Below are 114320 nucleotides of genomic sequence, written 5' to 3'. Positions count from 1 at the left end.
CTGGATACCGTTCATCCATATCACTAAACGCTGCTGTCTCCGGCTCATAGCGTCACCATTTCTCCCGTCTTGCAGGTGAATTTTCTAACGTCCCCTTTTCTTCTGTCTGCTTTCCTGCGGATGAGCTTATTCCCGAAGAGAGAGTCATCTCCACGCCCAGCAGTGTTAAGATTTTGAAGAGGCGTTCAATGCTGGCTCTGGCCGGGTTGGCTTCCAGACGCGCATAAGTCTGCTGAGTGACGCCTAATCGTTCAGACAGATCTTTTTGCGTCAGTCCATTTGCTTTGCGAAAACCAATAAGCAAAGGACGCAACTGGCTGAGTGTTTTTATCGGATAGACATTTTTCATCGTGCGCTGACCGCTTTAACTGGTGATACAGCCTGTACGCTGTTTAATCAAAATACACTCTAAAAGCTGTTAAAGCAACATAACAGCTTAAAAGCTGTAATTTAGTAATACAGCCTTCAGGCTGTTAACGACGTCATTCCTGTTTTAATGCGTGCTCAGGGACCGGGATGCGCGCGCCAGCTGTAGAATTTTTGTGCTCCGCAGGCGCTGCTACGTCAATTCTGAATAACTGGCGTGACGTCAGGGCTGCAGAATTTATCACAACGCGTTAAAGTAACCGGCTTTGAGTCTGGAAAACGAGGGAAAATGGAACACTTATTTGTCTATGGCACGCTCTGTCCGGGCCGCGAGAATGCCCCTATTCTTGAAAACATTGGCGGCGAATGGCTGGCCGGCTCGGTAAACGGCACCTTCTATGAGCGTGGCTGGGGTGCAGCGGCTGATTTTCCTGGCATTGTTCTGGATGAACATGGCCCCGATGTACCAGGATACTTGTTTATCTCTGAGCAGCTGGATGCTCACTGGCCAATGCTGGATGCGTTTGAAGATGGCTATGATCGCGTCGAAGTTCGCGTAACTGCCGGGGATAACCAGTATTACACTGCGTGGATTTATCAGTTACAGCCACGGGTAAACAGCTGAACCTCTCAGCCTGTAATGCGCCAGGCGCACCCTGCTCTTATTGCGGGTTTCAGCCGCTGTGTGATGCGAATCTGACGAATACCCCAATGACAATAACAGTGTCAGGCTGACAGGAAAAAGTATGCAAGACACTGATTTTAAACCGGTATAATGTCCGCTTCACTCAGCAGGCAGCCCCCAAATTCCCTTCAGGCCGGCTCGTTTTACTGTCAGACAAGACAAACAGGCACTTTGTCTGATATCTGTTTTAAATTAAGATCTTATGTATGATGTAACTAAAGGGTGTTCTCTTTAATGCACTTTAATCCCGTATAGAAACACCACCAGCCAGCCCCTGTTACTCAGGCCAGCGCTGATGGGGGAAAAGTGATACCCGAATATTAAAAAGATGGATTAATGGCGCGACAGCTGCACTCTCCTCGCGGGCAATTTTCTCTATCCGCAGCAGTAACAGATCCAGTTCATCCAGCAGATCCTGATGCGGCGCTAATTGCAGTGACTTCATTTTGCGTTTCAGATAAAGCGCCAGCTCGTGAAACATCTGACCGCTATCAATCCGGTGGCTCTCCAGCACTTCCCTGTATCGTGCGTAAAAGTCATAACAGTTAGCACCCAGCCAGGTTTCGGTAATCAGATACCCACCCACCACGATATCCGGCACCGGATCGAGACGTTTACGCGGCAAAATAATGTTCACCCTGTCGAGCATCCGGGCAATAAATTGTTGCCGTGACAGCAGCGTGGCGGAATTACGTTCCACCATTTTGATAAATCCTAACAGGTCGCGCAGTCCCCGTTGCACCGCTCTTCTGGCAATCCAGGAGGGCCGCTTATTGCGGATCAACGCCGTCAGCACCACCGCAAACATAATCCCCACCATTGAGGAGATGGCCGCGTTCAGCGTGACGATCAGGTTTGGCACATAGTGATGGCTTAAGCCGATAAAGCCGGGGATCTGAATAGCGACACTCAGCCCCACCATATTGGTTGCCGGATTAGCGATCACCAGACTTAGCAGCATCAGGCCAGGCAGCAGACAGATCATCAACGCCTGCAAGGTATTGGCCTGTGGAATCAGGAACGCGATATAAAACAGGCTGACCACCAGTGCAATCACCACCCCTTTCACGAAGAGCTTCATCGGCGTCACCGGCGAATCAACACCCGCGAAAAAAGAGCTGATAATCGCCGCCATCAAAGGCGCATTCGCCCCATCAGCCCAGCCGCTGCCAATCCAGAACAGGCTGGAGAGAAAGGTGGCCAGAAACGCGGTCAGCGCGGACAACCGCAGCAGGCCTTTATCGATATGACGATGTTCACGGATATTGCGGATCGCCGCCCCATCCCCGTGGCTGTAGAGATCCCCGGCTCGCGCGCTGACATTTTCATAGGCATCGGCAATGCGTACAAAGTTAGCCAGCCGCTCCAGCAGGCCAATCAGCAGCAGACTCTCTTCAGTTGGCAGACGCCCTGCGCGCCATTCCTCTTCCAGCGTCGCCTGACTGGAGGCAATCGACTCACGCAGTCCGGTAATATCGTTAATACGGTCATGATGCAGCCACAACAGAAATTCCTGAAACACGTCGGTGACGCACGGAGGAAAACGAATGTTCAGTTCGGCCAGTACGCCCAGCCGTGACTCAATCGCAGTCAGCGTCGGCAGCAGATAGCTCAGATGCTGATACTGTACGCTAACCAGACGGATGACATTACGCGCCGCTTCGCCCTCATAAACACAGTGTGTCAGCAGTGTTTCAACATTCAGCGGATAGCCCGCCATCTGAATCAGGATATCTTCCCGCTCCAGCGATTTGTTCTTCGCCATCCCGCTGATCAGTTCATCACATAACTTACGCGCGTTGAGAAACCAGTGATTAACGCTCTGCCCCAGCAGATGGTGCATCGAAACCGGAAATACCAGCCGGTGAACCAGCGTACTGCAGAGGATACCCAGCGTAATCTCCTCAATACGTGAAATGACGGTATTAATAATCGCCGACGGCGTATCCACATCAGGAAAGCCCATAATCGCCGCACTGTAACCCGCCAGCATAAAGACATAACTCTTCGGCGTGCGGTCATGCAGAGAAAGATAAAGGCAAACCGTTACCCACAGTGACACACAAAGACTGAACAATACGGGTGACTGCACGGTTTCAGGATAGATCAGCAGAATAAAGATGCCGCCCAGCAGCGTGCCCATCAGACGAAACAGTGATTTCGAGACGGTCGATGCCGCATAAAGCTGTGACGTGACAAAAACAGTGGTCAGCGCCCAGGCGGGTTTTTCGAAGTTAAGAAAGAGCGCGACAGAGAGTGCGATAAACGCGGCAAGAGAGGTTTTGCAGGCAAACAAAACCGCGTTTTTGGTAAACCATTTCATCGAATGAGAGCAACCAGGAACTTTCTGAGGCGCGTATCCTGACAGATGCGCCTCTGTTTTACTCTCAGTTAAATTTTACAAATTATTACCGGCCTCCTCAGGCCGGGTAATCGTCTACTGACGCACCAGCGCGCGGCGCTTATCCAGTAAAAAAGGGCGTAAATACCCTACCGTATTTGAGAGCAAAATCACCTCGTCCGGCAACCGGATCCTCAGCACCGCCGCCAGGTAGGTTTTGCGCTGCGTCATACGCTGCCAGACATCCGGATAAGCGCGCGCCAGTTCATCACGCAATGCCGCATCTGCCAGCCCGACCGTATCCTCAATACTGCAGCCTCCGTAACCCGATACCGACGGGATGATATCAATCTGCAGCAGCATACCGCTTTTCAGTATCACGGCAGAGTCGGGATAGACAGGTGAGCTTAACCACTCTTCGTCAGCCACCAGATGCCCCGGATTCAGATGCCAGCCATACTCTGCTTTGGGCAACACGCTCTCAATAAGTGAATAGAGTTCTCCGCCGGTCATGCCGATGTGCAGATGTTCCAGCCAGCTGACCACCGCATGATAATAGGGGATCGCCAGCCGGGTTAACCAGTCCGTTACGTTACACTGTAACTCGGAAGCGTCGCTGACCACATAAGCGGAACGACTTGTCAGCCCGCCTTTATAGCCGGTAGTAAGAGAAAGCTTATCGCCAGTGACGAGCTGTTTATCCGATGGATAAAGCCGGGCATACGCAAAACGATCGCCGGTTGCCGCAATCGTCACCACCGTGTTAGGCTGACCCTCTGCGTTAAGACGTGCGCCTAACGCCTTCTCCGTGATGCCTGGCTCTACGCTATCCAGCGCAGCCAGCATGGCGGTTGACGCAAGATTTGCCCCAGCCTCATAAAACGCCACTTCATCGGCACAATTCACGCAGCGCACACCGTTATCCGGCGAGATAAACAGTCCGGTCGCGTTAACCAGCAGCTCATCACTGCCCGCCGCCTGCACCGCTGCTGCGTAAACGAACTGCGGCAGATCACACATTCCTTGCTGCCTGCCGGTAAACAACTTCCAGCCCACCAGCCCGGTGCGTTCTCCCGCGACAATTCCAGCCTCGGTCAATAGCTGATCCAGTGGCTGCTCATCGCGCATCGGCTGATTAGGCAACGAAAAGAGCGGCGCATGCAGACAGCGCCCCGGATTGCGGGCAAAAGGCACCAGCTTAAGATTCTCATTACCCATGATATAAGCGAGATCGCCCTGCTGATTCACCACCAGCAGCGCCTCCTCAAAGCGAGGAATGAATCCCGCCAGATACTCAAAATTGCTGCCGTGCTCTTTGTCGGCATAGATAATCAGCTGCGCAATCTTCTGCTCCTGCATGCGCTGAATAATACCGGCCAGACGACGACGCAGCATTTCATCAGACAACACAGGACTGGCGACACCGGGAAACACCGGCGGCGAAGCAATGACTTCCAGGGCATAGCGATTGGCATCCATAACGCACTCCAGTGTCCGGATTGACTGAGTCAGGTTTTAGTTCCCAGGATAAACCTAATGTTTCTCCTGTAAGGTGCCACCATCACACAACTTACTCGTTGCGTGTTATCAAAAGATGGACATTCCCTTGTAATGATTTGCCTGCCTTGTGCAGGCTTTTTTATGGGTGATTCGGCGCAGGAAACATTGTTCGCTGGGACCGGCGACAAAAATGGCAAGCGATGCAGGACCCAATAAGGGTGAGCCGATCAGAAGAGTGCATAGAGCGATAATCAGAGCCTGCTTTACGCGGGCTCCTGATATTATTTGATGGGAACGCCGGCATTCTCCAGCGCTTCAGCTTTTTCGGGATAGTGCTCTGCCGTGCCAGCATTCATGATCACAGCCCCGCAACGGATGCAGTGATCGCCCTTCACATCGTGCACAACATCCTCCGGATTACCGGTATTGAGACTGACATCACGCGTGGCGTAAACAAACGCCTCTCCTTCACATCCCGGACACTTCATACCCATACTCCTTTGTTATGCCTGTCAGATAAGCATAGCTGACCCGCTTTTAACGAGACATGGGCAGACTGGCTTTTCAGCATAGTGCCAGATCCGTGCCCTCACTCTCCATGCCGTAACCGCTCCAGCATAATCAATGAATGGCTGAAAATGGCGTCGGCGATATGCTGAGGAAAGTCGGGCGGCAACGCATCACGCACCAAAACGATTGCCTGGGGAAGCGCTTTAATGAAGAAGTCAAAGATCTGCTGCAGGCTGTCACGATCAAAACTCACCTGCTTCGCCGTGGCGATAAAATGGCGCGGGTAAATTTTGTCGATCTCCGTCCTCTTATCCTGAGTGGCACCCAGCCCCATCGCCAGTGTCAGCGCTTGCGTGTTCATGCCGGAACCCGACTGCACCGGGTACGCGGAGATCACATCATAAAAAGGGGTCAGACGGTAACTGCCGCCGCGCTCAATAAACAGTGAGAAATTCCTGGCGTGACCGTCGGTGGCACCAATCAGCCACTGAAACACCTGAAACATCATAAAGCGATAGCGATCTTCAATGGCGTGACGTGATCCCATCAGTATCTGCATGATCTCTGCGATGCCCGGCCCGCCGTCCGATTCATATTGGGTTGACGAGGTCAGTCCCAGCGCCTGACAGAGATCCTCCTGTGGCAGGCGAATCAGCCGGGTTTTATCACGTGACCAGCGGCGATCAAAGCGTTCAACGGCGAGGGCGCGCATCTTTCCGGCCCGGATAATGGTCGCCTGCGGCACATTGATACCGAGTGCGCGGGCCAGCGCCAGACAAAGATACTCATTCTCTACGCTTTCACGCATATCCAGCGTAGCGGTCGGCTGTTTAATCTCACCGACTGGCAGCTTAATGATGTGTGAGGCAGACGTGCCACCGGCAGGAATGCTCCAGCCTTCCTGCGTCAGCAGCAGTGCGGTTTTCTCCTGTGCACCCGCAACTGAGAGGCGGAAATCGGGCTCCTCATGCAACATTCCCAGCGGAATATCGTACCTGGCCGACAGTACGCTTTCGAGCCGGGCTTCATCCAGCACCTCATAACGAGCCTGCACGGCAGGCAATGGCCTGTCGGGCGGCAACAGCATGATTGCTCCGACGGTGTCACGCCCCACCTCCTGCAGCAAATCAAAGGGCTCACAGGATTGAGTCTGGTAACGCGCTGCGATTCTCTCACGAACCAGCGGGCTGTCCGGCAGCAGATTATCGAAGAAGTTAATCACAGCGTGTGAGGTGATCGCCTTAACCTGCAATGGCATTGAGAGTGACAGCGGCCGGGAGAGCGGATTACTCAGCCAGCCGGTATCATACTGAAACGCATGGGTGCCGTTTCGCTGTCGTGTCAGTACACCCACCCGTTCGCCGTTCATCCACGCAATCAGCCTTTGCATTACCACTCATCCTCATCATGCAAATGAGTCGCCGTGACCGCCTCTTTTTCCTGAACGGCAAGAATCACTTCCAGCGCCTGTAACAGCTTAAACAGCGTGGCCAGTGAGGTGCTGTCAGGCGCATTTTCAAAATGAGAAATGGTAGCCTGTTTCAGGCCGACCTTTTTTGCCAGCTCACTCTGCGTCCAGCCATTGCGCTGGCGGATAAACTTGAGCTGGTTTGCCAGCTGTATCGGGCTGTATATCATGGGGTGACTCCTTAGGGATCACAGGCTATCAGCATAACGCAGACGCATTATCCTTTACAGGGGATAATTCGCCCCCTATACCCTACAGAGGATAAACGGTAAAATATCCCTTTCAGGGGATAAAAACACACGGGTAGAAGAGGAACAGAATGCACACATTTACCCTTACCTATCAGGAAAACGATAATGATCGGGACGCGTTGCTGGCAGGATTAGGCGCTTACAACCGGCAGTTTATCAGCCGCGAGAACCGGGGCCCGCTGTCGGTTTATCATAAAGATGCAGAAGGCGTGTTGCGCGGTGGAGTCATCGCCTCGCGCAAAGGCAACTGGCTCTGCATTGATTTTCTCTGGGTGGACGAAACTGTGCGTGGCAGTGGTCTGGGTCACGCGCTGATGGAAGCCGCGGAACAGGAGGCGGCTAAGAGGGGATGTCTCTTTGCGCTGGTGGATACCTTCAGCTTTCAGGCTCTGCCGTTTTATCAGAAGCAGGGGTATCAGCAGCAGATGTCCCTGCCCGACTTTCCAGAGACCGGGATGCAGCGTCACTATCTGACGAAAACGCTCAGGGTAATAGACTCACGCTGACCGCCATTAAGGCAGTCAGCGTGACAGGGTCACAAGCCTGCGATACGCCGAAGGTCTGCTTCCGCGCCGGGAGCAACGGCCAGAACCTGCGCTCCTTTGATGATGCGGTCGCCTTCGGTGTTGAACGGGTGGTACCAGCCGCCCGCCTCTTTCACCAGACAGTAACCCGCCAGGCAATCCCAGGCGTGCATATAGGGTTCGTAATAACCCACAACCCGACCGGCGGCGACCCACGCCAGCATCAGGGCGCCCGAACCAATGCGGATAAAGTTACCCCCGGCCGACAGCAGCGCCGCCACAATTTCGCCAACCTGCTGCGGACTGACATAACTGTTAGCGCCAAAGCCGGTGACATGGTTTTGCAGTGTGCGGGTGGGATCAACCTGCAGACGACGACCGTTCAGCGTCGCGCCCTGCCCCAGTGCCGCCACGTAGCACTCCTCATAAGTGGGTGCGAAAATCACCCCGATAACCGGCACATCGCCACGCAGCACTGCCACCGAAACACACCAGCTCGGCATCCCATTGAGAAACGGGCTGGTGCCATCGATCGGATCAACCACCCAGGTGTAGTCAGAGTCTCCCGCCTGCAGCCCTGACTCCTCACCCAGAAAGCCATCATCGGGAAACGCATCCTTTATGCGGCTGGCGATCAGCTGCTCTACTTCACGGTCGGCAATTGACACCACATCCTGCAAATCGTACTTGGTCTCTACCACCAGCGTGTCGCGACGGTTAAACCAGGCTAGCGCGGTCGCGCCACCTTCGCGGGCCACAGCCTCCGCTAAAGCCAGTCGCGCCATTATTTCATCATGCGATGCCATGCAAACTCCTCGGGTTAATCAGATTAACGGGCAATCAGGGCAAGGCCCTGCGGCTTAAAGTTGACGCCTACCAGGGTGGCGAGTGGCAGACGCTGTTCCATCTGCGGATCGATAATGAACAACGCGCCCAGCTCGGTCGCGACTTCATACTCAATATGGTCACCCAGCCAGGTGCTGTGAATCACTTCACCCTGCAACGCGCCCTGGCCATCGCCAGACAACGTAATAAACTGGGGTCTCACCGCCAGCTGGGCACTGCCGGTTTTAGCGCCCGCACCCCGCACCCGAAAGCGCTGGTTACCCAGACGAACCAGTGCGTCATCTGCATCCGCCTGCTCCACTTCACAGGGCAGAATATTGGCTTCCCCCATAAAGTCCGCAATAAAGACCGAGTTGGGCGAATGGTAAAGCGTCTCCGGCGCGCCCTGCTGGGCAATATCCCCCTCTTTCATGACAATAATCTTATCGGAGACCGCCAGCGCCTCTTCCTGATCATGGGTGACATAGACCGCCGTAAACCCGAGCCGCTGCTGCAAATCACGGATATCGGTGCGCACCCGACGGCGCAGACGCTCATCAAGGTTCGACAACGGCTCATCGAGCAGCAGCACCTGCGGTTCCAGCACCAGCGCACGCGCCACCGCAATACGCTGCTGCTGTCCGCCAGAAAGTTCAGACGGCAACCGCTGTCCCTGACTCTCTAACCCCACCAGCTTCAGCCCCTCACGCGCCCTGTCCTGCGCTTCGCGTTTGTTCATGCCCGAGGAGAGCAGCCCGTAAAGAATGTTATCGATAGCGTTCATGTGGGGAAACAGCGCGTATGACTGAAACACCATCGCCACGTCCCGTTCGTTGGCGGGCAGATGCGTTACCTCTTTGCCGCCAATCAGAATCCTTCCCGAGGTGGGATGCTCCAGCCCGGCCAGCAGCCGCAGCGTGGTAGTCTTGCCGCAGCCGGACGGCCCGAGCAGCGTCACCAGCGTGCCTGGCTCTACAGTGAGCGACAGATCCGGCACGGCGGTAAAACCAGCAAAACGCTTCGCGACATGTTCAAACACCACCGATCCGGCGTTAATGGTCGTCATAGGGCTCTCTCCTGAGTCAGAGTGGATGCAGAGGGTGCGGCAACCATCACCGCCGGTTGGGTTGTACGGCGCAGGCGACGTTCGCCCACCAGCAGCTGGAACAGGCCTATGATTAGCAGCATCACGACGATCAATACCGACGAATAGGCAATGGCGACGCCATACTCACCGTTCTCCACCAGCCCGACGATGTAAGAGGTCGCCATGTTGTACTGGGCGCTGACCAGGAAAATCACTGCGCTGATCGAGGTTATCGCCCGCACAAAGGCATAGACCAGCGCGGCGCTGATCGCCGGTTTGAGCAGCGGCAGCACGACTTTGCGCAGCGTCCGAAAACTGTTAGCACCCAGGGTTAATGAGGCTTCATCCAGGCTTTTATCCAGCTGGCTCATCGCCGCAATCCCGCCACGCACGCCGACCGGCATATTACGGAAGACAAAGCAGGCGATCAGGATCATCGCGGTACCGGTCATCTCCAGCGGCGGCAGGTTATAGGCCATGACATAACTCACGCCGATGACCGTGCCGGGAATAGCGAAGCTCAGCATCAGCATGAACTCAAAGGTCTGACGGCCGGCAAACTTCTGCCGCACAATCAGCCAGGCCGTCAGCAGTCCCACAATGGCCGTGAGCGGCGCAGCGATCAGGGCAATTTCCAGCGTGGTCCAGAAGGAGTTCCAGGCGACGCCACGCCAGACCAGCTGCCCCTGATTCACGCCGATGCTGAAGGCGCGAATGTAGTGATCCAGCGTCAGGTTGTTATTCAGCCCCCAGGACTGCACAAAGCCGCCAATCATGATCATGCCGTAGATCACCAGCGTGAAGAGCCCCCACGGGATGACCATGCCATAGACGCTGTAGCGCACCGGACGCGGCAGCATAACGTGACGGCCACCGTCGCCTTTGCCGGTCACGGTGGCGAAGCTTTTTCCGGCCAGCCAGACGCGCTGTACCAGAAACGCGGTCAGCGTAAAGCCCAGCAGGATCATAGCCAGCACCGCCGCGCGGCTCGGGTCGTTCTGTGCGCCGACCACAGAGAAGAAGATTTCTGTCGAGAGCACGCCATGACTGCCACCCAGCACCATCGGGTTACCGAAATCGGCCATGCTTTCGATAAAGCTGATCAGGAAGGCGTTGGCCAGACCGGGCGCCATCAGCGGCAGCGAGATGCGGGAGAAGGTGCGCCAGCGGCTGGCGCGCAGCGTCTGAGAGGCCTCTTCCAGTGACGGACTGACACCCTCGACCACGCCAATGAGCACCAGGAAAGCGATAGGGGTAAACGACAGCACCTGCGCAATCCAGATGCCGGTCAGGCCATAGAGCCAGCGGCCCGGTTCGATGCCGAACAGCGTTGCCAGTGATTCTGTCACGACACCGGAGCGGCCAAACAGCAGGATAAGCGCCAGTCCGATAACAAATGGCGGCGTGATAATCGGCAGAATGGTCAGCATCCGCAGCGCTTTCTTACACGGCAGCGAGGTGCGTGTAGCCGCCAGCGCAAACGCCAGCCCCAGCAGCGTCGAGCCGCTGGCGGTCATCAGCGCCAGTCCCAGCGTGCGCCACGCCGTGCCGCAGGTGCCACCGGTGAAACAGGAGAGACTCCAGATCGCAGGGTCCTGCATATTGGCAATCAGCCCATCCGGCTTGAAGCTGCCATCAATATCCTGTACTGAGGCGACAAACAGGCTCAGCACCGGATAGAGTACAAAGGTGGTCACCAGCGCCACCAGCAGCACAATCGATGCCACGACAAAGGCATCACCTTTCAGCACACCCCGCTCCGCCAGGGCAAACGCGAAGATCAGCAAAAACACGGTCAGCAGCAGCAACGCGCCCGCGCCCATTGCTGGCTGGCCCAATGCCTGCGGGCCAAAAATATTTTCCAGCCACAGCCAGTTCCAGCCACTGAAACCAATGGCATGCCCTTCCAGCACCAGAAACAGGATGCCCGTGACGCTGAAAAGCAGCAGGAGCGTGCTACGCGTGCGGCCCGGCTGCAGAAAGACGCTGGCCGCTGAGAGCAGCCACAGCGCGACAGCAATACTCAGCCAGCTGCGTAACGCGAGCTGCCCCAGCGCGGGTGTACTGTTCTCATCGGTCCATAAGCTGAACAGCCACTCCCCGCTGAAGAAGCCCTGCTCCAGGCTGTACCAGGGCAGTAGCGTCAGCGCGACGGCGCCCGCCAGCAGCGCCGCGGTTAAGCGACGATTGTGCGCATTCATAAATCACCTCGATCAGGAAGCGGACATCAGGCTTACGCCACCGCGGTCTGGCAACGGCCCGGCTCAGGCGGCCGGGACAACCCCACTGTTATTGCGCGCTGGCACCAATCTCTTTATCCCAGCGGCCCAGCAGCGCTTTGCGTTTTGCCGAATCGCCATAGGTTTTGAAGTCATAATCGATCAGTTTGATGTTCTCGAAACGCGGCGCATATTCAGAGATCTCCGCCTGACGGTTGGAAGGGAGCTGGAACGATTTCGCCTCTTTCATGTGTGATTGCGCCTCAGCGCTTAGCGCCCAGTCATACCAGGCTTTGGCGTTTGCCAGATTACGGGCTCCTTTGATGATCGACATTGAACCAATCTCATAGCCAGTGCCTTCACAGGGCGCGACGGGCTTAATCGGGAAGCCATCCACTTCCATCGCTACGGCATCGTGCATAAAGACAATCCCGAGGGTGGTTTCACCGCGCGCAGCGGCTTTGACCGGCGCAGAGCCGGACTTGGTGTATTGCGAGATGTTGGCGTTGAGCTTCTTCAGATAATCGAAGGCTTTATCTTCACCCATGATCTGCACCAGCGTCGCCAGGGTGTTATAGGCCGTGCCGGAGGAGTTGGGATTGGCGATCTGAATCTCACCTTTAAAGCCCGGGTCGAGCAGGTCAGCCCAGCAGGCCGGGACCTTCAGCTTTTTCTCCGCCAGCAGCTTCGTGTTGTAGCCCCAGCCCAGCGCACCGGCATAGACGCCCACGGTGCGATAACCGGAGATTTCCGCCACTTTTTGTGACCAGGGTTGTTGCTGATCGAGCAAAGGGGATTTATAGGCCTGGGTTAAGCCCTCTTCGGCAGCCTGCATGTGCGGATCCCCGGTGCCGGCCCACCAGATATCGGTACGGGGATTGCGCGCTTCACTGCGGATACGGGCATAGGCTTCACCGGCAGAGAGCCGCACCATGCTGAGTTTGATATCAGGATGACTCTGGCTGAACAGCGTGGTCATCTGTTCACACACCACCACATCCGCTGAGCAGATCATATTAAGGCCGGCCGCCGAGGCAGCAAACGGCATCATAGGGCAGACAATCACAGCAGCGAGCAGAGAGGAATAACGCATGATGTTCTCCTGGGGCTGGATGACGCAGGTGCGCCAGCTTTTGCACATGTGTGCAAACGTATGCGCAAAGTAGTACGGCGACCCGGTGATACTGTCAATTCGGTTGTTACGCAATTGTCAGGCGCTGTCACAAATTCGAAACACTTTACGTGCAGCCATGTTTTGCACAGCCTTGCAATTTCAGGCAGACTCAGTGCAGACAACGGTGGGACGGGGAAATAAGATGCAGCAGCTTAAAGCGGTGGTAAGCGCACAGGATGTCGCAGACCGGGCGGGCGTTTCCCGTTCAGCGGTCTCCCGCACCTTTACGCCAGGTGCCAGCGTGTCGGAGGCCACCCGTCAGCGGGTGATGAAAGCCGCAGAAGAGCTGGGCTATCACGTCAATCATCTGGCGCGAGGTCTGGTTCGCAACCGCAGCGGCATTGTCTGTTTAATTGCCTCCGAGGTGGATACGCCCTACCGTGCCAGCCTGGTGCGCTGGATGACCCAGTATCTGCAGGAAGCGGGAAAAGTGGCGATGCTGATTAACACCGACCGCTCAGATGCGCGCGTTTCCGCCGCACTGCAACAGGCGATTAATTTTCGCGCCGACGCCTCCATTATTCTTTCAGGTATGCCTGACAGCGGCATTACCCGCCTCTGCTACAAACATGGCCAGCACCTGGTGCTGATTAACCGCGATGAATCCCTGCCCGGTACGCTCAATATTAATCTCGACTCCCGCCCGGCAGCGGAAATGGCGGTCAACGCATTTGTGCGGGCGGGCTGCAACCGCATCGCTTTCGTGAATTCGCTGGCGGGAACACCCAGCCTGCTGAAGCGCGAAGCCGATTTTCTGGCCGCGGCGCAGAAAGCGGGCGTCGCGGTTCAGGTCGAACGGTTCGGCTCCACCTCCTATGAAAGCGGACAGATTCTGGCTCAGCGTCTGCTGACCCGAAAAGTTCGCCCTGACGCGGTTTACTGTGCCACCGACCTGCTCGCCTGCGGCTTTATGGATGAGGCGCGTCACCGCTTTGCGCTGCGTATTCCGGAGGATCTCTGCATCATGGGGCACGACAATATTCCGCAGTCGGGCTGGTCCTCTTACAACCTCACCACCTTCGCGCAGCCGGTGGAGCAGTTCGCCCGCGATGCGATTGCCTGGCTGGTGGAGACGGAAGCGCAACCGGAGACACTGATGCCGAAGAATGAACAGCAGCAGGAACGCAGAATATACCCGGTGGATGTCGTCTGGCGGGGTTCAGTACGCGGCGGATAACTGCTTTTTTTTATTTTCTGCCGATGCGCTTTATTCGCTGTAATAATAACCAAAACCCGCCACGCTTCGTTTTAAATATCCCCTTCCCGCACAGAAAAATAATCGGAGGCTCCGGCACAGTTTTCTGATTTCATGACTACGCTTTATCAGCATTATTAATTTCTTCTGGTTTTACCTGCTCAATGAATCAGCAGTCAGATGTGACAAATATCACATTTGTGCCAGGCTTAATGTCTCAGATAACGTTGTTCAAGGAGCATACAATGGCGACACCCACTAACAAGACGCTCGATCTGGATCAATTCCCTAAACCTCCTTTTGAGGACCAGCCACAACAGGCACCAGGCCTGGCCAGCAAAATGATCCCGGTTCCCGATCACGGTGAAACCAGCTATCGCGGCACAGGCAGACTGACTGGCCGTAAGGCGCTTATCACCGGCGGTGACTCCGGTATTGGCCGCGCGGTAGCTATCGCTTATGCCCGCGAAGGCGCAGACGTAGTGATCAATTACCTGCCTGAAGAACAGCCCGACGCTGATGAAGTGGTTAAATTAATCGAAGCGGAAGGCCGTAAAGTTTTCGCTATTCCGGGCGATATTCGTTCTGAAGAATTCTGTCAGCAATTGGTTAAAGACGCAGCCGATAAATTAGGCGGCCTGGATATTCTGGTGAATAACGCCGGTCGTCAGCAATTTAATGAGTCCATCCGTACCCTGAGTACGGAAGATTTTGATGCGACGTTTAAAACTAACGTGTATGCCATGTTCTGGATCACCAAAGCGGCGCTGGAATATCTGCCACGCGGTGCATCCATTATTAATACTTCTTCAGTTCAGGCGTTTAAACCCAGCGATATTCTGCTGGATTATGCGCAGACCAAAGCCTGCATTGTCGCCTTTACGAAATCACTGGCTAAACAGCTGGGTGGCGAGGGTATCCGGGTCAATGCTGTTGCCCCAGGTCCTTACTGGACGCCGCTGCAGTCCAGCGGTGGACAGCCAATGGAGAAAGTGAAACAGTTTGGCGCCGATTCACCGATGGGCCGTCCGGGCCAGCCGGTTGAAATCGCCCCGCTCTATGTCACGCTGGCCTCAACCGAAAGCAGCTACTCTTCCGGTCAGGTCTGGTGCTCTGATGGCGGTACCGGCACGCTGTAACAACATCCCAATGGCCGCGTTATGCGGCCATTTTTTTGTCCCGCTTTCTTTCGTTCCTTCCTTTACCCAGGCCGCCACGGTGGCAACCAAATGGCATTGGTGTGCCTGTTCAGATTGCGCGACGTGACCGGAAGAGCCTGTTAGCGCCCTACTGCAGCCGGAAGCGCGGATCGAAGAAAAACGGCTCCACCACCACCTTGCTGACGATGCCGGCCGCCGCCGGATGACGGGGATTAAACAACGCATTCCACTCACCAGTCAGCGTGCTGGGCACCTTGAGCACCAGGCCGTTGTCCGGGCTGGCGAGCCAGTCGTCTCCAATCTGCCGTGTAGAGGCGGGTGCAGGATCGGTCTGCCAGTCGTCGGGCAACGCCGACAGCGAGAGCTCGGTGATCAAAGTCTCTGGCACACTGATCGCCAGCATAGCGTAGTCATGCGCCAGATCCTGAATGGTGAGATGCACTAAGGCCTCCAGCACACACAGCGCCCGGCTCGATCCCATATAAACGCAAACCGTGCCCACGGAGTTCCAGCGCCCGCCATAAGTACGGGCACCAAACCCATCAAAAGCGGTCATCGCATATTCACGCTTCACCAGACGGTAAAAAGGCACCGCCATCAGGTAATCACGCCATGCTCAAGCTGACCAATCAGGTTAATGACCGCTTCTGCCCCTGCTACCGTGGTGGTCATTTCCGCCGGTTTTTTACCTCCCAGCGCTTTAGCCGGCGTTTCCAGCCACTGCACCAGACGCTGCCTGTCGTCGCGGAACAGTTTACTGGCGGCAGAGAGAACACGAATCAGCATGTAGATGCGTCCGCTCTGGTCGGGCGAAAAGGTCTGATCGGGATCTTTCACTTTGCGGTTATAGGTGGTGCGGTCGATGCCTGCCAGACGGCATAGCCAGCCTTCGTCAAAGGTGGACAATGACGCCGTGCGTTTCAGCACGCCGCTGCTGAACCCCACCGCAATACGCTGGTGCGCATCGGGCAGCGTATCCGGCAGGTTCAGTGCATGCAGCAACGACGTATCGCGACGATGCTGAGCGGGTGTATAGATGGCAATAGACATAGCAGCCCTCCTGTTCATTTGATTTTTATTTTAGCTCAAATGAACAGCAGGTGCCAGCCTTACCCCGTTGCAGAGTAAGCAGATAGGTATTAGTCAGGCCTGCCCTGATGTAACGCCTGCAGAATCTGCCAGGCGGCCTTTATGCGCAGCGGATTGGGGTAATTTTTGTTGGCGAGCATCACGATGCCGCTGTTCTGCTCAGGGATAAAAGCGATATAAGCACCAAATCCATTGGTGGCACCGGTCTTATGCACCCAACTGGCGTTCAGTGAAGGCCCGACCGGATTTAGCAGAGTCGCTGGCCGCGGTTGTAACGCAACACCATTGTCGCTGTCGCTGATGATGGTGTCAGCAGTGGCAGGCAAGTCATAGATCTCCCAACCCAGTCCCTGCCAGAAACTGCCGATGTTGAAATAACGCGACTGTGCGGTGCGGATAGCATTACGCAACACAGTGTTGCCCGAGGAGAGGCGATTAGGATCGACGTTGGCTTGCATAAAGGTCAGCATGTCACGCGCGGTGGATTTAACGCCATACGCTTCGGCATCCAGCATGCCGGGGAAAACCCGAACCGGCTGGCCATTTTTATAGCCCCACGCGTAGTCCAGCATCATCGAGGGCGGCACGGTGATATAAGTGCGCGTCAGCCGCAGCGGCTGAAACACATTGCGCGTCATCGCCTGCTCATAATCCCCCTTCACCATCAGCGAGCCAAACAGACCGATACTGGCGTTAGAGTACTGACGAAGCGTGCCTGGTGATGCTTTTGGCTGCCATTCCTGATAGAAGCGCAGCAGTGAAGCCTGATCGGTAACCTCATCCGGCAGCTGTAAAGGTAAGCCACCGGCGGTATAGGTCGCCAGGTGCAGCATCCTCACCGGACGCCATTGTTCACCGGTCAGCTGCGGCCAGTATTTCTGTACAGGATCATTGAGGCGAATGTCACCGTTGCGGATCAGGATACCTGCCAGAGTACCGGTAAACGTTTTGCTCACCGAACCCAGCTCAAACAGCGTATTTTCCGTCACCTGGCGGCCTGATGCGAGATCGGCCACGCCGAGGTTCACAAACTGCGCCCGGCCCTTGTAAAGCACCGCCACCGACATGCCTGGGATCGCCTGCTGCTCCATCAGCGGTTCAATCGCGGCTTTAACCAGAGAAGTGACCTGCTGTGAAGAGAGATCGGCGGCAACACAGCTGGCAGAAAGAGACAGTAAAGCAAAATAAAACACAGACTTTTTCATTGGCAACTAAAGGCTTCTTCACTGAAATGAATTATTTACACTGGCTGGCACACGCCTGTACGCACATCTGAGCCTCTGAACTGCAGGCACCGTTTTCACGGGTGTTGCAGTGTGACTGTTCGACGTAGCAGTTGGTCTGACAGGCGGAGACATCACAGCGGGCTGCCGCAGGGGTCAGCTGAACCAGGGGCGCGCGGGCCGGAAAAACCGGTGCGGGCTGAGCGAAGGCGCTGCTGCCCAGTAATCCGGACAGCAGCAGAGTGAGGATAATTTTCATAAGAGTTCTCCAGTGGGACGCTGCGATAAGTATGGCTAGTCTGGCGCGCGCCGTCAGAGAAATCTAATCAAATTGAGACACCAGGAGGATGTTAAGTGGCATTCACTACGCCACGACGGTAAATATCGTTGAGCCGGGCAATGTAGCGCCCGGTATCATGCTGCTCTTTGATGCGCAGAATCGCCGCCTCACCTTTCTCCTGCAGCATCTCAGGACGTTCGATGATGGCGAGCAGCGTTGATTTAAGCCCCTCCACCAGGGACTGACGCAGCTGCGTTTTCTGCTCTGTTGACGTAATGCTGTATTCACGGTCCGCGTTCAGCGGACTCGCCAGCACCCAGCCTGCGCTATCCGGGTTAATTTCTGGCAATGCACGCACGTTGCTGGTAATCACCGGGCAGCCATTAGCCTGCATTTCCAGTACAGAAAACCCGTAGGTTTCCTGCCAGGTCGGTAACAGGCCGGCATCGCTCTGGCGGAACAGCTGCATCAGCGCGCTATTTTCCATCTGGGTATGATGCGTAAAGCAGCGATGGCGTTTGATGCGATTCTCAATGTCGCGGTAAAAAGCCTCGTCATCCTGGAACTGGCGGTGAGCAACGTTGCGGCGCTTAGCGAGATCACCAATCAGCTGCACATCCAGCTGCGACGCATCCAGCCGCTTCTCTTCAATCAGCTCACTGATAGCCAGCACCACTTCGGCTCCGCCTTTGCGGTAGAACTCGTTACCGGCAAAAATCAGCCTGAGCGTACCTGACTGGCGTGGCGCTTTATGCTGAACAAACAGCGTCTGTGGCGGATGCAGCACCACGGTTTTACGCTGAATCTGCCGGGCGATATCTGCTTTGAACAGCTTCATCTGAATGTTCAGCGTGGCGTCGGAAATGGCGATCAGCCCCAGGCAATTGTCTTTCAACAGATAGGGGATCAGGCGTTGCAGCTCAGGGTTATCCTGTTTGGCTACGCCAGCCACCGGCAGCACTCGCGGCAGCTCAGTCTCAAATGAGGCGACCCACTTCTGTCGGGTAATCGCAACTTCATTAAACAGATGCAGGATGTCAGCCCGCGCTGCCCCTGAAAAAGGCACAGGCTGAAAGACAAAGGTTTTGTTTTTCTTGAGCAATCGGGTTCGTAATGGGTTGATAAAATAGAAAAGATTGCTTTTTTTCAGATTGATGTACTGGTTTTCCGGATTAACTAAAATATTACGTTGCTCCGGATACTGGTTATTCGTGATTCCAACTTTCATGGTCGTTTTCCAGAGTCCTTTATGTCCAGAGTGATCTATATCACGCGATCGTGCCAGATGCGTTTGAGCAATATCCTAAAAGACCGTTTCGCCTCGAAATAATTAACTTTACTAATCATTGAAAGCCATAACCGGAAGGCCTTCGTCGTGCCTGCGCGCCTGTACTGAACAAGGCTTTCTGATAAAGTCATCGCGCATCATTGTCCGATAAAGAGGCAAACCCATGGAAAAGGGTGTGCTGTGTGTCATGAGAATGTGGCGCTGGCTGGGCGGGCTGATTTCAGGGAAGCGGGTGATTTAGTTTATAATTTTTAAACAAATTAAAACGGGTATAAGGCTAAGCCGCCGACAATGTATGCTGAAGGATAAATGGCTCGGAAACTGACCGACTGCACCTGATGAATGATGAAACAATCGATGCAGAAAAAATGATCACTGCACCCTTTTGATTCGACTCTTTGCCACATTTAAGTGCATGAGGTCAGCAATCAGACGACGCAGCCATCTCAGAGATTATATGTCAACGTACTGATTAACCTGTTTTTTCTATTCACTCTCCCTATAAGCCTTCCTCTGGTACAAAAGTTGCAGGAAAAGTCTATGCAGACAGGAGAGCATTATGAAAGCAATCGTGATTGGTGGCGGTATTGGCGGAATGAGCAGCGCCATTGCGCTGGAGAAAGCCGGAATTAACGTGGAAGTCTATGAAGCGGTGCAGGAAATGAAGCCCGTCGGCGCGGCGATTTCCATCTGGCCCAACGGCGTTAAATGCCTGAATGCGCTGGGAATGAAAGCCGCGCTGCGTGAGCTGGGCGGTAACATGGCCTTTATGGCTTATCACGACGGCGCAACTGGCGTACCTCTGACCCGCTTCAGCATGGCGCCGCTGGTTCAACAGGTTGGCGAATACCCTTATCCGGTAGCGCGTGCAGAGCTGCAGGCGATGCTGATTGATACCTTTGGCCGTGAACGGGTGCAGTTTGGTAAGCGGGTGATCCATGTTGAACAGACCGCAGACGGCGTGATCGCCACGTTTTCTGACAACAGTCAGGCCACCGGCGATTTTCTGATTGCTGCCGATGGCACCCATTCGGTGATTCGTGAATATGTGCTGGAAGAGAGGCTGGAGCGCCGTTACGCCGGTTACGTTAACTGGAATGGGCTGGTCACCATTGACGAGCGGATTGCACCCGCCGATCAGTGGACCACCTTTGTCGGTGATGGCAAACGCGTTTCGCTGATGCCGGTCAGCGGTAATCGCTTCTACTTCTTCTTTGATGTGCCACTGCCGAAAGGTCTGCCGCAGGATCGCAGCACCGTGAAAGCCGATTTAACCGGCTACTTCCAGGGCTGGGCGGAGCCGGTACAGCAGCTGATCGCGGCGATTAACCCCGACACCACCAACCGGGTTGAGATCCACGACATTGAACCCTTTAGTCGCTTTGTGAAAGGACGCGTTGCTCTGCTGGGTGATGCAGCCCACAGCACCACCCCCGATATTGGCCAGGGCGGTTGCGCGGCGATGGAAGATGCTGTGGTGCTGGCATCGACGCTGGCGTCACATTCGCTGGGCATTGAAGATGCGCTGCTACGCTATCAGGCGCGCCGCGTTGAGCGGGTCAAAGATCTGGTGCTGAAAGCGCGCAAACGCTGTGATGTGACCCATGCTCGCGACCCGGCGGTCACGGCGGAGTGGTATCAGTCACTGAAAAACGAAACCGGTGAGCGGGTGCTGGCCGGAATGTGCGAAACCATTGAAGGGGGCCCGCTGGGCTAGCCCCTATAGCAAAAGGGCTGTCATGGTGACAGCCCTTTTCATTATGAATCCGCCAGACCGCGATTTTTCAGCATCGGCTCAAGCTGTGGAGGCGCGCCCCGCCAGCTTTCATACAGCGTTTTAAGATCGCTGCTGTTCCCACGTGACAGAATTTTCTGTCGGAAGATATCGCCGTTCTCACGCGTCAATCCGCCATGCTCCGCAAACCACTGATAGCCATCGTCAGCGAGCATCTGCGTCCAGATATAGGCGTAATACCCTGCGGCATAACCGCCGCCCCAGATGTGCTGGAAATAGCTGGAACGATAGCGCGGCGGCACCGCTGTCAGCGCCATATTGTCGCTCTGCAACGCCTGCTGCTCGAATCCCTCCACGCTTTGCGGCGCGGCATCACGGTTAAGACTATGCCAGTGCAGATCCAGCAGCGCGGCAGCCAGCAACTCGCTCATCTCATAGCCTTTATTGAACGTTGCAGCCCGGACAATCTTTTCATGCAGCTCAGCGGGCATCAGCTCATGCGTCTGATAGTGGCGAGCGTAGTTGCGGAACACCGCCGGCTCGCTGGCCCAGTGCTCATTGATCTGCGAAGGAAACTCGACAAAATCGCGCGGAGTTTCCGTGCCCGACAGGCTCGGATAGCGCTGGCTGGCAAACAGGCCGTGCAGCGTGTGGCCGAATTCATGAAACATCGTAATGACGTCGTCCCAGCTCAGCAGCGCCGGTTCACCGGCGGTCGGTTTGGTGTAGTTACAGACGTTGTAGATCACCGGTTTGGTGTCGAGCAGCGTGGACTGGTTGACGAAGTTGCTCATCCAGGCACCGCCGCCTTTGCTGTCACGCTTAAAGAAGTCGGTATAGAACAGCGCAAGCGGCGTCTCGTCCGCATCGAAAATTTCATAGGCCTGCACGTCGGGATGATAAACCGGCAGATCCTGTCGCGGGGTAAAACGGATGCCATAGAGCTGTGTCGCCGCCCAGAACACCCCGTTCTCCAGCACCGAGTTAAGCTCAAAGTAGGGCTTAATCTGGCTCTCATCGAGGTCATAGCGGGCCCGCCGCACCTGTTCAGCATAAAAATGCCAGTCCCAGGCCTGCAGGGTAAAGCCGCCCTGCTGCTGATCGATAGTCTGCTGGATAGCCGCGGCTTCGCGTTCGGCACGGGCGCGCGCAGCGGGCACGATGTTGTGCATAAAGGCCAGCGCTGCTTTGGGGGTTTTGGCCATCTGATCCTGCAGTTTCCACTCGGCATAGCTGGCAAATCCCAGCAGCCGGGCCTGCTCCGTCCTGACCTGCGCCAGCCGTAACACCAGCTCGCGGGTGTCATTTTCATCCCCTTTTTCCGTGCGCGTCACGCCCGCCTTAAACAGCGCTTCACGGGTTGCGCGATCGGCCAGGCTTTGCAACGCCGGTTGCTGCGTGGTGTTCTGCAGCACCAGCAACCAGCTTTTTTCCAGCCCGCGCGCCTGCGCTTCCGCCTGTGCGACGGCCAGATCGGCCGGCGACAGACCCGCCAGTTGCTGCAAATCATTGACGACAAGACCACCCGCTTTGGTGGCAGCCAGCAGTCTGTTGGTGAAGCGCGTACCGAGGCGCGCGGCTTCCTGATTCAGCGCTTTAAGCTGCTGTTTCTGCGCCTCAGGCAGATTGGCCCCCGCCAGCTGGAAGCGCTGCCAGATCACTTCAACCAGACGTTTTGATTCAGCATCCAGTTTAGCGCGCTGCAGATAGACCGCGTCGAGCCGTGAAAACAGTGGCCGGTTCAGCATGATGTCATCGTTGAGCGCGGTAAGCTGGGGCGCTATCTCCTCATCCACCTGCTGCAGATACGGGCTGGTATGGGCCGAGGTCATGGCACCAAAGACCAGATTGACCCGGTTAAGCAGCTGTCCGCTCTTCTCCAGTGCTTCAAAGGTGTTAAGAAAGGTGGGCGCTTCGCTATTCAGAGCGATCGCCTCGACCTCCTGACGCTTCTCTTCGATGCCCGCCTGCAGCGCAGGCAGGAAATCCTGCTCCTCTATCTGGTCAAAAGGCGGAGCATGATAAGGCAGTGTGCTGACGCTAAAGAAGGGATTCTGACGGGCGTTCATGGTTCGCTCCTGATGGGGCATCGCAAAGTCTTATCCTGACAGGTTGCCGCGCAGGCCACAACTCAGGTGATATGTTGCTGATAAACGCTGATAATTTCACCGGCAATCGCCACCGCAATCTCGGCGGGCAGCTTGCCTTTAACATCCGGCAGACCAATCGGGCAGCGCAGGCGCGCCAGTGATTCGCTCTGAACGCCCTTGCCTGCCAGCCGGTAGCGAAAACGCTGGTTTTTCGTCGCCGAACCAATTAATCCGGCATAGCGGAAATCTCCGCGTTTCAGCACCGCTTCACACAGTTCAAAGTCCAGCGGATGGTGGTGGGTCATGATAATAAAGTAGCTGCCCGCAGGCGCCTGCGCCACGCAATCGAGCGGATCATCGGGCTGCCAGGTCACTACGCCCGCAGGGACGCTGGAAAATTGCGCCGGACGGCTGTCAATCCAGTTTATGTGACAGGGTAACGTCGCCAGCAGGTTAACCAGTGCCTGTCCGACATGACCTGCACCAAACAGAAATATCTCCGGCTGCGCCTGCAGCAGCGGCTCAAACAAAATCGTCGTTTTGCCACCACAGCATTGTCCTAGCCGCGCGCCGAGGCTGAAATCCTCGGTATGGGGCGCGGTCGCCCCATCCTGCAGCATCGCCCTGGCCTGGGCGATACACGCAAATTCCAGATGACCGCCACCGATGGTGAGAAAGCTTTCCTGCTGCGTGACAACCATTTTGCTGCCACTGTCACGGGGCACCGAACCGTGCTCGCTAAGCACGGTAATCAGCACGCAGCTTTGCCGTTTTTCACGCAACTGGTGAAGCACGCCTATCCAGTCATGATAGATCATCAATGGCTCCCGACAGACGCTGCACGCCCCAGAAGATGCGCTCCGGTGTAGCGGGCGCATCCAGCGACGGATGCTGGCGGTAATCCGCCACGCTGGCGACCGCATCCTGCAGCGCACACCAGGCGGCTATCCCTAACATAAACGGCGGTTCGCCAACGGCCTTGGAGTGGAAGACCGTGTCTTTCGGGTTTTTGCGGTTCTCCACCAGTGTGACCCGCAGATCTGCCGGCACGTCACTGATGGCGGGAATTTTATAGCTCGCGGGACCGTCGGTCAGCAGCTGACCTTTGTCATTCCACACCAGCTCTTCGCAGGTGAGCCAGCCGACACCCTGGACAAAGCCTCCTTCGACCTGACCGATGTCGATGGCCGGGTTCAGCGAGGCACCAACGTCATGCAGGATGTCGGCGCGCAGCAGGCGGGATTCGCCGGTTAAGGTGTCGATGACGACCTCGCAGCAGGCCGCGCCATAGGCGTAGTAATAGAATGGCGTGCCGCGCCCGGCAACGCGGTCGTAATGAATGCCTGGTACGCGATAGTAGCCGGTGGCAGAGAGCGGCACCTGATTCAGCCACGCCAGTTTCGCCACCTCAGCGAAGGTGTAATGTTTTTCTCCGGCACGTACCACGCCATTGCGGAAGCTCACCGCCGCTGCGTCGCACTGATGCAGTTCGCAGAGCATGGCGGTCATGCGATCGCGCAGGATTTCAGCCGCATTCTGCGCCGCCTTACCGTTGAGGTCAGCACCGCTGGAGGCCGCTGTTGGCGAGGTATTGGGCACTTTACCGGTGTCGGTGGCGGTAATCTGGATTTTATCGGTCTCTATCTGCAGCACTTCGGCGACAATCTGGATCACCTTGGTGTTCAGGCCCTGGCCCATCTCGGTGCCGCCATGATTCAGCTGCACCGTGCCATCGGTGTAAATCAGAATCAGCGCGCCCGCCTGATTAAGGAAGCTGGAGGTAAATGAGATGCCAAATTTTACCGGCGTCAGCGCCAGACCGCGTTTCAACAGCGAACTGCGGGCGTTAAACGCCGTGATTTCCGCGCGACGCGCCTGATAGTCGCTGCTCTGCTCCAGCTGTTCGGTAATCTCATCCAGCAGATTGTCCTCGACCTGCTGGTGGTAATGGGTGATGTTGCGATCCTGCTTGCCATAATAGTTACGCTTGCGCAGCGCCAGCGGATCCAGCCCACGGTGGCGGGCGATGTGATCCATGATCTGTTCAATCGCCACCATACCCTGCGGTCCGCCAAAGCCGCGATAGGCGGTGTTGGAGGCGGTATTCGTGCGGCAGCGATAGCCCGTGACCAACGCATCGCCGAGGTAATACGCATTATCGGCGTGGAACATGGCGCGATCGACAATGGATCCACTCAGATCCAGCGAATAACCGCAGTTACCGGCCAGATCGATTTTGATGCCACACAGCCGGCCATCCTCCTTAACGCCTGCCTCGTAACGCACAAAGAAAGGATGGCGCTTGCCGGTCACGCGCATGTCGTCGCGGCGTGAGAGTCGCATCTTTGCCGCCCGCCCCGTCTGACGGGCTACGATGGCGCAGAGACAGGCGACACCGGCGGCCTGCGTCTCTTTGCCACCAAAGCCGCCGCCCATACGGCGCATATCTATCGTCACCTTATTCAGGCTGATGCCCATGACTTCCGCCACCAGCTTCTGCACTTCCGTGGGGTTTTGGGTGGAAGAAAAGACCTGCAGCTGCTGATCTTCGCCAGGAATGACCATTGCCGTCTGGGTTTCCAGATAAAAATGCTCCTGACCCCCGATATGAAACGATCCGCTCACCCGATGCGGCGCGCGCGCCAGCGCCGCGTCCACATCACCGCGCTGATGGATGTGCGGTTCCTGTACAAAGCTGCCCTGCGCCAGCGCCTGCTCCACATCCAGCAGCGGTTCCAGCACCTCATATTCGATCACCGCTGCGGCCGCGCCAAGACGTGCAGCGTCAGGGGAGTCCGCCGCGACGGCAATCACGATCTGTCCCAGGTACTCGACTTTGTCATGCGCCAGCAGCGGATCGCCCGGCTCCAGCGGCCCGACATCGTTGATACCCGGCACATCCTGCCATGTTAATACGCTGACGACACCCGGCACGGCATAACAGGGCTGCACATCAATATTTACGATGCGCGCATGCGCGTGTTCACTCAGACGCGGGCAGAGATGCAGCAAGCCCGGCAACTCCGGTTTATCGTCGATAAAATGCGCCTCGCCAGAGACATGCTTTTCCGCGCTTTCATGGCGGTTACTCCGGCCTACGCCGCTCTGTAAATCGGCGGCATACTGCGCCTTGATGACCTCTTCGTTGAGTTCCGGGCGGTTATGAGACATAGCGAGAGACCTCGAGGCAGGTGATTTCGCCGTTATGGCGATGCCAGTAGCGGCGAAGCAGGTTACGGGCGACCTGCAGACGGTAATCACTGCTGGCGCGAAAATCGGAAAGCGGCTGGAAATCAGACGCAAGCGCGGCAGCGGCACGTGACACCGTCACGGCATTCAGTGGCTGACCCATCAGCGCCTGTTCACAGTGGTGGGCGCGTTTTGGCGTCGCCGCCATACCGCCAAAGGCGATGCGGGCACCACTCACCACGCCCTGTTTGATTTGCAGGTTAAAGGCAGCGAAGACGGCGGAGATATCATCATCCAGCCGTTTGGAGACTTTCCATGCGACAAAATCAGGTGACACCGTCACCTTGTCAATGCGAATGGCGCGGATAAACTCCCCTTTTTCCAGCTGTGTCTGCCGATAGCCGGTAAAGAACTGGTCCAGAGGCAGGCTGCGTTGTTCTTCACCGCGCTGCAGCAGCAAACTTCCATTGAGGGCCAGCAGCACCGGCGACGCGTCGCCTATTGGGGACGCATTGGCGATATTACCGCCCAGTGTGCCCTGCAGACGAATTTGCAGTGAGGCAAACCGCTGCAGCATCTCGCTGACACCAGGAATGCGGGTGGCAAGAAACTCACTGACCTGCTGCAGTGAGGCACCTGCACCCAGCAGGTAGTGATCGTCAAATTCACTGCAGACCTTAAGCGCGGCCACCTGCTCCAGCGCAATCAGCAGCGGTATTCTCTTATGCTGCTGGGTAATCTGCAGGCTGAGGTCGGTACCACCGGCAATCAGTTTCGCATCGGGATGCGCCAGGTAGATCTCTGCCAGCTGACCCGGCGTTTTGGGCAGGAAACAACGGCGGCCCTCACCGTCTATCTCCTGCATTTCCGGGGTAGTCAGCGCCTCCAGCCGCTGCACGGTGGCGGCTGCACTGTGATCGAACTGGTCAGTGACCGGCTGGGAGCAGAGCTGTTCTGCGGCAGCCATAATGGGCCGGTAGCCGGTGCAGCGGCAAAGGTTACCGGCCAGCGCCGTTTCCGCCTGATGGCGATCCCAGCCCGCTGCGTTTTTTTGCAGGCTGAACAGCGACATGACAAAACCTGGCGTGCAGAATCCACATTGTGAGCCGTGGCAGTCGACCATCGCCTGCTGCGCCGGGTGCAGTGTACGACCGTGACGCAGATCCTCTACTGTGATCAGCTGTTTGCCCTGTAATGACGAGACCAGCGTCAGACAGCTATTGACCGTTTCATACTGCATCTCACCCTTGACCACTTTTCCCAGGGTGACACTGCAGGCGCCACAGTCACCAGAGGCGCAGCCCTCTTTGGTACCAGGACGATGCTGCCGGGTGCGCAGATAGTTGAGCACCGTAAGATTGGGGTCGAGAGCCTCTTCCCTGACCAGCTGGTTGTTTAACAAAAACTCAATCATGCGGCTTGCTCCTGTGCGTCGCGCTGCCAGACCGGACGACCATTTACCCAGGTCTGGGCAATATTGCGGTCGTCGCCTAGCGTCATTAATACAAACAGCTTTTCCCAGATATCTTTGCTATTGCCAATACGCAGCTGCTGCAGCGCAGAGACCGCCGGATCGAGCACGACAAAATCGGCTTCTTTGCCGATGTTAAAATTTCCGATGGCGTGGTCGAGATCCAGCGCACGCGCTCCGCCCAGCGTGGCGTGATAAAAGGCTTCAGCGGCGCTGAGCCGGTAGTGCTGCAACTGGCCTACTTTGTAAGCCTCGCCCAGCGTCTGCAGGATATTAAAGGTGGTGCCCGCGCCGACATCCGTGCCGATTCCCACCTTCACGCCCTGCTGCCAGCTGCGTTGAATGTTAAACAGGCCGCTGCCGAGGAAGAGGTTTGAGGTGGGACAGAAAGCGATAGAAGAATCGGTATCGTGCAGACACTGCCACTCTTTATCCTCCAGATGCAGACAGTGCGCGAAGACGCTGCGACGCCCGGTTAGCTGGTGGTGATGATAAACATCCAGATAGCCCTCACGCTCCGGGAATAGCTCTTTTACCCAGGCCACCTCCTGTGGATTTTCGCTGAGATGGGTATGCAGCCAGGTATCCGGAAACGCCTGGCGCAGCTGCTGCACTTTTTCCAGCAGTTGCGGGGAGGAGGTCGGCGCAAAACGCGGCGTCAGGGCGTAGCTCAGCCGTCCACGATTATGCCAGCGCTCAATCAGCGCCCGTGTCTGCTGGTAGCTCTGCTCCGGGGTTTCGGTAAGATTGTCGGGCGCATTGCGATCCATCATCACTTTCCCGGCAATCAGCCGCATGTTCAGGGCTTCTGCGGCACTGAACAGCGCCTCCACCGATTGCGGATGGACAGTACCAAACACCAGTGCGCTGGTAGTGCCATTTGAGAGCAGCTGATGCAGGAAAAAGGCGGACATTTTGGCCGCATGGTCAGGGCAGTGATACTGCGCTTCAACCGGAAAAGTGTAATGATTCAGCCACTCCAGCAGCTGTTCGCCGAACGCACCAATCATCTCTGTCTGTGGATAGTGAATATGCGTATCAACAAAGCCAGGTACGATCAGTTTGCCGCGCAGATCGGTAATCGGATGGCCTGCCAGCATCGCCTCGCTGTTCTCCCAGCTATCCAGCCCTGCTACGCGTCCGTCACGCAGCAACAGCACTGCATCTTCCAGATAGCGCGCCTTACCGGCCAGGTCGTCGGGCTGATCCACCACACCAGTAAAGTCAAAGAAGCTGGCGCGAATCGCCGTGTCGGTTGCTAATAGCATGGGTTGTCCTTTCTGAAAGCGCGATAGAATAGTTGGAGGGAAATCTCCTGTAATAGCCTTGCAACCTGCGTGCCAGAACTGACGAGCCGTAAAATCCTTATAAATCAATCAAATAAATCATTCACTGCCTGTTGCGCAACATAAATCACCACAGATGGCTTAGCAACCGTTTGCGGAACAGAGGCAAACGGTTGCGACTCGATTTTATGTAAACTGATCATTCTGAGTATGGCCTGCCCAAGGCAAACCTGCCCTTTTTAGGTGCAGCCTGCCCTGAAAAGGCGCAGTCAGTTAACCGGTAAAATCCATTTACAGGCCTGGCGATTTTTCAACGCGCAGAAGCGGAAATGAAATGCTATGGTGAAGTCATCGACTCTGAAAATGGCATAAGGAACAGTGAGATGATTATTTTTGTCACCGGCGCGACCGCCGGTTTTGGTGAAAGCATCACCCGCCGCTTTATTGAGAATGGCCACAAAGTCATTGCCAGCGGACGCCGCGCCGAGCGTTTAAAAGCGCTGAAGGAGGAGCTGGGCGAGAATCTTTATACGGTGCAGCTGGATGTGCGTAACCGTGCCGCCATTGAAGAGATGGTCACGCACTTACCGGCAGAGTGGCGCAATATTGACGTACTGGTTAACAACGCCGGTCTGGCGCTGGGGATTGAGCCTGCGCACAAAGCCAATGTTGAAGACTGGGAAAACATGATCGACACCAATACCAAAGGCCTGGTTTACATGACCCGCGCCCTGCTGCCCCACATGGTAGAGCGCGATGTCGGCCACATCATCAACATTGGCTCGATTGCCGGTAGCTGGCCTTATGCCGGCGGCAACGTGTATGGTGCAACCAAAGCGTTTGTCCGTCAGTTCAGCCTTAACCTGCGAACCGATCTGCACGGTACGGCACTGCGCGTCACCGATATCGAGCCCGGCCTTGTCGGCGGCACGGAGTTTTCCAATGTGCGCTTTAAAGGCGATGATGACAAAGCGGGCCAGGTCTATGAAGGCGCAAAGGCTCTAACACCCGAAGATGTCACAGAAGCGGTCTGGTGGGTTGCCACCCTGCCTAAGCATGTCAACATCAACAGTCTTGAAATGATGCCGGTCAGCCAGACGCTGGCAGGCCTGAAAGTCCATAAGCCTTAAGCCTCTGCAGCGCCAGTCCGTCCGGCTGGCGCTATCCGCGCCCCCAGCCCATCACGATGATCAGCATGCCGCTGAAGGCGATCACAGCCCCGCTCCAGTCCCACGCGCTTAGCTTCACGCCATCCACTACCCGCAACCAAAGCAGCGCAGTCAGCACATAGACGCCACCGTAAGCGGCATAGACCCGTCCACTGGCGGCAGGATGCAGGGTCAGCAGCCAGACAAACAGCGCAAGACTCGCCGCTGCAGGCAGTAACAGCCAGGCTGAGCCGCCTTTTTTTAGCCATAACCAGGGCAAAAAACAGCCGATGATCTCCGCCAGCGCGGTAATAAAAAACAGCAAGGCGGTTTTAATCAGCACCCTAACCTCTCCTGAACGTAAACAAATGACTCACCACTGGTGAGCGAAGAAACGGCGATGATATAATAAGAACCTCTGTCATCGGGCTATTTTATTTTTAGCCTGAACCCGGGCAGTGCTCACCATCACCACGCGTGTACGCCGGATTGCTTCGCGCTTTCCCTGTCCGGACTTACAGCAACAATGACGCCTGGTGGGCCAGGCTTAAAGCATACCCGCTGCAACAGACGTCCCGGAAGGCGATGTTTGCGTTAACTAAAGGATATTGTGATGAAAAAAATGATCCCTGCCGTGCTGTTGGTTCTGATCTCCTCTGCGGCATTCACTGCCAGTGCGAACACGAATCGTCTGATCATTGAAGATGGCAGCACCGCGCTGGGCAATGAAGCGGCGCGCCAGGATAAAGAGCAATGGAATGACACGCGCATGCTGCGTAACAAAGTGAACACCCGCGTCGAAAAAGAGTTTGATAAGGCCGATCGCGCCTATGACACCCGCGACAAATGCGAGCAGAGCCTTAATCTCAACGCTTACTGGGAACCCAACACCCTGCGTTGCCTGGACCGCCGTTCAGGTCGCCCGGTTGCGCCGTAATTTTGAGCTATAGTAATGACGGACGACTAACATAAGGAAAACGTGATGAAGCTACAGAGGGTTTTGTTAAGCGCGGCGTTTTTAGCTCTGCCGCTGATGGCACAGGCATCCTGTGAGTCGGTGAAAGCCGATATCAGCCAGAAAATTATTCAGAACGGTGTGCCTGAGTCAGGTTTTAGTCTTGACGTCGTCGCCAACGATCAGGTTGATCAGGCGGGCGGTCAGGTCGTCGGACATTGTGAAAACGACACACAAAAGATTGTTTATAAGCGTACAGGCCGTGACGACGAAGCCAGTGTCCCCGCCAGTGCCGGCAGTTCACAGGACGCGCCTGCTCAGTAGTCAGCGTCAAATCAGGGCGACATCCTGTCGCCCTTCCTGCTAGTCCGCCTGTTCCGGCCGCTGACGTGGCATCATCCAGGCCACACCCACCGCAAACAGCGCAATCACCAGTGCCACCACAAATACCCAGTGCAATGACGTCGCGATGGACGCAACCATCTGTTGCAGCGTTTCCGGCGGCAACTGCTGACGACTGGATTCTGACATAATCTGCTGCACCGGATCCTGTACCTGTGGCAGTCGCCATTGCAGATTAAGGTTCAGCACTGCGCCCATAATCGCAGTCCCCACCGCCGAGCCGATCATCCGGCTGAACATGATTGAAGCGGTACAGATGCCACGAATCTGATAGTCCGCCTGATTCTGCACAGAAACCAGGAACGTGGTGCTTGTCATCCCCATGCCAGTCCCGATCAGAAACGCCGTAAAGCCCGCCTGATAGAGAGAGCTTGCGGGCTGTAAGAACAGTAGCAAGGCGCTGCCCGTCACCAGCAAGAGCGCGCCAAGCTGGGCGGTAAAGCAGTAGGAGGTGTGCAGCATCAGTCTGCCGCTGAGGGTACTGGCCAGCGGCCAGCCAATCGACATCATCGCCAGCACACTGCCCGCCTGCAACGGTGAGCCGCCGCGGATCCCCTGAATCCAGGTGGGTAAAAACGCGCTGATGCCCATCATGGCCGCCCCAATAATCAGATTGCCCGCATTACCCGCCACGATAAGCCGGCTGCGCCAGATGATCAGTGGAAACAGCGGTGCTGCTGAACGTTGCTCATGGCGTTTAAGCTGCCAGCCCGCAAACAGTGAGAAGATCAGGAACGGCACCAGCCAGATGCCCAGCTGTTCTGCCTGCAATAGCGCCACCAGCAGGGCCGTCACGCAGAGCATCAGCCAGCCGCTTCCTGCCAGGTTCAGCGGCTGTGATTTCTCCTCCTTCTGGTGCGACGGTAGCCAGCGCGCCAGCATCAGCATGCTCATCAGGCCAATCGGCAAGTTAATCCAGAAAATCACCGACCAGCTAAAGTGCTGCACCAGCCAGGCCCCGGTCAGTGGCCCGACGATGGCCGCCACACCCCAGACGCTGGAGAGCCAGCCCTGCACGCTGGCCCGTTCGCGCGGTGAATAGATATCCGCCACGATGGTCGAGCTGAGCGGCATAATCGCGCCCGCGCCCAGGCCCTGAAATGCCCGGAACAGGATCAGCCAGGTCATCGTATGGGCAAAGCCACACAGCACCGAGCCCACCAGGAAGATCGCGGTCCCGACAAAAAACATCGTTTTACGCCCCACCATATCCGCCAGCCGCCCATAGAGCGGTACGCTGACCGCCTGGGTCAGCAGATAGATGGAGAAGACCCAGCCAAACTGCGAAAAACCGCCAAGGTCAGCAATGATAGTGGGCATTGCGGTAGCCACAATCGTCACTTCAATGGCCGCCATAAACATCGCCAGCATGCAGGCAATTAAGATCCAGTGGCGATGCCCGGTCTGGAGTTGTGCGCTTTCAGTCATAGGGTTCCTTTTTATCTGCAAGGCTAGCTCAAAAACAGCCAATGCAATTTCCCGCGCGTGCGCATCTTTTGCGTCATCTGTGACGTTGTCACCAAATATCGATGAATTTTTTTTATTGTCGCATTAGCCCAGCGGCTATGCGGCTTTAACACCATTTTAACCTGTTTCTATCTGCCTGATATATGGCTTAAAAGCTGGCTTGTGCAAAAAAGGCCTGCTATAGCATTACCCCATCTTATTCGGTATTCGCTGAAAAAGAGTGGGTAAACAGTCATTTTATCTACATTTTATCGCAGTTTCGGTTTTGGGTGCGGCGGCAGTTTTTGTCGCGCCTGTCGGACTGTTTATGGTTGTTATAACAATTGAGATCGTCATCAGGGAGATTCTCCTATGCAAAATGCTTCACTGGCCCGACGCGCCGGTCTGGCACTGCTTGCAGTGGTCGCGGTGATCGCAGTACTGATCTGGGGCTTAGGCTGGGATCAGCTGGTCGCACGTAAAGTCGATCTGCTCTATCTCGGGCAGCAGCACCTCTTCTTAGTTTTCTGGTCAATGTTGTTCGCTCTGCTGGTCGGTATTCCCAGCGGCATCCTGCTCAGCCGCCCGTTTGCGCGTCGCTGGGCCGAATATGTGATGCAGATTTTCAATGTGGGAAACACACTGCCACCGCTCGCGGTGCTGGCGCTGGCGATGGTAATCATCGGCATTGGCGATCGTCCGGCGCTGATTGCGCTGTTTCTGGCGTCATTGCTGCCCATCGTTCGAAACACCTTCTCTGGCCTGAGCGCGGTTCCTCCGTCGCTGATTGAGGCCGCCAACGGCATCGGCATGACCAAATGGCAACGTCTGCGTCAGGTTGAGCTGCCCAACGCCCTGCCGGTCATTCTCGCAGGCGTGCGCATCGCCACCGCCATCAACGTCGGTACTGCTCCACTGGCCTTCCTGATTGGTGCCAGCAGCTTTGGTGAGCTGATCTTCCCGGGCATCTATCTGAATGACTTCCCGACGCTGATTCTGGGCGCCGTTGCCACCGCACTGGTGGCGCTGGTTCTGGATATGATGCTGGCCGCACTGGGCCGCTTTCTAAGTCCGCATGCTGCGGCCTGACCACAAGGAGCTTTGTAATGCTAACAAAGTGGATTAAGAAAAGCGTTGTCGCGCTGACTGCGACGCTGCTGCTAAGCCAGACGGCGCAGGCTGCCACCCCGCTGGTGATGGCAACTAAAAGTTTTACCGAGCAGCATATCCTGTCCGCGATGACGGTGCTGTGGCTGCAGAAGAAAGGCTTTGAGGTGGTCCCTAAGCGTAATATCGCCACCACCATTGGTCGTAATGCACTGCTGAATAAGCAGATTGATATGGTCTGGGAATATACCGGGACTTCACTGATCATCTTTAACCATATCAATCAGCCCATGTCTTCACAGCAGGCCTATGAGACGGTCAAAAAGCTGGATGCAAAGCTGGGACTGGTCTGGCTGAACCCGGCCCCCATGAACAACACCTATGCCTTTGCCATGACCCGTGAACGGGCCGAAAAAGAAGGTATCAGCACAATGTCGCAGCTGGTTGCAAAGATTGAGCAGGTGCGTAAATCTGACCCGGATCACAACTGGCGTCTCGGTCTGGACCTGGAGTTCTCTGGTCGTTCTGATGGTATGAAGCCGCTGCAGAAGACGTATAACCTGGCACTGGATCGGCCGCAGATCCGCCAGATGGACCCGGGTCTGGTGTACAACGCCATTCGCGATGGATTCGTCGATGCCGGTCTGATCTACACCACCGATGGACGGGTTAAGGGCTTCAACCTGAAAGTGCTGGAGGATGATAAACACTTCTTCCCGAGCTACAACGTGACGCCAGTCGTGCGTCAGGATGTGCTGGCGAGCCATCCGGGGCTGGATACCGCGCTTAATCAGCTTTCTGCTCAGATCACCGATGAGGCGATCACAGAGCTGAACAAGCGGGTCGATATCGATCATGAGTCACCGGAAACCGTGGCGCGTGATTTCCTTCAATCCAAAAACATGCTGTAAGGAGGCACTGTGGATACCCTTCACTACATCATGGATAACTGGAGCACCCTGCTCACCCTGAGCTGGCAGCACAGCTGGCTGGTGCTGGTGGCGGTCGGTCTGGCCATTGTGATTGGCGTGCCGCTGGGCATTCTGATCGTGCGTGTCAGATGGCTGGCAACGCCGATACTCGGTATCGCTACCGTGGTGCTGACCATTCCTACCATTGCGCTGTTTGGTCTGATGATTCCGGTATTTTCGCTGATCGGTCAGGGCATCGGCGCGCTGCCAGCGATCACCGCTGTGTTCCTCTACTCACTGCTGCCGATTGTGCGCAACACTCACACCGCACTGGAAAATCTGCCGGATGGACTGCGTGAAGCGGGCCGCGGCATCGGCATGACCTTCTGGCAGCGTCTGCGCTGGGTTGAAATCCCGATGGCGCTGCCGGTGATTTTTGGCGGCATCCGTACCGCCGTGGTGATGAACGTTGGCGTGATGGCGATTGCTGCGGTGATTGGTGCGGGCGGACTCGGCCAGTTGCTGCTCGATGGGATCAGCGGCAGTGATATTCGTATGTTAATCGCCGGGGCATTGATGATTTGTCTGCTGGCTATTTTTCTTGACTGGCTGCTGCACCGTTTGCAGCAGGCGCTGACTCCAAAGGGGATTCGATAATGATTACGCTGGAAAACCTGACGAAAACCTTTACCCAGAAAAACGGCACCACTAACAAAGCCGTCGATAACGTCAGCCTTCACGTACCCGCTGGTGAGATGTGTGTACTGCTGGGGCCATCGGGCTGCGGTAAGACCACCACGCTGAAAATGATTAACCGTCTGATCCCCGCCACCAGTGGCCGCATCCTGATCAACGGTGAAGATACCAGTACCCAGGACACCACCACTTTGCGTCGCAACATTGGCTATGTCATCCAGCAGATAGGTCTGTTCCCCAACATGACCATTGAGGAGAACATTACTGTAGTGCCTCGCATGCTGGGCTGGGACAAAAAGCAGTGTCGTGAACGTGCCACTGAGCTGATGAGCATGGTCGCACTGGACCCGACCAAATTCCTGCATCGCTATCCACGTGAGATGTCCGGCGGTCAGCAGCAACGTATCGGCGTGATTCGCGCCCTGGCCGCGGATCCACCGGTGCTGCTGATGGATGAGCCGTTTGGTGCCGTTGACCCGATTAACCGCGAAGTGATCCAGAACGAGTTCCTCGACATGCAGCGCCAGTTGAAGAAAACCGTGATGCTGGTGAGCCACGACATCGATGAGGCGCTCAAGCTCGGCGACCGCATCGCCGTCTTTGGTCAGGGTAAAATCGTGCAGTGCGCCAGCCCGGATGAGTTGCTGGCGACTCCGGCCAATGATTTTGTTGGCTCGTTTGTTGGCCAGGACCGCACGCTTAAGCGTCTGTTACTGGTGCAGGCGGGAGACGTGACCGATCAGCAGCCGACCATCACCGTGCGCCGCTCGACGCCACTGGATGAAGCCTTTGGCACCATGGATGAGAACGATATGCGGTCGATTACCGTGGTCGATGAGGATGGCAAGCCGCTGGGCTTCGTGAAACGTCGCGAGGCGCGTAACGTGAGTGGCCGTTGTGAAGAGAAGCTGCACACCTTTAAGGTCACCGGTAAAGCGGAAGAGAACCTTCGCGTGGTGCTGTCAAAACTCTATGAGCACAACACGGTCTGGATGCCAATAGTCGATGAAGAAGGTCGCTACAGCGGGGAGATTTCGCAGGATTACATCGCGGATTACCTCAGCTCGGGTCGAACCCGTCGTCGTCTGAATCCATAATGTGGTTATAGTGATATAAGTCAGAAAAAGGGCCGCTCTGGCCCTTTTTTCGTATTTTCGCAGACTAACCCCAGCCTGGGTAAATCTGACAGCAATACAACATTCAGACCCGAAGGGAACCAGGTCAGAGGAGGAAAGCGTCCCGCGCCGTGGACAAAAATGCCGGGAGTGTTTTTGTCCATGGTCCACGATGCTTTGCTATAGGCGTATGCTCTCATCGCTTTGATTTTCTGAGCCGTCTGTCAGAGCAACTTCAGCGGTTGTGCGTTATTCAGCTTTTAACTTTCAGTCAGTGTTTCCGCCTCAACCTCTTCCACGGCAGATGCCTCGTCTGGCAGAACCAGATTGAGCATAATCGCCAGAATACCGCCGGTCGTTACCGCATGACCAAACAGACTGTTAATCAGCGGCGGGAACTGCTTCAGTACCTCCGGCACCGCTTCCACGCCAAGACCAATCCCGAATGAAATTGCGACAATCAGCATCTCACGGCGGCCCAGCGGCGTCTGGGTCATCACCCGGATACCCGCAGCGACAACGCTACCAAACATCACAATAGTGGCTCCGCCAAGGACTGGCGGCGGGATCTGTTGCAGCAGCGAGCCAACAAAAGGAAAAAGCCCCAGTAGCGCCAGCATAATGCCTAAGAGCATGCCTACGTAACGGCTGGCAACGCCCGTCATCTGGATAACCCCATTATTTTGGGCAAACGTGGTGTTAGGAAAGGCGGAGAAAACCGCCGCCAGCACGCAGCTCAGGCCATCAGCGACAATACCGCCCTGCAGCCGCTGCTGAAAAGGCTTGCCAGCGATCGGCTGCTGTGAAATCAGGCAGTTGGCCGTGAGATCCCCAACGGCTTCAATTACGGCAATGACCGACACGAGTGCAATCGGCAGAAAGATAGTCCAGTCAAAGGCGAAACCAAACCGGAAGAAGGCTGGCAGTACCATCCAGCTGCTCTCCGGCGCGATGTGCAGTTGTAAATGTCCGGTTAAGACTGCCGCCACGCATCCCACCGCGATGCCGGCCACAACTGCCACCAGCCGTGCCCAGCGGTTGCGCGAACGGTTAAGCGCCACAATTACCAGCAGCGTCAGCGCTCCCAGCGCCAGATTCCCCGGCGAACCAAAATCCGTGGCGTTGTGACCGCCGGCCCAGTCGGTGATGCTCACCTTGATCAGGCTGATGCCGATGAGAGTAATCACTGTGCCGGTCACAACCGACGTCAGGACTTTGCGCAGTGAGCCCACACAGCGGCTAATCAGAATCGGAATCAGCGCTGCCACCAGGTTGCAGCCAAACAACATCGCCATAATCTCTTCTGGCGATCCGCCGCGCCCTTTCACCATCAGCCCACCGGAGAGAATCACACCGAGAAACGCGAAACTGGTGCCCTGCAGGCAGATCATGCCCGCGCCGATGCCATAAAAGCGTCTGGCCTGCATAAAAGTGCCTAACCCTGAAACAAACAGCGACATGCTTATCAGATAAGGAATGTAGGCCTGTAACCCCAGAACTGAACCAATAATCAGCGGTGGCGTGATAATCCCCACTACGCTGGCGAGCAGATGTTGCAATGCGGCCAGAAACGCCGGGGCGGGACCAATGCGGGCCTCAAGCCCATATAACAAACCTTTCTCGTGCGAATGCGACATGATGATACTCCGGTTCAGTGTGATAAGCGGAGTTAATGCATTTTTTGCGCCATGACGTCGTGGTTTCGCGTTAACGGAGTCAGGCCATTCAAATATAAACAGAAATTTTTGCAGACAGTCGGAAATGAGCCTGAAACTTTAGGCTCACCCCCGACTCAAATGACTTGTTTTGTTTCATAATCAGGCGATCTTTGCACTCACAGCGTGCAAACTGTCCGGCTCCAGCAGGGAAATATCGATATAAGGTGTGAGATCGCGTTGTTCGGCACGCGGTAAATAAGGCAGTTCGCCCAGCAGCGGTGCGCCGATTTTTTCGCGCAGAATCTCGATAATGTCGCTGTAGTGCGCCAGTCCAGGGTTAATACGATTGCCTACCCAGCCCAGCAGCGGGAGACCATCCTGCACAATCGCTTCTGCCGTCAACAAGGCGTGACTGATACAGCCCGACTGGATGCCGACCACCAGCACTACCGGCAGTTGCTGCTCAACGACCCAGCAGGAGAGCGGACGTCCATCGTTCATCAGGCTGCGCCAGCCGCCTGTGCCCTCAACGACCACGCGACTGGCCTGCTGCATCAGGCGGGTTAAGCCCTGAGTCAGCAGGCCATAGTCGATGATCTGCGTCGGATGGGTGCAGATCTCCTCTTCCTGGAAAACCAGCGGATTGATTGCCTGATAAGGCAAGTCGATGGAGGACGCGCTTTGCAGAACCTGTGCATCTTTGTTACGCAGGCCATCCGGGGTTTTAACCGCACATCGGGCAATAGGCTTATAGCCGACTGCACTGTGTCCGGTCTGTATAAAACTTTGTAACAGGGCGCGTGACACCACCGTTTTGCCCACTGCGGTATCGGTGCCGGTAACAAATAATCTGTTCACTCAACTTCTCCTCTAAAACCGTTGCGATTAATCAGGGATTAACCTTGCTGCGAAACGGCATTTTAAGGAATGAAGGAGGGGAACAGATTGCGTTAGCGCAAGTTCAGGTCTGCTTAACCTTGCAACAACTTAACTAACAGATGTCCGTTATAGAGGGCGTCTTTGATGAGCGCGGCACCGCCCAGTGTTCCCGGCTCGCTAAATTCAGTGGGTGCCAGCTCAATACTCGCGCTGTAAGCGGGCAGTGACTGCTGCACAATCGTATTGCTGACCGCCGGAAACAGCACATCAGCGGCGGCATTTAGCGGAGAACCGATAAGAATATGTTGTGGATTGAAGATGTTGACCATCATCGCCAGGATCCGGCCAACGTGGTGCCCGACGCTGGCAATGGTGTCGCGCGCCAGACGGTCGCCCGATTGCGCGGCCGCGCACAGTGACTGAAGCGTCAACGGCTGGTTGTTGAGCAGGCTGTCCGGCTGGGCTGCCAGACGCTGCGCTGCCAGCGCGAGCAGACTGCCGGTACTGGCTACTGTCTCCAGACAGCCATGATTACCGCAGTAGCACTGCTGACCATAAGGATCTATCTGGGTATGGCCGATTTCGACCAGTGCCCTGCCACTTTTGTGCAGCAGCTGACCGCCACTGATCACGCCAGCGCCGACGGTTTCATCAATCACAATCTGAATAACATCCTGCGCACCGCGTGAGGCGCCAAACAGCGATTCCGCCAGCGTCCAGGCTGAAATGTCGTGCTGCACAAATACCGCTAAGCCGGTTCGCGCTGCCAGCGCATCGCCCAGCGGCATATCGCGTACCGCATAACCTGGCAAACGATGCACCATACCGGAGGCAGCGTTAATCAGTCCTGGCAGGGTGATAGCGATAGCCGTCAGGCGTTCCAGCTTCTTTTGATGACGAATGAAGAAAGCATCGACCTGTTCTATCAGCGCGGAGAGTAATGGCTGAGCAGATTCATCAGGCAGCGGCAGGCTGTCTTCTGCCAGCGCCCGACTGCTGAGATCGCGCAGCGTGAAGGTCATTGCGCCGCGATGCAACCGAATCGCCAGATAGTGCCAGGCATCGGTGTCCAGTATCAGGCCAATCGCCGGACGGCCACGACTGCCGGGGTCCTGATACTCGGTCTCCTGCACCAGATGCGCATCCAGCATTTCACGCACAATTTTGGTGATGCTGGCCGGCGCAAGCTGGGCACGGCGGGAAAGTTCGATACGCGAAATGGGACCGTAGCGGTCAATTAATCGATATACGACACCTGCATTGGTCTGCTTAATCTGGTCAATGTGGCCAGGTTGACTGTCCGGATTCACAACCCTGCTCCCGGTTATTTTCGCGCTTCTAAATAAACATGCGCCATGGTGAGGCAGATCAGGCAACAGCGTCAAATATTTGATTAGAAATGTGATTTGTCGCACAAATTGATGCGGTGATATGCGGGGTTCAGCGCTGCTTCTCCTGTAGCAACGCCATCATGTTCTGCATCTGGGCATTTAATTCACGTCCGGCAGACCAGACCAGCCATAACTCTGAAATGGCATCCTCTTCCGTTAACGGTAGCCAGACCACATCTGACAGCCGCGCCCGACGAAACGAGGCAGGCAAAATAGAGACACCCAGACCGGTTGCCACCAGCCCCAGAATAGTCATCGCCTCACCGACCTCCTGAGTGATATAGGGCTTAATGTGATAGCGATGCAGCAGCGCCAGAATATCGCTGTAAAGCGCGGTGCCGCCCTGGGGATCGAAGAAGACAAAGGGTTCGGCCGCCAGCGCAGTCACCGAAATGTTTTCGGCGCCCGCCAGCGGATGGGCCTTATGCACCACGGCATAGAGCGGCTCACTCAGCAGCAGCTGATGCCGCAAATCGGCCGGCAGCGGCGTATTGCGCATCACACCAAGATCAAGCTGTCCTTCGTGCAACGGGACCAGTTGCTGACGGGTGTTGATCTCCTGCATCTTTATATGCACCTGTGGCCAGCGCTGACGAAACCGGAACAGTGCATCTGAGACCACTGCGGTAAACGGCGCCGAAGAGGTAAAACCAATTCTTAACTCTCCCTCTTCGCCACGATGCAGCCGGGCTGCGCGGTCAGACGCCTGCTCTACCTGTAAAAGAATCGCACGGGCATCACTCAGTAATTGCTCTCCGGCTGCGGTAAGTTGCACGCTGCGGTTGGTGCGATTAAATAGCCTGGCACCCGTTTCCGTTTCAAGCTGCATTATCTGCTGGCTGAGCGGCGGTTGAGAGATATTCAGACGCAGGGCTGCCCGCCCGAAATGTAACTCTTCGGCGACCGCAATAAAGTAGCGCAGGTGACGCAGCTCGATATTCATATTTTAAACGTCTTATTTGAGATTATTAATATATTAGACATCATAATTCCACTTTCCTATGCTGACCACTGGTTTTCTGACTGAAAGGATGATGTGTGAGTCGCTCAATACAGGCCGCCGTGGATGAGAGTGCGGTGTCTGCACCGCCAGAATCTGCGGCAGCTTCAGGATACATTCGCCGCGGAACGCCCGCGTTTATGCGCGTGACGCTGGCACTCTTCTCGGCCGGACTGGCCACCTTTGCCCTGCTCTATTGTGTGCAGCCGATTCTGCCAGTCATGTCACAGCAGTTTGGGGTTTCTCCGGCGACCAGCAGCCTGTCGCTCTCCATCTCTACCGGTCTGATGGCGCTGGGCCTGCTCGTCACCGGCCCACTCTCTGATGCCATCGGGCGTAAGTCGGTGATGGTGACCGCCCTGATGCTCGCTGCTATCTGTTCGCTGATCTCGGCCACGATGACCAGCTGGCACGGCATTCTGATCATGCGTGGCCTGATGGGCCTGTCGCTTAGCGGCGTTGCGGCGGTAGGCATGACCTATCTCAGTGAAGAGATAGATGCACGGGTCGTCGCCTTTTCCATGGGGTTATATATCAGCGGTAATTCCATAGGCGGGATGAGCGGGCGTCTGCTGAGCGGTGTCCTGACCGACCTCTTCTCATGGCGGATCGCCGTGGCGGTAATCGGCTGTTTTTCGCTGGCCTCCGCGCTGATGTTCTGGAAGATCCTGCCCGCATCGCGTCATTTCAGACCCATCACGCTGCGCCCGCGTAATCTGTTAATTAACTTCCGGCTGCACTGGCGCGATCCAGGCCTGCCGTGGTTGTTTGCCGAAGGCTTCCTGCTGATGGGCGCCTTCGTCACCCTGTTCAACTACATTGGCTATCGTTTACTGGACGCGCCCTGGCATCTCAGTCAGGCCGTGGTCGGGTTGTTATCCGTGGTCTACCTGACCGGCTCATGGAGTTCGCCTAAAGCGGGTGCGCTGACCAGCCGCATTGGGCGCGGGCCGGTAATGCTGGGCGCGACAGCCATCATGTTACTGGGCCTGCTGGTAACGGCCTTTAACTCCCTCTGGCTGATCCTGCCTGGGATGATGCTGTTCACTGCCGGTTTTTTTGCTGCTCATGCCGTTGCCAGCGGCTGGATCGGTCCCCGGGCGCGTCGGGCGCGGGGACAGGCTTCCTCGCTTTATCTTTTCAGCTATTACGTGGGTTCCAGCGTGGCGGGTACGCTGGGCGGTCTGTTCTGGCATAACTTCGGCTGGGGCGGTATTACGCTATTTATCAGCGTCCTGCTGATACTGGCGTTAGCGGTTGCCTGGCGTCTGCACAGTAGAAAACTCTGAGAGCCTGCACGTTTGCCAGGCCCCGCCGGGTCTGGCAAACCGCCTCCAGAACGTTTGATTCAGATCCACAACAAACAAAGTGCGCGTTTCCCGCTATAATCATTTTATTGTCATAATTCATCAGTTTTGCCTTTCAGCACGGCAACAAGGAACGCCTGTGGCTCTCTACTATTACGTTAATAAACAATCAGGATATAACGATAATCATGTTGTCCACGCTGCGGGTTGCCCTCATCTTCCCGACATGGATAACAGACTGTTTCTGGGCAGTTTTTACCACGTGAACGCCGCTATTCTTCAGGCGAAAAAATATTATGTGGGTGCAATAGGCTGTGAAAATTGCTGTCCGCTCAATCATTCGACCCATCCGGCAGCTCAGCTCAGTGTGGCCCTGAAGCACACGCCAACGTCGCGTTAAGCGCAGGGCTTTTAACCGTGATGGTGTTCTCTCCGGCGTGCTGCTCCGTCACATTTTGCTTATAGATTATGCTGCTGCACAGGATCTCCTTGCGTTGTCGCGGGTAATAACCTCTGGCTATCGCCCGGTGCCAGGGCGATAAAAAAAATTCAGTATTAAAAGCGCGTTATCAGGTTTCTCTTCCCGGTTTATTGACTACAATAGCGGTTAATTTTGTGACGCAGGTCACTTTCACTGGGTGTGTCTGCCACATCCACATTCGCTATTCTGACTGGCTTGACTCCTCATGCAATCAACAACTGTTTCACGTAAGACTGCCTGGCTACGCGTGGTATTGCTGGCTATTGCTGCGTTTGTCTTCAATACCACCGAATTTGTCCCGGTTGGCCTGCTGTCCGATATTGCCGCTGACTTTTCAATGCCGACGGCTGATGTCGGGATCATGCTGACTATCTATGCCTGGGTCGTCGCGCTGCTCTCACTGCCGCTGATGCTGCTAACCCGTAATATCGAGCGACGCCTGCTGCTGGGCGTGCTATTCCTGATTTTCATCGTCAGCCATATACTTTCAACCGTCGCCTGGGATTTCCGCTCGCTGATGGTGTCACGTGTGGGCATCGCCCTGTCTCACGCGGTGTTCTGGTCGATTACAGCCTCACTGGCGATCCGCGTTGCGCCAGCCGGTAAGAAAACACAGGCACTGAGTATGCTGGCGACCGGTACCGCGCTGGCAATGGTCCTGGGCGTGCCGATTGGGCGTGTGGTCGGTCAGTATCTTGGCTGGCGTACCACCTTCGGCGCGATTGGCCTCTCGGCGCTGGTGCTGATGATTATGCTGGTGCGGATCCTGCCGCGCCTGCCGAGTGAGCATACCGGCTCGCTGAGCAGTGTGCCGATGCTGTTTCGCCGTCCCGCGCTGGTCAGCATGTATCTGCTGGTGACGCTGGTGGTGACCGCGCATTACACCGCTTACAGCTATATCGAGCCGTTTATGCAGAATGTGGCGCACTCCAGCGGCAATTTTACGACCCTGCTGCTGTTGCTGTTTGGTTCAGCGGGTATTGTGGGCAGCGTGCTGTTCAGCACCCTCGGCAATAAATTCCCTTCCGGACTGCTTATTGCCGCCATCGCACTGACAACCCTTTGTATGGGGCTGCTGATTTTTGCTGCCGTCCGACCTGCCGCTATTTCAACACTGTGCGTTGTCTGGGGCATGGCAATGATGATGATTGGACTGGGTATGCAGGTGCGGGTGCTGTCACTGGCACCCGATGCCACGGATGTGGCAATGTCGCTCATGTCAGGGATTTATAATATCGGGATTGGCGCAGGTGCGCTGCTGGGGAATCAGGTCAGTCTGCATCTGAGCATGGCGGAAGTCGGGAACGTCGGCGGGATGATCGGGCTGGTGGCGTTACTCTGGTGTATTTACATCTTCCGTCGTTATCCCCAGTTGCGGAGCAACGGATAAGGCTGTGACTTAAGAATAAAAAAGGCTTCAGATAAGTGGGTTTATCTGAAGCCTGTTTATGAATATTTATCGTGCTTTTACTTATAAAGAATGGCTGTGCCATGCAGGTTGTTGTTGCCAGAGGTCGAAGTGATGCGGAAAGACTTTGCCCCGACATCGCTGGCCTTTTCTGACAGTTGCTGCTCCAGCGAGGTCAGATTAGTACTGCCCGTCGCGCTGATGACACCGATTTTTTGCGCATCAGGCGGTGTACTGCTGACCTGCTGAGCCGCGACACTGGCAAATGAGATGCTGCTTAGCAAAGCCGCTGTCACCATCAAGCTAATACGTTTCATAACAAATCCCCTCTCACTGATTCTGTCGACACCCGATTTACTGATAAATCACTGCCGTGCCGTGCAGTTTGTTCTGGCCGCTGGTTGAGGTGATACGGAACGATTTCGCACCCGCTTCATCCGCTTTAGCACTCAACTGTGATTCAAGGGAGGTCAGGTTAGTGCCGCCCTGTACAGAGATGGTGCCGACTGGCTGCTGATTAGACGGTTCGCTGGTGACGAGGTCAGCGGCATATGCGCCAAAAGTCAGAGTGGTAAGTGCCAGTGCTGCCAGGGTGGTTTTAATGGTTTTCATCATCTTCTCTCTATTCGGTAGTTGAATTTGGTTGGTCTGAATTAGGTTGTCGCTATTTAATTAACGACCGTTAAACAAATGATAGACCCCGCCGGGGCTCGCCGTCAATATTTATTTAATGAGCGTTATTTTAATTGCGAAGTGGCGTGATTATGGGCTTCAGCCCCTTTTCTGACTTAACCATAGGGGCGATAACACTGCGCTGGCGCACAAAATGGCAACCCTGGCCGAGGGCATGCATAGCGGACCTTGCACATTTTTATAATGATCGGTAATTTAATAGGATGTTTTACTGTCAGTGAGGATGTATGAGCCAGGTTCAGGATTGTGATGTAAAGAAATGCCGTGGCCGACCTAAAGTGTTTGATCGTGACGCTGCGCTTGATAAAGCACTCACCCTGTTCTGGACACACGGTTATGAGGGAACGTCCCTGTCCGATCTTGTCGCCGCAACCGGTGCAAAAGCACCGACCCTTTACGCAGAGTTTGTGAATAAAGAAGGGTTGTTCCGTGCGGCGATGGATCGCTATATAGAGAAGTTCAGTGCCTGGCGAGAAGCGGTGTTAGGCGACGATACGTTACCCGTAGATCGCGCAATTGAAGCCTATTTCCGTGCCACCGCCGCCTGCTTTACTGAGCGTGACTCTCCCGGCGGCTGCTTCTTTATCTGCACCTCAACCGCCCTGTCGGCGGCGTCGAAGGAGATTGCCACTATGCTGCAACAGCAGCATCAGTCGCAGGAGCATGTATTAAGCGATTTTCTGCTGGCGCGTCAGCAGCGTAACGAACTGAGCGCGTCAGTCAATGTTCCGGCGCTGTCCCGTTATCTGGGTTGTATGCTGCAGGGCATGTCGGTGCGGGCGCGTGAAGGCGCTGAGCGCGACGATCTTGATAGTATTATTGATACGTTGATGGCGATGTGGCCAACGCTGACCGGCCTGTGTCAGACTAAACGGTAGATCATCAGGGCGGCGATGCCGCCCTTTCCCTCCACTACTCCAGAAAGAACACCGGTTTCAACGGCTGACTGATTGGGCTGTTATCGGCATTCGACGGCATTAAATCTTTCATTGATGCCCACCAGCGCTGGCACACCTCCGTCTTTGCCACCGCGTGCCAGCGCTCCTCAGATTCAATCTCAACGCTGGCGAACAGCAGATGCCGTTCGGCGTCCAGCCAGATAGCATAGTTGTGTGCGCCATGCGCTTTCAGCGTCTCAGCCAGTTCCGGCCAGATCGGGGAGTGGCGGCGCTCATACTCTGCATGAGCGTCGGCATTCACCTGCATCACAAAAGCTTTACGCAGCATTAGCAGGCCCCACATCCAGCGCGGGTTGCCACGGCTTCACCCCGAAGCGCTCACCCAATGCGACCAGCTGTTCTGTGGTAATGCTCTGGCGAATCCCGCCCATAGACAGCACTTTGACGATCACTTCGGACGATTTCTCCGCTGTGTCTATCAGACCAAAAGTCTCATCGAGCGTCGGGCCTGTACCAAAGACGCCGTGGAACGGCCACATTACCAACGTGTGCGACTGCATCTGCCCGGCCGTCGCCGCGCCGATTTCATCGGTGCCGGGCACCATCCATGGCAGCACACCCACGCCATCCGGGAAGACCACCAGACATTCAGTGCTGCCTTCCCATAACAGGCGGGTAAAGCGGGCAGAATCCATCTCCACCACATAGCTCAACGCCATAAAATGAGTGGCGTGACAGTGCATGATCACCCGATCTGCACCCTTGCTGACCGCTTTACGCACCGCGTGAGACTGGAAGTGTGACGCCAGCTCGGAGGTCGGCAACCCGCCATTCGACAGGCCCCAGTGAATGGTGTAGGAGAGCCCTTTGTCATCGACCTGCAGCAGCGCCAGGCAATCCGCCGGATCAAGCTGAACGTTGCGCATGAATTTTCCAGACCCGGTCACCAGAAACCAGTCGTTTGCCAGCGAAGGTGCCGGTTGAGTCAGCTCAATGCAGCGAGGTGTTTTACAGAAGTCGTCGACGAACGGTTTGACCTCCTCCTCCAGCAGACGCAGGCTGACGTTGCCGCCGTTGCGTTCGTCCCAGCCCTTCAGCCACATGTCACTGGTCGCTTTGACCATTCCCTTAACAAACCCGGAAGAAAGAATGTTTTGCATCATGAAATCCTTAACGTTGGCTCAAGATCTGTTGTTCATAGTGACGGACATCGCCTAACCAGCTGGCATCAGCCGGGACATCATGGCGCAGGCACCACGCTTCCCATACTGCCTGCCACGGCAGCGATTTTTGCTCTTCCAGCAGGGTGAGGCGCGCGGTGTAATCACCGCTGTTTTCGGCCTGGCGCAAACGGTCGGTGGGCTCCAGCAAGGCACGCAGCAGCGCTTTTTTCGTGTTGCGTGTGCCGATAACCCAGGCGGCAATGCGGTTGATAGAGGCGTCAAAGAAATCGAGCCCGATGTGGACTTTATTGAACAGCTGGTGACGAACGATCTCATTCGCGATCGCCTGAGTTTCATCATCCAGCAGCACCACATGGTCGCTGTCCCAGCGCACCGGACGGCTGACATGCAGCAGCAGACGCGGCACATAGAGCATCGCGGCAGAAATTTTGTCGGAGATCACTTCGGTGGGATGGAAATGCCCTGCATCCAGGCACAACGCCGTCTGGCGGCTGGCAGCGTAGCCGAGACAAAACTCACTGGAACCTACCGTATAGCTCTCTGCGCCAATGCCAAACAATTTGCTCTCTACCGCATCGATATGGTGCTGCGGGTTAAGTTTTTCTGAGATGACCTCATCCAGTGCGCTCATCAGACGCTGGCGCGGAGCCAGTCGATCCACGGTGATATCTTTCATGCCGTCAGGCACCCAGATATTCATTACTGATGGCGAGCCCAGTTGCTCACCAAAATAGGCGGAAATACGGCGACTCGCTTTGCAGTGATCGATCCAGAACTGACGTACGGTTTTATCACTGTGCGACAGCGTAAAACCGTCTGCGCTCATCGGATGCGAGAAGCAGCTGGGATTAAAATCCAGCCCTAAATTGTGCTCTTTGGCCCAGCCAACCCAATGCGCAAAATGGGCAGGTTCAATCGCATCGCGCGTCACAGGTTTGTCGCTTTCCAGATAGATGGCGTGCAGATTCAGGCGTTTTGCGCCGGGAATCAGGGTCATCGCTTTGTCGATATCTCTGCGTAGTTCATCGGCGTTACGTGCTCGCCCTGGATAGTTACCCGTCGCCTGAATACCGCCGGTCAATGGGCCCTGTGGGTTTTCAAATCCCCGGACGTCATCCCCCTGCCAGCAGTGCATCGAAACCGGGATGCGGTCCAGCTGACGAATAGCCTCTTCAACATCAACCCCAATGTCCGCGTAGCGGTGTTTAGCCAGTTCAAAAGCCTGTTCAATCTGCTTAGTCATAAATGGGTTCCTTAGCGGGTTGAGTCAGCGTCGCGAAGCGTGCCTGACTGGCACTAAAGACGCTGTGAGTTTGAGGTTCGAATTTTTCGAGCGGAAAGTTGTTAATAACGCTGCAGCGAAAATCCGCCACATCCGTCAGCTCGCCCAGCGCAATCAGCTGGCACCCAATATTGCCCAGCGTGGAGGCCTCAACCGGACCGGCCAGCACCGGGATCTGGCAGGCATCGGCGCAAAGCTGGTTCAGAAAACGATTCTGACTGCCACCACCCACTACGTGCAGCTGGCTGAAAGATTTGCCACGTAGTTGTGCAAGTTCGTGAATCACGTCGCGATAGAGCAGTGCCAGGCTGTCAAAAATGCAGCGCGCCAGCGCAGCGGCAAATTGCGGCACCGGCATGCCCTGCTCTGCACAGGCATTCTGAATTTCGCTTACCATGCTGTCGGGATTAATAAAGCGGGCATCGTTGGGATTGATCAGTGAGACACAGGCGGGCTGGCGGGCCGTTTCTTCAATCAGGGCGTTAAGATCGTCAATCTGCAGTTCGGCACAGATGCGCTGCAACAGCCACAAGCCCATAATGTTTTTAAGTACGCGATAACCCTCTGCGCCGCCCTCATTGGTGATATTGGCGCGCAGCGCGGCGTCGCTGGCATAGGGCTGCAGACTTTCAAAGCCCATCAGAGACCAGGTCCCGGAGCTCAGATAGGCGGCGTCATCCTGCATCAGCGGCGTAGCCAGCACTGCGCTGGCCGTGTCGTGCGTGGCGACGGCGATGACCGGAACCGGTATGCCTGCGCGGTTAATCCAGTGGCCAACGGTATTGCCCGGTGCCTGCGGCTGTCCGAACCACTGCACATCAACCCCTGCCCAGGCGAGCAAATCACGATCCCACTCGCCGCTGTGAATATTGAGCATCTGCGTGGTAGTGGCGTTGGTGTATTCCCAGTTAAGGTTGCCGGTCAGGCGAAAATGCAGGTAATCCGGAATCATCAGTGCATGTACTACGCGGGCCTGCCAGTCGGGCTGTTGCAGATGCAGGGCGCGCATCTGATAGAGCGTGTTAAATGGCAGAAACTGAATGCCGGTTCGGGCATAGATAGCACTTCGGCCCAGTTCCTGATGCGCCTGCTCCATCACACCGTGAGTGCGCGCATCGCGGTAGCTGACCGCCTCACCCACCGGCTCGCCCTGTGCGTCCAGCAGCACCATATCAACGCCCCAGGTGTCGATGCCGATACTGTCCGGCACAATGCCTTCTTCATCTAACTGAGCCAGCCCGGCGCGGATCTCCTGCTCCAGTAGCATCAGATCCCAGCAGTCATAACCGGCACGATGTTGACGCATATTGTTAAAGCGCCGGACCTCACGCAGCATGAGCTTGCGCTGCGCTGCCTCCCAGCTGGCGAGCATAACCCGTCCACTGGAGGCGCCGAGATCGATAGCAACAAAACTTCTCCTGGTCATAGCGGCGGTTTCCTGTGATTGCGTCGTCACAGCGTAAAAATCTTAGGGGTTTCACACCTTCCCCGGAGTGCCAGCGGCGGACAGGCCCTGGCAGACTGGCAAAGAACTTCGTGAGAGAGATCACAGAGGCGGCAGTGAGGAGGATGTGACCCCTGCCGCAAAATGATTAACTGCTGAGGATATCTTGAAAAATCAGCGTGATTCCTGCTGAGTCAGGATGAAAATTCAAGGTAAGGTGTTGGCGGGCTGATTAGACTGCGTTACGGTTTTGTTAAGTAGCGAGAGAAGATCATGACCATTTTACACAGTGCGGATTTCTTCCCCGAAGGTGATTACGCCATAGCGATTGAACCCCGACACCCGCAGGCAGCCTTTCCGGAACATCATCATGACTTCCATGAGATTGTGCTGGTTGAACAAGGCGCCGGCATTCATGTGTTCAATGGTCAGCCACAAACGCTTTGCGCGGGGTGCGTCTGCTTTGTTCGGGATCACGATCGTCATCTCTATGAGCAGACAGATAATCTTTGCCTGACCAACGTGCTCTATCGCAGTCCCGGCGCGTTTCGCTTTCTCTCGGGGCTACAGGCCTTACTGCCCCACGATCAGGATGGGCAATATCGCTCTCACTGGCGCATCAATCACAAAGTGATGACGCAGGCGCTGCGTGTGGCGTCGCAAATGCAGCCCGATGAGAGCTGGTCGCTGGAGAAGCAGGCACAACAGGAGCAGCTTTTTTTACAGCTGCTGGTGCTGTTGCGAGAGGCATGCATTGACGGACAGAGTCAGGATCAGGAGGCACGGTTGCATCGCCTGCTTGACTGGCTGGGCGATCACTACAGTGACGAGATTGTCTGGGATGAGCTGGCTGATCGTTTCTCACTCTCGTTGCGTACGCTGCATCGGCAAATGAAGCAGCAGACCGGCAGCACGCCACAGCGCTACCTTAACCGTCTGCGGCTATTACAGGCCCGTCATCTGCTGCGTCACAGTGATATGCGTATTACTGATATTGCCTTCCAGTGTGGATTTGGTGACAGCAACCATTTCTCAACGCTGTTCAGGCGCGAATTTGGCTGCGCACCGCGAACGGAGCGTCAGCAAATGCTGTAATGGAGGCGAACATGGCGTTGATACTCAGTCGGGATGACTATTTTCCCGCCACTACTTTGCCGGTGGCGGTGGCTGAAAGGATGCCACAACCCTCTTTCCCGCCGCATCGACACACGTTCAGCGAAATCGTGATTGTCTGGCGTGGCAACGGCCTGCATATCCTCAACGATCGTCCCTGGCTGATAACCTGCGGCGACGTTTTTTTCATCCGCGACAGTGATTGCCACAGCTACGACAGCGTCAATGATTTGGTGCTGGATAACATTCTTTACTGCCGTGATCGCTTTGGTCTTGCCCTTGACTGGAACCAGTTGCTGCCGCAACAGGGCGCTGATGAACCGGGCGGCTGGCGGCTGACCACGCGAGGGATGGCGCTGGCACGGGGCGTGATCAGCCAGCTGGAACGAGAAAGCCGCAAAAGCGATCCGCTGTCCGTTCAGCTCTCAGAGGCGCTGTTTTTGCAGCTGGCGCTGATTCTGCGTCGCCACGGCTACGCCGCTGATCGTCCATGGGCGTTGCCGGAGGGCGAACAGCTGGATTTGCTGATGTCGGCTTTACAGGGCGCGATTGCCCGCCCCTTCGATCTGGCGGCGTTTTGCCAGCAGAACCAGCTCAGCGAACGGGCGCTGAGGCAGCTTTTCCGTCAGCAGACCGGCATGACCATTGGTCATTACCTGCGCCAGCTTCAGCTCTGTCAGGCAAAATATCTGCTGCGCACCCAGGATTGCCTGATTAGTGAGGTCGCCGCCCGCTGCGGTTTTGATGACAGTAACTATTTCTCTGTCGTCTTCACCCGTGATACCGGTTTAGCGCCCAGCGCCTGGCGCCAGCGATTTATTGCGCCCCGACAGGCTTTGAAAAGTACCGAGTCCGAATAAAACAGGCCTGTGTTGAAGGTCCGTTCAACACCTTTCAGGCAAGCGATTTAGCGCACTGACATTCCCCCAATGGATTATTAGCAGCAATGAATATGCTAAAAAGCGCAGGGAACACGGCCAGAAGAGGAAAGTGTCCTGCAACACGGACAAAAACGCCCGGAGCGTTTTTGAATAACGCGAAGCGTTGGCCCGGCAACGGGCGCACCTCAGGGATGAGGTGCGTCATTACGCGGGCCGGGCAGGCCATGGATGGCGGCTTTTGCGTCTTTCCGATCTGACCGTGCTCCCTGAGCGGGCACGATCTTATCGCCATTCTGCTAACGCTAAGGGCCTTCTGTATAAAGACAGCGTCTCTGTATTCGCATTCAGGCCGCCATGCCCAGACCGACTATATTGGCGGCAATAATAATCACCACACAGCCGATCGATAATACGCTCACCGGGCGAGGTCCCGCAGACTTCCACTCTTTCATCAGCAGCCCAACCAGCCCTCCACACAAGACGTAAAGGCTCATGTGCAGCATCCAGCTGACATAGTCATACTGCGCCGGGATCCTGGCATGTCCCCAGGCGTAGAAGAAGAACTGCAGATACCACATGGTGCCGCCAAGCACGGCAAACGCAGTATTCGCAATCAGCAGCGACGTCCCGACGGAGACGTCTTTACGCACTGACAACTCCGGCCGGGTGGCCAGCCGCCAGAAACAGAAGCCCAGATTGACCAGCGCCCCGCCGCCCATGATGACCACGTAACTGGGTAAGGCCACATAAAGCGGATCGATGCCGAGATTAGCGGCAGCCTGATGCATCGGTTTCGCCGCATCCATCGCAAACGACATGCCTGCCGAGAAAATGCCGCACATCACCGCCAGCACCAGTCCCTTTTTGAGATTGAATTCCTCCGCGTTGATCCCCAGCGCGCGCTCCTTTAACAACCCGGCGCGCGTCACAATCCCCACACCAATCAGCGCCACCAGTACGCCCAGTAGCGTTAACCGGCCACCCGACGAGGCGAACAGCTCACCAAAGCGCCCTTGCAACAGCGGCGTCATCAGCGTACCAACCACCAGGGTGATGCCAATCGCAATACCAATACCCATCGACATCCCGAGATAGCGCATGGTCAGACCATAGTTGATATTGCCTATTCCCCACATCGCGCCAAACAGAAATACCGGCGTGAGTTGCGACAGCGTAAAACTGCTGTAATAGGCCATAACGTCCGGCAGCAAAATGGCACTCACCGTCCAGGGCAGGATTAGCCACGACATCAGGCCGCCAATTGACCACATGGTTTCCCATGACCATCTTTTCACCTGTTTAAACGGCGCATAGAAGCACGCAGCGCTGGCTGCGCCGACAAAATGCCAGAAGATACCCGCAATAATGGCACTGTTCATTGTTATTCCCCGGTTTGGTTGAGGCCTGTCGGAAACCTGTCTGCTTCCGCTCAGCAGGCAGTCTACGTTTTGCAGGAATTCTTCAGCCTTTGGATAAATGCCGGAAACCGCAGCAGCGTGGCAATTTCTGACCGTTATTCCTGTCAGGGATCACAATTTCACAGTTGTTATAAAACTGGACAAGCGCAAAGGTAACTTACTTATTATTCACTGTTTTTTACTGTTCTGCTGTGTAGCGCAGCACAATTCTGTTATGGCTGCCATAGAGGCTGATGGAGTGTCAAATCTGCAAAGAAGCCTTTTATAAAGGCAGCCAGGATTGTATAAACTGGGGAAAATTGATCGGATCAGGGATTGGGATGACATCAAAATGGTTAACACTGTTTCTTTCACAGTCAGTCAGCCGGGTGATGCTGGATGACATCAGGGCAATATTACCCGCAGATGCGATAAAGGTGTTTGTGAATGGCCTGGATGAAACGCACTATGCCACCATCGAGTGTCTGCAGGCAGAACAGCATTGCGCTCTCATCGCCTCAGCGATTGTAGTCTGGCGCCAGCTCGGCCATGTGCATCATATTGTCTATAAAAAAGGGGAAGTGTTGCGCGAAGAGAGTGATGCAACGCAGTTTCAGCTCTTTACCCTGCTGAAAACCCATCGCGCCGTTCTCCAGATCTCATGATAAGATCGTGGCCCCTGAAAACGCTGTTTGCAGCAGGTTGAATATGAGAATTGGAATTTTGTTTCCGATCGCCATTATTGTGGCGGGTGTAGGGTTTCTGGCATGGTTTATTGGCAGCGGCCTGGCGATGCCAGGCTCCTGAGGGTTAGCGCAGCTGACTATCTTTACTGCCCCGACGATTATACAGGCTGGTGCTCTGCTGCTGTTTATCGATTTTTTCCTGACACGCCACGCAATAGTGCACGCCTTTAAGTGCCTGACGACGTGCTTCAGGAATCGGCTCGCCGCAGAGCTCGCATTCTGTGGCGCTTTCGCCCTGCCCGATTGACTGCCTTACCCGCTCAATACCGTCGTTCACGGTGCTATCAATCTGTTCCTGTACTGCGCCTTCTGCAGCCCATCCGCTTGCCATTATTTAACCCCTTTTCACGACTTCACTTCTTTAAATCTACAACAGATTGACGTTTTTGCCTCAGAACTCACCGATATCTGTGATTGGCTGCCAGCCGATTCCGGCACCTGGCACTCAGCTAAAGGTCACGTTTAACGATCTGTTTCACTCTGCGATTACATCACTGCAACGTATCGATAGCGGAGAGCAAAGCGAATGACTACACATCATCAACATTACATTAATGGCGAGTTCGTCGCCCATCAGGGTGACGCATGGATTGAGGTGATCAACCCGGCCACTGAGGCGCTGCTGTCACGTATTCCCGAAGGCACTCGTCAGGATGCCAGCCGTGCCATCAACGCCGCAGAAGCGGCTCAGCCAGCGTGGGAGGCTCTGCCTGCAGTGGAGCGTGGCACCTGGCTGCACAAAATCGCCAGCGCCATCCGCGACCGGGAGCCTGAACTGACGGCAACGATTGTGGCTGAGGGTGGAAAAACCCAGGGACTGGCGAAGACCGAAGTGCTGTTCACCGCCGACTACCTTGATTACATGGCGGAGTGGGCGCGACGTTACGAAGGTGAGATCATCAACAGCGACCGACCCAATGAAAACATCTTTTTGTTCAAAAAAGCGATTGGCGTTACCACCGGGATTTTACCGTGGAATTTCCCCTTTTTCCTGATTGCCCGCAAAGCGGCGCCTGCCCTGATTACTGGCAACACCATCGTGATTAAACCCAGTGAGCTGACGCCAGACAATGCGGCCATTTTTGCCGACATCATTCACACGCTGGGTCTGCCAGCGGGCGTGATTAACATTGTCTACGGTCTGGGTCCGGAAGTGGGACAGGAGCTGGCGGCAAACCCCAAAGTCGGGCTGGTGAGCCTGACCGGTAGTGTCGGTGCAGGTATCGCTACCATGGAAGCCGCCGCTAAAAATGTCACCAAAGTATCGCTGGAACTGGGCGGCAAAGCCCCGGCTATCGTGATGGATGACGCCGATCTCGATCTGGCGGTTCAGGCAATTGTCAGTTCGCGGATGATCAACAGCGGTCAGGTCTGTAACTGCGCAGAGCGTGTCTATGTGCAGGAAGGCATCTACGAGCGCTTTATCAGCGCGCTGACCACGGCGTTTCAAAAGGTTACGTTTGGTGATCCCGCCGAACGCAGTGATATCGACATGGGGCCACTGATTACGGGCGCGGCAAGGGATCGGGTTGAGCAGAAAGTAGCAGACGCCGTCACCGCCGGCGCCAGAGTGGTGCTGGGCGGCAAGCGCGCCGGCGATAAGGGCTTCTTCTTTGAACCGACGCTGCTTACCGATGTGCGCCAGGAGATGGCCATTATGCAGGAGGAGATTTTTGGCCCGGTGCTGCCGGTGATGAGGTTCAGAACGCTGGATGAGGCGATCGCCCTGGCTAACGACTGCGAATATGGGCTGACTTCCTCGATTTATACCCGGAATATCAATACCACGATGATCGCGTTGCGAAAGCTGAAGTTCGGCGAGACCTATGTTAATCGTGAGAACTTTGAGGCGATGCAGGGCTTTCATGCCGGATGGCGCAGGTCGGGTATCGGCGGTGCTGATGGGAAACATGGCCTGGAGGAGTATCTGCAGACCCATGTTGCTTACCTGCAATTCAGTTAAACGCAGGCTCGATCTTACCGCCTCCCATTCCTGACGTTGTCAGTCACAAATTGGGCCAGCTAACCGGCCCATTTTGCTATGCCACCCGCTTACTGCAGCGCTGCAGCGCGATGCCACTTAGCACTGCCACCGCCATCAGGTAGTAGCCTGGTGCCAGACTGCTGCCGGTAGCGGCAATCAGCATGCTGCAAATCAGCGGCGCAAACCCGCCAAATACTGTCACCGCCACGTTGTAACTGATCGCCATACCGCTGGCGCGGGTGGTCGCAGGAAAGAGATCGGCCATCACCGACGGCACCGTCGAGAAATAGACCGACTTCAGCAGCGCCATCCAGGCCACCAGCAGGATTAACGTAGTGGGCGTGGTGTGATCGACCATCCATTTAAACGCAGGATAGATGGTAGCCATCAACAGCAGCAGCGATCCCCACATCAGCGGCAACCGGCCAATCCGCTCTGCCCACAATCCCATGATGGGCGTCACGACCGTCAGGATAATGCCCGCAATCAGTGTGGCGGTGAAGGCGACCGATCCCGGCAGATGCAGCGTTTTGGTGGCGTAAGTCGGTATGTAGTTGAGCATGTAGTTTACTGCAGTCGAAATAACCATCACGCCTATCGCCAGGGTGATCAGCGCTTTCTGCCGCCCGAACAGCGTCTTCAGCGGCGCGGATTCTTTCTCCTGCAAGGCAAAGCTGGCAGGTTCCTGCACATGACGGCGAATGTAGATACCCAGCGGGCCAATCAGCAGGCCGAAGGCAAACGGAATGCGCCAGCCCCACGCCTGAATATCACTTTCGCTGAGCCAGTGCGTCAGCCCCAGCCCGAATGCGGATGCCATCAGCGTGCTGGCCCCCTGAGTGGCGAACTGCCAGCTGGCAATAAAGGCTTTACGTTCGGGAAAGTGCTCCACCAGAAAGGCAGTGGAACTGCCAAACTCGCCCCCGGCAGAGAAACCCTGAATCAGACGCGCCAGAATGATCAATAGCGGTGCGGCCAGACCGATAGTGGCGTAGCCCGGCATAAACGTAATGATCGCCCCGCCCAGCATCATCAGGTTAATCGACAACAGCAGCGCCTTTTTGCGCCCATGACGGTCGGCATAGTTGCCCAGCACAATGGCGCCCAGCGGACGGATCAGAAAAGAGATACCGAAACTGCCAAAAGTCAGCAACAGCGACACTGACGGATCGCTGACCGGAAAGAAAACGTGCGCGATGTAGCTGGCAAAAAAGCCATAGACCGCGATGTCGAACCACTCCAGCGCGTTACCGATGCAGGTGGCGAACAGTGTTTTGTGCAGGCTCGGTTTCACCTGCGAGGTCGTCTGCGCGATGCTGCTCATTGTTCACCTCTCCGCCACTGATGGTGGCGCGTCATCAACTGTTCGCCTTCTTCGCCCAGTTGCCAGAAAAGCCGTGTCATAATCGCCAGGCCTTCACGTGCAATGGAATTGAGCATGTGTTCGTTAACGCCATGCTGGCCGCAGGCGGGATAGGAGTGCGGCACCCACAACGTTGGCAGACCCAGGATATCTGCGAAGACTTCATTGGGCAGTGAACCGCCAAGATTGGGTAACAGCGCCGGTTTTTTACCGCTGCTACGCGCCAGCGTGTCCAGTGCCCAGGCCACCAGCGGATCCTGCGGATCGAGCCGCGTCGCCGGTGAGCCGCGCAGAAACTCCACGCTGACGTTATCGAAGCCGTGCTGACGCAGGTGACTTTCGACATGCTGCACCAGGTTTTCCCAGTCAGTGCCGACCACAAATCGCAGCTGACACACCGCCGTGGCGCTGCCCGGAATCGCGTTCATGGGGCGCGCCGGATTGCCGGTTTCAAATGCCAGCACTTCCAGCGTGTTCCAGCCATAAAGGCGCTCTGCAGGCGTCAGACCTGGCTCACCCCAGCCCTCCGCCAGCGCCGGATCGCCCGGCATACCGCCGACGTCAATATCACTAAGGATTGCACGCACGGCCCCGGTCAACGAGTCAGGTTTAAGCGCAGCGACCTGCAATACGCCCTTCGCATTCACCAGGCAGGCGATCGCATTGGCCAGTTGCGTACCGGGATTACTGAGCAGTCCGCCCCAGTTGCCGGAGTGATAGGCGTTGTCACGCGCCCGAATGGTCAGCCGAAAGTTCGCGGCACCACGCGAACCCAAAAACAGCGTTGGTCGCACTGCGTTGAGCCGTGGGCCATCAGAGGCGATAAAGAGATCGGCTTTTAACAGCACCTGCTGCTGCTGGCAGATCGCCGCCAGTCCCGGCGAACTGATCTCTTCGCCCATTTCAAACAGGATTTTGCAGTTAAAGCCCAGCTTTCCACCGCGCGTCTGCCACACCTGTTCCAGCGCCGCGAGGTTGATGCAGTGCTGCCCTTTGTTGTCCGCGCTGCCACGTCCATACAGGCGATCATCTTCAGCTGCGAGTTGCCACGGCGATAAGCCTTCGCGCCAGTTTTCATCGTCGCCGAATACCACATCACCATGGCCATAGCAAAGCAGCGTCGGTTTTAGCGGATCTTCAATGCGGGTGGCAATCAGAAACGGCGGGCTGCCTGGCTGGGGATTTTCAAATGGATGTAACGTAAATCCCATCTTCGTCAGTTGCGGGCCAATTTCCTGCTGCAGATAGTGGTCCAGCTCCGCGCCTCTGCTGGCCTGCTGGCTTTCGGTCACACAGGCGACACGCCGTGCCAGCAGTTGCTGAAACTCACCACTGTCGAAATAGTCCATCGCCTGATCAACGGCCTGTTGCTCTGTCATGTTTGCCCTGCCTGTTTTTTTATCGTGCTTTATCTTTGACAAACTTCTCTCTTTGCCACAATTATCAATTTATCGAGTGAGCGTTGCTTTTAAAGCAAATCCTCACTGCCCTTTTATGATGCGTTTTGACGGAGTGGAGATGATAAGCAGCGAGATCCGCTATTTCCTGGCGGTTGTTGAGAGCGGCTCGTTGAGCGCCGCCAGCGAACAACTTTTTGTCGCGGTGTCGGCGATCAGTCGTCAGATTCAGCGGCTGGAGACACAAGTTGGAGTGCCGCTGTTTGAGCGTCATGCGCGCGGCATGGTGCTGAATGAGGCGGGTGAGATTTTTGCGCATCACGTGCGTAAGAGTCAGCTCGATATGGCGTATGCGCTGGCGGAGATTAAGGGATTGAAAGCGATACGCCGCAGTTTGATCCGCATCGCCTGCACGGATGGTATGGCGTTTAGTCTGCTGCCTGGCCTGCTGGCGGCGTTTCGCCTGACAAACCCGGGCGCGCTGTTTGCGATTAACGTGACGCACTCGCAGGGCGTGGCCGCGTGCGTCCGGGCGGGAGAATGCGATGTGGCGCTGCAGTTTAGTCTGCAGCCGGAGCGCAGCGTTGAGGTGCTGGGTTCCTGGCCCGCACCGGTGTTGCTGGCGATGCATGCTTCACATCCGCTGGCGTCACGCGAGGTGACGCTGGGCGATCTGCCTCGCTGGCCGCTGGCACTGCCAGGCCATCACACCACGGTGCGGCAGCTATTTGATCTCTCCTGTCAGATGAACGACTGCGTGGTGGAGCCCGTGCTGACCTGCGACTATTTCGCTACGCTTTATCACTTTTTGCTGCATACGCCGCAGGCAGTAACCATCTGTAGTGCCTTTACCCTGTTGTTCGAGCGCGATACGCAAAATCTGGTGTTGCGGTCGATGGGGGTGGATCAGTTGAGTCAGCGCACGTTGCAACTTCAGACGGTGTCGGGACGTCAGCGCAATGCGGCTTTGACGCTATTTCTGGCGTTTTTGCAGCAGCGGCTGACGGAGATTGATCACCAGGTGAGGATGGGATAAGAGGCCCACTGATGTGTGGGCCATTGACGTTAACTGCCAGGAGTTACTGCTTAATATCCACCTGATAGAAGATATGCTTGCCAAATGGATCGACCTGATAGCCGCTGACCGATTTGCGCACCGGCTCGAAGATGGTGGAGTGCGCAATCATCACGGCAGGCATCTGGTCATGCATTATCTGCTGCGCCTGCAGATAGAGCGCGGTGCGTTTGCCCTGATCCGGCTCGGCGCGGGCTTGGGTGATTAACTTCTCGAACGGCTGGTAGCACCATTTTGAGGAGTTAGAACCGCCCTGTGCAGAGGTACAACTGTACAGCGGGCCGAAGAAGTTATCCGGATCGCCGGTCGCCGTCGTCCAGCCCATCAGCGCCGCCTGATGCTCGCCACTGCGGACGCGCTTCAGGTATTCGCCCCACTCGTAGCTGACAATGTTGGCTTTGATGCCGACTTTGGCCCAGTCAGACTGAATCATCTCCGCCATGCGGCGCGCATTCGGGTTGTAAGGCCGCTGAACCGGCATCGCCCAGAGCGCAATTTCGGTACCCGGTTTGACGCCAGCCTGTTGCAGCAACGCTTTGGCCTTCTCCGGATCGTAGTCGTAATCCTTCAGATCTTTGTCTGCGCTCCAGACGCCCGGCGGCAGGATATTCTTCGCGACCGTGCCGGTGCCTTTGAATATCGCCTCGATGATCGCCGGTTTGTTGATCGCCATCGCCAGCGCCTGGCGCACTTTGACGTTGTCGGTTGGCGCTTTAGTGGTATTAAACGCCAGGAAGCCGGTGTTCAGACCCGCCTTCTGTTCCAGAGTGATGTCCGGATTGGCGCGCATTTTGTCCAGATCGGCGGGGTTCGGGAATGGCATTACCTGACATTCGTTCTTCTCCAGCTTGGCATAACGCACGGAGGCGTCAGGCGTAATGCTGAATACCAGCCGATCGAGCTTCGCCTTGCCCTGCCAGTAGTCCGGAAACGCTTTATAGAGGATGCGGGAATCTTTCTGATACTGCACCAGTTCAAAGGGGCCGGTGCCAATCGGGTTCATATCGACCTTCTCCGGCGTCCCTGCTTTCAGCATCACGTCTGCATATTCCGCCGAGTGGATTGAGGCGAAATACCAGGCGAGATCGGCAAGGAATGGCGCTTCCGGATGAGCAAGTGTGAAGCGCACGGTGTGGTCATCAACCCGGTCAATACGTTTAATCAGCGTGGAGAGTTCCAGGCTTTCGAAGTTGGAATAGGTGCCGCCAGAAACATTGTGGTAGGGATTTTTCGGGTCCATCTGACGCATAAACGAGAAGATCACATCATCGGCGTTGAAGTCGCGGCTGGGTTTGAACTGTTTATTGCTCTGGAACTTCACATTTTTGCGAAGATGGAAGGTGTATACGGTGCCATCCGGGCTGATCTCCCAACTTTCCGCCAGGCTCGGGACCAGATTGGTGGTGCCGGGCGTGAAATCCACCAGTCGGTTAAAGACCGGTACGGCACTGGCGTCAACACTGGTTCCGGAGGTATAGAGCTGAGGGTTAAAATTCTCTGGCGATCCCTCAGAACAGTAGACCAGCGTTTTGGCGTTTACGCTGCCAGCCAGCGCTATCCCAGCAGTAACAAGCGCTAAGGTGGCTATCTTGATTTTCATTATCATCCTCGCTTTGTATTGACTTCCGGTGATCACAATATCTAAATGAATCATTCAGATGCTTCATTGATAGCACGATTCGGCACCATAGCGAACCCCGCCAGTGGCTGACTAATAAGGAATAGTGATGACAGACAAACTTGAGTCGCAACTCACCGAACGTTTTTTCCGTTACCTCGCCGTCAGCAGTCAGAGCGATGCTAAATCAACCTCCTTGCCCAGCACCCCGAGTCAGCACGCCATGGCAAAACTGCTGGCGGATGAGCTGCGCGATTTGGGTCTGGATGAGGTGGTGATTGATGAACATGCCACAGTGACGGCAGTAAAACGCGGTAACCGTCCTGATGCACCGCGCATCGGGTTTATTACACACATCGATACCGTTGATGTCGGTTTGTCGCCTGATATTCATCCGCAGATCCTCACCTGGCAGGGCGAAGATCTCTGTCTGAATGCAGAGCAGGATATCTGGCTGCGCCGCGATGAACATCCTGAGATCGCGCCCTATGTGGGTCAGCAGGTGATTTTCAGCGACGGAACCAGCGTGCTGGGCGCTGACAACAAAGCGGCGGTTGCTGTAGTGATGACGCTGATGGCCAATCTTAAAGGCGACCACGGCGATATCGTGGTGGCCTTTGTGCCGGACGAAGAGATTGGCCTGCGCGGGGCGAAAGCACTCGATCTGGAATCGCGGTTTAATGTCGATTTTGCCTGGACCATCGACTGCTGCGAACTGGGTGAAGTGGTATATGAAAACTTCAATGGTGCTGCTGCAGAGATTGTGTTTACCGGTGTGCCCGCACACCCGATGTCGGGCAAAGGCGTGCTGGTCAATCCGCTGCTGATGGCGCATGACTATATCAGCCTGTTTGATCGCCAGCAGACGCCGGAGCACACCGAAGGTCGCGAAGGCTATGTCTGGTTTAATGAGATTCAGGCCAACGCCAGCAAAGCCACGCTAAAGGCCTCCATTCGTGATTTTGACCTCTCCAGCTTCGCCGCACGCAAGCAGCAGTTGCAGCAGGCAGCGGAAAAACTCGCAGCGCGTTATCCCACCGGCGACGTGAGCATCACGATCAGCGATATTTACAGCAATATCAGCAATGCACTGGGTGAGGATCGACGGGCGATTGATTTGATCTTCAGTGCGTTTGCCGCACTGGAAATTGAGCCAAAAGTCATTCCGATGCGTGGCGGCACGGATGGGGCTGCGCTGTCAGCCAAAGGGTTGCTGACGCCGAACTTCTTTACCGGCGCGCACAACTTCCACTCACGCTTCGAGTTTCTGCCGATTACCTCCTTTGTGAAATCCTATCAGGTGGCGGAAAAACTCTGTTATCTGGCGGCGGGTTAACAGTTTTATTAATGCTTTTATGCACAGGGCTGAAGTGGGAAATTCAGCCCTGATTTTTGATACAGCAAGAGAAACCTAATCAGCGAATTCTCCACATTAAACACGCGTTTTATTAAGGCCAGAATCTGCGTTATTCCGTCACTATTACTATTATAACTTAACGTCCCAAAAGCACCCTCCTTTTATCCGGTTTATTTTGATCGCGCGCATTGATGAGCACTTAAGCGGATTTACATACATCTTAATGCTCTTTATCTTCAATGAACGTTTAAATGCGGGGATAATTTAAGGGATTCAGTTATGCAACACACTGATGAAATAATCAATTATTTACAGGCGAACGAAATTTTAGCAAAAAAGTTAGATCGGGCATTTAATGGGGTTGGTAGTCGGGTGTTTCATCAGATTGAACACATAGGTTCAGGCGTGCAACGTGCGCTTTATTACACTTCCTGCTTCACAGAAAAATATCTGGAGGTTTGTCAGAAGCAAAAAGATGAGGACGTAAGATTTGCAAAGGGAGCGATTCAACTTATAAGGCATGGCAATGTTATAAGTGACATGCTCAAGATATATTTCAATGAAATATTCAGATATAAAACAAATAATCAACTGGAGCAAATCAAGAAGTCTCTCATGGCGGTAAATGTACATATTGCCGCCAGTCATCTAACCCAACACGGTTTTGTTTTAGCTGTAACAGCGGCCGTGGCTGTTGGATTAAATGCGGGCTTTAATATCAGTGCGCTTGCTGGCCAAAAGGCGGGGGGTGCAACAGTCGTTGCAGGCATATACGGCGTGGTTCAGAAAGCAGCAGACAGCGCGAATCGGCTGAATTATGCACTGCCTGCTTATTATGCCGCTTTGTATGAAAGTGAACCTGAAATGATGTACTTCCTGACTGACCCTCTATTAGAGAAGTCTGGAGCACTCAGAATCTCATTTCCCTCTGATGATGACATTGCAAAAATAATTACTACTATGATCAGGTAGATGAATGATGAAAGATTTCATAATCAGGTTTCTAAGGCGACTATTTACATCGTGGCTTTCGCTTTTCGGCCCAGCTCTTTTTGTAAGTGCCTTTTCTTTGTTATTTATTCATTTTTTCCCAGGCGGCCCTTTATGGCCCATCGCTGTATTTGCTCTGCTTGTAATAATATTCTTCCCCATAACGGTAAAATGGTAACAGCCCTTTAATATACAGTATGATTTTCACAAGCAAATAAAATTATGTCTGTACCCGCTCATCTATGGCTTGACGATGAAAACGGTTCACCCATCGTGGGGAGCTGCCAGATGCCACTCCGACTCGGTTCAATAGAGTTAAAATCGTTCGCGCACCACATCACCATTCCTGTTGATCCCGCCTGGGGAAAACTAACCTGTACGCGTGTTCACAGCCCGATTACTATCGTCAAAGAGTTCGACCAGACAACGCCCGTTCTGTATCGCGCAATCTGTGAAGGACGAATACTTAAAAATGGCACAATAAAAATGTACAGAATTGTGGAGTCAGGCAGTGAGGTTGAATATTTCAATATTCTGCTGGAAGGGATAAAGCTCACTACCGTTTCTCCTTATCTTGCTCCTAACGGATTAAGCAGCACGCACCTTGAAACACTGGAATTAAGGTATCAGGCTATCACCTGGAAATATACGGACGGAAACATTATCTATCGGGATGAATGGAATAACTTTGCAAAGGCATAAATCTAAGAACAGTTTGGTAAAAATGAAGGCTGACATAATCAATCGGGGAGAATCGGGCGCAGAGTGCGCCCGATTCTGTTTATGGCTTCGCGCTCACATCAATGCCCGGGAAGTATTTTTCAGCCAGCTTTTTGATGGTGCCATCGCCCTGCACTTTGGCGATCGCCGCATCAAGAGACTGCTTCAGCTGGGCGTCATCTTTGCGCAGGCCGTAGCCGATGCCCGAGCCAAGAATCGCGTCATCTTCGACCGGCTTGCCGACAAAGCCAAAGCCTTTACCCTGGGGCTTATCAAGGAAACCGGACTGACCGGCAGCAGACATCACCAGCGTGCCATCAAGGCGGCCCGCGACCATATCGTTGTAAACCTGGTTCTGATCCTGATACGACGTGACCGTTACGCCCTGCGTTTCCCAGTGCTTCTTCGCATAGGTTTCCTGAATAGAGCCCTGCAACACGCCGATGTTTTTACCTTTGAGACTGTCGGCGGTCGGTGCCAGATTTTCACCGTTTTTCGCCACAAGCATGGTCGGAATACGGTAGATCGGCTGCGTAAACGCGATGCTTTTGGCGCGCGCTTCGGTGATATTCATCGCCGAGTTGATGGCATCAAATTTTTTCGCCTGCAGCGCCGGGATCAGCGCATCAAAGCTGATCTCGACCCAGTGGCAGCTGAAATTGCCGGCCTTACAGATAGCGTTGCCCAGCTCAATATCAAAGCCTTCCAGCTCCCCTTTGGCATTGCGGCTCTCAAATGGCGGATATTGTGACTCTACGCCGTAACGTAAATCCTGTGCCAGTGCCTGTACCGATGTCATCATGCCCAGAGCAAGAAAAAGCGCGTTCAGTTTCTTCATTATTTACCCCGAAAATTCCTGGTTACCTGTTCCCGGTGCTGCCTCACGCAGTGGCGTGATTCAGTGAGAAAAAGCAGATAGCGCCGCTGCGCCAGCCTCTAGTGTCGCCTCGTCTTTCGCAAATGAGAGACGAATCAGTTTGTTGTCTGTGCCATCCATATAAAACGCCGACAGCGGTATGGTGGCCACACCGTGATCGACGATGAGACGTTTTACCATTTCACTGTCCGGCTCGTCACTGAAATGTCCATAGCTGGCGAGCATAAAGAACGAACCGGCACTCGGCAGCAGCTGGAACGGCGAATTTTGCATCAGGGTGATCAGGCGATCGCGCTTATGCTCATAGAAGGCGCTGAGCGACAGGTAGTGCTCCGGCCGCTGCAGGTAGTGTGCGAAACCCACCTGCATCGGCGTGTCGGCGGCGTACATCATAAACTGATGCACTTTCACCAGCTCGGTCATCAGCGCTGCCGGCGCCAGGCAGTAGCCCACCCGCCAGCCCGTGACGTGGAAGGTTTTACCAAACGAGGAGACGATGACGCTGCGCGCCGCCAGTTCCGGGTGCGTTGCCATGCCACAGTGAGAGTGACCATCAAACACAATATGCTCATAGACTTCATCGGAGAGCACCACGATATCGGTATTGCGAATCAATGCCGCCAGCTGATTAAGGTCATCAGGTGTCAGTACCTTCGCGCTGGGGTTATGCGGTGTATTAATGATGATCATGCGGGTGCGCGGTGTGATCGCCCCCCGCAGCGCATCCCAGTCGATGGCAAATGACGGCACCTGCAACTTCAGGCCTATTGGCGTACCGCCCTGCAACCGCACCACCGGAGCATAGCTGTCAAATGCCGGTTCAAAGAAGATCACTTCATCGCCCTGATGCACCAGCGCGGTAATCGCCATATAAAGCCCCTGGCTGGCGCTGCCGGTGATCAGCACTTCACGGGCAGGATCATATTTCTGGCCATAGAGCGCCTCCACTTTACTGGCGAGCGCCTCGCGTAAGGCCGGCAGACCCATCATGGCGGCATACTGATTATGACCGTCCAGCATCGCGCGACTGACAGAGTCGACCAGCGCCGGATCGCAGGGGAAATTGGGCGCACCCTGCGACAGGTTGATCGCCTGATGCTGCGCCGAGAGCTGGCCAATCACGCTGAAAATAGTGGTGCCGACGTCCGGCAATTTTGAGTGAATAGCGACAGGCGTTTTCAGGGACATAGTCTCTCCGTCAGGGGCATAACCGATCAGATGCGGTAAAACGCTATTCAACGGGCTGCCACTTGAGTCGGCAAGCGAAATGTCGTCATAATAGCCATGACAAAAATGCATAGCTGAGGTTCACTGTGTCACGCTTATCGCTGCCGCTTAATGCCATTCACGCCTTTCTGGTGACCGCCCGTCATCTCAATCTGACCCATGCAGCCAGTGAGCTGTGTCTGACTCAGGGTGCCGTCAGTCGCAAGATCGCCGCACTGGAGCAGTGGCTGGGTGTCACATTGTTTGATCGCCACGCGCGCGGCCTGCGACTCACGCCACAGGGCGCCGCGCTGCTACCCGAATTACAGCAGGGTTTTGAACTGATGGTTAAGGCCAGCGAAAAGGTCCGCCGCAGTCAGGTCAGCATTCGCCTGAAAGCGCCGACCTGTGCGATGCGCTGGCTGGTCCCCAGGCTGATGGCGCTGGAACAACAGCGCCCTGAACTGCATGTGGCCCTGACGACAACGCTGGATCATGCTACGCAGCTTGAAAATTTTGATGCAGCAATTGTCTATGGCAAGCCGCATCCCGAAGGAATCTGCCTGTTCCGTGAGTCACTGACACCGGTAATGGCAGCGAATCAGCCCTACCCGGACTCTCCGGCGGCGCTGACTGCAATGACCTTTTTGCATCCCACCGCAGACACCCGTGACTGGCAGTGCTGGCTGAAAGCGCAGCAGGTCACACTCAGCATGAAGCGAAACCAGCATTTTGCCACGATGGATTTAGCGATCAGTGCAGCGATTCAGGGATTTGGCGTGGCGATTGCCGACAGCAATCTGGTGGAGAGTGATATAGCCAGCGGCAGGCTGATTAAGCCGTTCACTGGCGAGGTTAAAACGGGCGCCGTTTACAGTTTACTGCAACGGCCTGCTCAGGATGCGCCACCGTTCCTGGCGGAACTGGTGGCGTGGCTTAGCCGGGATCAGAAGGTGACCCAGTCGCCATTGTCAGCAGGTTTGGCCTGAGGCGCACTTAACACCGGGGCTTTTGGCGCCGCCGGTTTGTTGCCAGTGACAGGTGCGCTCTGGCGTTCACTGGAAAGACGGAACTTCGACACAGAGGCCTGCAGCGCTTCTGTCTGCAGCGCCAGCGCGCTTGCGGCGGCGGAAACCTCTTCAACCAGTGAGGCGTTTTGCTGCGTGACACTGTCCATTTCTGTGACTGCTGTTCCCACCTGAGAAATGCCTTTGCTCTGCTCTTCTGAGGCGGATGCGATCTGTTTCATGATCGCATCCACATCCTGTACCGATTTCAGAATATTATTCATGGTGCCGCCGGTGGTGCTCACCAGCTCGGCGCCTTTACCCACACGCTGAACGGACTCTTCAATCAGAGTCGCGATCTCTTTGGCCGCATTGGCGCTGCGCTGGGCAAGGTTACGGACTTCAGACGCCACTACGGCAAAACCCCGACCCTGTTCACCGGCACGAGCCGCTTCAACGGCGGCATTCAGCGCCAGAATATTGGTCTGGAATGCGATACCGTTAATCACGTTGGTGATCTCAGCAATTTTCTTCGAACTGCCTGAAATGCCATCCATGGTGCTGACCACTTCGCTAACCAGCTGGCCGCCTCGCTGTGCCGTCGTGGTGGCGGTTTCAGCCAGCAGGCTGGCCTGACGGGCGTTATCAGCGTTGAATTTCACCGTGGCCGTCAACTGCTCCATGCTGGCTGCAGTCTGCTCCAGCGCAGCGGCCTGCTCTTCAGTGCGTGATGAGAGATCATTGTTACCTGCAGAAATTTCTGCCGCCCCACGCGAGATATTTTCAGTACCGCTGCGAATGGCGCTAACCGCTTCACGCAGGCTATCCTGCATGGCGCTCAGCAGCGGAACCAGTTTACCCACACAGTTGCGACCGAAATCATTGACCGGCTGGCTGAGATCACCCGTGGCAATCACGGCGAAATGGGTGCGAATGCTTTCCAGCGGACGAACCAGCATCGCCACCAGATAGCGGTCGGTAAACAGCAGAATAAACAGACCAATGATTACCGTGATGGTAATTATTGTTTTCGTCGTCGCGGTGAGGTGATCAACCTCAACGCGGGTGGTATCCAGCTTTTGAGCTGCACCCTGACTGAATTTCTCTGCGCTGACGCCAAACGCGCGGCTTAATGCCGGAGTGACGTTGTTCGCCTGCTGGCGATAAGCATCAGGTGTTGGCTGACGGGCCAGCTGCAATTGTGGCGTTACGCCTTCATCCAGCAGCTTCTGCCAGCTCTGAATCACGCCATCCACGACTTCCGGGTTCATCGGGCCGGGGGCGAGCTGTTTGAAGCGTGCCAGTTGCTGGGTCATGCCATCCAGCGCCTGCTGGACTGGCGCATAAGCGTCTTCGGTCAGGGTTTTACCTGCCGCTTTGCTTTCCATCACGCGGGACAAGCGCGTGACGACACGGAAATATTGATCGTTGCCTTTGCTCAGCACCGTCATTTGCTCAACCAGATGACGGTCAACATCGTTGCCCTCGCTGAGCGCGCCAAGAGAGTGGATGCTATACAGCCCGACGCCGGTCCACAGTAAGCAAAACAGCCCCAGAATCGTGAGCATCACTGCGCGAATGGTAAAATTTTTGAGCATTCCCATACCAAAATCCTATACACGTTGACCCGCAAGCGTCGGGCATAGGAGGTTTATCGGCACAGAAAGGTGAAAATGTAACTGTTTTGTTACCTATTATTTTACAGCGTCAAATATGATTTGATGCTTTAAAACCCTTAGACCTCAATATCTTACAGTTAATTAAGTACATTAATTTCATTTGCATTATTTAATGATTAGCAGGCTAACCTTTATAGCGCGCCTACAGCCTGACCAGATGATTCATTAATAATCTGAAAAGACGCATGCGGGCGCGCATAAAGTTTCGCTTCAGAACAAATCCGCTTTTATGCTCGTCACCAAGTGACATTGTCACATCCTGCCCCGGATGCCAGGCGGGCCAGACGACCTCGCCTTCCAGCTGGTGCTTATATTCTGTGGCATCACGGGCGAAGGTAAACCAATAATCACTGACCTGCTCAGCAAAGGCCCGATCGCTATCACTGAACGGACGATTTTCATTGGGATCGGGCATCTGGCTCAGCGTATTCAGCACATAGGGCACTTCATTACCGTGCCAGGTGCCGTGTGGATAGAGATCGTGCGCATGCTCTGAAACATAATCAAACCAGTAGCGCCAGCCCGGCATGCCAGCATTATGCTGCGCCCGCATCACCAGCCATGGCACCAGCGTGAAAGCCATATCGCGTGCCACGGCGCGTCCCAGCAGCTGGTCGTCATGGATGTCATACATCCATTTAAGCGTACGGTAAGTGAGTCGATTTTTGTCGCGTAACTGCTGCAGCACTGCGGCAGCATCAACACCAAAATATTCCAGAACGCTGGCTTCATCGCTGTTACTGCCTGCCATCAGCGGCAGACGGTGCTGTTTTGCCGCCATAAAGGTTTTCAACATGGGCACAGGCAATACGGCGTCACCGGCAATGGGTACCGGCGGAATCGCCAGTGGGCCGTCCAGCGACCAGAAGGCATCAGCGGGCAGTGCGCGTAACGCCTCTGCGCTGGCATCGGGCGGCAGTCCAAAATGACGGGCTACAGCGACGCCCTGCTGACGCGCTTTTTTCAGCGGCGTGTCCGGCAGGTTATAGGCGCTCTGTACGATGCCTTTGTGAAACAGCCCTTCGGCCAGCGGTGAACAGCAGAGTGACAGCACACTGCGCGCACCAGAGGATTCACCGAAAAGCGTCACATTGCGGCGGTCGCCGCCGAATGCAGGAATGTTGCGCTGCACCCACTGCAGTGCGGCAATCTGGTCAAGCAGACCAAAGTTGTTTACCGTGCCCGCGGCAGGATACTCAGCATCCAGGGCCGGGTGTGAGAAGAAGCCGAGATGACCCAGCCGGTAGTTAAGGGTGACCACCACTGCGCCCCGGGACGCCAGCGGTTTGCCGCTGTACGGTGCCAGGCCACCCGCACCAATGGTGTAGCCTCCTCCGTGCAGCCACACCATCACCGGCAGCGGCGTTGACGGTTCGACATCGGGTGTCCAGACATTCAGGTAGAGACAATCTTCACTAAACTCACCGGGATCGCCGCCGCCCACAGCCTGGCAATACGTGCGATTTTGCCAGGCGGATGACCCTAACGCCGTGGCATCGCGCACATGCTGCCACGGCATCACTGGCTGAGGCGGGCGCCAGCGTAGTGCGCCCTGCGGTGCCGCCGCATAAGGTATGCCTTTAAATACGAAAAGGTCATCATCCATGCCTCCACGTAACTCTCCCTCAGCAGTCATGATCCTCAGACCCGTTTCGTTTTTCATTCCTGTTTCCCTGTCTAAACGTTCCTCCATTATTTGCAGGCACGCCAGTATTGTCCAGGTACGGAAGGGATTTGCAGAATATGCCGAAGCGAGAGATGCAGGGGTTAGTATGCCCATCAACAGGTTCAGAGCGTCAGTGATGACCAGGGATTAACGTTGTTTACGTTTCCCCAGCACGTGAATGCGTTGTCAGCGCCGACGATATCCACATTTCTCACTCGTCCCACGTGTTTTTACTGCAAATAATTAGTCAGTTTTCTAACACATCAGGATACTCACGCCGCTAAATTTGCGCTGGATGGTGAAGCGTCTTTTTTTTCAGGTGAACTGAACAGGCCTGATCGATTACCTTCCATCAGGACCATCCGCTTAACAAGGCTGTGGTGAAGAGAGCAACGCGGGCAACGAAGACGTTGCCCTGAGACACTGTCAGGCCTCGCGCAGGCCGCACTGCGCCAGTGAGCGCTGCTGGCGCTCTTCATATAACGCCATTTCATCCAGCACAGTGGCACCCAATGCGGCTTCAAACGCCTGCCGGCTCGCCTGTCCCGCCGAACGAATCTGCGCCCGATCGCCAAGGTTAGACTGAAAAATGCCTGCCGCGCTCACGGGAAGAAAATCCTCATAGGTGATGGGGTCAGCCAGTACACGCCCTTCTTTGATAAGGGTCTCCAGCGATTCCCCCTGGGCAGGCGGCGTAGCAATACCCTTTTCACTCAGGCGATAATGAAACCACGCCAGTCCCTGCTGACGCAGCGTGGTTTCGTCGTCAGGGAAATCGCGGAAAATCGTCGACAGATGTTGCTGGTGTTGCTGATTATCCTGACCGCTGCCCGCCTCGCTCAGTAATCGATCGTAGAGTGCGCGTCCTGCGGGCGTCAGCGCTGCTCCGCGCTGCTCAATTTCTCCGAAGCGCGCCGTATGCGTTCCCTGATGACCTTCTTTAAAGATGATCGGCTCTTCCAGCGCTTTAAAGCTGGTTTGACGTAACAGGATGGGGACCTGACGACGAGGCGGTCCCTCAATCAGGGTTTTCGGATCGATACCGCGCGACGGCATCAGTTGCTGGACACGGTCAATATCCAGCGTGCGCGGCGTAAGATGGTTGATGTGACAACCAGGAAAGCAGACTACATCCGCAATCAGCCGGTGCTGCTGGTTCAGCGCCTGATAGGTCTGGCTGTCTACACTGCTGTGAGCATGCCAGCGGAAGGTTTCCAGCGCTTCAGTCACAAATTCACCGGCCTGCTCCTCCGTTAATCCGCCCTGCTGCTGATGCAGTTGCAGCAACGCCCGGCAACGGGGAGTGAAAATGTCGCGCGCAGAGAGAATCTCCGCCGCTTTTTCGCGCAGTGCAGCATCGTCGATCAGTTCAGGGCGTAACAGCGAGGTAAAGACCCGGAAGGGATTGCGCCGCAGTGACGCATCGGTCACTGGCCGGAACGCGGTAGAGTGCACCGGCACCCCGGCCTGAGAGAGATCGTAATAGCCAACCGGATGCATCCCCATCACCGCAAACACCTGTCGCAGTGTGGCGAGTTCGTCTGCGGTGCCGACACGGATCGCGCCATGACGTTCAACGTTAAGTCGGCCGATTTCATCAGCAGCCGTAAGGCGATCTTCCAGCGCACTATCCGCTTCCAGTACGCGTTCATTAACGGTAGCGACCAACTGCATCAGCGTGCCATATTGCGGCACTTCCTGCTGATACATGGCTGACATTGCCTGAGAGAAACGGGCGCGGATGAGGTCCGCACTGATAAAGTTGTCCATCTTATCCACCTGACACCATGATCGTTGCTGCTAATGTAATGCAACGCGCTGGCGCCAGTGGAAAAAATCACGAATCTGTGATCGGCTTAAAGCCATAGCGGTTTTTTAACAGCAGCATCAGGGTAGTGATCACAGCCGGTATCGCCAGCAGCAGAAAGATAACGCTGAAAGACCAGCCGAGTGACATCATCTCTGCACCGACGAAAGCGCTTAAAATCGCCCCAATGCGGCCCACGCCATGCATCCAGCTGGAGCCGGTGGCGCGTGCGTGCGTGGGATAGTAGCTGGCGGATAAAGCATTCATGCCGGTGTTAGCGCCGTTGAAACAGAAGCCACTGCAAAAAGCGATTGCGCTCATCATGCCCACTTCGGCTGGCGAAAAGCCCAGGGCCACGATAAACAGCCCGCCACAGCCGTAAATCGCTGCCAGCGCCAGATTGGCATTAAAGCGATCCATCATCCAGCCCGCAAACAACGATCCCAGCGTCCCGCCAGCCTGATACATCGCGGTGATAATCGCCGCTTCGGTGACAGACATGCCCAGCGTGTTGACCAGTGATGGCAGCCAGCTGCCAATCAGGTAGACCATGAACAGTCCCATAAAATAGCCACCCCACAGCATCGTACTGCCAAACAGATAGCGGCGTGACAGGACGGTGCCGATTGCGCCACCCGCCGGCACGCTGACTTCTGGCGCGTGAAACGCACAGTCTGGTCGGGTTTTGCCCGGCATCATCCGATCAAGGATGGCGTGAATGCGGGCAGCCGGTGCACCACGACTGATGAGGAATCGCACGGATTCCGGCAGGCCACGAATCAGTAATGGCAGCACCAGCAGCGGCAGTATGCCGCCCAGTAGCAGCACAGAGTGCCAGTTATAGCGCGGTAGCAGCCATGAAGCGGCAAATCCCCCGCTGGCCGCGCCAAAGGTGAAGCCGCAGAACACAACGGTGATAAGAAACGCCCGCCGCCGTTCAGGCGCATACTCCGCCACCAGCGTACCGACGTTGGGCATTGCGGCACCCAGCCCCAGCCCGGTCAGGAAGCGGAACAGCATCATCTGTTCAATGTTTTGTGACAGCGCGGTTGCCAGCGTCCAGAGACCAAAAAAGAAAACGCTTAAGATAATCATCATGCGACGGCCATAGCGGTCAGCCAGCGGCCCCGCCACCATCGCACCCAGCGCCAGACCGATTAAGGCGGCGCTGATGACAACGCCGAGCTGATGATTTGTCACGCCCCACGCGGCTTTAAGCGTCGGCGCAATAAAACCCATAATCGCAATGTCCATGCCATCGAGTGCTACCACGATAAAGCAGAGAGCAATGAGCCGCTTTTGCCAGGGGCTCAGCTGCTGCTGGTTGATAAGCTGGCGGACATCTACCGCCTCGATGCTGGTCAATGAACACTCCCTGAGTAAAGAAATCTGGCATCAGTTTAAGTAAAAAAAACGGCGTTTATGATAGCCGATCGTTAACCTTAAGCGGTCAGATTTTTGTTTGATAGTGAGAATCATTCATATTCATTCAATTAAGTCCTTGATTTCTCTTTGACCAGAGAATGAACGCGTCACAACCGTTTTAAGATGAATGCTTGAAAATCATGGCGTTAAACAGCGAAACGGTCATTCCAGTGCTTTTGTTAAAAAAAATTTGCAGCAAAGTTAACAGAATTCATTATTAACAGTTGCCTCACGCCCTTCATTCTCATTAAGTTTAGGATATGGAAAAAAATATCCTTTTCAATCAGCGCATTCGCTTGCGCCACTTACACACCTTTGTTGCGGTTGCGCAGCAAGGTACGCTGGGCCGGGCGGCTGAGACGCTTAGCCTGAGTCAGCCTGCCCTGTCTAAAACCCTGAATGAGCTGGAGGAACTGACCGGCGTTCGTCTGTTTGAACGTGGCCGTCTGGGCGCGCAACTGACCACCATGGGAGAACAATTTCTGACGCATGCCGTACGTGTGCTTGACGCGCTCAATCATGCCGGTCAAAGTTTTAATGAGCAGCCAGGCGATGCGCCGGTGATTATCCGGCTGGGTGCGCTGACCACCGCCGCAATGGGGATGCTGCCACGCATTCTTGATCGTTTTCATCAGTTACAACCCAATACCACTATCCAGGTGGCAACGCTGCACAACAATGTGCTGCTGGCGGGATTACGCGGCGGTGAGTTTGATATCGGCATTGGACGGATGGCGGACAGCGACATGATGACCGGTCTGACCTATGAGCTGCTTTTTCTGGAGTCGCTTAAACTGGTGGTGAGGCCGGAACACCCGCTTTTAAGTGACAACGTCACACTTTCACGTGCCATGCAGTGGCCGGTGGTGATTTCGCCCGAAGGCACGGCACCGCGCCGGATTGCACAACAGATGCTGGATGAACAGGGTTGTACGTTGCCACCTCACTGCATTGAGACCTCATCGACCTCACTGGCACGCCAGCTGGCTCTACGCTACGACTATATCTGGTTCGTTCCTTCCGGCGCGATTAAAGAGGATCTCAGCCACAACGCGGTCTGTGCGCTGCCGATCAACTCATCCGGCCCGGGCGAGCCAGTGGGCATCATTACGCGCACCGGCGCAGAGCTCAGCCTCAGTGCCGAAGTGCTGATGTCTACCATTCGAAAATTTCACAGCTAGCGACTGCGTTTCGCATGCCGCTCGCGGTTTTCAAGGCGCGCTTTATCGGTTTTACGCAAACCCACGTAGAGCGCACCGCCTCCGCCATGGCGGGTCTGTGCCACGCAAAAAGTCTGTACGTCGTCAAACTGCTGTAACCAGCGAGCGAGATAGCTTCGTACGATATTGGCATGTGACTCGTTATCACGTCCTTTGCCGTGAATGATCAGCAAATTTCGTAATCCCTGTTTGTGCGCCTGCATCATAAAATTGAACAGCGCCTGACGGCAGGTTTCCACCGGTTGCCGTAACAGGTTGAGACTGGCATCCAGCTTGTATTCACCCCGACGCAGTTTATCCAGTATACCCTGCTGGATACCGTCGGCTTTATATTCCAGCAGCGTATTAAGTGGGATAATCTCCAGGTCACCCCGGGTCAGGAAATTCTCCAGCTCAGATTCGCCCGGCGGTTTGCGTGGTGCTTTGGTTGAAGGGGCTTTTAGCCAAAGGGTCGTGGTGGTGTCTTTCAATGGCGTGACATCGCCCATGGCATCCCGAAAAAGATCGTTATCATCAAGGTTCATGGTTTTCTCACACCGGGTTAAATTGATCGAATGTGTCAGACAGGCTTTAACAGTTAGCGTAGCAAAAGCTGGAATTACCGGACCACCCGCCTTTTTCTCACCCTAACGGGCCGTAGAGAATCGTGCAACAGATCACATAAGCGGAAAGTTATCGTGACAGTAGTCTCTTCCCGCGTACTGAAATGCCCGTTACATCGGCCTTTGACGCCGTATATATCCTCCATAATGTTTGTGGGTGTAAAACTGCTCGGATGAGTTCCCTTCAGCACAAAAAATGTTAAAATTGACCCCAGTCAATTATCGTCGAGCAAACCATTATGATCCCTGAAAAACGCAGCATACGTCGTATTCAGTCGGGCGGTTGTGCCATTCACTGCCAGGATTGCAGCATCAGTCAGCTCTGCATCCCCTTCACGTTAAATGAACATGAGCTGGATCAGCTCGACAATATCATTGAGCGTAAAAAACCGATTCAGAAAGGGCAAACGCTTTTTAAAGCGGGAGACGAACTCAGGTCTCTGTATGCCATTCGTTCCGGCAGTATTAAAAGCTATACCATCACCGAACAGGGTGATGAGCAAATTACCGGTTTCCATCTGGCGGGTGATTTAGTGGGCTTTGATGCCATTTTAAATGCCAGCCATCCCAGCTTTGCGCAGGCGCTGGAAACGGCCATGGTCTGTGAAATTCCTTTTGAAACGCTGGATGACCTGTCAGGTAAAATGCCGGCACTGCGTCAGCAGATGATGCGTTTAATGAGCGGTGAGATTAAAGGCGACCAGGATATGATTCTGCTGTTGTCGAAGAAAAATGCTGAGGAGCGACTGGCGGCGTTTATCTGGAACCTCTCACGCCGTTTCGGCCAGCGCGGCTTTTCACAGCGTGAATTTCGCCTGACCATGACGCGCGGTGACATCGGTAATTACCTGGGCCTGACGGTTGAAACCATCAGCCGCCTGCTGGGCCGTTTTCAGAAGTCCGGTATGCTGGCGGTCAAAGGCAAATACATCACGATTGAAAACCACGCCCTGCTGGAAGAGTTAGCGGGCCAAAGTCACCAGGCCGCCTGATTCATAGCCGGATCAATAAATCTTATTTTATTGATCCGGCAGTAACTTTTTCACTTCTTCCGCTGTACAACATAGGCTATCTTTATTCCAGTCGCTCTGGTTTAAGGAGAACGCCTCATGTCCCAGTACCAAAATATTCTGGTCGCCATTGATGCCCAGCAAGACGATCAGCCCGCGCTGCGACGTGCGGTCTATCTGAATCAACGTATCGGCGGAAGAATCAAAGCCTTCCTGCCTATCTATGATTTCTCATATGAAATGACCACCCTGCTTTCGCCGGATGAGCGCTCGTCTATGCGCCAGGGTGTCATCAGCCAGCGTACCGAATGGATCCGCGAGCAGGCCCGCGCTTATCTTGATGCCGGTGTCGACATTGATATCAAAGTGATCTGGCATAACCGCCCCTTTGAGGCCATCATTCAGGAAGTGCTCGCTCATCAGCATGATCTGGTGCTGAAAATGGCGCATCAGCATGACCGCCTGGAGTCCGTGATTTTCACCCCGACCGACTGGCATCTGCTGCGTAAATGCCCCTGCCCGGTCTGGATGGTCAAAGATCAGCCTTGGCCGGAAGGCGGTAAAGCCATCGTCGCAGTCAATCTTGCCAGCGAAGAGCCGCATCACGATGGCCTGAATCAGAAGCTAATTCGTGAAACGATGAAGCTGGCGGAAAAGGTGAATCAGACCGAAGTCCACCTTGTCGGTGCCTACCCGATTACCCCAATCAATATTGCTATCGAACTGCCCGATTTTGATCCCAGCGTCTACAACGATGCTATCCGGGGTCAGCATCTGGTGGCCATGAAAGCACTGCGCCAGAAATTCTCAATTGGTGAAGAGTTCACCCACGTGGCTAAAGGCTTGCCGGAAGAGGTTATCCCCGATCTGGCCGCGCATCTCGGTGCCGGTGTGGTCGTGCTGGGCACCATCGGAAGGACCGGACTATCAGCGGCGTTCCTGGGCAATACGGCGGAACAGGTGATCGATCATCTGCGTTGTGATCTGCTGGCGCTTAAGCCTGACGATTTCAAGTCGCCGATTGATCTGGATGATGAAGAGGACGAGGAGGATTAACGCCTCCTCGTAAAGAACATGGGCGGCTGATTAGCCGCCCTTTTTTTATTACAGCGCTTTGAGAATTGCTTCCACGCTGGCTTTGGCATCGCCAAACAGCATCTGGCTGTTCTCTTTAAAGAACAGCGGATTCTGAACCCCGGCATAGCCTGTGTTCATTGAGCGTTTAAACACCACCACGTTGTGCGCCTTCCACACTTCCAGCACCGGCATTCCCGCAATCGGGCTGCGGGGATCATCCTGCGCTGCCGGGTTGACGGTATCGTTAGCACCAATCACCAGCACCGTGTCGGTGTCGCTGAAGTCATCGTTGATTTCGTCCATCTCCAGCACCACGTCATAAGGCACTTTGGCCTCGGCCAGCAGCACGTTCATGTGCCCCGGCAAACGCCCCGCGACCGGATGAATGCCGAAGCGCACTTTGATGCCAAGCGCGCGCAGACGTGCCGTGATTTCCGCTACCGGATACTGCGCCTGCGCCACGGCCATGCCGTAGCCTGGGGTAATGATCACCGAGCGGGAGGCTTTAAGCATCTCTGCGGTCTCTTCAGCGGTAATTTCACGATGCTCGCCCGCTTCCTGCGTTTCGTCACCACTACTGACTTCAGTACCGAATCCACCCGCGATCACGCTGATGAACGAACGGTTCATCGCTTTACACATGATATAGGAGAGGATCGCACCGGACGAACCCACCAGTGCACCGGTCACAATCAGCAGATCGTTGCTGAGCATGAAACCGGCGGCGGCGGCGGCCCAGCCTGAATAGGAGTTCAGCATCGACACCACGACCGGCATATCGGCACCGCCAATCGACGCGACCAGATGCCAGCCAAACGCCAGTGCAATCACCGTCATCAGCAGCAACGCAAAGACCTGCGCAGCGCTGCTGCTGGTGTTAACAAACCACAGCAGCAGCAGGAACGAGACCAGCAGCGCCAGCAGATTGAGCTTGTGACGATGCGGTAACGCCAGAGGTTTTGAGGAGATTTTGCCGCACAGCTTGCCAAACGCCACCAGCGAACCGGTGAAGGTGACGGCACCGATAAAAATACCGATAAACACTTCACTGAGATGGATATTTTCCATCACTGCTGGCAGGCCAGGCGCATGGTCGATATAGCTGTTTATGCCAACCAGTACCGCGGCCAGGCCGACAAAGCTGTGCAGAATCGCGACCAGTTCCGGCATTTCGGTCATTTCGACTTTCTTTGCCATGCGGATACCAATAGCGCCGCCAATCACCATCGCCAGCAGGATCCAGACCACGTTACCGCTATCCGGGCCAAAGATGGTGGCGACCAGCGCAATCGCCATGCCGCTGATACCGAAAATATTACCCCGCTTAGACGTCTCGTGACGCGAGAGACCGGCAAGGCTACAGATGAAGAGAATCGCAGCAACAATATAGGCTGCAGTGACTAATCCGCCAGACATGTCTTACCCCTTACGAAACATTTTCAGCATGCGCTGGGTGACGGTAAAGCCACCAAAGATATTGATGCTGGCAATCAGCACGGCAATAAAAGAAATAAAGGTGACCCAGCCACCGTGTCCCATCTGCAAGACTGCCCCAATCACGATGATGCCGGATATGGCATTGGTCACGGACATCAGCGGCGTATGCAGCGCATGACTGACGTTCCAGACCACGTAATAACCCACCACACAGGCGAGCGCGAACACGGTAAAGTGGGAGAGGAAATCGGCAGGCGCTACATTGGCCAGACTGCCAAACAGCACGATGGCCAGGGCAATAAGCAGATATTTTCGCCACCGTGAAACAGGTTTTACTTTAATCTTCACTGCCGGTTTCGCGGTTGCCGGTGCAGCCTGAGGCGCAGCGGACACCTGAATCGGCGGTGCCGGCCAGGTGACTTCCCCCTCCCGCACCACAGTCACGCCCCGTACGACCACATCGTCGAAGTCGACCTGGATTTCGCCATTCTTCTCTTTGCACAGCAGCGTCATCAGGTTGACCAGGTTGGTGCCGTAAAGCTGGGAGGATTGCGTTGCCAGACGGCTCGGCAGGTCGGTGTAGCCAATGATTTTGACGCCGTTAGAAGTCACCGTAACCTGATCCGCGACGGTCAGCGCACAGTTGCCGCCAGTCTGCGCGGCCAGATCCACAATCACACTGCCGGGCTTCATGCTGGCAACCATCTCTTCGGTGATCAGTTTCGGTGCCGGTTTGCCAGGGATCAGCGCCGTGGTGACAATGATATCGACTTCTCTGGCCTGACTGGCAAACAGTGCCATCTCCGCTTTAATGAACGCCTCGGACATGACTTTGGCATAGCCATCACCGCTGCCAGCTTCCTCTTCGAAGTCGAGTTCAAGGAATTCGGCGCCCATACTCTGCACCTGCTCTTTGACTTCGGGACGGGTATCAAACGCCCGGACAATCGCGCCCAGACTGCCCGCTGCACCAATTGCTGCCAGCCCGGCCACACCTGCCCCGATCACCATCACTTTTGCCGGTGGCACTTTACCCGCCGCCGTGATCTGCCCGGTAAAGAAGCGACCAAATTCATGCGCAGCTTCCACTATCGCACGATAACCGGCAATGTTTGCCATGGAGCTCAGCGCATCCAGCGACTGCGCCCGTGAAATGCGCGGCACCGAGTCCATTGCCATGACATTGACCTGACGCGCGGCCAGTTTTGACAGCAGATCGGGATGTTGCGCGGGCCAGATAAAGCTAACCAGCGTGCTACCCGCGCGGGTCAGTGCAATCTCTTCGTCATCGGGTGCATTTACTTTCAGCACAATGTCGGACTGCCAGACCTGATCTCTGTCGCTGAGCGTGGCGCCAGCGGCGATATAGCTTTCATTATCGAAGCTGGCGCGTTTACCTGCGTCACGCTCCACGGTGACACTAAAACCCAGCCTGATGAGTTGTTCCACGGTCTTTGGCGTGGCGGCCACGCGCGACTCGTTTGGCAACCTTTCCTTGGGTATTCCAATTAACATAGTGTTTCCTTTCATCGGTTAAGGATGATGGCCCGTATCTGCACCACGACTGCGCAACTGAAACGCCGTTTCGGTTACTTATAGACGAAATGCATGTATTTCAAAGTGTTTATAACCTACTGAAATTGTGACCAGCGATCTATAGCGTCTGTACAGAGTTATGACATTCACTCAATTATTCAGCGTTCTGCTTAAAGATCGGTGTTAACCCACTGTAAAACAGCCTGACTGGCAAATATTCTGCCAGTGATAATGATCTGCGGGCGAATTAAGCATCAATAAAAACCTATAATTAACAATGCATTAACTGTTTAACCGATATTAGTTATCGCTTTTAGTGATAACCGTGGCTAAAACGGGCCATAACTGCGTTTGATGACAATTAAATGAAAAAATGATGGTTGAATAACGCGATCTGACACCAAAAATCGCTGCGACAGTCTGTTTATAACATGCAATAATCAGCGGCTAATCTGTTATACATCAAGAGTCCAGCACGTTTTCGTACTCATTTTTGCGTAAGGCGAAGGATTATTTTTATGAAGCTGAAGAACACTATTCTGGCGTCCACTTTGTTGTCCCTGCTGGCAGCCCACGCATTCGCTGCGCAGGAGTTAACGCCAGAAAAAGCGGCAGCGTTGAAGCCATTCGAACGTATTAATATCACCGGCCGTTTCAACGCGATCGGCGACGCTGCCGATGCGGTCTCTAAGCGTGCAGATCAGATGGGCGCTGCCTCTTATTACATCCAGGCAATCAACGACAGTAACGGCAACAGCGGTAACTGGCGCGTCACGGCTGACCTCTATAAAGCCGATGCGCCGGCAGCTTCAGCGTCAACAACGTATCGTCGCTTTAACGGCGTTAATGAACTGCCAAAAGCAGAAGCCTACAGACTTGAACCGTTTGATACCGTTTCGGTCAGCGGCTTCTTTGCCAGCCAGCCGGATGTTAACGACGCAATTTCAAAAGCCGCGAAAGAGAAAGGTGCCGCATCATTCTTTATCGTGCGCCAGATTGATGCTAACAGCGGTGGCAACCAGTACGTCACCGCGTATGTCTACAAAGCGGATGCTAAAGAACGCACAGTGCAGACACCAAACGCTATCCCAGCCGATTCAGAAGCAGGTAAAGCTGCGCTGGCAACCGGTGGCGCGGCAGCCGCTAATGTAGAGATTCCTGGCGTGGCCTCATCTGAAACGCCAAGCAACAAAGTGGGCCGTTTCTTCGAAACACAAAGCTCTACCGGTAAGCGCTACACGGTGAATCTGCCTAACGGTAAATCGGTGCAGGAAGTCAACGCGATTACCGCCGCGCAGATGCAGCCGTTTGATACCGTGACTTTTACTGGCCACTTCGGTTCACCTACTGAGGTTTCAGAAGAAGTGGCGAAGCGTGCTTCGGATAAAGGTGCCAAGTTCTATCACGTGACCCGTCAGTGGCAGAACCAGAGTGGCGGTAACCTGACCGTGACGGCTGACCTGTTTAAGTAATCCCTCACAGGGCGGCGCCCGCCGCCCTGCTGTTTGCAAACCGGCTTTGTTTTGCATAGTTATGCATTGCCATCCCCTGCCACACTCCGTAAAATCCCCCGCCTGTTTCACCGGATATTGTCCCTGGATTGTGCCATTGGTCTGACATAACCCAGCGATATAATCCGATTTACCCAGCCATATATGCTAGCGGGAAGGTTGTTTTGGAGAAAAAATTAGGTCTCGGTGCGCTGACGGCACTGGTGCTCAGCTCAATGCTGGGTGCAGGTGTGTTCAGTCTGCCGCAAAACATGGCTGCAGTGGCCGGTCCGGCTGCTCTGCTGCTAGGTTGGCTGATCACCGGTGTCGGCATTATCTTTCTTTCGCTGGCGATGTTGCTGTTAACCCGCCTTAAACCTGAACTTGACGGCGGCATCTTTACTTACGCCCGCGCCGGATTCGGCGAACTAATGGGGTTCTGCTCAGCCTGGGGCTACTGGCTGTGTGCTGTTATCGCCAATGTCTCCTATCTGGTGATTGTCTTCTCGGCCCTGAGCTTCTTCACCGATACGCCGGACCGGATTATTTTTGGTGATGGCAACACCTGGCAGGCGATGCTGGGTGCATCCGTGCTGCTATGGCTGGTTCACTGGCTGGTGCTGCGCGGTGTGCAGACAGCAGCCAGCATCAATCTGATGGCCACGCTGGGCAAGCTGGTGCCCTTACTGCTGTTCATTGTGCTGGCGGTGATGGCGTTCAATTATGATCGCTTTTGCTTTGATTTTTCCGGCGTCACGCTGGGGCAACCGCTCTGGGAGCAGATCAAGCAAACCATGCTCATCACTCTGTGGGTCTTTATCGGGGTTGAGGGTGCGGTGGTGGTTTCTGCGCGTGCACGTCAGAAAAAGGATGTGGGCCGTGCAACACTTTTTGCCGTTCTGGCTGCCTTGCTGGTCTATTTGCTGGTAACCCTGCTGTCGCTGGGCGTGGTTCCGCGCGCTGAACTGGCTGAAATGCGCAATCCGTCCATGGCGGGATTGATGACAAGACTGATGGGCAACTGGGGCGATGCGGTGATTGCGATAGGCCTGATCGTCTCTGTCTGTGGTGCCTACCTGAGCTGGACGATCATGGCTGCTGAAGTGCCGCTGATTGCCGCGCAGCAGGGGGCGTTTCCTCGCATTATTGCCCGGCAGAACCGCCACAACGCGCCGGCCGCCTCGCTGTGGCTGACCAACGGCAGCATTCAGCTCTGCCTGATCCTGATTGCCCTGACCGGTGCTAACTACAATAACCTGCTGACCATCGCCTCAGAGATGATTCTGGTGCCCTATTTACTGGTGGGTTTATACCTGATCAAAGTGGTGCGCGGACAGAATAAACCCATGGCTATGGCGGTGGGTGTCGGCGCCAGTCTGTATGGCATCTGGCTGCTCTACGCGTCGGGGCCAATGCACCTGATGGCGTCAGTCGTGCTCTACTCGCCAGGCCTGCTGCTGTTTCTGTTTGCCCGACGCGGCGGCCGCGCTGATGTTGCGCTGACCTCGCTGGAGCGGATTGCAATGGGATTACTGATTGCTGCGACGCTGCCCGCTGTGTGGCAGCTGACCACATAGAGCCGGATCCATCGGGCGTGATTATTGCAGAGAGTCTGGACACGGGTAGCGCAGGACACGCAGGCGTACATGGAGTACATGACGATAATGAGCGCTGCCCAATGTCAGACTGACTAATTTAATAGCCTGGTGAGAGAGGTGCTTAGTGTGACTGCACCGGGATCGACACACACAGCAGGTCATCCTGCTGGGTGAGATTCAGCGGTTTTGAATATTCATGATGGATCGCGTCCAGCTGCTCCGCAGAGAGCGGATAAGGGAGCTGAATATCAAAACGGCTTATCTGCTGCTGTTCTGCGAGCGTAATCAGGCGTGCGATGTTAATTTCGTCGCTGACCTGAGTAGAAATGATTTGTAATGCTAATTCTTTTAACGGGTCGTCACTGCCCTGTAAACGGTGTGCTGATTTACGTGTCACCATGCCAAAGATCGGCATTACACCATAAATAGCATCAACGAAGCTCCAGCGCTTTTTGCAGGAAGCGGAAAGAAAGTCACTGTAATTGAAGCAGATGCGGTCGGGGTATATGGCTGATGCCAGCTCTTTATCAGACACACTAACGCTCCTCATGATAATCATCGATATCCCAAACCTGGCGCAAAAATGCCGCGCTAATGATTGCACATATTGACGGTTATATACCAGCAAGCCACGGATATTTCGTGCGATAACGTAGAGCTCAGGACCAGGACAAGATATGATTTCTCTCACGTCTGTTTCTGCTTTGTGAACTATGAACAAAATTGTTTATGTTGAAGATGAACCTGAAGTGGGTTCGCTGATCGCAGCTTACCTGGGTCGTCATGATATTGAGGTGATTGTCGAGACGCGCGGTGATCGTGCTGAAGCGGTGATAGCGGAACAGCAGCCGGATCTGGTGATGCTGGATATCATGTTACCCGGCAAGGATGGCATGACCATCTGCCGCGACCTGCGGGCCAACTGGCAGGGACCGATTGTGTTACTGACGTCACTGGACAGCGACATGAATCATATTCTGGCCCTGGAGATGGGTGCGCAGGATTACATTCTGAAAACCACCCCGCCTGCGGTGCTGCTGGCTCGCCTGCGCCTGCACCTGCGTCAGTCTCATCAGGGACAGCCGGAAGATACACCGAGCGCACCTGCTGCCAACCGTATGCTGCGTTTTGGCTCGCTGACCATTGATGCCCTGAACCGCCAGGTCACGCTGTTTGAGGAGCAGATCGCCCTTTCTACCGCAGATTTCGATCTGCTCTGGGTGCTAGCCAGTCATGCGGGTCAGACACTGAACCGGGATGCGCTGCTGAAAACATTGCGTGGCGTCAGCTATGATGGTTTAGACCGCAGCATCGACGTGGCGATCTCGCGGCTGCGTAAAAAGCTGCACGACAGCGCCACCGAGCCCTTCCGCATCAAAACTATCCGCAACAAAGGCTATCTGTTTGCACCTCAGGCCTGGGATACCCGCGGACTATGAGAAAGCTTTTTATTCAGTTCTATCTGCTGCTGTTTGTCTGCTTCCTGGTGATGGCCTTACTGGTGGGGCTGGTTTATAAGTTCACCGCTGAGCGTGCAGGCCGCCAGTCGATGAATGACCTGATGGCCAGCTCGCTCTACCTGATCCGCAGCGAACTGCGCGAGATCCCGCCGCGCGACTGGAATAAGACCATCAAGAGTCTCGATCTTGGTCTCTCATTCGACCTGCACATCGAGCCGATGAACAAATATCAGCTTGATGAAGGCAACATGCGTCGGTTGCGTGCCGGAGAGATTGTTGCGCTCGATGACCAGTACACCTTTTTGCAGCATATTCCGCGCAGCCACTATGTACTGTCAGTCGGACCAATTCCCTATCTTTTCTACCTGCATCAGATGCGGCTGCTGGATATTGCCCTGCTGGTGTTTATTGGCATGTCTCTGGCACTGCCGGTGTTCATCTGGCTTCGTCCCCACTGGCAGGAGATGCAGCGACTGGAAAAAGCAGCACAGCGTTTTGGCCGGGGTGAGCTGGATGTACGTACCCATTTTGACAGTACCTCCAGCCTGTTCCGGCTTGGTATCGCCTTTAATCAGATGGCCGAGAATATCAATACGCTGGTAGCCAGCAAAAAGCAGCTGATTGATGGCATCGCCCATGAGCTTCGAACGCCGCTGGTGCGCCTGCGTTACCGGTTAGAGATGAGCGACAATCTCACGGATGGCGAACGGGTGGCGCTGAACCGCGATATCGGCCAGCTTGAAAGCCTGATAGAGGAACTGCTGACTTATGCACGACTTGATCGGCCGCGCGTGGATCTCAATCTTAAAACACTGGATCTCGCCAGCTGGCTGAGCGAGCGGCTTGACGATTTTCGCACCATCAACCCGGACATACGGCTCGACCTTGATCTGCCACAGCGTGAAAACATCGGCGTTTCTGATACCCGCCTGATGGAACGAGTGCTGGATAACCTTGTGAACAATGCGCTGCGTTATGCTCAGCAGCGGCTGCGTGTCAGTTTATGGTTTGATGGCGCGATTGGGTGTCTGCAGGTGGAAGATGATGGTCCCGGCATTCCGCCGGAAGAGCGTGAACGGGTTTTCGAACCCTTTGTCCGACTTGACCCGAGCCGCGACCGCGCCACAGGCGGCTGCGGATTAGGCCTGGCAATTGTTTACTCGATTGCTCAGGCGCTCAGCGGCAAGGTGACGATTGAGTCCAGCCCGCTGGGCGGCGCCAGCGTTCGCTTTTGCTGGCCGGTTGATCTAACCTTGCGCGAAATTGCGCAGCGTTAAAACCACAAGGAGTCTTACGTGACCTCAGCGTATCAACAACTGACCAAAACTTTCCAGCGCCTGTCCCGTTTCAGTCACGTCACGGCGATTGCCGGATGCGACATGCAGACCACCATGCCGCCAGGCGGCAGTCAGGCACGCGGTGAAGCACTGGCCGAAATGAGCGTGCTGCAACACCAGATTCTGACTGCCCCTCAGGTCGGTGAGTGGCTTAAGGCTGCTGAGCAGCAGTCGCTGAACGATGTCGAGCGGGCCAATCTCAACGAGATGCAGCGCGCATATCAGCAGGCAACGCTGCTGCCTGATGATTTTGTTGAAGCCAAATCGATCGCCGGTTCGGTCTGCGAACATGCATGGCGCACTCAGCGTCCCGCCAATGACTGGCAGGGCTTTGCCGCCAACCTCAAAGAAGTGGTCCGCCTGAGCCGTGAAGAGGCCCAGCGCCGCGCCGACGCCAGTGGCTGTTCCCGTTACGATGCGCTGCTGGATCTCTATGAACCAGGTATGACCCGCGCCCGACTGGATCAAACCTTTGGCGAACTGAAAACCTGGCTACCTGACCTCTTACAGCAGGTCGTGGAAAAACAGGCACAGCAGGAGGTCATAACGCCGCAGGGGCCATTCGCCGTGCCTGCGCAGCGGCAGCTCGGTCTGAGCATTATGGAGACGCTGGGTTTCGACTTTACCCACGGTCGTCTGGACATCAGTGCGCATCCCTTCTGTGGCGGTGTGCCGGAAGATGTGCGCATTACCACCCGCTACAATGAGAATGAGTTTCTCAGCGCCATGATGGGCGTGATTCACGAAACTGGTCATGCTCGCTATGAACAGAATCTGCCGAAGCAGTGGCGCGGTCAGCCGGTAGCACTGGCGCGATCAACCGCTATTCACGAATCACAAAGCCTGTTTATGGAGATGCAGCTTGGTCGCAGCCGTGAATTCCTGCAGCGCATTCTGCCGCAGGTGATCGCCACCTTTGGCGATCAGCCTGCCCTGGAGGCGGATAATTTCGTGCGCCTGACCCAACGGGTTCTGCCTGGCCTGATCCGGGTTGACGCCGATGAGCTCAGTTATCCTGCGCATGTCATTTTGCGCTACGAAATTGAGCAGGCGTTGATCGAAGGGGACATTGAGGTTGAAGATATCCCGGCGCTGTGGGATGAGAAGATGATGCAGTCGCTGGGGCTGGATACGCGGGGTAACTACCGCGATGGCTGTATGCAGGATATTCACTGGACCGACGGCGCCTTCGGCTACTTCCCCACCTATACGCTGGGCGCAATGTACGCCGCGCAGCTGTTCCAGTCGTTACAGAAGGCCATTCCTCAGCTCAGTGAGCTGATTCAGCATGGTGAGCTGCAGCCAGTGTTCGACTGGCTGCAACAGAATATCTGGCAGCACGGCAGCCGTTTCCCGACCGACCAGTTGCTGATCAACGCCACTGGCGAAGCGCTGAACCCGGCTTTCTTCCGCCAGCACCTTGAACAACGTTACCTTAATCGCTAAGCTTTCGGGCGGTCATCTGACCGCCCTTTCCCGCCTTTGTACAATCGGTTACACGCCGATACCAAACACCTACGGACACCGTTCATTGATTTCCCTATAGTCTCTTCACCGGCCCCGCAGTGGGCTACACATGAAAAAATAGTCTCCGAGGGATTTGCGATGAAAAAATTATTTGCACTGGTTGTCGCCGCTGCTATGGGTATGTCTTCTGTTGCTTTCGCTGCTGACACCACAGCTGCTCCAGCTGCTGCTGCGCCAGCCGCAACAACCACTACCACTGCTCCTGCCGCTGCAGCACCGGCTAAAACTGTTCACAAGACTGCGCACAAGAAACACCATAAAGCTGCTCAGAAAGCCCAGGCTGCTAAGAAACACCACAAAAAAGCGGTGAAAAAAGATGCAGCGCAGAAAGCGCAGGCTGCTAAAAAAGTTCACCACAAAAAAGCGGTAAAACCTGCTGCACAGAAAGCTCAGGCCGCTAAAAAAGTTCACCACAAAAAAGTAACTAAACCAGCCGCTCAGAAAGCGCAGGCTGCTAAAAAGGTTCACCACAAAAAAGTAACCAAACCTGCTGCCCAGAAAGCTCAGGCTGCTAAGAAAATGCACCACAAAAAAGTTGTGAAACCAGCAGCTAAAAACTAAGGTCGCCTTCAGCGCACGGCCACGAGATGATGATTAAAAACACCCGGTTCTGCCGGGTGTTTCTTTACTGGAGTGGATGAAATGACGAGAGTGGATGAAATAGTGCGTCGCTATCGCTTCGAAATTATTCTGCTTGTTATGATCCTGTGTGGCATTGTTGCAGCCAGCTTTTTTATTTAGACGCTGTAGCGTACTGATTAACCAATAAAACTCCCTTTTTCAACGCTCACCGACTATAGTTACCGTACTTACGTAATAACAATAACGTTAATTTTTTCTCGCCATTGAGATTTCTATGCGCCTGGCTACCTTGTTAATGGTTGGACTCTTCAGCTTTGCCACCACGGTTCATGCCGATGATGACGATGACTCGCCTACTCCTGCTGAGATTAAGATGCTGTTCTTCGGCAAGGATCATCGCCAGGCAATCACCGATATTACTGCTGCCCCCTGGGATGCCATTGGCCAGCTGGAAACCGAAAGTGGTAACCTCTGTACTGCCACGCTCATCTCTCCCCATCTGGCCCTGACCGCCGGACACTGTCTGCTTTCCCCGCCCGGGAATTTCGATAAGCCGGTTGCGCTGCGATTTATGGCCAGCGATAAAGGATGGCGCTACGAGCTTCATGATATTGATGCGCGGGTGGAACCGTCGCTGGCGTCAAAATTAAAAGCGGATGGCGAAGGCTGGATCGTGCCGAGCAGTGCAGCACCCTATGATTACGGCATTGTGATATTACGCAATCCGCCTTCAGCGATTACGCCCATTCCCTTGTTTGATGGCTCACGCAGCGATCTCACGGCGGCGCTGAAGCTGAGCGGACGTAAAGTGACGCAGGCAGGCTATCCGGCAGATCATCTGGATACGCTCTACTCCCACAGCGATTGCCTGATTACCGGCTGGGCGCAACGTGCCGTGCTGTCGCATCAGTGTGACACGCTGCCGGGTGACAGCGGTTCACCGCTGCTGCTTAAAAGCGATAATGGCTGGCAGTTAATCGCGGTACAAAGCTCTGCGCCCGCAGCGAAAGATCGCTATCTGGCTGACAACCGCGCAATTTCGGTCACCTCGTTTAAAGACAAGCTGGAATCCCTCGCGCAGTAACCGCACTCACTCTTTACTATTGGGTGCGCGCCTGTTAAGACGCGCACCCTGGCTTTTTAAGCCGCTATCTGTTCCATCGTCTGCAGGATGCGCTTATCTGAAATGGGATAAGGTGTGCCTAACTGCTGAGCAAAGTAACTGATGCGTAGCTCTTCAATCATCCAGCGGATGTTCTGAACCTCTTCATCATCCTGACGCTGCGGCGGCAACTTATTACGCCACGCCTGATACGCCTGTTCCACTGCCTGCACTTTTAACATGCGTGCCCGATCGCTGTGCGGGTCAGCAGGCAGCTTTTCGAGCCGCCGCTCAATACCATTCAGATAACGCAGCGTATCGGCCAGTCGCTGCCAGCCATTGCCGGTGACAAAGCCGCGATAGACCAGACCATTTACCTGCGCCTTGATATCCGATAATGCCAGCGCCATAGTCATATCAACCCGGCCTTTCAGACGCTTATTGATGTTGAAGACGGCCGTGAGGATCTGCTCAACCTGTTGTGCGATCGTCACAACGGTCTCATTGAGTTCACCGCGCACTTTGTCACGCATCTGCTCAAACGCGCCCTGGTCCCAGGCCGGCCCGCCCGCTTCCCCTATCAGCTTATCAATACCACAGGCGATGCAGTCGTCGATGAGCTCCAGCACTTTGCCATAGGGGTTAAAGTAGAGTCCGAGCTTGGCTTTGTTCGGCAATTTCTCGTGCAGATATTTAACCGGAGACGGCACATTCAGCAGCAGCAAGCGACGCTGACCGCGCCACATCATTTTTTGCTGCTCCTGCTCGCTGTCAAACAGGCGAATGGCGACGCTCTCTTTCTCATCGACCAGCGCAGGCCAGGCTTTGACCTGATAACTGCCGCGCTTCTGTTCATAGCTGCGCGGCAGATCGCCAAAGCTCCAGATGTGCAGTCCGCTCTGCTCCAGCCCGTCATCCGCCACTTTCGATAGCGTTTCCTGCACTTTATCTTTCAGCTGCGCCTTGAGCGCGGTGAGGTCTTTGCCTTCCAGCAGTTTACGGTTGTGCTCGTCCACTATCCGGAATGTCATTTTCAGATGATCGGGCACCTGTTCCCACTGCCAGTTTTCACGTTCCAGCGTGACGCCGGTCATGCGGCGAAACTCACGCGACAGCGCATCAAGCAGTGGCATCTCCATCGCCTTCACGCGTCCCAGAAACGCTTCAGCGTAGTTGGGAGCTGGCACCAGGTTACGGCGCAGCGGTTTGGGCAGCGACTTAATCAGCGCGATGATAAGCTCACGACGCACGCCTGGGATCTGCCATTCAAAACCGCTATCCTCAACCTGATTCAGCAGCGGCAGCGGAATATGCACCGTGACGCCATCCGCATCGGCACCTGGCTCGAACTGATAACTCAGCTTGAGTTTGAGGTTGCCCTGATGCCAGAAATTGGGGTAGTCGAGCTGGCTGACTTTATCCGCGCCCTCTTTGATCAGCATCTGCTTGTCGAAGTTCAGCAGCTCGGCGTTTTCACGGCTGGCCTGCTTCCACCAGCTGTCAAAATGCTTCGCCGACACCACCTCTTTGCCAATGCGCTGGTCATAAAAAGCAAACAGTGTTTCGTCATCCACCAGGATGTCGCGGCGACGGGATTTGTGTTCCAGATCTTCCACTTCACTACGCAGCTTCTGGTTAGCCCGGAAGAAAGCATGCCGCGTCTGCCAGTCGCCTTCCACCAGCGCGTGGCGGATAAACAGCTCACGGCTCAGGGTAGGATCGATGCTGCCATAGTTCACTTTGCGAGCGGCCACAATCGGCAGACCATAGAGCGTGACTTTTTCGGCGGCCATCACCGCGCCCTGCGATTTCTCCCAGTGCGGTTCGCTGTAGCTGCGCTTAATCAGATGCTGCGCCAGCGGCTCAATCCACTCTGGCTCAATGCGCCCCGCCGTGCGGCCCCACAGGCGGCTGGTCTCAACCAGCTCCGCGACCATGGCCCACTTCGGCGGCTTCTTAAACAGCCCGGAGCCAGGGAAGATGGCGAAGCGGGTGTTGCGTGCCCCGGTATACTCCTGCTTATCAGCATCTTTCTGACCGATGTGCGACAGCAGACCGCTTAACAGCGCGCAGTGAACGGGCTGCAGCTCAGCCGGTTCGCTGTTCACCGGAATCCCCAGTTCCCGCACCACCTGCCGTAGCTGGGTATAGATATCCTGCCATTCCCGCACGCGCAGATAGTTAAGGAAGTCGGTTTTGCACTGACGACGGAAAACATTGCCGGACAGCGCTTTCTGCTGCTCCGCCAGATAGTTCCAGAGATTCACGTAGGCAAGAAAGTCGGAGTCTTTATCGGCAAAGCGTCGATGCTTCTCATCCGAAGCCTGCTTTTTATCTGCCGGACGCTCACGGGGATCCTGAATCGACAGGCCTGCGGTGATAATCATCACTTCGCGCACGCAGCCAAATTTCTGCGCTTCCAGCACCATCCGCGCCAGGCGAGGATCCACGGGCAGCTGTGCCAGCTGACGCCCGGATCCGGTCAGCTTGTAGTGACCGTTCTCTTCATTCAGCGTCAGCGCCCCCAGCTCTTCCAGCAGACGGACGCCATCCTGAATATTGCGTTTATCGGGTGCTTCCACAAACGGGAAGGCGGCAATATCGCCCAGACCCAGCGAGGTCATCTGCAGGATTACCGACGCCAGGTTGGTGCGCAGGATTTCAGGATCGGTAAAGGCCGGACGACTCAGGAAGTCATCTTCTGCGTAGAGGCGAATACAGATACCGTCTGACACACGCCCGCAGCGCCCTTTGCGCTGATTGGCAGACGCCTGGGATATGGGCTCAATCGGCAGACGCTGCACTTTGGTGCGGAAGCTGTAACGGCTGATACGCGCCGTGCCGGGATCGATCACATATTTAATCCCAGGCACCGTCAGCGAGGTTTCCGCAACGTTGGTCGCCAGCACGATGCGACGACCGCTGTGCGACTGAAACACCCGATTCTGCTCAGCATTGGACAGCCGTGCATAGAGTGGCAGCACTTCGGTGTGCGGCAGATCGCGTTTGTTGAGCGCGTCGGCGGTGTCGCGTATTTCGCGCTCGCCGCTCATAAAGATCAGGATATCGCCACGGCTTTCCCGTCCCAGTTCATCCACGGCATCAAAAATCGCCTGCAGCTGATCACGATCGCCATCATCCGCCTCTTCGACCACCGGACGATAGCGCACTTCAACGGGATACGTGCGGCCAGAGACTTCAATTACGGGTGCATTATTGAAATGACGGGAGAAGCGCTGAGGATCGATGGTAGCGGAAGTGATGATGACTTTCAGATCGGGGCGGCGTGGCAACAGCTCACGCAGATAACCGAGCAGGAAGTCGATATTCAGGCTGCGTTCATGGGCTTCATCAATGATGATGGTGTCATATTGCATCAGCAGGCGATCCTGCTGGATTTCCGCCAGCAGAATCCCGTCAGTCATCAGTTTAATCTGCGTCAGATCGCTGACCTGGTCGTTGAACCGCACTTTGTAGCCGACACAGCCGCCCAGTGAGGTGCTGAGCTCATCGGCAATGCGGTTCGCCACGGTCCGCGCGGCCAGACGGCGCGGCTGGGTATGGCCAATCAGCCCAGTAACACCGCGTCCCAGTGCCAGACAAATTTTCGGCAACTGGGTGGTTTTACCTGAACCGGTTTCACCGGCGACAATCACCACCTGATGATCGCGAATCGCCTCAGCAATATCCTGCTGCTTCTGACTCACCGGCAGATTGTCCGGGAACGTAATCGCTGGGGTAGCCGCGCGGCGCTGGGCCACACGCTGTTCGGCGGCGACAAATTCCAGCGCCAGCTCGCTGGCAATGCCCTGCTGCGCCTCAGGATTTTTGGTTTTTCTGGCTCCCTGCAGGCGGCGCTGCAGCCGCTGGCGATCGCGCAGCATTAAACCGTCGAGCCGTGACCAGAGCGCTGCCAGTGGGGAAGTATCGGGTGATGACATAATTGTGACGTACCTTACTCAGACGGTGTCGCTACGTAAAGCAGCGCCCTGAAGCCGGGGTAACCAGCTGATTCAATAAAATAATTGCGCGTATCATAGCACATTTTGAACTGTTCAGGCGGCAGCTCCCGGTTACGCTTATTCAATAAATTCGAACATGGGTCTCGAAATATTGCGCTTTCACCGCGCCATCGATAACCGTAGAGTGTAAACCATTGAGCGGAAAGTCTTCCGCGTAACAGACAGGAAACCACCATGAGCAAAGTTTTAGTTCTGAAATCAAGCATCCTTGCAGGCTACTCACAATCAAGCCAGCTCGCTGACTTCTACGTTGAACAGGCAAAGGCACAGGGTAAAGAAGTTACTGTACGTGACCTGGCGGCTAACCCGATTCCGGTTCTGGATGGTGAGTTAGTGGGTGCAATGCGTCCTTCTGATACACCACTCTCCCCGCGTCAGCAGGAAGCACTGAATCTGTCCGATGAACTGATTGCAGAACTGCAGGCTCATGATGAAGTCGTCATTGCCGCGCCAATGTACAACTTCAACATCCCTACGCAGCTGAAAAACTATTTCGACCTGATTGCCCGTGCTGGCGTGACGTTCCGCTACACCGAAGCAGGCCCGGAAGGTCTGGTTAAAGGCAAAACCGCAGTGGTTATCTCAAGCCGTGGTGGCATTCACAAAGATACCCCAACTGACCTGCTGACCCCTTACGTCAAGCTGTTCCTGGGCTTCATCGGCATCACTGACGTTGAGTTCGTGTTTGCTGAAGGCATCGCCTACGGTCCGGAAGTAGCCAGCAAAGCGACCGCTGAAGCGAAAGACGCTATCACGCAGATCGTGACCGCATAACGCTCAGCCATCTCAGGATGACGCTGTCAAAGACCGGGCCTGTGCCCGGTTTTTTTTCGCCGGTTAGTTATTGCTGTCTGCCTCTTTTCTCAGCCATTGACCATTAATGCCACGCACGTACTCTCCCACTGCGGCACGGCTCACCAGCTTCTGTCCGGCAATGCTGGCCACATCGGCCGTGGAGAGATTGTTCTGCCCGGCCAGCCGCTGATACTCCTGCTGACGCCCGGCATTAATCCGCTGCACCAGCGCCAGCGTTTCACTGTCCTGCGAACGTGCCGCCAGATAGCCGGAGAGCGTTTCACCTGCACGGCCTGATTGCCTTGCCTCATCCAGCGTCAGTGCCCAGGCAGGGTGCGCCATCGTCAGGGCAAGTAACAGCGCCGCGCTTATGCGTTTCATCATGGCTCTCCTCAGAACAGTCCGCTCTGGTTTTTCAGTAACGCTTCCACGTCTTTATCAACTTTGATGTGGATCTCATGCTCGATTTTTACATTCATATTGATAGTGATGGGGTCTTTGGGTGCCGTGACTTCAATGCGTGGCACGCATCCGATGCTCAGCAGTCCGGCTGCCAGAACCAGTAATGGCCTCAGGCTCATGGTGAAGTATCCTTGTTCGATGGCAAAGTCGCATGTTGCTCTAACCAGGATTGCAAATTATCGCCAAAGCGCAGGCTGCGCCAGAGCTGAAACAGGTTTTCCTGATGACGATAGTTAAGATTGACCGTCTGACGACGGTTACTGAACTGGCTGACGCCTTGTACCTGCGCTTCCATAGTGAGGTCGCCGAGGTTATTCAGATTGATTGTCGCCCAGCTGCGGGAGACTTCCATATAGCGTAACCAGTCAAGCGCTGCGCCGGTCGCTACGTTGTTGCGGGTAATCGCATCCGCCATATCTTTATCCAGCCGGAAAGTCAGCGGACCGCTGTTGGCAATCCACCCTTTTTCCACCAGCCAGCGTGGATTATTCAACCACAGCGGCAACTCACCGTTAACCTTACCTGACATGGCAAACTGTTTAGGCTTCAGCGCCGTCACCAGCTCGCTGAGGCTGATATTACGCAGCGACACCCGGGCGGGATCATGTTGCGGCATACGCAGGGCTGGCAGCGTAATCTGTCCGCCAAGCAGGTCAAGACTGACATCCTGTAAAGTCAGGGGGGATTGTTCAGACCACGGCCAGTTACCCTGCAGATCGGCCCGAATATTCTGCATGGCAAACTGGTTCTTCACCTCGGCAATGCGGAGTGAAACCGGGCCATGCTGACCAAACTGCCATTGCTGCTCATGAAACCTGAACGGCAGCGAGAAGTCGATACCGTTCACCTGACTGTCTGGCGTCCAGACACTGCCCTGTTTGACCGTCCAGTGGCCTCCCGCCTGGAAGCCCTGTTTACTGGCAGCCGAGAATGCGACCTGTGCCTGCAAACTGCCGCCCTGAATCTGCATTTTCATGTCGGGGCTGAGCAGCGGCTGAAACACGGTCAGCGACTGTGCCGGCCACCAGGCCTGACCGCGTAACCGTTCACCGTCCCAGCGGCCATTCACCCGCAGCGGGCCAACCTTGCCCGCTTTTAACTCGCCCCGCCAGAGGAAATAGCCGGGATCGCGGCCTTTCGCCTCGAAGTCCAGCGTGGAATCAGCCAGACGGCCGCCATAGGTGAAGTGGGTCGGGCCCGCCTGCAATCTGAAATGGCCATTGAAGGAAGGTTGCGCCACATCGCGCTGCCACTTAACGGGTTCGGTCAGTGTCAGGCGCGGTTTTGCGACGTTAACGCTGCCATAAGCCAGCTGATTAAATCCGGTGGAGAGCGTATCCAGGTGGATCAGCGTGTCGTGCCAGCCGCCGGTGCCTTTGACATCCCAGCGTGCCTGCAGCGGCAGCATCTCGCCCCCGCCCCAGTAGCGCCAGTCCCACTCGCCCTTATCGGGCCAGAAATTTGTGGCGCGACCATCAAGATGCAGCCGGAAGCGGCCAAAGCTGGCATCGTGCGCGTTGAGAATGGCCTGCAGGCGGCCATCAATACCCTGCGAGGAGAGTCGCACGCCGGCCAGCGGCCAGCGCGCTTCGTCCACTTCCAGCGTAGAGAGCAGCCGACCCCGCAGGCGCAGCAGCGACTTAGGTTGCAAAACTAACTGAGGATCGAGCAGCGAGCCGTTGAGCACGCCCGGAATGGAGCCGTAAAGTTGCAGATCGGCCAGCTTGCTTTCACCGGTCAGCTGAAACGGCAGGTGGCTATTGGTCAGACTCAGGTTGCCGGGACCGACGCCCAGTACCACGTTACCTTTGCCGCCACGTCCCTGAGTCAGCAGGTTAACGCGCCCCGTAATCTGGCTGTTTTCAAGGCCTGACTGCCAGTTATCCAGCGTCAGGTTAACAAATCCAGACAGGGGCTGAGCCGCCAGCGGCCAGAAATACTCGCCCTTTTCGATCCGAATCTGATCGCGGCTGATTTGCCACGGCAGTCTGAGAAGCGGCCTTTTCTCATCCATCATCCCCACGCGCAGCTCGCCCTGCTGCTGCTGCCAGCTGAGCGTTAACTGCAGCGGATGCGGTAATGCATCCAGCGCCAGTTGTCCGTCCACCTCGCCATTCACCGGCAGATCGGTGGCGAAAGCAGGTAACTCAAGATGACCACTTAGCGTAATGGGTTCAGGCAGCGCAGGATGGGTAAGCGTCAGGCGACTGATCGCGAGCTGCTGACCGGTCAGCGTCGCCGCCAGTTGCAGGTTGTCGCCCTGATAATTAAGTTGCTGGCGATCTTTTTCCAGCGTCAGGTCCAGCGCGCCCGCATAGGTCTGCCAGGGTGCCACGACAAGTTTGTTCAGATGTACATCGGCACCAGGTAGCATTGCCTGCCATTCGGCCAGCGTTTTGGGGGTAGTCGTTCTCTCGTCACTGACAGGTAATTTTTGCAGGCAGGTGCTCTCCATCACCAGTTCGTCCGCATCCAGCTTCCAGCGCGACTGATGCCAGCCCAGTGACACTGCCTTTACGGTTGCCAGTGAGCAATCGCCGGCGAGGTAACGAATCTGAGGCAGCCACAGGCCGCCCTGCCGCCAGCGCGGTGCGCCAGTCAGTTCAATGCGGGTATCCTCAGGCAGCCAGATGCCGACCAGCCTTGGCAGCCATTGCGTCACAGTCAACATCAGGCCGAGCAGCAGGAGAATCAGCGCAAGTACGGCCGCCAGCCGTCGCCGGAACATCCGTGGCATAAAAGCCATAATCCTTTTCCTTACAGTATCCTGACAACGATGATGGCATGTAATCTGCCAGAGGTGAAGGTGTGCACGGGACGCAAATACGCAGTTTCAGCAAAGTCGGTCAGAAAACGTTATCCTTGGTTTATCACCTCTGCAGGAGCACAACGATGAAAATCGCGGTTTACAGCACTAAACATTACGATCAGAAATACCTTGAGCAGGTTAACCAGCAGTTTGGTTTCGAACTGGTATTTTTTGACTTTTTACTCTCAGAGAGCACGGCCAAAACCGCAGTGGATTGCGATGCCGTCTGCATTTTTGTTAATGATGACGGCAGTCGCCCGGTGCTGGAGGAGCTGGCCGGACTGGGTGTGAAATATATCGCGCTGCGTTGCGCTGGCTTCAATAATGTCGATCTGGCTGCGGCGAAAGAGCTGGGTCTGGAAGTCGTACGGGTGCCGGCCTACTCACCGGAAGCGGTGGCAGAACATACGATCGGTCTGATGATGACCCTTAACCGCCGTATTCATCGCGCGTATCAGCGTACCCGTGATGCGAACTTTTCGCTCGACGGACTCACCGGCTTCAACATGTACAACAAAACGGCGGGCGTTATCGGCACGGGTAAGATCGGCATTGCGACCATGCGGATTCTGAAAGGTTTTGGTATGCGGCTGCTGGCGTTTGATCCCTACCCAAGTGAGCAGGCGCGTGAGCTGGGCGCAGAATATGTTGATTTAAAGACGCTGTTTACAGAATCCCACGTCATTACGCTGCACTGTCCGCTGACCCCGGAGAACCATCATCTGCTGAATGCCGACGCGTTTCGTCAGATGCGCGATGGGGTGATGATCATCAACACCAGTCGTGGCGGGCTGATTGATTCACAGGCAGCGATTGACGCGCTGAAACAGCAGAAAATCGGCGCGCTCGGCATGGATGTGTATGAGAATGAACGCGGCCTGTTCTTTGAAGATAAGTCGAATGATGTGATTCAGGACGATGTGTTCCGCCGTCTTTCAGCGTGCCATAACGTACTGTTTACCGGTCATCAGGCATTTTTAACGGCTGAAGCGCTGACGGCCATTTCCGAGACGACACTGAATAATCTTAGCCAGCTCGATCGGGGTGAAGAGTGCCCGAACCGACTCTCAGCCTGACTATTCTCTGCTAATGATGCGGGCCGGTGCTATCCGGCCTGTTCATCAGCGCGCGCAGTTCCCGCCAATTAACGCCTGCTCATCGCAGCGACGGCCATTCACTAACTGACACATGCCCACACGTGATCCATCCAGCTCATGTGAAAACGCCAGCGTTCCGCCTGCGTTCGAACAGGTGCTTTCTGCCAGGGAAGACATCACCACACGAGGCTGGATGTGCGCGGCGGTGGCTTGTTGCGGTGGCTCGTTATCATCACTGTTGCTACTGCAGGCAGAGAGTAATAATGCGGCACCGGCCAGCAAAAAGGTGGCTGCTTTCATCAATCGGACTCCGGGAATGGGGATAATAGGCTGGCTCAGCATATGTCAGGCAGCACAAGGGGTCGAGAGGTGAAACAGCTTTTTACAAAATTCTCCGCCGTGATTTGCAAGCAGAATTATCTTGTTTACCTGCTATCGCTGAACTGTCACCCTTTTTCGGTTCCTATTATTTCGGAGTAAAGCCATGTTAATGGATATGTTAATTCGCATCGCCCTGGCCGGTATTCTTGGCGGCCTGATTGGTCTGGAGCGTCAGATGCGGGCCAAAGAAGCGGGACTGCGTACCCATATTCTGGTCGGTATCGGTAGTGCGATGTTCATGCTGGTGTCGAAGTATGGTTTCGCCGATATGCTTACCATCGACCATGTGGCACTGGACCCCAGTCGTATTGCAGCCCAGGTCGTCAGCGGTATGGGCTTCCTGGGCGCAGGCACCATCATGATTCAGAAGCAGGTGGTGAAAGGCCTGACCACGGCAGCGGGATTATGGGTAACGGCAGCGATTGGTCTGGTGATCGGCAGCGGCATGTATGAGATCGGCATTTATGGCACAGTGCTGGCGCTGGTGGTGCTGGAAGTGTTCCGCCGCCTGAGCCATGTTTTAATCGGCAAGCACCATACGTTACTGGTTTTCCTTAAGCCTAAAAGCGTGCCGCTGGTGTTACTGGTCATGCAGCGGGAAGGTATTCGTTATGGCAATGTGACGGTGATTAATCGTGATGAGGAGAGCGGCCTGTGCGAACTCAGCATACAGGTAACGTTGTCCCGCAAGTCAAATGATGCGCACCTCTACGATAAGGTCATTGAGATAAAAGGCGTTCAGTCGCTGGAGATGATGTAAACGTTTGCTGAACAAACCCGTCACTACACATGGCGACAAAGACATAAGAACCTTGCAGAAGGCGGTGAGCGGCAGTCACCGCCCTCTTCACCTGACATTTCTGAAAATCAAAAATGCTCAGAGTCTGACCTTAAATGTAGTGCCTGCCGGGAAGTAATGGCATAATCCGTTATTGTTAATTTACGTAATCATTTTATCCGGAAACTAATGCATCAAAACTCTGACCATCCTGAAGACGCCCTTTCCGCTACTTCGCCTAAAAATCGGTTCGCAGTCAGCATGCTGATTTTTACGCTGATAGCGGGCGCCGCAGCCATCATGATGCTCCTGGAACATCGGGATTCAGTGAATAATGCGCTGGAGACCGGACAATGTCTGGCAGAAGAAGGGGCTGAGGATTTAATGGAAGTGCTCAGGCATTTTCTGCATCATGCCTACCGCTGGATTTTTAAAGCCTGTGGCTGACGGTAATGCGTTTAGTGCAGCAGAAAATGCAGCAAACCGTGTCGGTTAACCAGCAACAAAACCCCGCAATACATGACGGCAACATAGCAAAGTAAAAAGAGAAGTAGCGTCATAATAAATCTGATGCCGTACTTCTTTATTTTGTCTGTTTTATCCGAATATTTCATAGACGTTAAATGTTGATTCATTTTTTAATTTCAAACCCGGTCATTAAACGGCTTCATCTGAATGCTGTATTGCCGAAATGTGCGAAACGAACGGCATCTACGCAGGATGTTGCAATAAAAAAATCAAACGCAAAATACCTTTCCCGCATCCTGACAATTTACTGATCATTGTGACCTGATGGATACATATTCACCTTGAGCAGCAATGGCTTAAGCAACGGCACGGTGTGTGAGCAAAATAACCTGAATTTAACGTTTCACAGGTTTCAGCGGCAATATAAGGATCAGTCTCTATCTGATTGGTCAAACGTATATTCAACAAAGTATGATTTTCAGATTTTGACATTGTAAAAGTCATTCCGGGTCACAGAATAAACCCAGTGAGGTTTCGTATCCGACTTAATTTGACGCGTATCAAACATGGCAAGTACAGACAACACGCCGTTTAATCAGTATTGATTAATAACTGCGTAAGCTGTTTTTTTTACTCATTAAATCGGCCCGATGAAAACGCTATTCATTCTCTCTGTCATTTTTATGATCGCTGGTTGTACAGCAAAAAAAGATCATGTGCGTGCTGATGCTTACCAGGCCTCACCCCCTTCCTGCTCAACACACAGTGATGAAATTGATTGTCAGTGGAAAGATGTTCCTGCCAGCTGACCTCGCGCTATTCTCCCGCGTAGCATCGTCTCATCCAGCAGGCTTTCTTCATGGGGCTGTAAAGGCGCTCTCTCACCAGCATCTTCCTCGCGGCATTCCTTTTCGGCAATATCTGCTTTAAATGAGAGACGCTGCCGGATGCCTCAGGCAGCGATTTTCCGCTGATTACTTCACTCCAGTGCTGGCATTCGCGACAACAATCCGTACCATACGCTGCATATTCGTGACACCGCAGTGAAGTGTCTGGCTGGACGCGCACAGCAATTTGCCCTTCGGCTACGCTCTCTGGTTTTTGAGATAGGTAAAAATGCAAGATAATCAAACGGTTGACAAGAAAGAACAGTACAACCTCAATAAGCTGCAGAAACGTCTGCGTCGTAACGTCGGCGAAGCCATTGCAGATTTTAATATGATTGAAGAAGGCGACCGCATCATGGTCTGTCTGTCGGGCGGTAAAGACAGCTACACCATGCTGGAAATTTTGCGCAGTCTGCAAAAAAGTGCGCCGGTCAACTTCAGCCTGATTGCCGTTAACCTCGACCAGAAACAGCCTGGCTTCCCGGAGCACATCCTGCCGCAATATCTTGAGGCCCAGGGCGTTGAGTACCGGATTATCGAAGAAGACACCTACTCCATCGTCAAAGAGAAAGTGCCGGAAGGTAAAACCACCTGCTCACTCTGCTCGCGCCTGCGCCGTGGCATTCTCTATCGCGTCGCGACTGAACTGGGTTGTACTAAAATCGCGCTCGGCCACCATCGCGATGACATCCTGCAGACACTGTTCCTGAACATGTTTTACGGCGGAAAACTGAAAGGTATGCCGCCAAAACTGATGAGTGATGATGGCAAGCAGATTGTGATTCGTCCGCTGGCCTACTGCCGCGAGAAAGATATCATTCGTTTCTCAGACGCGCGTCAGTTCCCGATTATCCCGTGCAATCTCTGCGGTTCTCAGCCAAACCTGCAGCGGCAGGTGGTAGCCGATATGCTGCGTGACTGGGATAAGCGCTATCCTGGCCGCATTGAAACCATGTTCAGCGCAATGCAAAACGTCGTGCCGTCACACCTGGCAGATATCAATCTGTTCGATTTTAAAGGGATTAAGCATGGCGATGCGGTCGTTGATGGCGGCGATCTCGCTTTTGACCGCGAAACCCTGCCGTTGCAGCCTGTGGGCTGGCGAGCTGATGAAGACGATGCACCAGACTTCAGCGCACGTCTGGATGTGCTTCAGATTAAGTAAGTACCTGATAAGTTAAGGGCGTGCTGCTGGCAGCACGCCCTTTTTTTATATATTGCGGTGCGGCGGTGGATCCATTATCGGCGGATATTCCGGATCGGTCGGCTGATCAGGCTGGGGTTGCGGATGAGGAATCGGTTCAGGAATCGGGACTGGATCCGTTGGGATCGGCTCGCTGTTGTAAATCGCGCTCATGCCGTACTCCTTTTCTTGCGAATGGACTTTAAGTTTAGAAAAGGATTAGCGTTCCAGCCAGGCGGGCAAAAAAAAAGCCGGCACACGGGCCGGCATGTTTTGAATTAATTGTGCTATGCAATAATTCTAAATATGGAAGTAAGACAATATGGAGCGCAACGCCCATCGCTTGACGTTGCATTCACCTGCGGGAGAGAGTTTGCGTCAGCAGCGGCATTGGGTTCTTGATGTCGATCAGCTTTTGCTTTCTTAATATGATTTTTATCCCACCCGGCGGGATTTTCGTCCTCAAATCAGACGCCCCCGCCGATGTTACCTTTCCGCATTACAGCCAGCGCCGTTTACGCAGATAACCCGCGACGCCCACCGCCAGTGCCACGAGCAGCAGACAGAAGATAGAGAAGCCGTACTCCCATCCTCCGCCCGGAATGCCACCCAGATTAACGCCAAACAGACCGGTCAGGAACGTGGCGGGCAAGAAGATCATCGCCATCAGTGACATCGTATAGGTGCGGCGGTTCATCGACTCCGCCATCGCAGAGGCCACCTCGTCAGCCAGAATCGCAGTGCGCGCTACGCCCGCATCCAGATCATCCAGTCCGCGTCCCAGCCGATCGGCGATTTCCTGCATCCGGCGTCGTTCACTGTCATCCATCCAGCCCAGTTTTTCACTGGCCAGCCGGGCATAAACATCGCGCTGCGGCGCCATGTAACGCCGCATCACAATCAGCTGTTTGCGCAGCAGGCCCAGCTCGCCGCGCGCGGGCATCTGCTGGTCAAGCAGCGCATCTTCCAGCTCAATGATTTTGTCATGTAACTCTTCGATAAATTCGCTGGTGTGATCGGTCAGGGCATCACAGACATCGACCAGCCAGCTGCCACAGTCAATCGGGCCGTTACCGTTTTGCAAATCGGTGAGTACTTCATCGACGGCAGAGACTTTACGCCGCCGGGTCGAGACGATGAGCTTATCGTTGATGAACACGCGCATCACCACCAGCTGGTCGCGACGCGCATCGGTGTTGTGGTTAACGCTGCGCAGCACGATCATAAATCCGTCGCCCAGCCGGCTGACGCGGGGACGCATGCTGTCGCCCGCTAAGGCGTCACGCACGGCATCGGGGATCTGCGGCGTTGACTGCAGCCATTCTGCGCTTTTGCTGTGGGTATAGTTCAGATGCAGCCAGCAGGGCTGCTCACACTCGATAACTTCATCTTCAGCAATCGGGATCATCCCACCTTTGCCATCCAGCTGGCATGAAATGATGGCATCTGAAACCTGTAATGCTTTTCCTTCAATGACGTCCACAACATTCCCTCACCACTAATATCAATACGATACAGTCTAACGTGACGGCGTTGAGTTGCAATCTCCGGGCTGTGAAGAAAGATGTCAGCAGGTGGCAGGGAAACCGGCCACCACAGGTTTAGTGCTTTTCAATCCACAGTTCACGGCTGTAGGCGACATCTTCAGGGTTGGTGATGGGATAGCCTTTAACCCAGGGTTTAATCAGTCGGCCATTCGTGTACTGATAGATGGGCGCAATCGGGGCCTGTTCAGCGAGGATCTGCTCGGCACGGTTGTAATCGCTGTTACGTGCCTGCTCGCTGGTTTCACGGCTGGCTTTAGCGACAACTGCATCATAATCCGCGTTTTTAAAGCGCGCGATATTGCTGCTGTTGCCCGAGGTCAGCAGATTCAGGAAGGTGGAGGGCTCATTGTAGTCACCGACCCATGAGGCACGAATCACATCGAAGTTCCCGCTGTTACGGCTGTCGATGTAGGTTTTCCACTCCTGATTCTCCAGTGTGACATCCACACCAAGGTTCTTTTTCCACATTGAGGCCACGGCAATCGCAATCTTCTGATGGCTCTCAGAGGTGTTGTAGAGCAGTTTGAGCTTCAGCGGTTTACCCGGACCGTAACCGGCGGCGGCGAGCAGCGATTTGGCCTGCGCATTCAGGGCGTTCTGATCGTGCTGTTGCATGAACGTGGGCAGTGGCATAAAGCCTGCTGTCACATCTGGCGTAAAGTGCCATGCCGGTTTCTCACCGGTGCCCAGCACTTTGTCAGCAATGACGTTTCGGTCGATAGACCAGGACAGTGCTTTGCGAACCCGCACATCGGCAGTCGGTCCTTTCTGCGTGTTAAACGCATAGTAATAGGTGCCTAACTGGTCAGGTGTGTAGACCTCTCCCGGCAACGTTTTCTTTAATAACGCATACATGTTCTTAGGGAAAGATTCGGTGATATCAATGTCGTTGGCACGATAACGTTTAGTCGCGCTCGACTCTTCATTGATTGGCACAAAGGTCACTTTCGTCAGCACCGAATGTGCATCATCCCAGTAATGAGGATTACGGGTCAGGACAATCTTCTCGTTCACTACCCGCTCGCTGAGCTGATAGGCACCGTTACCGACCAGTTTACCGGGTGCCGTCCAGCTATCACCTTGCTGGGCAATGACTTTTTGCGGCACCGGGAAGAGCGCCACGTTAGCCACCAGCGCCGGGAACCACGGCACAGGACGATCCAGCGTCACTTTTAGCTGGGTTTTGCTCTGGGCAGTCACTCCCAGTTTATCGGGGGTCATTTCGCCTTTGGTAATCGCTTCCGCATTTTCAATACCGCTTAACCCCGCAAACCCGGCTGAGCCTGAGCTGTTTTTGGGATCGACCAGCCGCTGCCAGCTGTAGACAAAATCCTGCGCCGTGACCGGTTCGCCGTTTGACCAGCGCGCGTTATTGCGCAGGGTGAAGACCCAGGTTTTGTTGTCGCTGCTGCTCCAGCTCTGTGCCACGCCCGGCACGATTTTGCCCTGAGCATCCTGATTTGTCAGACCTTCAAACAGATCGCGAATCACCTGAATTTCAGGCAGCCCTACCGCTTTAAGCGGATCGAGTGAAGCGGGTTCATCTTTAATATGGCGGACGATCTGCTGCTGTTCGGCCAGCTGCGCGCCAGCGGGTGGATTCGCCGCAATGGCGGGTGTGAGGATGCTGCTCAGACTGATTGCTGCCAGCGTCATACGAAAGGTCTTAACCATTATCACTCCTTTACCCCAAAGAAGTGCTGCATCAGTCTGTTGCCGATGTAGCTTGTGCAGGGCACTTTATCGCAAATGGCTGACAGATAAATAGCTATTTTCCGCACACGGCTTTTCCGCTACTTTGAGTAAAACCCTTTGAGGAAATCTGTATGTCGCCACTTCATCCGCGTCCCCTTCGCGGCAAACTTGACGTTTCGTATCAGCAGTATGGCCGCTCCGTGCTCGGCGCGCCGCTGCTGTGGTTTCCAGCGCCACTGGGTGACCCCGACAGCGGTCTGATTCTGGCTGGCACACACGGTGATGAAAATGCGGCCATCGCCACCCTTTCTGCTGCGTTACGGACACTGCCCGATGGCATGCGTCGGCACCACGTGGTGCTGGCAGTCAATCCTGATGGCTGTCAGCTTGGCCTGCGTGCTAACGCAAATGGCGTCGATCTCAACCGCAACTTCCCGGCAGCGAACTGGCAGCCCGGAGAGACCGTTTATCGCTGGAACAGCGCTGCCGATGCGCGGGATGTCACGCTCTCAACCGGCACGCATCCGGGTTCTGAACCGGAAACACTGGCGCTCTGTGCCCTGATACATCAACTTAAGCCAGCCTGGATCGTTTCCTGGCATGAGCCGCTGGGCTGTATTGACGACCCGCATCAGGTGGAGATTGGTGGCTGGCTGGCCAGCCATACCGGCCTTCCTCGCGTCAGCAGCGTAGGATATGACACGCCTGGCTCATTCGGCAGCTGGTGTTACGATCTCAATCTGCCCTGCGTGACCGCTGAGATGCCGGTGATATCCGTGGATGAAGCCACGGATACCTATCTTGAGATGATGGTTAGTTTGCTGCGCTGGCAGCAATAATCAGCCGGCCGCTGCGCACGGTGATCGCCGGTTCGGCATCCACCGCCAGCCAGGTCGGCCCATCAAGATCGGCGAAACGGGTCTGCGGCACCAGCGGCAGCGCAGCACGTATCGCCCGCGAGGTGCAGAGCATGCAGCCCAGCATCACCGCAAAGCCCTGCTGCTGCGCGGCATCGGCAAGCGCCAGCGCCTCGGTCAGACCGCCCGCTTTATCCAGCTTGATGTTGACCATCTCATAACGGCCTCGCAGCGCGGCCAGGCTTTCACGTGTATGACAGCTCTCATCGGCGCAGATTGGCAAGGGATGGATAAAGTTCTCCAGTGCCGCATCTTCACCTGCAGGTAAAGGCTGTTCCAGCATCGCCACATTAATGTCTGCCAGCAGCTGACAGCGTGCCGCCAGGCCTTCAGCGTGCCAGGACTCATTTGCATCCACAATCAGGGTTGCCTCCGGCACGGCGGCGCGGATGGCCATCAGCCGTTCAGTAATGAAATTGTTATCCAGCTTAATTTTCAGCAGTGTTGCACCATGCTGCCACAGTGCGAGTGCGCTGCTGGCCATCGCCTCAGGGGTATCAATGCTGACGGTCTGCGCGGTCACGACATCAGCAGGTGCAGTCACCCCGCAAAGTGCCCAGAGGCTGCGCTGCTGCTGATGTGCGGCGAGATCCCACAGTGCACTGTCGATGGCGTTGCGCGCCGCCCCGGCAGGCAGCGCCTGTTGTAATGCCTCGCGCGTCATACCCTGTTGCAGCGCAGGCAGCAACGTGGCGATTTGCGCCAGCACCGATGCTTCGCTTTCACCATAGCGCGCATAGGGCGTCGCTTCACCGACGCCTTTTACGCCGTCTTCCTCAATTTCAACCACCACCACTTTGACTTCGGTCCGGGTTCCACGGGCAATGACAAACGGCGTATGCAACGGCCAGGCTTCGGGATAACTTTTTACCGTTCTCATTTACACTCCACAAAGTGTGACGCACTGGCAGACCGCCACGTTAAATTCCACAATTGAACTCGTAAACCCTTAACATTTATGTCATAAACAACGGCTATCTTTAGCCGTTTTGTGTCAGATCTTTTTTATCATCAAAAGGAATCACTATGTCTCAGACTGTTCATTTTCAGGGTAATGCCGTTCCGGTTGCAGGTCAGTTTCCACAGGCTGGCGATAAAGCTAAGCCTTTCACGCTGGTAGCAAAAAACCTGGTTAACGTTGCGCTCTCTGAGTATGCAGGAAAACGCAAAATTCTGAACATTTTCCCAAGCGTTGATACCGGTGTCTGTGCCTCATCAGTGCGCAAATTCAACCAGGCGGCAAGCGAGCTGAATAACGCCGTGGTGTTATGTATCTCTGCCGATCTCCCTTTTGCCCAGTCTCGCTTCTGTGGCGCGGAAAACCTGAGCAACGTGGTGACGCTGTCGACGCTGCGCGGCTCAGAATTTAAGTATGAGTATGGTGTAGAAATTGCTGATGGTGCGCTGGAAGGCCTGACCGCACGTGCCGTAATCGTACTGGATGAGAACGATAAAGTGATTTACAGCCAGCTGGTTGATGAAATCACCACTGAGCCTGATTACGACGCTGCCCTGGCCGCGCTGAAGTAATAAAAAAAGCGGATAACCTGGTTATCCGCTTCCTGCTCTCTGCTTACCGATCATTCGCTTTCGGTGCGCTTCTGCCCCAGACCATATTCACGCAGCTTGTTGGCAATCGCGGTATGGGAAACACCCAGACGTTTTGCCAGTTTTCGGGTGCTGGGATAGGAGAGATAAAGCCGCGTCAGAATTGACCGCTCAAAACGGCTGGTAATCTGATCCAGCGTTCCTTCCAGTGCTTCATCGCCCAGCGATACATCCAGCGTCTGTTCAGGCAACACAATATCCTGCGGTCGCAGTTCATATCCTTCAAGCTGGGTTAACGCGCGATATAACGCATTTTTTAACTGGCGCACATTGCCAGGCCAGGCGTAGCGCGTCAGAAATGCAATGAGCTGTGGCGAGAGTCGCGGCCGGGCCATCCCCTGCTCATCCGCAAAGCGGGCCACAAACATCTCGGTCAGTGGCAGGATATCCTGCGGTCGATCGCGCAGCGGGGGCAGTTGCAGCGTCAGCACATTGAGCCGGTAAAAAAGATCTTCGCGAAACTCACCGCGTTGCACCAGTTCAATCAGGTTCTTCTGCGTGGCGCAGATTACGCGCACATTAACATGGACTTCATGCTCTTCACCGACGCGGCGGAAGGTGCCATCATTGAGAAAACGCAGCAGCTTGGTCTGCATTCTTGGCGACATCTCGCCAATCTCATCCAGCAATACCGAGCCACCATTGGCCTGCTCAAAAAAGCCCTTCTTGCCTTCCAGCGCATTCGGATAGGCACCGGCGGCATGACCAAACAGCTCGCTTTCCGCAACGTCGTCGGGTAAAGAGGCGCAGTTCAGCGCCAGGAAAGGATTTTTCCCACGGGCGCTGCGCAGATGACAGGCGCGTGCCAGCATATCTTTCCCGGTGCCGGTATCGCCGACAATCAGTAACGGCGCATCCAGCATCGCCAGTTTGCGCGCCTGACCGACCACCTGACGCATCTTCGGCGTGACGGCAATAATATGGTCAAACTCGGATTCGTCAGTGACCACCAGATTCTGTAACTGACGGCCCATGCGAGCGGTTGACTTCAGCATCACCATCGCCCCGACCGGCCTGTCGTTCTGGCCCTCTTCACCCGGCAGATAAATAGGACGCGCTTCCATCAGAAAATCGCGCCCTTCAATGACGACATGCTGTGCCTGCGCCTCAACCCGATCGCTTTCCAGCCAGCGCATGAAGTTAAAGCCATTAATCAGGTTGCCAGCGCTGAAATTGCGCATTTTCTCTTCATCAAGATTAAACAGGTTTTGTGCCGCCGGATTGGCCAGTTCAACCTTGCTTTTCAGATCGATGGAGAAAACCGGATCTGGCATGGCCACCAGTAAGGCACTCAGCGCGCGATGTTCACGCTCCGAAGGCATGTACGTTACCGTGCGCACATCTGTTACGCCTGGTGTACGCCGGATTTCTGCCATCAGATTACTGAAAGCGTCAAATTCCAGTGCCGAAAAATTCAGGTAGATGCGGCCCAGCGCCGTAATTTCGATACCGCGTAAATCAATGTTGCGTGCCACCAGCAGATCGAGCAGTTCACGCGTCAGACCGATGCGGTCCTGACAGAACACTTCCAGACGCATTGCGTTCGCCTTAATCAGGTTCAGATAAATGAATATTACGCTAAGTGATGCGCCGGTAGAAAGGGATCTGTCAGGAAAAGTTGACAGCTTAAGCGTGTATGGCGGAGTTTTGTACTGACCGGCTGGATTCCGGTATCGATCGCTGGTTGTCAGCTTTTGTCAGTACCAGACTGTTGATTAGAGAGTGATTGCTGTATATTTTTCTCAACTGAGTAGAATTGATTATAATATGCTGACTTTCTTCGCAAAATATCTGACTGTGGGCCTGGTAAATACCCTGATCCATTGGGTGACTTTTTTTATCTGCCTTAGCCTTGGATTATTCCAGTCGACCGCTAACCTGATTGCATTTAGCCTGGCCGTTACCTTCTCTTTTTTCGTTAATGCGTGCTGGACCTTTGAGCAGCAGGCAACGGCCTGGCGTTATCTTATTTACGTCGTTTTTATGGGTGCGATGGCTTTCAGCGTAGGTTATCTGGCTGACCATTTTGGCTTCTATCCCCTGATTACGCTGATCGCCTCCTCGGCTATCAGTCTGGCGTGTGGCTTTCTTTTTTCCCGCTTTATCGTTTTCAAAGGAGAATAATGAAAATCTCTCTGGTGGTACCGGTATTCAATGAAGAGGATGTCATCCCTCTTTTCTATGACGCGGTCAGAAAAGATGAAGCACTGGCCGCGTGGCAGATTGAGATCGTATTTATTGATGATGGCAGCACAGACGCAACGCATGCGCTGATTACCCAACTCAGCCAGTGCGATCCGCTGGTGCGCAGCTTGTCGTTTATTCGAAATTTCGGCAAAGAACCGGCGCTGTTTGCCGGACTGGAAGCCGCAACCGGCGATGCGGTTATCCCGATAGATGTGGATTTGCAGGATCCGATCGCGATTATTCCCGAGATGATCCGGAAGTGGCAGGCTGGGGCTGATATTGTGTTAGCTAAACGGATTGACCGCAGTGCCGATGGCCACCTCAAACGCAAAACAGCCCGCTGGTTTTACAAACTGCATAACAGCATCAGCCATCCGCAGATTGAAGAGAATGTCGGTGATTTCCGGCTGATGTCGCGTGAAGTCGTTGAGAATATTAAATTGCTGCCTGAGAAGAATCTCTTTATGAAAGGCATTCTTAGCTGGGTCGGCGGACAGACGGATATTGTGGAATATACCCGAACGGAGCGGATCGCCGGCCGCAGTAAATTTGGCGGCTGGAAGCTGTGGAATCTTGCGCTGGAGGGTCTGACCTCATTCTCTACCGTTCCGCTGCGGATTTGGTCATACCTGGGCTTTCTGGTGGCCTCGCTGGCCTTTTTATATGGTCTCTGGATGATCGTGGATAAACTGCTGTTCGGTAACCCGGTGCCAGGCTATCCCTCAATTCTGGTCTCCGTGCTCTTTCTGGGTGGCGTTCAGCTTATTGGCATTGGCGTGTTAGGCGAATATATTGGCCGCATCTACATGGAAACTAAAAACCGGCCTCGCTATATTTTGCGAAAAGTAGCACCGAAAAAAATAACCCCCTCTCAGGACACCGACTAAACGGCCCGTTCAGGCTCTGAGAAATGGTCAGATTAAAAAGGATGACAGATGTTCGCCACTGATAACGGCATAAGCCGCAATAAGGTGTTTTTGCTTTTTGCGACAGTATTTCTGCTTGCGTACAGCCCCGCTTATTTAACGCATTACGCCTATACCGATGACTGGACGAATCTCTATTGGGCTAATTTTGACAGGCTCAGTATTTTAAACTGGGACACATTATCCGGCAGGCCGGTTTATGGCATTATCCAGTACAGCGCTTCCTTTCTGGTCGGGAGTGTAGAGCGTCTGGCACTGCTGCGTTCAGTCTCGATTGTTCTGCTCATTTTTACCGGGTATTACATTTATACCCTGTGTCAGAAAATGGCACTTCTTGAGAGTCAGGCTCAGCGAATCACATTTTCGCTATTGCTTTGTCTGCTGCCTTCCTTCCAGGTTTATATCGCCTGGGCATCCTGTTTCCCCTATATCGCTGCAATTTTGCTGGCGGGAACAAGTTACCGTTTTTCCATTAAAACGGGCATGACCAGTCGCCTTATCGCGTTCTGTCTGCTGACCCTTGCCTTCTGTCTTTATCAACCGGCAGCGATGACCCTTACCTTCTTTGCCGCGCTTGACCTCTGCTTTTCAGAAAGAAAAGTCGATACGAAACGTGCAGTGATCTCACTGATGGTTCTGGGTGCGGGCATGTTCGCTGCGCTGATCGCGTCAAAGGTACTGCCCGTTCAGCTTTATGGTCATACGTTGCCACGTTCAGCATTCAGCTACGACATCCCGGTTAAGCTGAAATGGTTTTTCACCGAATACCTTAAGAACGTTATATGTAATTTTGACCTCGGCGCAAAAACGGTGTCGGTGATCATCTCATCGATCATTATTGGGTCTGGACTGAAAAAAATTAAAGCAGCAGGCAACGACAAATTCTATCTGATGTTTGTTTTATTGCTGATCGCCGCACTGCCTAATCTGATCGTCAGTGAAAGCATGGCGGCTTACCGTACCCTGATTGCCGGTGCAATGATTACCACCAGTGCGTTTATTCTCGGCCTGTTTGAAATCAGCAAAAAATTAAAATGGAAAAATGCATTTTTTGCACTGCTCGTGATCGCTGCCGCCTCGCTGTCGATAAGTCATTTAATCAACGGCTATTCCGTGCCGGCTCGTAAAGAGTTTGCCCTGCTCGATCAGGCAATTACCCGGCAGGTGCCAAAGGAATTTAAAGGGGCGCTCTATTATCGCCTGACCGGTGAGTACCTGCCGAAGGTTGCGACGTTGCGTAAGTATGATGATTTCGGGGGGCTGGGCCTGAGTATGTCCTGGACATTTGCCGGGATGGCGCATTTTATCAGGGAGAAAAATGGCATGGCCTTTACGCTGCCTGCAAACCCGGTGATTACAGATGAATCCGCCTGTCCGGGTGAGTGTCTGATTATCGATTCACGGCAGGTGCTGCGCCAGCCTCACTGATCATCAAAGGCGGCTATGCCGCCTTTAATGTGTCACGCGAGGTTCAGGCTGATTTGTTACCGCCCTTCTGCAGTGCCTCTTTCAGCTGGCCCAGCAGTTCGCGCCGAAAATCGCCAAGCCGTGGCTTATCCTGCTCCAGCCACGGCAGTGGACGACAAAGCTCCATCGCTTTGATGCCCAGCCTTGCAGTCAGCAGACCGGCACCAATGCCCTGGGCAGCACGCGTGGAAAGCCGGGCAGCGATATCCTGCGACATCCAGTCCATTCCCACTTCCCGCACCAGTTCGGACGCGCCGGCAAAAGCCATATTGAGCAGCACCAGGCGGAACAGCCGGATACGGCTGAAGTAGCCCAGCTCGATGCCGTATATCGCCGCGATGCGATTGACCAGCCGCAGATTACGCCAGGCGATAAACGCCATATCCACCAGGGCCAGCGGACTGACCGCAATCATCAGTGTTGCTTCCGCAGCATGACGACTG

Annotated in this window: 105 protein-coding genes (2 of these 105 cut by a window edge); 46 read left to right on the top strand and 59 right to left on the bottom strand. The window is 55.0% G+C overall.

Annotated features, from left to right (window positions below):
• Window positions 1-48: the 5' portion of a type II toxin-antitoxin system HipA family toxin gene (locus tag P2R09_RS12255; RefSeq protein WP_275770041.1), read on the bottom strand. The gene continues 1278 nt to the left of window position 1, outside the view; only the first 48 of its 1326 coding nucleotides appear in the window; its start codon is at window positions 46-48; the stop codon falls past the left edge of the window.
• A gap of 4 nt (window positions 49-52) precedes the next feature.
• Window positions 53-349, bottom strand: coding sequence for a helix-turn-helix transcriptional regulator (locus P2R09_RS12250; protein WP_275770039.1), 297 nt, complete (start codon window positions 347-349; stop codon window positions 53-55).
• A 306-nt stretch (window positions 350-655) separates the two neighbouring features.
• Here P2R09_RS12250 and P2R09_RS12245 point away from each other — a divergent pair, with 306 nt between their 5' ends.
• Complete coding sequence (locus P2R09_RS12245) at window positions 656-991, top strand: gamma-glutamylcyclotransferase family protein (RefSeq protein WP_275770037.1); 336 nt, start codon at window positions 656-658, stop codon at window positions 989-991.
• Window positions 992-1328: 337 nt separating this feature from the next.
• Here P2R09_RS12245 and P2R09_RS12240 read toward each other — a convergent pair whose 3' ends face one another.
• The 5 genes from P2R09_RS12240 to hipB form a co-directional block, all read right to left on the bottom strand.
• Complete coding sequence (locus P2R09_RS12240; protein WP_275770035.1) at window positions 1329-3374, bottom strand: FUSC family protein; 2046 nt, start codon at window positions 3372-3374, stop codon at window positions 1329-1331.
• Between the two features lie 114 nt (window positions 3375-3488).
• The gene (locus P2R09_RS12235; protein ID WP_275770033.1) at window positions 3489-4871 is read right to left on the bottom strand and encodes a M24 family metallopeptidase; all 1383 of its coding nucleotides are present in this window, start codon (window positions 4869-4871) and stop codon (window positions 3489-3491) included.
• Between the two features lie 302 nt (window positions 4872-5173).
• Window positions 5174-5380 (bottom strand): type II toxin-antitoxin system MqsA family antitoxin, encoded by a 207-nt coding sequence (locus tag P2R09_RS12230; RefSeq protein WP_275770031.1) that lies wholly within the window; start codon window positions 5378-5380, stop codon window positions 5174-5176.
• A 101-nt stretch (window positions 5381-5481) separates the two neighbouring features.
• Complete coding sequence (locus P2R09_RS12225; RefSeq protein WP_275770029.1) at window positions 5482-6792, bottom strand: type II toxin-antitoxin system HipA family toxin; 1311 nt, start codon at window positions 6790-6792, stop codon at window positions 5482-5484.
• On the bottom strand, window positions 6792-7040 hold the full coding sequence (gene hipB / locus P2R09_RS12220) for a type II toxin-antitoxin system antitoxin HipB (RefSeq protein WP_275770027.1): 249 nt from the start codon (window positions 7038-7040) through the stop codon (window positions 6792-6794). The genes P2R09_RS12225 and hipB overlap by 1 nt, the downstream gene beginning before the upstream one ends.
• A 149-nt stretch (window positions 7041-7189) precedes the next feature.
• On the opposite strand from hipB, the gene P2R09_RS12215 reads away from it, so the two are divergent.
• Window positions 7190-7627 carry a GNAT family N-acetyltransferase gene (locus P2R09_RS12215; RefSeq protein WP_275770025.1) on the top strand — a complete coding sequence of 146 codons (438 nt, stop codon included), beginning with the start codon at window positions 7190-7192 and terminating at the stop codon, window positions 7625-7627.
• 29 nt (window positions 7628-7656) lie between these two features.
• On the opposite strand, the gene P2R09_RS12210 is transcribed toward P2R09_RS12215, so the two are convergent.
• The 4 genes from P2R09_RS12210 to P2R09_RS12195 form a co-directional block, all read right to left on the bottom strand.
• The gene (locus P2R09_RS12210; protein WP_275770023.1) at window positions 7657-8451 is read right to left on the bottom strand and encodes an inositol monophosphatase family protein; all 795 of its coding nucleotides are present in this window, start codon (window positions 8449-8451) and stop codon (window positions 7657-7659) included.
• A gap of 23 nt (window positions 8452-8474) precedes the next feature.
• Window positions 8475-9536, bottom strand: a complete 1062-nt coding sequence (locus P2R09_RS12205) for an ABC transporter ATP-binding protein (protein ID WP_275770021.1) — start codon at window positions 9534-9536, stop codon at window positions 8475-8477.
• Window positions 9533-11758, bottom strand: coding sequence for an iron ABC transporter permease (locus P2R09_RS12200; RefSeq protein WP_275770019.1), 2226 nt, complete (start codon window positions 11756-11758; stop codon window positions 9533-9535). Before P2R09_RS12200 ends, P2R09_RS12205 begins: the two co-directional genes overlap by 4 nt.
• An 88-nt stretch (window positions 11759-11846) precedes the next feature.
• Window positions 11847-12869: an ABC transporter substrate-binding protein gene (locus P2R09_RS12195; RefSeq protein WP_275770017.1), complete on the bottom strand. Its 1023-nt coding sequence runs from the start codon at window positions 12867-12869 to the stop codon at window positions 11847-11849.
• Window positions 12870-13092: 223 nt separating this feature from the next.
• Here P2R09_RS12195 and P2R09_RS12190 point away from each other — a divergent pair, with 223 nt between their 5' ends.
• Together P2R09_RS12190 and P2R09_RS12185 are read left to right on the top strand one after the other, a co-directional pair.
• Window positions 13093-14127, top strand: a complete 1035-nt coding sequence (locus tag P2R09_RS12190; protein ID WP_078804407.1) for a LacI family DNA-binding transcriptional regulator — start codon at window positions 13093-13095, stop codon at window positions 14125-14127.
• Window positions 14128-14390: 263 nt separating this feature from the next.
• On the top strand, window positions 14391-15284 hold the full coding sequence (locus P2R09_RS12185) for an SDR family oxidoreductase (protein WP_003853629.1): 894 nt from the start codon (window positions 14391-14393) through the stop codon (window positions 15282-15284).
• 148 nt (window positions 15285-15432) lie between these two features.
• Here P2R09_RS12185 and P2R09_RS12180 read toward each other — a convergent pair whose 3' ends face one another.
• The 5 genes from P2R09_RS12180 to P2R09_RS12160 all read right to left on the bottom strand — a co-directional run bounded on the left by P2R09_RS12180 (window position 15433) and on the right by P2R09_RS12160 (window position 19125).
• A complete protein-coding gene (locus tag P2R09_RS12180; protein WP_275770015.1) occupies window positions 15433-15903 on the bottom strand; it encodes an RES family NAD+ phosphorylase in 471 nt (156 codons plus the stop codon).
• The gene (locus P2R09_RS12175; RefSeq protein ID WP_003853631.1) at window positions 15903-16355 is read right to left on the bottom strand and encodes an antitoxin Xre/MbcA/ParS toxin-binding domain-containing protein; all 453 of its coding nucleotides are present in this window, start codon (window positions 16353-16355) and stop codon (window positions 15903-15905) included. Before P2R09_RS12175 ends, P2R09_RS12180 begins: the two co-directional genes overlap by 1 nt.
• An 89-nt stretch (window positions 16356-16444) precedes the next feature.
• Window positions 16445-17599, bottom strand: coding sequence for a class C beta-lactamase (gene ampC / locus P2R09_RS12170; RefSeq protein WP_275770013.1), 1155 nt, complete (start codon window positions 17597-17599; stop codon window positions 16445-16447).
• Between the two features lie 31 nt (window positions 17600-17630).
• Window positions 17631-17876, bottom strand: a complete 246-nt coding sequence (locus P2R09_RS12165; protein ID WP_003853633.1) for a hypothetical protein — start codon at window positions 17874-17876, stop codon at window positions 17631-17633.
• Between the two features lie 91 nt (window positions 17877-17967).
• Window positions 17968-19125 (bottom strand): glycosyltransferase family 4 protein, encoded by a 1158-nt coding sequence (locus tag P2R09_RS12160; RefSeq protein ID WP_275770010.1) that lies wholly within the window; start codon window positions 19123-19125, stop codon window positions 17968-17970.
• A gap of 619 nt (window positions 19126-19744) precedes the next feature.
• On the opposite strand from P2R09_RS12160, the gene hpxO reads away from it, so the two are divergent.
• Window positions 19745-20902, top strand: a complete 1158-nt coding sequence (gene hpxO, locus P2R09_RS12155) for an FAD-dependent urate hydroxylase HpxO (RefSeq protein WP_275770008.1) — start codon at window positions 19745-19747, stop codon at window positions 20900-20902.
• A 41-nt stretch (window positions 20903-20943) separates the two neighbouring features.
• Here the strand turns inward: hpxO and dcp are convergent, their stop codons facing one another.
• The 5 genes from dcp to guaD all read right to left on the bottom strand — a co-directional run bounded on the left by dcp (window position 20944) and on the right by guaD (window position 28938).
• On the bottom strand, window positions 20944-22989 hold the full coding sequence (gene dcp / locus P2R09_RS12150) for a peptidyl-dipeptidase Dcp (protein ID WP_275770006.1): 2046 nt from the start codon (window positions 22987-22989) through the stop codon (window positions 20944-20946).
• A 62-nt stretch (window positions 22990-23051) separates the two neighbouring features.
• The gene (gene xdhC / locus P2R09_RS12145) at window positions 23052-23828 is read right to left on the bottom strand and encodes a xanthine dehydrogenase accessory protein XdhC (protein WP_275770004.1); all 777 of its coding nucleotides are present in this window, start codon (window positions 23826-23828) and stop codon (window positions 23052-23054) included.
• The gene (gene xdhB, locus P2R09_RS12140; RefSeq protein WP_275770002.1) at window positions 23815-26181 is read right to left on the bottom strand and encodes a xanthine dehydrogenase molybdopterin binding subunit; all 2367 of its coding nucleotides are present in this window, start codon (window positions 26179-26181) and stop codon (window positions 23815-23817) included. The genes xdhC and xdhB overlap by 14 nt, the downstream gene beginning before the upstream one ends.
• Window positions 26171-27613: a xanthine dehydrogenase small subunit gene (gene xdhA, locus P2R09_RS12135; protein ID WP_275770001.1), complete on the bottom strand. Its 1443-nt coding sequence runs from the start codon at window positions 27611-27613 to the stop codon at window positions 26171-26173. The genes xdhB and xdhA overlap by 11 nt, the downstream gene beginning before the upstream one ends.
• Window positions 27610-28938 (bottom strand): guanine deaminase, encoded by a 1329-nt coding sequence (gene guaD, locus P2R09_RS12130; RefSeq protein ID WP_275769999.1) that lies wholly within the window; start codon window positions 28936-28938, stop codon window positions 27610-27612. Before guaD ends, xdhA begins: the two co-directional genes overlap by 4 nt.
• A 401-nt stretch (window positions 28939-29339) precedes the next feature.
• On the opposite strand from guaD, the gene ydfG reads away from it, so the two are divergent.
• Window positions 29340-30086: a bifunctional NADP-dependent 3-hydroxy acid dehydrogenase/3-hydroxypropionate dehydrogenase YdfG gene (ydfG, locus tag P2R09_RS12125; protein ID WP_275769997.1), complete on the top strand. Its 747-nt coding sequence runs from the start codon at window positions 29340-29342 to the stop codon at window positions 30084-30086.
• A gap of 31 nt (window positions 30087-30117) precedes the next feature.
• On the opposite strand, the gene P2R09_RS12120 is transcribed toward ydfG, so the two are convergent.
• The gene (locus tag P2R09_RS12120) at window positions 30118-30444 is read right to left on the bottom strand and encodes a YnfA family protein (protein ID WP_033743086.1); all 327 of its coding nucleotides are present in this window, start codon (window positions 30442-30444) and stop codon (window positions 30118-30120) included.
• Between the two features lie 273 nt (window positions 30445-30717).
• Here P2R09_RS12120 and P2R09_RS12115 point away from each other — a divergent pair, with 273 nt between their 5' ends.
• Together P2R09_RS12115 and P2R09_RS12110 are read left to right on the top strand one after the other, a co-directional pair.
• Window positions 30718-31041, top strand: coding sequence for a DUF1283 family protein (locus tag P2R09_RS12115; RefSeq protein ID WP_003853649.1), 324 nt, complete (start codon window positions 30718-30720; stop codon window positions 31039-31041).
• Window positions 31042-31086: 45 nt separating this feature from the next.
• Entirely contained in the window at window positions 31087-31383 is a 297-nt protein-coding gene (locus P2R09_RS12110) for a DUF1161 domain-containing protein (RefSeq protein WP_179895728.1), read from the top strand.
• Between the two features lie 39 nt (window positions 31384-31422).
• Here the strand turns inward: P2R09_RS12110 and P2R09_RS12105 are convergent, their stop codons facing one another.
• Window positions 31423-32889 (bottom strand): MDR family MFS transporter, encoded by a 1467-nt coding sequence (locus P2R09_RS12105; protein WP_275769991.1) that lies wholly within the window; start codon window positions 32887-32889, stop codon window positions 31423-31425.
• 390 nt (window positions 32890-33279) lie between these two features.
• On the opposite strand from P2R09_RS12105, the gene P2R09_RS12100 reads away from it, so the two are divergent.
• The 4 genes from P2R09_RS12100 to osmV are packed head-to-tail and all read left to right on the top strand — an operon-like array spanning window position 33280 to window position 36718.
• On the top strand, window positions 33280-33996 hold the full coding sequence (locus P2R09_RS12100) for an ABC transporter permease (RefSeq protein ID WP_275769989.1): 717 nt from the start codon (window positions 33280-33282) through the stop codon (window positions 33994-33996).
• A gap of 17 nt (window positions 33997-34013) precedes the next feature.
• The gene (locus tag P2R09_RS12095; protein ID WP_275769987.1) at window positions 34014-34925 is read left to right on the top strand and encodes a glycine betaine ABC transporter substrate-binding protein; all 912 of its coding nucleotides are present in this window, start codon (window positions 34014-34016) and stop codon (window positions 34923-34925) included.
• Between the two features lie 9 nt (window positions 34926-34934).
• Window positions 34935-35582 carry an osmoprotectant ABC transporter permease OsmW gene (osmW, locus tag P2R09_RS12090; protein ID WP_003853661.1) on the top strand — a complete coding sequence of 216 codons (648 nt, stop codon included), beginning with the start codon at window positions 34935-34937 and terminating at the stop codon, window positions 35580-35582.
• Window positions 35582-36718 carry an osmoprotectant ABC transporter ATP-binding protein OsmV gene (gene osmV / locus P2R09_RS12085; RefSeq protein WP_003853663.1) on the top strand — a complete coding sequence of 379 codons (1137 nt, stop codon included), beginning with the start codon at window positions 35582-35584 and terminating at the stop codon, window positions 36716-36718. Before osmW ends, osmV begins: the two co-directional genes overlap by 1 nt.
• Window positions 36719-36996: 278 nt before the next feature.
• Here osmV and P2R09_RS12080 read toward each other — a convergent pair whose 3' ends face one another.
• From P2R09_RS12080 to P2R09_RS12065, 4 genes are all read right to left on the bottom strand, one after another.
• Window positions 36997-38373 carry a nucleobase:cation symporter-2 family protein gene (locus P2R09_RS12080; protein ID WP_275769985.1) on the bottom strand — a complete coding sequence of 459 codons (1377 nt, stop codon included), beginning with the start codon at window positions 38371-38373 and terminating at the stop codon, window positions 36997-36999.
• A 180-nt stretch (window positions 38374-38553) separates the two neighbouring features.
• Window positions 38554-39252, bottom strand: a complete 699-nt coding sequence (gene bioD, locus P2R09_RS12075; protein WP_275769983.1) for a dethiobiotin synthase — start codon at window positions 39250-39252, stop codon at window positions 38554-38556.
• A 113-nt stretch (window positions 39253-39365) separates the two neighbouring features.
• The gene (locus P2R09_RS12070) at window positions 39366-40583 is read right to left on the bottom strand and encodes an ROK family transcriptional regulator (RefSeq protein WP_275769981.1); all 1218 of its coding nucleotides are present in this window, start codon (window positions 40581-40583) and stop codon (window positions 39366-39368) included.
• Between the two features lie 130 nt (window positions 40584-40713).
• Entirely contained in the window at window positions 40714-41607 is an 894-nt protein-coding gene (locus tag P2R09_RS12065) for a LysR family transcriptional regulator (protein WP_275769979.1), read from the bottom strand.
• 95 nt (window positions 41608-41702) lie between these two features.
• Between P2R09_RS12065 and P2R09_RS12060 the strand changes: the two genes are divergently transcribed.
• The 3 genes from P2R09_RS12060 to P2R09_RS12050 all read left to right on the top strand — a co-directional run bounded on the left by P2R09_RS12060 (window position 41703) and on the right by P2R09_RS12050 (window position 44842).
• The gene (locus tag P2R09_RS12060; protein ID WP_275769977.1) at window positions 41703-42953 is read left to right on the top strand and encodes an MFS transporter; all 1251 of its coding nucleotides are present in this window, start codon (window positions 41703-41705) and stop codon (window positions 42951-42953) included.
• Between the two features lie 157 nt (window positions 42954-43110).
• Window positions 43111-43371 (top strand): hypothetical protein, encoded by a 261-nt coding sequence (locus P2R09_RS12055; protein ID WP_008925221.1) that lies wholly within the window; start codon window positions 43111-43113, stop codon window positions 43369-43371.
• Between the two features lie 286 nt (window positions 43372-43657).
• The gene (locus P2R09_RS12050) at window positions 43658-44842 is read left to right on the top strand and encodes a sugar transporter (RefSeq protein ID WP_275769975.1); all 1185 of its coding nucleotides are present in this window, start codon (window positions 43658-43660) and stop codon (window positions 44840-44842) included.
• 77 nt (window positions 44843-44919) lie between these two features.
• Here the strand turns inward: P2R09_RS12050 and P2R09_RS12045 are convergent, their stop codons facing one another.
• Complete coding sequence (locus P2R09_RS12045) at window positions 44920-45177, bottom strand: DUF1471 domain-containing protein (protein WP_003853679.1); 258 nt, start codon at window positions 45175-45177, stop codon at window positions 44920-44922.
• A gap of 37 nt (window positions 45178-45214) precedes the next feature.
• Window positions 45215-45472 (bottom strand): DUF1471 domain-containing protein, encoded by a 258-nt coding sequence (locus tag P2R09_RS12040; protein ID WP_003853680.1) that lies wholly within the window; start codon window positions 45470-45472, stop codon window positions 45215-45217.
• Between the two features lie 308 nt (window positions 45473-45780).
• Between P2R09_RS12040 and P2R09_RS12035 the strand changes: the two genes are divergently transcribed.
• Window positions 45781-46431, top strand: a complete 651-nt coding sequence (locus tag P2R09_RS12035) for a TetR/AcrR family transcriptional regulator (RefSeq protein WP_003853682.1) — start codon at window positions 45781-45783, stop codon at window positions 46429-46431.
• 34 nt (window positions 46432-46465) lie between these two features.
• On the opposite strand, the gene rhaM is transcribed toward P2R09_RS12035, so the two are convergent.
• Genes rhaM through rhaB form a run of 4 tightly spaced genes read right to left on the bottom strand, consistent with a single transcriptional unit; the run spans window position 46466 to window position 50344 of the window.
• Window positions 46466-46780, bottom strand: coding sequence for an L-rhamnose mutarotase (gene rhaM / locus P2R09_RS12030; protein WP_003853684.1), 315 nt, complete (start codon window positions 46778-46780; stop codon window positions 46466-46468).
• Window positions 46770-47612, bottom strand: coding sequence for a rhamnulose-1-phosphate aldolase (rhaD, locus tag P2R09_RS12025; RefSeq protein WP_275770691.1), 843 nt, complete (start codon window positions 47610-47612; stop codon window positions 46770-46772). The genes rhaM and rhaD overlap by 11 nt, the downstream gene beginning before the upstream one ends.
• Before the next feature lie 10 nt (window positions 47613-47622).
• Window positions 47623-48879: an L-rhamnose isomerase gene (locus P2R09_RS12020; RefSeq protein WP_275769972.1), complete on the bottom strand. Its 1257-nt coding sequence runs from the start codon at window positions 48877-48879 to the stop codon at window positions 47623-47625.
• Window positions 48872-50344: a rhamnulokinase gene (gene rhaB / locus P2R09_RS12015; RefSeq protein WP_275769970.1), complete on the bottom strand. Its 1473-nt coding sequence runs from the start codon at window positions 50342-50344 to the stop codon at window positions 48872-48874. Before rhaB ends, P2R09_RS12020 begins: the two co-directional genes overlap by 8 nt.
• 291 nt (window positions 50345-50635) lie before the next feature.
• Here rhaB and rhaS point away from each other — a divergent pair, with 291 nt between their 5' ends.
• Window positions 50636-51457 carry an HTH-type transcriptional activator RhaS gene (gene rhaS, locus P2R09_RS12010; protein WP_275769968.1) on the top strand — a complete coding sequence of 274 codons (822 nt, stop codon included), beginning with the start codon at window positions 50636-50638 and terminating at the stop codon, window positions 51455-51457.
• A gap of 11 nt (window positions 51458-51468) precedes the next feature.
• Window positions 51469-52335: an HTH-type transcriptional activator RhaR gene (gene rhaR, locus P2R09_RS12005; RefSeq protein WP_275769966.1), complete on the top strand. Its 867-nt coding sequence runs from the start codon at window positions 51469-51471 to the stop codon at window positions 52333-52335.
• Between the two features lie 365 nt (window positions 52336-52700).
• On the opposite strand, the gene rhaT is transcribed toward rhaR, so the two are convergent.
• Window positions 52701-53735, bottom strand: coding sequence for an L-rhamnose/proton symporter RhaT (rhaT, locus tag P2R09_RS12000; protein ID WP_275769964.1), 1035 nt, complete (start codon window positions 53733-53735; stop codon window positions 52701-52703).
• A gap of 359 nt (window positions 53736-54094) precedes the next feature.
• Between rhaT and P2R09_RS11995 the strand changes: the two genes are divergently transcribed.
• Window positions 54095-54418 carry a hypothetical protein gene (locus P2R09_RS11995; RefSeq protein WP_275769962.1) on the top strand — a complete coding sequence of 108 codons (324 nt, stop codon included), beginning with the start codon at window positions 54095-54097 and terminating at the stop codon, window positions 54416-54418.
• Window positions 54419-54461: 43 nt separating this feature from the next.
• The gene (locus P2R09_RS11990; RefSeq protein WP_008925225.1) at window positions 54462-54560 is read left to right on the top strand and encodes a YoaK family small membrane protein; all 99 of its coding nucleotides are present in this window, start codon (window positions 54462-54464) and stop codon (window positions 54558-54560) included.
• 3 nt (window positions 54561-54563) lie between these two features.
• On the opposite strand, the gene P2R09_RS11985 is transcribed toward P2R09_RS11990, so the two are convergent.
• Window positions 54564-54830 (bottom strand): DksA/TraR family C4-type zinc finger protein, encoded by a 267-nt coding sequence (locus tag P2R09_RS11985; protein WP_003853696.1) that lies wholly within the window; start codon window positions 54828-54830, stop codon window positions 54564-54566.
• Window positions 54831-55025: 195 nt separating this feature from the next.
• Between P2R09_RS11985 and aldA the strand changes: the two genes are divergently transcribed.
• Window positions 55026-56462, top strand: a complete 1437-nt coding sequence (gene aldA / locus P2R09_RS11980) for an aldehyde dehydrogenase (protein WP_275769953.1) — start codon at window positions 55026-55028, stop codon at window positions 56460-56462.
• 76 nt (window positions 56463-56538) lie between these two features.
• Here aldA and P2R09_RS11975 read toward each other — a convergent pair whose 3' ends face one another.
• Entirely contained in the window at window positions 56539-57807 is a 1269-nt protein-coding gene (locus P2R09_RS11975) for an MFS transporter (RefSeq protein WP_275769951.1), read from the bottom strand.
• Window positions 57804-59225: a M20 family metallopeptidase gene (locus tag P2R09_RS11970; RefSeq protein ID WP_275769949.1), complete on the bottom strand. Its 1422-nt coding sequence runs from the start codon at window positions 59223-59225 to the stop codon at window positions 57804-57806. Before P2R09_RS11970 ends, P2R09_RS11975 begins: the two co-directional genes overlap by 4 nt.
• 139 nt (window positions 59226-59364) lie before the next feature.
• Between P2R09_RS11970 and P2R09_RS11965 the strand changes: the two genes are divergently transcribed.
• Entirely contained in the window at window positions 59365-60279 is a 915-nt protein-coding gene (locus P2R09_RS11965; RefSeq protein ID WP_275769947.1) for a LysR family transcriptional regulator, read from the top strand.
• A 43-nt stretch (window positions 60280-60322) separates the two neighbouring features.
• On the opposite strand, the gene P2R09_RS11960 is transcribed toward P2R09_RS11965, so the two are convergent.
• Window positions 60323-61918 carry an ABC transporter substrate-binding protein gene (locus tag P2R09_RS11960; RefSeq protein WP_275769945.1) on the bottom strand — a complete coding sequence of 532 codons (1596 nt, stop codon included), beginning with the start codon at window positions 61916-61918 and terminating at the stop codon, window positions 60323-60325.
• Between the two features lie 127 nt (window positions 61919-62045).
• Between P2R09_RS11960 and pepT the strand changes: the two genes are divergently transcribed.
• From pepT to tssD, 3 genes are all read left to right on the top strand, one after another.
• Entirely contained in the window at window positions 62046-63272 is a 1227-nt protein-coding gene (pepT, locus tag P2R09_RS11955; protein WP_275769943.1) for a peptidase T, read from the top strand.
• 300 nt (window positions 63273-63572) lie between these two features.
• Window positions 63573-64265, top strand: coding sequence for a hypothetical protein (locus P2R09_RS11950; RefSeq protein WP_275769941.1), 693 nt, complete (start codon window positions 63573-63575; stop codon window positions 64263-64265).
• Window positions 64266-64505: 240 nt separating this feature from the next.
• Window positions 64506-64985, top strand: a complete 480-nt coding sequence (gene tssD / locus P2R09_RS11945; protein ID WP_275769939.1) for a type VI secretion system tube protein TssD — start codon at window positions 64506-64508, stop codon at window positions 64983-64985.
• A gap of 79 nt (window positions 64986-65064) precedes the next feature.
• On the opposite strand, the gene P2R09_RS11940 is transcribed toward tssD, so the two are convergent.
• Both P2R09_RS11940 and P2R09_RS11935 read right to left on the bottom strand, forming a co-directional pair.
• Window positions 65065-65841, bottom strand: a complete 777-nt coding sequence (locus tag P2R09_RS11940; RefSeq protein WP_275769937.1) for a transporter substrate-binding domain-containing protein — start codon at window positions 65839-65841, stop codon at window positions 65065-65067.
• Between the two features lie 60 nt (window positions 65842-65901).
• Window positions 65902-67068, bottom strand: a complete 1167-nt coding sequence (locus P2R09_RS11935; RefSeq protein WP_275769935.1) for a methionine aminotransferase — start codon at window positions 67066-67068, stop codon at window positions 65902-65904.
• Window positions 67069-67193: 125 nt separating this feature from the next.
• Between P2R09_RS11935 and P2R09_RS11930 the strand changes: the two genes are divergently transcribed.
• Window positions 67194-68075 (top strand): LysR substrate-binding domain-containing protein, encoded by an 882-nt coding sequence (locus P2R09_RS11930; protein WP_275769933.1) that lies wholly within the window; start codon window positions 67194-67196, stop codon window positions 68073-68075.
• Here the strand turns inward: P2R09_RS11930 and P2R09_RS11925 are convergent.
• The 4 genes from P2R09_RS11925 to P2R09_RS11910 all read right to left on the bottom strand — a co-directional run bounded on the left by P2R09_RS11925 (window position 68033) and on the right by P2R09_RS11910 (window position 74610).
• Complete coding sequence (locus tag P2R09_RS11925; protein ID WP_275769931.1) at window positions 68033-69697, bottom strand: methyl-accepting chemotaxis protein; 1665 nt, start codon at window positions 69695-69697, stop codon at window positions 68033-68035. The two genes, P2R09_RS11930 and P2R09_RS11925, sit on opposite strands and share 43 nt — an antisense overlap.
• Window positions 69698-69914: 217 nt before the next feature.
• Window positions 69915-71435, bottom strand: a complete 1521-nt coding sequence (locus tag P2R09_RS11920) for a carboxylesterase/lipase family protein (protein WP_275769929.1) — start codon at window positions 71433-71435, stop codon at window positions 69915-69917.
• Window positions 71436-71864: 429 nt separating this feature from the next.
• Window positions 71865-73208 carry a VOC family protein gene (locus P2R09_RS11915; RefSeq protein WP_275769927.1) on the bottom strand — a complete coding sequence of 448 codons (1344 nt, stop codon included), beginning with the start codon at window positions 73206-73208 and terminating at the stop codon, window positions 71865-71867.
• 67 nt (window positions 73209-73275) lie between these two features.
• Window positions 73276-74610: an aromatic acid/H+ symport family MFS transporter gene (locus P2R09_RS11910; RefSeq protein ID WP_003853721.1), complete on the bottom strand. Its 1335-nt coding sequence runs from the start codon at window positions 74608-74610 to the stop codon at window positions 73276-73278.
• 320 nt (window positions 74611-74930) lie between these two features.
• Between P2R09_RS11910 and P2R09_RS11905 the strand changes: the two genes are divergently transcribed.
• The gene (locus P2R09_RS11905; protein ID WP_003853723.1) at window positions 74931-75851 is read left to right on the top strand and encodes a LysR substrate-binding domain-containing protein; all 921 of its coding nucleotides are present in this window, start codon (window positions 74931-74933) and stop codon (window positions 75849-75851) included.
• Here P2R09_RS11905 and smrA read toward each other — a convergent pair.
• The gene (smrA, locus tag P2R09_RS11900; protein WP_275769923.1) at window positions 75848-76414 is read right to left on the bottom strand and encodes a DNA endonuclease SmrA; all 567 of its coding nucleotides are present in this window, start codon (window positions 76412-76414) and stop codon (window positions 75848-75850) included. The two genes, P2R09_RS11905 and smrA, sit on opposite strands and share 4 nt — an antisense overlap.
• A 317-nt stretch (window positions 76415-76731) precedes the next feature.
• Here smrA and P2R09_RS11895 point away from each other — a divergent pair, with 317 nt between their 5' ends.
• Both P2R09_RS11895 and uspE read left to right on the top strand, forming a co-directional pair.
• Window positions 76732-77484 carry an FNR family transcription factor gene (locus P2R09_RS11895; protein WP_003853727.1) on the top strand — a complete coding sequence of 251 codons (753 nt, stop codon included), beginning with the start codon at window positions 76732-76734 and terminating at the stop codon, window positions 77482-77484.
• 117 nt (window positions 77485-77601) lie between these two features.
• Window positions 77602-78558 carry a universal stress protein UspE gene (gene uspE, locus P2R09_RS11890; RefSeq protein ID WP_275769920.1) on the top strand — a complete coding sequence of 319 codons (957 nt, stop codon included), beginning with the start codon at window positions 77602-77604 and terminating at the stop codon, window positions 78556-78558.
• A gap of 48 nt (window positions 78559-78606) precedes the next feature.
• Here uspE and pntB read toward each other — a convergent pair whose 3' ends face one another.
• Together pntB and pntA are read right to left on the bottom strand one after the other, a co-directional pair.
• The gene (gene pntB, locus P2R09_RS11885; protein ID WP_105099148.1) at window positions 78607-79995 is read right to left on the bottom strand and encodes a Re/Si-specific NAD(P)(+) transhydrogenase subunit beta; all 1389 of its coding nucleotides are present in this window, start codon (window positions 79993-79995) and stop codon (window positions 78607-78609) included.
• 3 nt (window positions 79996-79998) lie between these two features.
• Entirely contained in the window at window positions 79999-81531 is a 1533-nt protein-coding gene (gene pntA / locus P2R09_RS11880) for a Re/Si-specific NAD(P)(+) transhydrogenase subunit alpha (RefSeq protein ID WP_275769917.1), read from the bottom strand.
• A 539-nt stretch (window positions 81532-82070) separates the two neighbouring features.
• Between pntA and ydgH the strand changes: the two genes are divergently transcribed.
• Both ydgH and P2R09_RS11870 read left to right on the top strand, forming a co-directional pair.
• Window positions 82071-83024, top strand: coding sequence for a DUF1471 family protein YdgH (ydgH, locus tag P2R09_RS11875; RefSeq protein ID WP_275769915.1), 954 nt, complete (start codon window positions 82071-82073; stop codon window positions 83022-83024).
• A 203-nt stretch (window positions 83025-83227) separates the two neighbouring features.
• Window positions 83228-84619, top strand: a complete 1392-nt coding sequence (locus P2R09_RS11870; RefSeq protein ID WP_275769913.1) for a basic amino acid/polyamine antiporter — start codon at window positions 83228-83230, stop codon at window positions 84617-84619.
• Between the two features lie 142 nt (window positions 84620-84761).
• On the opposite strand, the gene P2R09_RS11865 is transcribed toward P2R09_RS11870, so the two are convergent.
• Window positions 84762-85175 (bottom strand): hypothetical protein, encoded by a 414-nt coding sequence (locus tag P2R09_RS11865; protein ID WP_003853740.1) that lies wholly within the window; start codon window positions 85173-85175, stop codon window positions 84762-84764.
• A gap of 178 nt (window positions 85176-85353) precedes the next feature.
• On the opposite strand from P2R09_RS11865, the gene rstA reads away from it, so the two are divergent.
• From rstA to P2R09_RS11840, 5 genes are all read left to right on the top strand, one after another.
• On the top strand, window positions 85354-86079 hold the full coding sequence (rstA, locus tag P2R09_RS11860; protein ID WP_003853741.1) for a two-component system response regulator RstA: 726 nt from the start codon (window positions 85354-85356) through the stop codon (window positions 86077-86079).
• Window positions 86076-87377 (top strand): two-component system sensor histidine kinase RstB, encoded by a 1302-nt coding sequence (rstB, locus tag P2R09_RS11855; RefSeq protein WP_003853743.1) that lies wholly within the window; start codon window positions 86076-86078, stop codon window positions 87375-87377. Before rstA ends, rstB begins: the two co-directional genes overlap by 4 nt.
• A gap of 18 nt (window positions 87378-87395) precedes the next feature.
• On the top strand, window positions 87396-88883 hold the full coding sequence (locus P2R09_RS11850) for a carboxypeptidase M32 (RefSeq protein ID WP_275769910.1): 1488 nt from the start codon (window positions 87396-87398) through the stop codon (window positions 88881-88883).
• A 159-nt stretch (window positions 88884-89042) separates the two neighbouring features.
• Window positions 89043-89525 (top strand): acid resistance repetitive basic protein Asr, encoded by a 483-nt coding sequence (gene asr / locus P2R09_RS11845; protein WP_275769908.1) that lies wholly within the window; start codon window positions 89043-89045, stop codon window positions 89523-89525.
• 295 nt (window positions 89526-89820) lie between these two features.
• Window positions 89821-90630: a serine protease gene (locus tag P2R09_RS11840; protein WP_275769906.1), complete on the top strand. Its 810-nt coding sequence runs from the start codon at window positions 89821-89823 to the stop codon at window positions 90628-90630.
• Window positions 90631-90686: 56 nt separating this feature from the next.
• Here P2R09_RS11840 and hrpA read toward each other — a convergent pair whose 3' ends face one another.
• Window positions 90687-94589 carry an ATP-dependent RNA helicase HrpA gene (gene hrpA, locus P2R09_RS11835; RefSeq protein WP_275769904.1) on the bottom strand — a complete coding sequence of 1301 codons (3903 nt, stop codon included), beginning with the start codon at window positions 94587-94589 and terminating at the stop codon, window positions 90687-90689.
• Window positions 94590-94844: 255 nt separating this feature from the next.
• Between hrpA and azoR the strand changes: the two genes are divergently transcribed.
• On the top strand, window positions 94845-95444 hold the full coding sequence (gene azoR, locus P2R09_RS11830) for an FMN-dependent NADH-azoreductase (protein WP_275769902.1): 600 nt from the start codon (window positions 94845-94847) through the stop codon (window positions 95442-95444).
• Between the two features lie 63 nt (window positions 95445-95507).
• Here the strand turns inward: azoR and P2R09_RS11825 are convergent, their stop codons facing one another.
• The 3 genes from P2R09_RS11825 to P2R09_RS11815 are packed head-to-tail and all read right to left on the bottom strand — an operon-like array spanning window position 95508 to window position 98673.
• Complete coding sequence (locus tag P2R09_RS11825) at window positions 95508-95846, bottom strand: YdbL family protein (protein ID WP_275770689.1); 339 nt, start codon at window positions 95844-95846, stop codon at window positions 95508-95510.
• A gap of 11 nt (window positions 95847-95857) precedes the next feature.
• Window positions 95858-96046: a YnbE family lipoprotein gene (locus P2R09_RS11820; RefSeq protein ID WP_003853757.1), complete on the bottom strand. Its 189-nt coding sequence runs from the start codon at window positions 96044-96046 to the stop codon at window positions 95858-95860.
• Entirely contained in the window at window positions 96043-98673 is a 2631-nt protein-coding gene (locus P2R09_RS11815; RefSeq protein WP_275769900.1) for a YdbH family protein, read from the bottom strand. The genes P2R09_RS11820 and P2R09_RS11815 overlap by 4 nt, the downstream gene beginning before the upstream one ends.
• A 146-nt stretch (window positions 98674-98819) precedes the next feature.
• Here P2R09_RS11815 and P2R09_RS11810 point away from each other — a divergent pair, with 146 nt between their 5' ends.
• Window positions 98820-99812 (top strand): 2-hydroxyacid dehydrogenase, encoded by a 993-nt coding sequence (locus P2R09_RS11810; protein WP_003853762.1) that lies wholly within the window; start codon window positions 98820-98822, stop codon window positions 99810-99812.
• A gap of 45 nt (window positions 99813-99857) precedes the next feature.
• On the opposite strand, the gene P2R09_RS11805 is transcribed toward P2R09_RS11810, so the two are convergent.
• A complete protein-coding gene (locus P2R09_RS11805) occupies window positions 99858-100133 on the bottom strand; it encodes a DUF333 domain-containing protein (RefSeq protein ID WP_275769897.1) in 276 nt (91 codons plus the stop codon).
• A 184-nt stretch (window positions 100134-100317) separates the two neighbouring features.
• Between P2R09_RS11805 and P2R09_RS11800 the strand changes: the two genes are divergently transcribed.
• From P2R09_RS11800 to ttcA, 3 genes are all read left to right on the top strand, one after another.
• Entirely contained in the window at window positions 100318-100974 is a 657-nt protein-coding gene (locus tag P2R09_RS11800) for an MgtC/SapB family protein (protein WP_275769895.1), read from the top strand.
• A gap of 207 nt (window positions 100975-101181) precedes the next feature.
• Window positions 101182-101439 (top strand): hypothetical protein, encoded by a 258-nt coding sequence (locus tag P2R09_RS11795; RefSeq protein ID WP_275769893.1) that lies wholly within the window; start codon window positions 101182-101184, stop codon window positions 101437-101439.
• A 1137-nt stretch (window positions 101440-102576) separates the two neighbouring features.
• Window positions 102577-103512 carry a tRNA 2-thiocytidine(32) synthetase TtcA gene (gene ttcA, locus P2R09_RS11790; protein WP_275769891.1) on the top strand — a complete coding sequence of 312 codons (936 nt, stop codon included), beginning with the start codon at window positions 102577-102579 and terminating at the stop codon, window positions 103510-103512.
• 45 nt (window positions 103513-103557) lie between these two features.
• Here ttcA and P2R09_RS11785 read toward each other — a convergent pair whose 3' ends face one another.
• The 3 genes from P2R09_RS11785 to P2R09_RS11775 all read right to left on the bottom strand — a co-directional run bounded on the left by P2R09_RS11785 (window position 103558) and on the right by P2R09_RS11775 (window position 106751).
• Window positions 103558-103704: a hypothetical protein gene (locus P2R09_RS11785; RefSeq protein WP_003853775.1), complete on the bottom strand. Its 147-nt coding sequence runs from the start codon at window positions 103702-103704 to the stop codon at window positions 103558-103560.
• 325 nt (window positions 103705-104029) lie between these two features.
• Window positions 104030-105013, bottom strand: a complete 984-nt coding sequence (gene zntB / locus P2R09_RS11780; protein ID WP_078804444.1) for a zinc transporter ZntB — start codon at window positions 105011-105013, stop codon at window positions 104030-104032.
• Between the two features lie 118 nt (window positions 105014-105131).
• The gene (locus P2R09_RS11775; protein ID WP_275769888.1) at window positions 105132-106751 is read right to left on the bottom strand and encodes a peptide ABC transporter substrate-binding protein; all 1620 of its coding nucleotides are present in this window, start codon (window positions 106749-106751) and stop codon (window positions 105132-105134) included.
• A gap of 152 nt (window positions 106752-106903) precedes the next feature.
• On the opposite strand from P2R09_RS11775, the gene mpaA reads away from it, so the two are divergent.
• Window positions 106904-107611 carry a murein tripeptide amidase MpaA gene (gene mpaA, locus P2R09_RS11770; protein ID WP_275769887.1) on the top strand — a complete coding sequence of 236 codons (708 nt, stop codon included), beginning with the start codon at window positions 106904-106906 and terminating at the stop codon, window positions 107609-107611.
• Here mpaA and ycjG read toward each other — a convergent pair.
• Window positions 107586-108569, bottom strand: a complete 984-nt coding sequence (gene ycjG, locus P2R09_RS11765) for an L-Ala-D/L-Glu epimerase (RefSeq protein WP_275769885.1) — start codon at window positions 108567-108569, stop codon at window positions 107586-107588. The two genes, mpaA and ycjG, sit on opposite strands and share 26 nt — an antisense overlap.
• A 146-nt stretch (window positions 108570-108715) precedes the next feature.
• Between ycjG and tpx the strand changes: the two genes are divergently transcribed.
• Window positions 108716-109219 carry a thiol peroxidase gene (gene tpx, locus P2R09_RS11760; protein WP_003853783.1) on the top strand — a complete coding sequence of 168 codons (504 nt, stop codon included), beginning with the start codon at window positions 108716-108718 and terminating at the stop codon, window positions 109217-109219.
• 50 nt (window positions 109220-109269) lie between these two features.
• On the opposite strand, the gene tyrR is transcribed toward tpx, so the two are convergent.
• Window positions 109270-110835 (bottom strand): transcriptional regulator TyrR, encoded by a 1566-nt coding sequence (tyrR, locus tag P2R09_RS11755; protein ID WP_275769883.1) that lies wholly within the window; start codon window positions 110833-110835, stop codon window positions 109270-109272.
• 229 nt (window positions 110836-111064) lie between these two features.
• On the opposite strand from tyrR, the gene P2R09_RS11750 reads away from it, so the two are divergent.
• From P2R09_RS11750 to P2R09_RS11740, 3 genes are read left to right on the top strand one after another with little or no spacing between them, the layout of a single operon-like run.
• On the top strand, window positions 111065-111421 hold the full coding sequence (locus tag P2R09_RS11750) for a GtrA family protein (RefSeq protein ID WP_275769882.1): 357 nt from the start codon (window positions 111065-111067) through the stop codon (window positions 111419-111421).
• Window positions 111421-112371 (top strand): glycosyltransferase family 2 protein, encoded by a 951-nt coding sequence (locus P2R09_RS11745; RefSeq protein WP_275769881.1) that lies wholly within the window; start codon window positions 111421-111423, stop codon window positions 112369-112371. The genes P2R09_RS11750 and P2R09_RS11745 overlap by 1 nt, the downstream gene beginning before the upstream one ends.
• A gap of 48 nt (window positions 112372-112419) precedes the next feature.
• A complete protein-coding gene (locus P2R09_RS11740) occupies window positions 112420-113838 on the top strand; it encodes a hypothetical protein (protein ID WP_275769880.1) in 1419 nt (472 codons plus the stop codon).
• A gap of 43 nt (window positions 113839-113881) precedes the next feature.
• Here P2R09_RS11740 and P2R09_RS11735 read toward each other — a convergent pair whose 3' ends face one another.
• Window positions 113882-114320 carry the 3' end of a YcjF family protein gene (locus P2R09_RS11735; protein WP_275769878.1) on the bottom strand. The gene runs 623 nt beyond the window's last position, so 439 of the gene's 1062 nt are visible here — the last part of the coding sequence; its start codon lies beyond the right edge, outside the window; the stop codon is at window positions 113882-113884.

It is taken from the genome of Pantoea sp. Cr_R13 (genome assembly GCF_029222565.1).
GTDB lineage: Bacteria > Pseudomonadota > Gammaproteobacteria > Enterobacterales > Enterobacteriaceae > Pantoea > Pantoea eucalypti.
The sequence above is the reverse complement of the archived record's forward strand: the minus strand, read 5'-3'. Positions and strand labels throughout refer to the sequence as shown.

What these genes read in the sequence shown, in the direction of transcription:
- P2R09_RS12250 (WP_275770039.1), bottom strand. Translation starts at nt 349, where the DNA reads ATGAAAAATGTCTATCCGATAAAAACACTCAGCCAGTTGCGTCCTTTG.
- P2R09_RS12245 (WP_275770037.1), top strand. Translation starts at nt 656, where the DNA reads ATGGAACACTTATTTGTCTATGGCACGCTCTGTCCGGGCCGCGAGAAT.
- P2R09_RS12240 (WP_275770035.1), bottom strand. Translation starts at nt 3,374, where the DNA reads ATGAAATGGTTTACCAAAAACGCGGTTTTGTTTGCCTGCAAAACCTCT.
- P2R09_RS12235 (WP_275770033.1), bottom strand. Translation starts at nt 4,871, where the DNA reads ATGGATGCCAATCGCTATGCCCTGGAAGTCATTGCTTCGCCGCCGGTG.
- P2R09_RS12230 (WP_275770031.1), bottom strand. Translation starts at nt 5,380, where the DNA reads ATGAAGTGTCCGGGATGTGAAGGAGAGGCGTTTGTTTACGCCACGCGT.
- P2R09_RS12225 (WP_275770029.1), bottom strand. Translation starts at nt 6,792, where the DNA reads ATGCAAAGGCTGATTGCGTGGATGAACGGCGAACGGGTGGGTGTACTG.
- hipB (WP_275770027.1), bottom strand. Translation starts at nt 7,040, where the DNA reads ATGATATACAGCCCGATACAGCTGGCAAACCAGCTCAAGTTTATCCGC.
- P2R09_RS12215 (WP_275770025.1), top strand. Translation starts at nt 7,190, where the DNA reads ATGCACACATTTACCCTTACCTATCAGGAAAACGATAATGATCGGGAC.
- P2R09_RS12210 (WP_275770023.1), bottom strand. Translation starts at nt 8,451, where the DNA reads ATGGCATCGCATGATGAAATAATGGCGCGACTGGCTTTAGCGGAGGCT.
- P2R09_RS12205 (WP_275770021.1), bottom strand. Translation starts at nt 9,536, where the DNA reads ATGACGACCATTAACGCCGGATCGGTGGTGTTTGAACATGTCGCGAAG.
- P2R09_RS12200 (WP_275770019.1), bottom strand. Translation starts at nt 11,758, where the DNA reads ATGAATGCGCACAATCGTCGCTTAACCGCGGCGCTGCTGGCGGGCGCC.
- P2R09_RS12195 (WP_275770017.1), bottom strand. Translation starts at nt 12,869, where the DNA reads ATGCGTTATTCCTCTCTGCTCGCTGCTGTGATTGTCTGCCCTATGATG.
- P2R09_RS12190 (WP_078804407.1), top strand. Translation starts at nt 13,093, where the DNA reads ATGCAGCAGCTTAAAGCGGTGGTAAGCGCACAGGATGTCGCAGACCGG.
- P2R09_RS12185 (WP_003853629.1), top strand. Translation starts at nt 14,391, where the DNA reads ATGGCGACACCCACTAACAAGACGCTCGATCTGGATCAATTCCCTAAA.
- P2R09_RS12180 (WP_275770015.1), bottom strand. Translation starts at nt 15,903, where the DNA reads ATGGCGGTGCCTTTTTACCGTCTGGTGAAGCGTGAATATGCGATGACC.
- P2R09_RS12175 (WP_003853631.1), bottom strand. Translation starts at nt 16,355, where the DNA reads ATGTCTATTGCCATCTATACACCCGCTCAGCATCGTCGCGATACGTCG.
- ampC (WP_275770013.1), bottom strand. Translation starts at nt 17,599, where the DNA reads ATGAAAAAGTCTGTGTTTTATTTTGCTTTACTGTCTCTTTCTGCCAGC.
- P2R09_RS12165 (WP_003853633.1), bottom strand. Translation starts at nt 17,876, where the DNA reads ATGAAAATTATCCTCACTCTGCTGCTGTCCGGATTACTGGGCAGCAGC.
- P2R09_RS12160 (WP_275770010.1), bottom strand. Translation starts at nt 19,125, where the DNA reads ATGAAAGTTGGAATCACGAATAACCAGTATCCGGAGCAACGTAATATT.
- hpxO (WP_275770008.1), top strand. Translation starts at nt 19,745, where the DNA reads ATGAAAGCAATCGTGATTGGTGGCGGTATTGGCGGAATGAGCAGCGCC.
- dcp (WP_275770006.1), bottom strand. Translation starts at nt 22,989, where the DNA reads ATGAACGCCCGTCAGAATCCCTTCTTTAGCGTCAGCACACTGCCTTAT.
- xdhC (WP_275770004.1), bottom strand. Translation starts at nt 23,828, where the DNA reads ATGATCTATCATGACTGGATAGGCGTGCTTCACCAGTTGCGTGAAAAA.
- xdhB (WP_275770002.1), bottom strand. Translation starts at nt 26,181, where the DNA reads ATGTCTCATAACCGCCCGGAACTCAACGAAGAGGTCATCAAGGCGCAG.
- xdhA (WP_275770001.1), bottom strand. Translation starts at nt 27,613, where the DNA reads ATGATTGAGTTTTTGTTAAACAACCAGCTGGTCAGGGAAGAGGCTCTC.
- guaD (WP_275769999.1), bottom strand. Translation starts at nt 28,938, where the DNA reads ATGCTATTAGCAACCGACACGGCGATTCGCGCCAGCTTCTTTGACTTT.
- ydfG (WP_275769997.1), top strand. Translation starts at nt 29,340, where the DNA reads ATGATTATTTTTGTCACCGGCGCGACCGCCGGTTTTGGTGAAAGCATC.
- P2R09_RS12115 (WP_003853649.1), top strand. Translation starts at nt 30,718, where the DNA reads ATGAAAAAAATGATCCCTGCCGTGCTGTTGGTTCTGATCTCCTCTGCG.
- P2R09_RS12110 (WP_179895728.1), top strand. Translation starts at nt 31,087, where the DNA reads ATGAAGCTACAGAGGGTTTTGTTAAGCGCGGCGTTTTTAGCTCTGCCG.
- P2R09_RS12105 (WP_275769991.1), bottom strand. Translation starts at nt 32,889, where the DNA reads ATGACTGAAAGCGCACAACTCCAGACCGGGCATCGCCACTGGATCTTA.
- P2R09_RS12100 (WP_275769989.1), top strand. Translation starts at nt 33,280, where the DNA reads ATGCAAAATGCTTCACTGGCCCGACGCGCCGGTCTGGCACTGCTTGCA.
- P2R09_RS12095 (WP_275769987.1), top strand. Translation starts at nt 34,014, where the DNA reads ATGCTAACAAAGTGGATTAAGAAAAGCGTTGTCGCGCTGACTGCGACG.
- osmV (WP_003853663.1), top strand. Translation starts at nt 35,582, where the DNA reads ATGATTACGCTGGAAAACCTGACGAAAACCTTTACCCAGAAAAACGGC.
- P2R09_RS12080 (WP_275769985.1), bottom strand. Translation starts at nt 38,373, where the DNA reads ATGTCGCATTCGCACGAGAAAGGTTTGTTATATGGGCTTGAGGCCCGC.
- P2R09_RS12065 (WP_275769979.1), bottom strand. Translation starts at nt 41,607, where the DNA reads ATGAATATCGAGCTGCGTCACCTGCGCTACTTTATTGCGGTCGCCGAA.
- P2R09_RS12050 (WP_275769975.1), top strand. Translation starts at nt 43,658, where the DNA reads ATGCAATCAACAACTGTTTCACGTAAGACTGCCTGGCTACGCGTGGTA.
- P2R09_RS12045 (WP_003853679.1), bottom strand. Translation starts at nt 45,177, where the DNA reads ATGAAACGTATTAGCTTGATGGTGACAGCGGCTTTGCTAAGCAGCATC.
- P2R09_RS12040 (WP_003853680.1), bottom strand. Translation starts at nt 45,472, where the DNA reads ATGAAAACCATTAAAACCACCCTGGCAGCACTGGCACTTACCACTCTG.
- P2R09_RS12035 (WP_003853682.1), top strand. Translation starts at nt 45,781, where the DNA reads ATGAGCCAGGTTCAGGATTGTGATGTAAAGAAATGCCGTGGCCGACCT.
- rhaM (WP_003853684.1), bottom strand. Translation starts at nt 46,780, where the DNA reads ATGCTGCGTAAAGCTTTTGTGATGCAGGTGAATGCCGACGCTCATGCA.
- rhaD (WP_275770691.1), bottom strand. Translation starts at nt 47,612, where the DNA reads ATGCAAAACATTCTTTCTTCCGGGTTTGTTAAGGGAATGGTCAAAGCG.
- P2R09_RS12020 (WP_275769972.1), bottom strand. Translation starts at nt 48,879, where the DNA reads ATGACTAAGCAGATTGAACAGGCTTTTGAACTGGCTAAACACCGCTAC.
- rhaB (WP_275769970.1), bottom strand. Translation starts at nt 50,344, where the DNA reads ATGACCAGGAGAAGTTTTGTTGCTATCGATCTCGGCGCCTCCAGTGGA.
- rhaS (WP_275769968.1), top strand. Translation starts at nt 50,636, where the DNA reads ATGACCATTTTACACAGTGCGGATTTCTTCCCCGAAGGTGATTACGCC.
- rhaR (WP_275769966.1), top strand. Translation starts at nt 51,469, where the DNA reads ATGGCGTTGATACTCAGTCGGGATGACTATTTTCCCGCCACTACTTTG.
- rhaT (WP_275769964.1), bottom strand. Translation starts at nt 53,735, where the DNA reads ATGAACAGTGCCATTATTGCGGGTATCTTCTGGCATTTTGTCGGCGCA.
- P2R09_RS11995 (WP_275769962.1), top strand. Translation starts at nt 54,095, where the DNA reads ATGACATCAAAATGGTTAACACTGTTTCTTTCACAGTCAGTCAGCCGG.
- P2R09_RS11990 (WP_008925225.1), top strand. Translation starts at nt 54,462, where the DNA reads ATGAGAATTGGAATTTTGTTTCCGATCGCCATTATTGTGGCGGGTGTA.
- P2R09_RS11985 (WP_003853696.1), bottom strand. Translation starts at nt 54,830, where the DNA reads ATGGCAAGCGGATGGGCTGCAGAAGGCGCAGTACAGGAACAGATTGAT.
- aldA (WP_275769953.1), top strand. Translation starts at nt 55,026, where the DNA reads ATGACTACACATCATCAACATTACATTAATGGCGAGTTCGTCGCCCAT.
- P2R09_RS11975 (WP_275769951.1), bottom strand. Translation starts at nt 57,807, where the DNA reads ATGAGCAGCATCGCGCAGACGACCTCGCAGGTGAAACCGAGCCTGCAC.
- P2R09_RS11970 (WP_275769949.1), bottom strand. Translation starts at nt 59,225, where the DNA reads ATGACAGAGCAACAGGCCGTTGATCAGGCGATGGACTATTTCGACAGT.
- P2R09_RS11965 (WP_275769947.1), top strand. Translation starts at nt 59,365, where the DNA reads ATGATAAGCAGCGAGATCCGCTATTTCCTGGCGGTTGTTGAGAGCGGC.
- P2R09_RS11960 (WP_275769945.1), bottom strand. Translation starts at nt 61,918, where the DNA reads ATGAAAATCAAGATAGCCACCTTAGCGCTTGTTACTGCTGGGATAGCG.
- pepT (WP_275769943.1), top strand. Translation starts at nt 62,046, where the DNA reads ATGACAGACAAACTTGAGTCGCAACTCACCGAACGTTTTTTCCGTTAC.
- P2R09_RS11950 (WP_275769941.1), top strand. Translation starts at nt 63,573, where the DNA reads ATGCAACACACTGATGAAATAATCAATTATTTACAGGCGAACGAAATT.
- tssD (WP_275769939.1), top strand. Translation starts at nt 64,506, where the DNA reads ATGTCTGTACCCGCTCATCTATGGCTTGACGATGAAAACGGTTCACCC.
- P2R09_RS11940 (WP_275769937.1), bottom strand. Translation starts at nt 65,841, where the DNA reads ATGAAGAAACTGAACGCGCTTTTTCTTGCTCTGGGCATGATGACATCG.
- P2R09_RS11935 (WP_275769935.1), bottom strand. Translation starts at nt 67,068, where the DNA reads ATGTCCCTGAAAACGCCTGTCGCTATTCACTCAAAATTGCCGGACGTC.
- P2R09_RS11925 (WP_275769931.1), bottom strand. Translation starts at nt 69,697, where the DNA reads ATGGGAATGCTCAAAAATTTTACCATTCGCGCAGTGATGCTCACGATT.
- P2R09_RS11920 (WP_275769929.1), bottom strand. Translation starts at nt 71,435, where the DNA reads ATGAAAAACGAAACGGGTCTGAGGATCATGACTGCTGAGGGAGAGTTA.
- P2R09_RS11915 (WP_275769927.1), bottom strand. Translation starts at nt 73,208, where the DNA reads ATGGACAACTTTATCAGTGCGGACCTCATCCGCGCCCGTTTCTCTCAG.
- P2R09_RS11905 (WP_003853723.1), top strand. Translation starts at nt 74,931, where the DNA reads ATGGAAAAAAATATCCTTTTCAATCAGCGCATTCGCTTGCGCCACTTA.
- smrA (WP_275769923.1), bottom strand. Translation starts at nt 76,414, where the DNA reads ATGAACCTTGATGATAACGATCTTTTTCGGGATGCCATGGGCGATGTC.
- P2R09_RS11895 (WP_003853727.1), top strand. Translation starts at nt 76,732, where the DNA reads ATGATCCCTGAAAAACGCAGCATACGTCGTATTCAGTCGGGCGGTTGT.
- uspE (WP_275769920.1), top strand. Translation starts at nt 77,602, where the DNA reads ATGTCCCAGTACCAAAATATTCTGGTCGCCATTGATGCCCAGCAAGAC.
- pntB (WP_105099148.1), bottom strand. Translation starts at nt 79,995, where the DNA reads ATGTCTGGCGGATTAGTCACTGCAGCCTATATTGTTGCTGCGATTCTC.
- pntA (WP_275769917.1), bottom strand. Translation starts at nt 81,531, where the DNA reads ATGTTAATTGGAATACCCAAGGAAAGGTTGCCAAACGAGTCGCGCGTG.
- ydgH (WP_275769915.1), top strand. Translation starts at nt 82,071, where the DNA reads ATGAAGCTGAAGAACACTATTCTGGCGTCCACTTTGTTGTCCCTGCTG.
- rstA (WP_003853741.1), top strand. Translation starts at nt 85,354, where the DNA reads ATGAACAAAATTGTTTATGTTGAAGATGAACCTGAAGTGGGTTCGCTG.
- rstB (WP_003853743.1), top strand. Translation starts at nt 86,076, where the DNA reads ATGAGAAAGCTTTTTATTCAGTTCTATCTGCTGCTGTTTGTCTGCTTC.
- asr (WP_275769908.1), top strand. Translation starts at nt 89,043, where the DNA reads ATGAAAAAATTATTTGCACTGGTTGTCGCCGCTGCTATGGGTATGTCT.
- P2R09_RS11840 (WP_275769906.1), top strand. Translation starts at nt 89,821, where the DNA reads ATGCGCCTGGCTACCTTGTTAATGGTTGGACTCTTCAGCTTTGCCACC.
- hrpA (WP_275769904.1), bottom strand. Translation starts at nt 94,589, where the DNA reads ATGTCATCACCCGATACTTCCCCACTGGCAGCGCTCTGGTCACGGCTC.
- azoR (WP_275769902.1), top strand. Translation starts at nt 94,845, where the DNA reads ATGAGCAAAGTTTTAGTTCTGAAATCAAGCATCCTTGCAGGCTACTCA.
- P2R09_RS11825 (WP_275770689.1), bottom strand. Translation starts at nt 95,846, where the DNA reads ATGAAACGCATAAGCGCGGCGCTGTTACTTGCCCTGACGATGGCGCAC.
- P2R09_RS11820 (WP_003853757.1), bottom strand. Translation starts at nt 96,046, where the DNA reads ATGAGCCTGAGGCCATTACTGGTTCTGGCAGCCGGACTGCTGAGCATC.
- P2R09_RS11815 (WP_275769900.1), bottom strand. Translation starts at nt 98,673, where the DNA reads ATGGCTTTTATGCCACGGATGTTCCGGCGACGGCTGGCGGCCGTACTT.
- P2R09_RS11810 (WP_003853762.1), top strand. Translation starts at nt 98,820, where the DNA reads ATGAAAATCGCGGTTTACAGCACTAAACATTACGATCAGAAATACCTT.
- P2R09_RS11805 (WP_275769897.1), bottom strand. Translation starts at nt 100,133, where the DNA reads ATGAAAGCAGCCACCTTTTTGCTGGCCGGTGCCGCATTATTACTCTCT.
- P2R09_RS11800 (WP_275769895.1), top strand. Translation starts at nt 100,318, where the DNA reads ATGTTAATGGATATGTTAATTCGCATCGCCCTGGCCGGTATTCTTGGC.
- P2R09_RS11795 (WP_275769893.1), top strand. Translation starts at nt 101,182, where the DNA reads ATGCATCAAAACTCTGACCATCCTGAAGACGCCCTTTCCGCTACTTCG.
- ttcA (WP_275769891.1), top strand. Translation starts at nt 102,577, where the DNA reads ATGCAAGATAATCAAACGGTTGACAAGAAAGAACAGTACAACCTCAAT.
- P2R09_RS11785 (WP_003853775.1), bottom strand. Translation starts at nt 103,704, where the DNA reads ATGAGCGCGATTTACAACAGCGAGCCGATCCCAACGGATCCAGTCCCG.
- P2R09_RS11775 (WP_275769888.1), bottom strand. Translation starts at nt 106,751, where the DNA reads ATGGTTAAGACCTTTCGTATGACGCTGGCAGCAATCAGTCTGAGCAGC.
- mpaA (WP_275769887.1), top strand. Translation starts at nt 106,904, where the DNA reads ATGTCGCCACTTCATCCGCGTCCCCTTCGCGGCAAACTTGACGTTTCG.
- ycjG (WP_275769885.1), bottom strand. Translation starts at nt 108,569, where the DNA reads ATGAGAACGGTAAAAAGTTATCCCGAAGCCTGGCCGTTGCATACGCCG.
- tpx (WP_003853783.1), top strand. Translation starts at nt 108,716, where the DNA reads ATGTCTCAGACTGTTCATTTTCAGGGTAATGCCGTTCCGGTTGCAGGT.
- tyrR (WP_275769883.1), bottom strand. Translation starts at nt 110,835, where the DNA reads ATGCGTCTGGAAGTGTTCTGTCAGGACCGCATCGGTCTGACGCGTGAA.
- P2R09_RS11750 (WP_275769882.1), top strand. Translation starts at nt 111,065, where the DNA reads ATGCTGACTTTCTTCGCAAAATATCTGACTGTGGGCCTGGTAAATACC.
- P2R09_RS11745 (WP_275769881.1), top strand. Translation starts at nt 111,421, where the DNA reads ATGAAAATCTCTCTGGTGGTACCGGTATTCAATGAAGAGGATGTCATC.
- P2R09_RS11740 (WP_275769880.1), top strand. Translation starts at nt 112,420, where the DNA reads ATGTTCGCCACTGATAACGGCATAAGCCGCAATAAGGTGTTTTTGCTT.